The 115,343-nt window shown below is 64.3% G+C and carries 117 protein-coding genes (1 of these 117 cut by a window edge); 40 read left to right on the forward strand and 77 right to left on the reverse strand.

Annotation, left to right across the window (positions count from 1 at the left end):
- The 7 genes in view from B4393_RS04325 to B4393_RS04355 are tightly spaced (at most 48 nt apart) and all read left to right on the forward strand, a layout consistent with a single transcriptional unit that may run on beyond the window.
- A protein-coding gene (locus tag B4393_RS04325) for a hypothetical protein (RefSeq protein ID WP_083069985.1) crosses the window boundary here: on the forward strand, positions 1-38 show its final stretch. It extends 382 nt beyond the left edge of the window; the window shows 38 of its 420 coding nt (coding positions 383-420); the start codon falls outside the window, past its left edge; its stop codon occupies positions 36-38.
- 46 nt (positions 39-84) lie between these two features.
- Positions 85-621, forward strand: coding sequence for a hypothetical protein (locus B4393_RS04330; RefSeq protein ID WP_078333102.1), 537 nt, complete (start codon positions 85-87; stop codon positions 619-621).
- Between the two features lie 48 nt (positions 622-669).
- Positions 670-2,202, forward strand: coding sequence for a flotillin family protein (locus tag B4393_RS04335; protein WP_078333103.1), 1,533 nt, complete (start codon positions 670-672; stop codon positions 2,200-2,202).
- Positions 2,203-2,243: 41 nt separating this feature from the next.
- Positions 2,244-3,068: an LLM class F420-dependent oxidoreductase gene (locus tag B4393_RS04340; protein WP_078333104.1), complete on the forward strand. Its 825-nt coding sequence runs from the start codon at positions 2,244-2,246 to the stop codon at positions 3,066-3,068.
- Positions 3,069-3,088: 20 nt separating this feature from the next.
- Positions 3,089-4,084 carry a dTDP-glucose 4,6-dehydratase gene (rfbB, locus tag B4393_RS04345; protein ID WP_078333105.1) on the forward strand — a complete coding sequence of 332 codons (996 nt, stop codon included), beginning with the start codon at positions 3,089-3,091 and terminating at the stop codon, positions 4,082-4,084.
- A 33-nt stretch (positions 4,085-4,117) separates the two neighbouring features.
- Positions 4,118-4,735, forward strand: a complete 618-nt coding sequence (locus tag B4393_RS04350; protein WP_078333106.1) for a dTDP-4-dehydrorhamnose 3,5-epimerase family protein — start codon at positions 4,118-4,120, stop codon at positions 4,733-4,735.
- Positions 4,736-4,779: 44 nt separating this feature from the next.
- Positions 4,780-5,661 carry a DUF4190 domain-containing protein gene (locus tag B4393_RS04355; RefSeq protein ID WP_078333107.1) on the forward strand — a complete coding sequence of 294 codons (882 nt, stop codon included), beginning with the start codon at positions 4,780-4,782 and terminating at the stop codon, positions 5,659-5,661.
- Here the strand turns inward: B4393_RS04355 and map are convergent, their stop codons facing one another.
- The 5 genes from map to B4393_RS04380 all read right to left on the reverse strand — a co-directional run bounded on the left by map (position 5,662) and on the right by B4393_RS04380 (position 10,568).
- Positions 5,662-6,456, reverse strand: coding sequence for a type I methionyl aminopeptidase (gene map / locus B4393_RS04360; RefSeq protein ID WP_078333108.1), 795 nt, complete (start codon positions 6,454-6,456; stop codon positions 5,662-5,664).
- 25 nt (positions 6,457-6,481) lie between these two features.
- Positions 6,482-7,027, reverse strand: a complete 546-nt coding sequence (locus B4393_RS04365; RefSeq protein WP_078333109.1) for an adenylate kinase — start codon at positions 7,025-7,027, stop codon at positions 6,482-6,484.
- Entirely contained in the window at positions 7,024-8,352 is a 1,329-nt protein-coding gene (gene secY, locus B4393_RS04370; RefSeq protein WP_070938539.1) for a preprotein translocase subunit SecY, read from the reverse strand. Before secY ends, B4393_RS04365 begins: the two co-directional genes overlap by 4 nt.
- Positions 8,353-8,481: 129 nt before the next feature.
- Positions 8,482-9,756 carry an HAD family hydrolase gene (locus tag B4393_RS04375; protein WP_078333110.1) on the reverse strand — a complete coding sequence of 425 codons (1,275 nt, stop codon included), beginning with the start codon at positions 9,754-9,756 and terminating at the stop codon, positions 8,482-8,484.
- Positions 9,753-10,568 (reverse strand): hypothetical protein, encoded by an 816-nt coding sequence (locus tag B4393_RS04380; protein ID WP_413816132.1) that lies wholly within the window; start codon positions 10,566-10,568, stop codon positions 9,753-9,755. The genes B4393_RS04375 and B4393_RS04380 overlap by 4 nt, the downstream gene beginning before the upstream one ends.
- 219 nt (positions 10,569-10,787) lie before the next feature.
- Between B4393_RS04380 and B4393_RS04385 the strand changes: the two genes are divergently transcribed.
- Positions 10,788-11,705, forward strand: a complete 918-nt coding sequence (locus tag B4393_RS04385; protein WP_078333111.1) for a class I SAM-dependent methyltransferase — start codon at positions 10,788-10,790, stop codon at positions 11,703-11,705.
- On the opposite strand, the gene B4393_RS04390 is transcribed toward B4393_RS04385, so the two are convergent.
- Both B4393_RS04390 and sppA read right to left on the reverse strand, forming a co-directional pair.
- Entirely contained in the window at positions 11,702-12,841 is a 1,140-nt protein-coding gene (locus B4393_RS04390; RefSeq protein WP_078333112.1) for an AI-2E family transporter, read from the reverse strand. The genes B4393_RS04385 and B4393_RS04390 overlap by 4 nt on opposite strands.
- A gap of 82 nt (positions 12,842-12,923) precedes the next feature.
- A complete protein-coding gene (sppA, locus tag B4393_RS04395) occupies positions 12,924-14,675 on the reverse strand; it encodes a signal peptide peptidase SppA (protein WP_078333113.1) in 1,752 nt (583 codons plus the stop codon).
- Between the two features lie 105 nt (positions 14,676-14,780).
- Between sppA and B4393_RS04400 the strand changes: the two genes are divergently transcribed.
- Genes B4393_RS04400 through B4393_RS04410 form a run of 3 tightly spaced genes read left to right on the forward strand, consistent with a single transcriptional unit; the run spans position 14,781 to position 18,121 of the window.
- Complete coding sequence (locus B4393_RS04400; RefSeq protein ID WP_078333114.1) at positions 14,781-16,364, forward strand: sensor domain-containing protein; 1,584 nt, start codon at positions 14,781-14,783, stop codon at positions 16,362-16,364.
- 7 nt (positions 16,365-16,371) lie between these two features.
- On the forward strand, positions 16,372-17,175 hold the full coding sequence (locus B4393_RS04405; RefSeq protein ID WP_078333330.1) for a hypothetical protein: 804 nt from the start codon (positions 16,372-16,374) through the stop codon (positions 17,173-17,175).
- Between the two features lie 19 nt (positions 17,176-17,194).
- Positions 17,195-18,121, forward strand: a complete 927-nt coding sequence (locus tag B4393_RS04410) for an LLM class flavin-dependent oxidoreductase (RefSeq protein ID WP_078333115.1) — start codon at positions 17,195-17,197, stop codon at positions 18,119-18,121.
- Between the two features lie 114 nt (positions 18,122-18,235).
- On the opposite strand, the gene rplO is transcribed toward B4393_RS04410, so the two are convergent.
- The 16 genes from rplO to B4393_RS04495 all read right to left on the reverse strand — a co-directional run bounded on the left by rplO (position 18,236) and on the right by B4393_RS04495 (position 30,490).
- A complete protein-coding gene (rplO, locus tag B4393_RS04415; protein ID WP_078333116.1) occupies positions 18,236-18,676 on the reverse strand; it encodes a 50S ribosomal protein L15 in 441 nt (146 codons plus the stop codon).
- A gap of 3 nt (positions 18,677-18,679) precedes the next feature.
- Positions 18,680-18,862, reverse strand: a complete 183-nt coding sequence (gene rpmD / locus B4393_RS04420) for a 50S ribosomal protein L30 (protein WP_070938530.1) — start codon at positions 18,860-18,862, stop codon at positions 18,680-18,682.
- Positions 18,855-19,520 carry a 30S ribosomal protein S5 gene (gene rpsE / locus B4393_RS04425; protein WP_070938529.1) on the reverse strand — a complete coding sequence of 222 codons (666 nt, stop codon included), beginning with the start codon at positions 19,518-19,520 and terminating at the stop codon, positions 18,855-18,857. The genes rpmD and rpsE overlap by 8 nt, the downstream gene beginning before the upstream one ends.
- 37 nt (positions 19,521-19,557) lie before the next feature.
- The gene (gene rplR, locus B4393_RS04430) at positions 19,558-19,965 is read right to left on the reverse strand and encodes a 50S ribosomal protein L18 (RefSeq protein ID WP_030096714.1); all 408 of its coding nucleotides are present in this window, start codon (positions 19,963-19,965) and stop codon (positions 19,558-19,560) included.
- A 2-nt stretch (positions 19,966-19,967) separates the two neighbouring features.
- Positions 19,968-20,507: a 50S ribosomal protein L6 gene (rplF, locus tag B4393_RS04435; protein ID WP_070938528.1), complete on the reverse strand. Its 540-nt coding sequence runs from the start codon at positions 20,505-20,507 to the stop codon at positions 19,968-19,970.
- A gap of 15 nt (positions 20,508-20,522) precedes the next feature.
- Positions 20,523-20,921 carry a 30S ribosomal protein S8 gene (rpsH, locus tag B4393_RS04440; RefSeq protein ID WP_030096712.1) on the reverse strand — a complete coding sequence of 133 codons (399 nt, stop codon included), beginning with the start codon at positions 20,919-20,921 and terminating at the stop codon, positions 20,523-20,525.
- 278 nt (positions 20,922-21,199) lie between these two features.
- Positions 21,200-21,691, reverse strand: coding sequence for an MBOE_33420 family protein (locus B4393_RS04445; RefSeq protein WP_078333331.1), 492 nt, complete (start codon positions 21,689-21,691; stop codon positions 21,200-21,202).
- Positions 21,692-21,747: 56 nt separating this feature from the next.
- Positions 21,748-23,100 carry an NADP-specific glutamate dehydrogenase gene (gdhA, locus tag B4393_RS04450; protein ID WP_078333117.1) on the reverse strand — a complete coding sequence of 451 codons (1,353 nt, stop codon included), beginning with the start codon at positions 23,098-23,100 and terminating at the stop codon, positions 21,748-21,750.
- 56 nt (positions 23,101-23,156) lie between these two features.
- A complete protein-coding gene (locus B4393_RS04455; RefSeq protein WP_078333332.1) occupies positions 23,157-23,684 on the reverse strand; it encodes a hypothetical protein in 528 nt (175 codons plus the stop codon).
- Positions 23,685-24,770: 1,086 nt separating this feature from the next.
- The gene (locus tag B4393_RS04465) at positions 24,771-26,285 is read right to left on the reverse strand and encodes a carboxylesterase/lipase family protein (protein WP_078333333.1); all 1,515 of its coding nucleotides are present in this window, start codon (positions 26,283-26,285) and stop codon (positions 24,771-24,773) included.
- Positions 26,286-26,401: 116 nt separating this feature from the next.
- Positions 26,402-26,587, reverse strand: a complete 186-nt coding sequence (locus tag B4393_RS04470; protein ID WP_043076460.1) for a type Z 30S ribosomal protein S14 — start codon at positions 26,585-26,587, stop codon at positions 26,402-26,404.
- Positions 26,588-27,178, reverse strand: coding sequence for a 50S ribosomal protein L5 (gene rplE / locus B4393_RS04475; protein ID WP_043076459.1), 591 nt, complete (start codon positions 27,176-27,178; stop codon positions 26,588-26,590).
- On the reverse strand, positions 27,178-27,495 hold the full coding sequence (gene rplX / locus B4393_RS04480; protein ID WP_043076458.1) for a 50S ribosomal protein L24: 318 nt from the start codon (positions 27,493-27,495) through the stop codon (positions 27,178-27,180). The genes rplE and rplX overlap by 1 nt, the downstream gene beginning before the upstream one ends.
- Positions 27,496-27,864, reverse strand: coding sequence for a 50S ribosomal protein L14 (rplN, locus tag B4393_RS04485; RefSeq protein WP_043076457.1), 369 nt, complete (start codon positions 27,862-27,864; stop codon positions 27,496-27,498).
- Positions 27,865-28,132: 268 nt separating this feature from the next.
- Positions 28,133-29,476: an MFS transporter gene (locus B4393_RS04490; protein WP_078333119.1), complete on the reverse strand. Its 1,344-nt coding sequence runs from the start codon at positions 29,474-29,476 to the stop codon at positions 28,133-28,135.
- Positions 29,477-29,482: 6 nt separating this feature from the next.
- A complete protein-coding gene (locus tag B4393_RS04495) occupies positions 29,483-30,490 on the reverse strand; it encodes a cutinase family protein (RefSeq protein ID WP_078333120.1) in 1,008 nt (335 codons plus the stop codon).
- A 172-nt stretch (positions 30,491-30,662) separates the two neighbouring features.
- On the opposite strand from B4393_RS04495, the gene B4393_RS04500 reads away from it, so the two are divergent.
- Entirely contained in the window at positions 30,663-31,514 is an 852-nt protein-coding gene (locus B4393_RS04500) for an alpha/beta fold hydrolase (RefSeq protein ID WP_078333121.1), read from the forward strand.
- 157 nt (positions 31,515-31,671) lie between these two features.
- Here B4393_RS04500 and rpsQ read toward each other — a convergent pair whose 3' ends face one another.
- From rpsQ to rpsJ, 11 genes are read right to left on the reverse strand one after another with little or no spacing between them, the layout of a single operon-like run.
- Positions 31,672-31,977 (reverse strand): 30S ribosomal protein S17, encoded by a 306-nt coding sequence (rpsQ, locus tag B4393_RS04505; protein ID WP_005077598.1) that lies wholly within the window; start codon positions 31,975-31,977, stop codon positions 31,672-31,674.
- Positions 31,974-32,210, reverse strand: coding sequence for a 50S ribosomal protein L29 (rpmC, locus tag B4393_RS04510; protein ID WP_070938521.1), 237 nt, complete (start codon positions 32,208-32,210; stop codon positions 31,974-31,976). Before rpmC ends, rpsQ begins: the two co-directional genes overlap by 4 nt.
- A complete protein-coding gene (rplP, locus tag B4393_RS04515; RefSeq protein ID WP_005055656.1) occupies positions 32,210-32,626 on the reverse strand; it encodes a 50S ribosomal protein L16 in 417 nt (138 codons plus the stop codon). The genes rpmC and rplP overlap by 1 nt, the downstream gene beginning before the upstream one ends.
- A 2-nt stretch (positions 32,627-32,628) precedes the next feature.
- A complete protein-coding gene (gene rpsC, locus B4393_RS04520; protein ID WP_070938520.1) occupies positions 32,629-33,453 on the reverse strand; it encodes a 30S ribosomal protein S3 in 825 nt (274 codons plus the stop codon).
- Positions 33,453-33,926, reverse strand: a complete 474-nt coding sequence (rplV, locus tag B4393_RS04525) for a 50S ribosomal protein L22 (RefSeq protein ID WP_078333122.1) — start codon at positions 33,924-33,926, stop codon at positions 33,453-33,455. Before rplV ends, rpsC begins: the two co-directional genes overlap by 1 nt.
- A complete protein-coding gene (rpsS, locus tag B4393_RS04530; protein ID WP_070938518.1) occupies positions 33,926-34,207 on the reverse strand; it encodes a 30S ribosomal protein S19 in 282 nt (93 codons plus the stop codon). The genes rplV and rpsS overlap by 1 nt, the downstream gene beginning before the upstream one ends.
- A 9-nt stretch (positions 34,208-34,216) precedes the next feature.
- Positions 34,217-35,053: a 50S ribosomal protein L2 gene (gene rplB / locus B4393_RS04535; protein WP_070938517.1), complete on the reverse strand. Its 837-nt coding sequence runs from the start codon at positions 35,051-35,053 to the stop codon at positions 34,217-34,219.
- A gap of 26 nt (positions 35,054-35,079) precedes the next feature.
- Positions 35,080-35,382 carry a 50S ribosomal protein L23 gene (gene rplW / locus B4393_RS04540; protein ID WP_070938516.1) on the reverse strand — a complete coding sequence of 101 codons (303 nt, stop codon included), beginning with the start codon at positions 35,380-35,382 and terminating at the stop codon, positions 35,080-35,082.
- Positions 35,382-36,023, reverse strand: a complete 642-nt coding sequence (rplD, locus tag B4393_RS04545) for a 50S ribosomal protein L4 (protein WP_070939290.1) — start codon at positions 36,021-36,023, stop codon at positions 35,382-35,384. The genes rplW and rplD overlap by 1 nt, the downstream gene beginning before the upstream one ends.
- 5 nt (positions 36,024-36,028) lie before the next feature.
- Positions 36,029-36,682 carry a 50S ribosomal protein L3 gene (gene rplC, locus B4393_RS04550; protein WP_078333123.1) on the reverse strand — a complete coding sequence of 218 codons (654 nt, stop codon included), beginning with the start codon at positions 36,680-36,682 and terminating at the stop codon, positions 36,029-36,031.
- 14 nt (positions 36,683-36,696) lie between these two features.
- Positions 36,697-37,002, reverse strand: a complete 306-nt coding sequence (rpsJ, locus tag B4393_RS04555) for a 30S ribosomal protein S10 (protein WP_003883485.1) — start codon at positions 37,000-37,002, stop codon at positions 36,697-36,699.
- 386 nt (positions 37,003-37,388) lie between these two features.
- On the opposite strand from rpsJ, the gene B4393_RS04565 reads away from it, so the two are divergent.
- The 3 genes from B4393_RS04565 to B4393_RS04575 all read left to right on the forward strand — a co-directional run bounded on the left by B4393_RS04565 (position 37,389) and on the right by B4393_RS04575 (position 39,912).
- Complete coding sequence (locus B4393_RS04565; protein WP_078333125.1) at positions 37,389-38,057, forward strand: pyridoxine/pyridoxamine 5'-phosphate oxidase; 669 nt, start codon at positions 37,389-37,391, stop codon at positions 38,055-38,057.
- A gap of 60 nt (positions 38,058-38,117) precedes the next feature.
- The gene (locus B4393_RS04570) at positions 38,118-38,588 is read left to right on the forward strand and encodes a hotdog fold domain-containing protein (protein WP_070938513.1); all 471 of its coding nucleotides are present in this window, start codon (positions 38,118-38,120) and stop codon (positions 38,586-38,588) included.
- 67 nt (positions 38,589-38,655) lie between these two features.
- Positions 38,656-39,912, forward strand: a complete 1,257-nt coding sequence (locus tag B4393_RS04575) for a cytochrome P450 (protein WP_078333126.1) — start codon at positions 38,656-38,658, stop codon at positions 39,910-39,912.
- A 9-nt stretch (positions 39,913-39,921) separates the two neighbouring features.
- Here B4393_RS04575 and B4393_RS04580 read toward each other — a convergent pair whose 3' ends face one another.
- The 11 genes from B4393_RS04580 to mftA form a co-directional block, all read right to left on the reverse strand.
- Entirely contained in the window at positions 39,922-41,424 is a 1,503-nt protein-coding gene (locus B4393_RS04580; protein WP_078333127.1) for an acetyl-CoA acetyltransferase, read from the reverse strand.
- A gap of 47 nt (positions 41,425-41,471) precedes the next feature.
- Positions 41,472-42,257 carry an ethanolamine ammonia-lyase subunit EutC gene (gene eutC, locus B4393_RS04585; RefSeq protein WP_078333128.1) on the reverse strand — a complete coding sequence of 262 codons (786 nt, stop codon included), beginning with the start codon at positions 42,255-42,257 and terminating at the stop codon, positions 41,472-41,474.
- Positions 42,254-43,657, reverse strand: a complete 1,404-nt coding sequence (locus B4393_RS04590) for an ethanolamine ammonia-lyase subunit EutB (RefSeq protein WP_078333129.1) — start codon at positions 43,655-43,657, stop codon at positions 42,254-42,256. The genes eutC and B4393_RS04590 overlap by 4 nt, the downstream gene beginning before the upstream one ends.
- Positions 43,658-43,664: 7 nt before the next feature.
- Positions 43,665-45,128 carry an ethanolamine permease gene (eat, locus tag B4393_RS04595; protein ID WP_078333130.1) on the reverse strand — a complete coding sequence of 488 codons (1,464 nt, stop codon included), beginning with the start codon at positions 45,126-45,128 and terminating at the stop codon, positions 43,665-43,667.
- 60 nt (positions 45,129-45,188) lie between these two features.
- Entirely contained in the window at positions 45,189-46,604 is a 1,416-nt protein-coding gene (gene mftG, locus B4393_RS04600; RefSeq protein WP_462020422.1) for a mycofactocin dehydrogenase MftG, read from the reverse strand.
- A gap of 8 nt (positions 46,605-46,612) precedes the next feature.
- Positions 46,613-48,061, reverse strand: a complete 1,449-nt coding sequence (gene mftF / locus B4393_RS04605) for a mycofactocin biosynthesis glycosyltransferase MftF (RefSeq protein ID WP_078333132.1) — start codon at positions 48,059-48,061, stop codon at positions 46,613-46,615.
- Positions 48,058-48,804 (reverse strand): mycofactocin biosynthesis peptidyl-dipeptidase MftE, encoded by a 747-nt coding sequence (gene mftE, locus B4393_RS04610; RefSeq protein WP_078333133.1) that lies wholly within the window; start codon positions 48,802-48,804, stop codon positions 48,058-48,060. Before mftE ends, mftF begins: the two co-directional genes overlap by 4 nt.
- A gap of 158 nt (positions 48,805-48,962) precedes the next feature.
- A complete protein-coding gene (gene mftD / locus B4393_RS04615; protein WP_078333134.1) occupies positions 48,963-50,141 on the reverse strand; it encodes a pre-mycofactocin synthase MftD in 1,179 nt (392 codons plus the stop codon).
- Positions 50,142-51,389, reverse strand: a complete 1,248-nt coding sequence (gene mftC, locus B4393_RS04620; protein ID WP_078333135.1) for a mycofactocin radical SAM maturase — start codon at positions 51,387-51,389, stop codon at positions 50,142-50,144.
- Positions 51,386-51,691, reverse strand: a complete 306-nt coding sequence (gene mftB / locus B4393_RS04625; RefSeq protein ID WP_078333136.1) for a mycofactocin biosynthesis chaperone MftB — start codon at positions 51,689-51,691, stop codon at positions 51,386-51,388. The genes mftC and mftB overlap by 4 nt, the downstream gene beginning before the upstream one ends.
- Positions 51,692-51,705: 14 nt before the next feature.
- Positions 51,706-51,810, reverse strand: a complete 105-nt coding sequence (gene mftA / locus B4393_RS04630) for a mycofactocin precursor MftA (RefSeq protein WP_030096679.1) — start codon at positions 51,808-51,810, stop codon at positions 51,706-51,708.
- Between the two features lie 104 nt (positions 51,811-51,914).
- Between mftA and mftR the strand changes: the two genes are divergently transcribed.
- Positions 51,915-52,511: a mycofactocin system transcriptional regulator gene (mftR, locus tag B4393_RS04635; RefSeq protein WP_078333137.1), complete on the forward strand. Its 597-nt coding sequence runs from the start codon at positions 51,915-51,917 to the stop codon at positions 52,509-52,511.
- 19 nt (positions 52,512-52,530) lie between these two features.
- On the opposite strand, the gene B4393_RS04640 is transcribed toward mftR, so the two are convergent.
- Positions 52,531-53,700: an NAD(P)/FAD-dependent oxidoreductase gene (locus B4393_RS04640; protein WP_165758476.1), complete on the reverse strand. Its 1,170-nt coding sequence runs from the start codon at positions 53,698-53,700 to the stop codon at positions 52,531-52,533.
- 77 nt (positions 53,701-53,777) lie between these two features.
- A complete protein-coding gene (locus tag B4393_RS04645; protein ID WP_070938500.1) occupies positions 53,778-54,230 on the reverse strand; it encodes an Lrp/AsnC family transcriptional regulator in 453 nt (150 codons plus the stop codon).
- A gap of 134 nt (positions 54,231-54,364) precedes the next feature.
- Here B4393_RS04645 and ddaH point away from each other — a divergent pair, with 134 nt between their 5' ends.
- From ddaH to B4393_RS04665, 4 genes are read left to right on the forward strand one after another with little or no spacing between them, the layout of a single operon-like run.
- Entirely contained in the window at positions 54,365-55,222 is an 858-nt protein-coding gene (gene ddaH / locus B4393_RS04650; RefSeq protein ID WP_109558379.1) for a dimethylargininase, read from the forward strand.
- A 56-nt stretch (positions 55,223-55,278) separates the two neighbouring features.
- On the forward strand, positions 55,279-56,499 hold the full coding sequence (rocD, locus tag B4393_RS04655) for an ornithine--oxo-acid transaminase (RefSeq protein ID WP_078333334.1): 1,221 nt from the start codon (positions 55,279-55,281) through the stop codon (positions 56,497-56,499).
- 26 nt (positions 56,500-56,525) lie between these two features.
- On the forward strand, positions 56,526-58,001 hold the full coding sequence (locus tag B4393_RS04660; RefSeq protein WP_078333139.1) for an APC family permease: 1,476 nt from the start codon (positions 56,526-56,528) through the stop codon (positions 57,999-58,001).
- Positions 57,998-58,879: a universal stress protein gene (locus B4393_RS04665; RefSeq protein WP_078333140.1), complete on the forward strand. Its 882-nt coding sequence runs from the start codon at positions 57,998-58,000 to the stop codon at positions 58,877-58,879. The genes B4393_RS04660 and B4393_RS04665 overlap by 4 nt, the downstream gene beginning before the upstream one ends.
- 10 nt (positions 58,880-58,889) lie before the next feature.
- On the opposite strand, the gene B4393_RS04670 is transcribed toward B4393_RS04665, so the two are convergent.
- Together B4393_RS04670 and B4393_RS04675 are read right to left on the reverse strand one after the other, a co-directional pair.
- A complete protein-coding gene (locus tag B4393_RS04670) occupies positions 58,890-59,723 on the reverse strand; it encodes a mycofactocin-coupled SDR family oxidoreductase (RefSeq protein WP_078333141.1) in 834 nt (277 codons plus the stop codon).
- Between the two features lie 176 nt (positions 59,724-59,899).
- Positions 59,900-60,700: a hypothetical protein gene (locus tag B4393_RS04675; protein WP_109558391.1), complete on the reverse strand. Its 801-nt coding sequence runs from the start codon at positions 60,698-60,700 to the stop codon at positions 59,900-59,902.
- 321 nt (positions 60,701-61,021) lie between these two features.
- Between B4393_RS04675 and B4393_RS04680 the strand changes: the two genes are divergently transcribed.
- On the forward strand, positions 61,022-62,404 hold the full coding sequence (locus tag B4393_RS04680) for an oxygenase MpaB family protein (protein WP_078333142.1): 1,383 nt from the start codon (positions 61,022-61,024) through the stop codon (positions 62,402-62,404).
- 97 nt (positions 62,405-62,501) lie between these two features.
- Positions 62,502-63,851: an oxygenase MpaB family protein gene (locus B4393_RS04685; protein ID WP_078333143.1), complete on the forward strand. Its 1,350-nt coding sequence runs from the start codon at positions 62,502-62,504 to the stop codon at positions 63,849-63,851.
- Between the two features lie 89 nt (positions 63,852-63,940).
- On the opposite strand, the gene tuf is transcribed toward B4393_RS04685, so the two are convergent.
- The 5 genes from tuf to B4393_RS04710 form a co-directional block, all read right to left on the reverse strand.
- A complete protein-coding gene (tuf, locus tag B4393_RS04690) occupies positions 63,941-65,134 on the reverse strand; it encodes an elongation factor Tu (protein ID WP_030096667.1) in 1,194 nt (397 codons plus the stop codon).
- Between the two features lie 68 nt (positions 65,135-65,202).
- The gene (fusA, locus tag B4393_RS04695) at positions 65,203-67,308 is read right to left on the reverse strand and encodes an elongation factor G (RefSeq protein ID WP_078333144.1); all 2,106 of its coding nucleotides are present in this window, start codon (positions 67,306-67,308) and stop codon (positions 65,203-65,205) included.
- A gap of 86 nt (positions 67,309-67,394) precedes the next feature.
- A complete protein-coding gene (gene rpsG, locus B4393_RS04700) occupies positions 67,395-67,865 on the reverse strand; it encodes a 30S ribosomal protein S7 (protein ID WP_070938491.1) in 471 nt (156 codons plus the stop codon).
- Complete coding sequence (rpsL, locus tag B4393_RS04705; RefSeq protein ID WP_003929602.1) at positions 67,865-68,239, reverse strand: 30S ribosomal protein S12; 375 nt, start codon at positions 68,237-68,239, stop codon at positions 67,865-67,867. The genes rpsG and rpsL overlap by 1 nt, the downstream gene beginning before the upstream one ends.
- A gap of 454 nt (positions 68,240-68,693) precedes the next feature.
- Positions 68,694-69,302 carry a TetR/AcrR family transcriptional regulator gene (locus tag B4393_RS04710; protein ID WP_070938490.1) on the reverse strand — a complete coding sequence of 203 codons (609 nt, stop codon included), beginning with the start codon at positions 69,300-69,302 and terminating at the stop codon, positions 68,694-68,696.
- Between the two features lie 206 nt (positions 69,303-69,508).
- Between B4393_RS04710 and B4393_RS04715 the strand changes: the two genes are divergently transcribed.
- Positions 69,509-69,889: a DUF3060 domain-containing protein gene (locus tag B4393_RS04715; protein ID WP_078333145.1), complete on the forward strand. Its 381-nt coding sequence runs from the start codon at positions 69,509-69,511 to the stop codon at positions 69,887-69,889.
- A 38-nt stretch (positions 69,890-69,927) separates the two neighbouring features.
- Positions 69,928-70,389, forward strand: a complete 462-nt coding sequence (locus B4393_RS04720) for a DUF3060 domain-containing protein (protein ID WP_078333146.1) — start codon at positions 69,928-69,930, stop codon at positions 70,387-70,389.
- A 7-nt stretch (positions 70,390-70,396) separates the two neighbouring features.
- Here the strand turns inward: B4393_RS04720 and B4393_RS04725 are convergent, their stop codons facing one another.
- The 6 genes from B4393_RS04725 to B4393_RS04750 are packed head-to-tail and all read right to left on the reverse strand — an operon-like array spanning position 70,397 to position 75,624.
- Positions 70,397-70,939: a DUF3558 domain-containing protein gene (locus B4393_RS04725; RefSeq protein ID WP_078333147.1), complete on the reverse strand. Its 543-nt coding sequence runs from the start codon at positions 70,937-70,939 to the stop codon at positions 70,397-70,399.
- Positions 70,936-71,505, reverse strand: a complete 570-nt coding sequence (locus tag B4393_RS04730; protein WP_078333148.1) for a DUF3558 family protein — start codon at positions 71,503-71,505, stop codon at positions 70,936-70,938. The genes B4393_RS04725 and B4393_RS04730 overlap by 4 nt, the downstream gene beginning before the upstream one ends.
- A gap of 54 nt (positions 71,506-71,559) precedes the next feature.
- A complete protein-coding gene (locus tag B4393_RS04735) occupies positions 71,560-72,324 on the reverse strand; it encodes a crotonase/enoyl-CoA hydratase family protein (RefSeq protein ID WP_165758477.1) in 765 nt (254 codons plus the stop codon).
- A gap of 8 nt (positions 72,325-72,332) precedes the next feature.
- Entirely contained in the window at positions 72,333-73,076 is a 744-nt protein-coding gene (locus tag B4393_RS04740; RefSeq protein WP_078333337.1) for a PaaX family transcriptional regulator C-terminal domain-containing protein, read from the reverse strand.
- 2 nt (positions 73,077-73,078) lie between these two features.
- The gene (locus B4393_RS04745) at positions 73,079-73,984 is read right to left on the reverse strand and encodes a crotonase/enoyl-CoA hydratase family protein (protein ID WP_078333150.1); all 906 of its coding nucleotides are present in this window, start codon (positions 73,982-73,984) and stop codon (positions 73,079-73,081) included.
- Between the two features lie 5 nt (positions 73,985-73,989).
- Entirely contained in the window at positions 73,990-75,624 is a 1,635-nt protein-coding gene (locus B4393_RS04750) for an acyl-CoA dehydrogenase family protein (protein ID WP_078333151.1), read from the reverse strand.
- Positions 75,625-75,708: 84 nt separating this feature from the next.
- Between B4393_RS04750 and B4393_RS04755 the strand changes: the two genes are divergently transcribed.
- The 4 genes from B4393_RS04755 (at position 75,709) to B4393_RS04770 (ending at position 77,668) form a co-directional block, all read left to right on the forward strand.
- Positions 75,709-76,410: a hypothetical protein gene (locus B4393_RS04755; RefSeq protein WP_078333152.1), complete on the forward strand. Its 702-nt coding sequence runs from the start codon at positions 75,709-75,711 to the stop codon at positions 76,408-76,410.
- Positions 76,411-76,476: 66 nt separating this feature from the next.
- The gene (locus tag B4393_RS04760; RefSeq protein WP_078333153.1) at positions 76,477-76,833 is read left to right on the forward strand and encodes an ArsR/SmtB family transcription factor; all 357 of its coding nucleotides are present in this window, start codon (positions 76,477-76,479) and stop codon (positions 76,831-76,833) included.
- 3 nt (positions 76,834-76,836) lie between these two features.
- Positions 76,837-77,322 (forward strand): SRPBCC family protein, encoded by a 486-nt coding sequence (locus B4393_RS04765; protein ID WP_078333154.1) that lies wholly within the window; start codon positions 76,837-76,839, stop codon positions 77,320-77,322.
- A gap of 55 nt (positions 77,323-77,377) precedes the next feature.
- Positions 77,378-77,668, forward strand: coding sequence for a DUF1905 domain-containing protein (locus B4393_RS04770; RefSeq protein WP_078333155.1), 291 nt, complete (start codon positions 77,378-77,380; stop codon positions 77,666-77,668).
- Here B4393_RS04770 and B4393_RS04775 read toward each other — a convergent pair.
- On the reverse strand, positions 77,665-79,068 hold the full coding sequence (locus tag B4393_RS04775; RefSeq protein ID WP_078333156.1) for an amino acid permease: 1,404 nt from the start codon (positions 79,066-79,068) through the stop codon (positions 77,665-77,667). The two genes, B4393_RS04770 and B4393_RS04775, sit on opposite strands and share 4 nt — an antisense overlap.
- 136 nt (positions 79,069-79,204) lie before the next feature.
- Between B4393_RS04775 and B4393_RS04780 the strand changes: the two genes are divergently transcribed.
- Complete coding sequence (locus B4393_RS04780) at positions 79,205-79,675, forward strand: hypothetical protein (RefSeq protein ID WP_236743108.1); 471 nt, start codon at positions 79,205-79,207, stop codon at positions 79,673-79,675.
- Between the two features lie 79 nt (positions 79,676-79,754).
- Here the strand turns inward: B4393_RS04780 and B4393_RS04785 are convergent, their stop codons facing one another.
- The 8 genes from B4393_RS04785 to B4393_RS04820 all read right to left on the reverse strand — a co-directional run bounded on the left by B4393_RS04785 (position 79,755) and on the right by B4393_RS04820 (position 95,441).
- Positions 79,755-83,702 carry a DNA-directed RNA polymerase subunit beta' gene (locus B4393_RS04785; protein ID WP_070938478.1) on the reverse strand — a complete coding sequence of 1,316 codons (3,948 nt, stop codon included), beginning with the start codon at positions 83,700-83,702 and terminating at the stop codon, positions 79,755-79,757.
- Between the two features lie 36 nt (positions 83,703-83,738).
- A complete protein-coding gene (rpoB, locus tag B4393_RS04790) occupies positions 83,739-87,269 on the reverse strand; it encodes a DNA-directed RNA polymerase subunit beta (protein ID WP_109558380.1) in 3,531 nt (1,176 codons plus the stop codon).
- Positions 87,270-87,681: 412 nt separating this feature from the next.
- Complete coding sequence (locus tag B4393_RS04795; protein ID WP_078333157.1) at positions 87,682-89,862, reverse strand: molybdopterin-dependent oxidoreductase; 2,181 nt, start codon at positions 89,860-89,862, stop codon at positions 87,682-87,684.
- 93 nt (positions 89,863-89,955) lie between these two features.
- Positions 89,956-91,083: an ABC transporter ATP-binding protein gene (locus tag B4393_RS04800; protein ID WP_070939282.1), complete on the reverse strand. Its 1,128-nt coding sequence runs from the start codon at positions 91,081-91,083 to the stop codon at positions 89,956-89,958.
- Between the two features lie 150 nt (positions 91,084-91,233).
- Positions 91,234-92,613 carry an MFS transporter gene (locus B4393_RS04805; RefSeq protein WP_078333158.1) on the reverse strand — a complete coding sequence of 460 codons (1,380 nt, stop codon included), beginning with the start codon at positions 92,611-92,613 and terminating at the stop codon, positions 91,234-91,236.
- Positions 92,614-92,693: 80 nt separating this feature from the next.
- Positions 92,694-93,290 (reverse strand): DUF4126 domain-containing protein, encoded by a 597-nt coding sequence (locus B4393_RS04810; protein ID WP_078333159.1) that lies wholly within the window; start codon positions 93,288-93,290, stop codon positions 92,694-92,696.
- 51 nt (positions 93,291-93,341) lie between these two features.
- Complete coding sequence (locus tag B4393_RS04815) at positions 93,342-93,893, reverse strand: nitroreductase family deazaflavin-dependent oxidoreductase (RefSeq protein WP_078333160.1); 552 nt, start codon at positions 93,891-93,893, stop codon at positions 93,342-93,344.
- Between the two features lie 36 nt (positions 93,894-93,929).
- The gene (locus B4393_RS04820; protein ID WP_078333161.1) at positions 93,930-95,441 is read right to left on the reverse strand and encodes a carotenoid oxygenase family protein; all 1,512 of its coding nucleotides are present in this window, start codon (positions 95,439-95,441) and stop codon (positions 93,930-93,932) included.
- Between the two features lie 45 nt (positions 95,442-95,486).
- Between B4393_RS04820 and B4393_RS04825 the strand changes: the two genes are divergently transcribed.
- Positions 95,487-96,263, forward strand: coding sequence for a TetR/AcrR family transcriptional regulator (locus B4393_RS04825; RefSeq protein ID WP_078333162.1), 777 nt, complete (start codon positions 95,487-95,489; stop codon positions 96,261-96,263).
- A gap of 149 nt (positions 96,264-96,412) precedes the next feature.
- Here B4393_RS04825 and rplL read toward each other — a convergent pair whose 3' ends face one another.
- Positions 96,413-96,799, reverse strand: coding sequence for a 50S ribosomal protein L7/L12 (rplL, locus tag B4393_RS04830; RefSeq protein WP_070938473.1), 387 nt, complete (start codon positions 96,797-96,799; stop codon positions 96,413-96,415).
- Between the two features lie 51 nt (positions 96,800-96,850).
- Positions 96,851-97,381, reverse strand: a complete 531-nt coding sequence (rplJ, locus tag B4393_RS04835) for a 50S ribosomal protein L10 (RefSeq protein ID WP_070938472.1) — start codon at positions 97,379-97,381, stop codon at positions 96,851-96,853.
- 305 nt (positions 97,382-97,686) lie between these two features.
- On the opposite strand from rplJ, the gene B4393_RS04845 reads away from it, so the two are divergent.
- From B4393_RS04845 to B4393_RS04860, 4 genes are all read left to right on the forward strand, one after another.
- The gene (locus tag B4393_RS04845; protein ID WP_078333339.1) at positions 97,687-98,646 is read left to right on the forward strand and encodes an alpha/beta fold hydrolase; all 960 of its coding nucleotides are present in this window, start codon (positions 97,687-97,689) and stop codon (positions 98,644-98,646) included.
- 107 nt (positions 98,647-98,753) lie between these two features.
- The gene (locus tag B4393_RS04850; RefSeq protein WP_078333340.1) at positions 98,754-100,058 is read left to right on the forward strand and encodes an ABC1 kinase family protein; all 1,305 of its coding nucleotides are present in this window, start codon (positions 98,754-98,756) and stop codon (positions 100,056-100,058) included.
- A 1-nt stretch (position 100,059) separates the two neighbouring features.
- Complete coding sequence (locus tag B4393_RS04855) at positions 100,060-101,004, forward strand: alpha/beta fold hydrolase (RefSeq protein ID WP_078333163.1); 945 nt, start codon at positions 100,060-100,062, stop codon at positions 101,002-101,004.
- 181 nt (positions 101,005-101,185) lie between these two features.
- Entirely contained in the window at positions 101,186-102,046 is an 861-nt protein-coding gene (locus tag B4393_RS04860) for a cyclopropane mycolic acid synthase family methyltransferase (RefSeq protein WP_078333164.1), read from the forward strand.
- Here the strand turns inward: B4393_RS04860 and B4393_RS04865 are convergent.
- Both B4393_RS04865 and B4393_RS04870 read right to left on the reverse strand, forming a co-directional pair.
- Complete coding sequence (locus tag B4393_RS04865; RefSeq protein ID WP_078333165.1) at positions 102,025-103,470, reverse strand: glycerol-3-phosphate dehydrogenase/oxidase; 1,446 nt, start codon at positions 103,468-103,470, stop codon at positions 102,025-102,027. The genes B4393_RS04860 and B4393_RS04865 overlap by 22 nt on opposite strands.
- Before the next feature lie 21 nt (positions 103,471-103,491).
- Positions 103,492-104,070, reverse strand: a complete 579-nt coding sequence (locus B4393_RS04870) for a TetR/AcrR family transcriptional regulator (RefSeq protein WP_078333166.1) — start codon at positions 104,068-104,070, stop codon at positions 103,492-103,494.
- Positions 104,071-104,134: 64 nt separating this feature from the next.
- Here B4393_RS04870 and B4393_RS04875 point away from each other — a divergent pair, with 64 nt between their 5' ends.
- A complete protein-coding gene (locus tag B4393_RS04875; RefSeq protein ID WP_078333167.1) occupies positions 104,135-105,727 on the forward strand; it encodes an FAD-binding oxidoreductase in 1,593 nt (530 codons plus the stop codon).
- A gap of 2 nt (positions 105,728-105,729) precedes the next feature.
- On the forward strand, positions 105,730-106,608 hold the full coding sequence (locus B4393_RS04880; protein ID WP_078333168.1) for a diacylglycerol kinase: 879 nt from the start codon (positions 105,730-105,732) through the stop codon (positions 106,606-106,608).
- On the opposite strand, the gene B4393_RS04885 is transcribed toward B4393_RS04880, so the two are convergent.
- Positions 106,605-107,549: a class I SAM-dependent methyltransferase gene (locus B4393_RS04885; RefSeq protein ID WP_078333169.1), complete on the reverse strand. Its 945-nt coding sequence runs from the start codon at positions 107,547-107,549 to the stop codon at positions 106,605-106,607. The genes B4393_RS04880 and B4393_RS04885 overlap by 4 nt on opposite strands.
- 198 nt (positions 107,550-107,747) lie before the next feature.
- Between B4393_RS04885 and B4393_RS04890 the strand changes: the two genes are divergently transcribed.
- The 3 genes from B4393_RS04890 (at position 107,748) to B4393_RS04900 (ending at position 110,448) form a co-directional block, all read left to right on the forward strand.
- Positions 107,748-108,410, forward strand: coding sequence for a TetR/AcrR family transcriptional regulator (locus tag B4393_RS04890; protein ID WP_078333170.1), 663 nt, complete (start codon positions 107,748-107,750; stop codon positions 108,408-108,410).
- Between the two features lie 97 nt (positions 108,411-108,507).
- Positions 108,508-109,206 (forward strand): YciI family protein, encoded by a 699-nt coding sequence (locus B4393_RS04895; RefSeq protein WP_078333171.1) that lies wholly within the window; start codon positions 108,508-108,510, stop codon positions 109,204-109,206.
- 6 nt (positions 109,207-109,212) lie between these two features.
- A complete protein-coding gene (locus tag B4393_RS04900) occupies positions 109,213-110,448 on the forward strand; it encodes an RNA polymerase sigma factor (RefSeq protein WP_078333172.1) in 1,236 nt (411 codons plus the stop codon).
- Positions 110,449-110,455: 7 nt separating this feature from the next.
- Here B4393_RS04900 and B4393_RS04905 read toward each other — a convergent pair whose 3' ends face one another.
- Positions 110,456-111,448: an alpha/beta fold hydrolase gene (locus B4393_RS04905; protein ID WP_078333173.1), complete on the reverse strand. Its 993-nt coding sequence runs from the start codon at positions 111,446-111,448 to the stop codon at positions 110,456-110,458.
- A gap of 460 nt (positions 111,449-111,908) precedes the next feature.
- Here B4393_RS04905 and B4393_RS04910 point away from each other — a divergent pair, with 460 nt between their 5' ends.
- Entirely contained in the window at positions 111,909-112,904 is a 996-nt protein-coding gene (locus B4393_RS04910) for a LysR family transcriptional regulator (RefSeq protein WP_078333174.1), read from the forward strand.
- Between the two features lie 11 nt (positions 112,905-112,915).
- Here the strand turns inward: B4393_RS04910 and B4393_RS04915 are convergent, their stop codons facing one another.
- Positions 112,916-114,619, reverse strand: coding sequence for a GAF domain-containing sensor histidine kinase (locus B4393_RS04915; RefSeq protein WP_078333175.1), 1,704 nt, complete (start codon positions 114,617-114,619; stop codon positions 112,916-112,918).
- Positions 114,620-114,663: 44 nt separating this feature from the next.
- The gene (locus tag B4393_RS04920; protein WP_070938458.1) at positions 114,664-115,314 is read right to left on the reverse strand and encodes a response regulator transcription factor; all 651 of its coding nucleotides are present in this window, start codon (positions 115,312-115,314) and stop codon (positions 114,664-114,666) included.
- Between the last annotated feature and the right edge of the window lie 29 nt (positions 115,315-115,343).

Raw genomic sequence — 115,343 nt, forward strand, 5'->3', positions numbered from 1 at the left:
TAGCCAGTAGGGCGGATTCGTGGTACCTATGTCGGTAGTGGCGAACATTGCCAGCAGCAACGGGGACAACGGGGAGGGGGTCCAGTGGACGGTCTGACGGTCGGGTACCTGGCCGCCTTCGCGGTCGGCGGGATCGCGGTGCTCTCGGCACTGCTGCTCACCGATATCGGCCATGGCGACGGGATGCCATTTCTGAGCCTGACCTCCCTTTCCGCCGCCTTGACGGGCGCCGGCGCCGGCGGATTCGTCAGTTCGGCGCTAGGCATCGCCGCACTGCCGACGGCCATCATCGCCGCCGTCTGCGCTGTTGCGCTGGTGTCCATCCTGCAACTTTTCCTGACATATCTGCGGGGCCAGCAAGCGAACTCCCACTCGGGGCGCGCGTCCTATGTCGGCAGGCTGGGCACGGTGACCCTGGAGGTGCCTTCCGGGGGTGGCTGGGGCGAGATCGCGTTTGTCGATGCCGACGGCAACCGGGTGCGTTCGCGTGCGATCACCGATGAGCCCGAGGGGCTGGCCAAGAATGCCCCCGTCTACATCGCCGACGTGGACTCCGAATACCTGCACGTCGTCAGCATTCCCGATGCATCGCCAGATGCACCCCCCGATTCACACCACTGATTCGCACCACCAATTCACACCGATAATTCACACCGATAAGGAACCCGCATGAGCTCGCTTCTCATCATCGTCATCATCGCCATCGCGGCGCTGGTGCTTTTCGTGGCGTTGCCGCTCATCTATGTGCGCAACTACGTCAAAGTGCCACCGAACGAGGTCGCGGTGTTTACCGGACGTGGTCAGCCGAAGGTGGTGCGCGGCGGCGCCCGGTTCAAGATGCCGGGCATCGAGCGGGTGGACATCATGTCCCTGGAACCCTTCAACGTGAACATCAACCTCCAGAATGCGTTGTCCAACAACGGCGTTCCGGTCAATGTCGAGGCGGTGGGGCTGGTGCGCATCGGCTCGAACGACGAAGCCGTGCAGACCGCCGTGCAGCGCTTCCTCACCTCGGATCTGTCGGAATTGCAGCGGCAGATCAACGAGATCCTGGCGGGCAGCCTGCGCGGCATCACCGCCACCATGACCGTCGAGGACCTGAACTCCAACCGGGACTCGCTGGCGCGCAGCGTGGTCGAGGAGGCGGGCGGCGATCTCTCCCGTATCGGCATGGAGGTCGACGTCCTCAAGATCGCGGGCATCTCCGACCGCAACGGGTACCTGGAGTCGCTCGGTCAGCGCCGTATCGCCGAGGTTCGCCGTGATGCGACGGTCGGCACCGCCGAGGCCGAACGGGACGCGCAGATCCAGTCCGCCCAGGCCCGTCAGGCCGGCGCCATCGCGCAGGCCGAGGCCGATACCGCCATCGCCACCGCGACCCAGAAGCGCGATGTGGAGCTGGCCCGGTTGCGCGCACAGACCGAGGCCGAGAACGCCCAGGCCGACCAGGCCGGTCCGCTCGCTCAGGCTCGCGCGGAAAAGGACGTGGGTATCGCACGCGAGCAGGCGGAGGCGGCCCGGATGCAGGCCCGCACCGAGGTGGAGCAGCGCCGTACCGAGCAGGCCCAGGCTGCCTTGCAGGCCGATGTCATCGCGCCGGCCGAGGCGCGCCGTCAGGCCGATATCGCGATCGCCGAGGGCGCCCGGCAGGCCGCCATCCTCAAGGCCCAGTCCGATGCCGAGGCCGAGCGCCAGAAGGGCGCGGCCGAGTCCGATGCGCGCAAGGCGGCCGCCGATGCATTCCGCGTCGAACAGCAGGCCGCAGCCGACGGCGCCAAGGCCAAGCTCATCGCCGAGGCCGACGGCACCAAGGCCAAACTGCTCGCCGACGCCGAGGGCATCAAGGCCAAGCTGCTGGCCGAGGCCGACGGTAAGAAGGAGGTGGCGGCGGCGCTCAACGCCTATACCCCGGAAGCCGCCCGCCTGCTCACCCTGCCGGACATTCTCAACTCGGTGGTGCAGGCCACCGAGGCCGCCTCGAAACCGCTCGGCGAGATCGAAAATCTTTCCATCATCGGCGGCGCGGGCGATGCCAAGGACGCCTTGGGCACCCTTTTCGGCGTAAGCCCGCAGGCAGTGGCGAAAGTGATTGAGAGTCTCAAGGTTTCAGGGATCGACGTACCCGAGCTTCTCAACCGTGCTCCGCAGGCCAAGGAACCCGTGTCCCCCGCCTCCACCTCCGCGGCGCATCCGGAAGGATAGGCGCAGGAATAGCGACATCTCCTGCGAAGTTGGGACGCTGCATGGGCGAATCGAACCTGAATCGGTACGGAGTATGGAAGGGCGGTCCGGTCACACCGGAGCAGGCCAGGGCCATCGAGGATCTCGGTTACGGATCGGTGTGGATCGGGGGCGTGTTCACCTCGGACCTTGCCTACGTAGAGCCGCTGCTCGACGCGACAGAGAATCTCACGGTGGCCAGCGGCATCGTGAACATCTGGACCTCGCCGGTCGATGAGATAGCCGCTGCGTTCCACCGCATCGAGGCGGCCTATCCCGGACGCTTCCTGCTCGGGGTGGGTGCCGGACACCCCGAGGCCTCGGCGGAATACCGCAAGCCCTACGACGCCCTCGTCGAATACCTGGACGGGCTCGATGCCGCGGGCGTTCCCACAGAACGCCGCGCGCTGGCCGCCCTGGGGCCCAAGGTGCTGAAGTTGTCCGCGGATCGCACCGCGGGCGCACACCCCTATCTGACGACACCCGAACACACGCGTCAGGCCCGCGCGATCATCGGTCCTGACGCACTGCTCATCCCCGAGCACAAGGTGGTACTCAGCACCGATGCCCCCAGCGCGCGCGAGATCGGCCGACGCACGGTCGACTTCTATCTTCAGTTGAGCAACTACGTAAACAACTGGAAGAGACTCGGTTTCAGCGAGGAGGACGTCACCTCCCCCGGCAGCGACACGTTCATCGATGCCGTGGTGGCACACGGTACCGCCGAGGACATCGCCGTGCGCCTGAACGAGCACCTTGACGCCGGTGCGGACCAGGTCCTGATCCAAGTGCTGGGAGACAAGGACCTGGTGGACACGTTGACCTCGCTGGCGGACACGCTTCGGTAGTCGCCCACTAGGGTTAGGCCATGCGAATTTTGGTGACCGGCGGCGCCGGTTTCATCGGAGCCAACTTCGTACACGCGACGGTCCGCGAACGTCCCGACGTCTCGGTGACGGTTCTCGACGCGCTGACCTACGCGGGTAGCCGCGAATCGTTGGGGCCTGTCGCTTCCGCGGTCACGCTGGTGCAGGGCGACATCTGCGATGCCGACACGGTCGATCGACTGGTCGCCGCCAGTGACGTGGTGGTGCATTTCGCCGCGGAAACGCATAACGACAACTCGTTGGCCGATCCGTCACCATTCCTGCGCAGCAACATCATTGGCACCTATACGTTGTTGGAGGCGGTGCGCCGCCACGAGGTGCGACTGCACCACATCTCGACCGATGAGGTGTTCGGCGACCTCGAGCTCGATGACCCGAATCGGTTCACCGAAACCACGCCGTACAACCCGTCCAGCCCCTACTCGGCGACCAAGGCCTCGGCCGACCTGCTGGTACGCGCCTGGATGCGATCGTTCGGAGTCCGCGCCACAATCTCCAACTGTTCCAACAACTACGGGCCGTATCAGCACGTGGAGAAGTTCATTCCCCGGCAGATCACCAACATCCTGACCGGCCGTCGTCCTCGCCTGTACGGGGCCGGCGCCAATGTCCGGGACTGGATTCACGTCGACGATCACAACAGTGCCGTGTGGCGCATCATCGAGGCCGGCACCATCGGGCGCACGTATCTCATCGGTGCGGACGGAGAGCGGGACAACCTGTCGGTTCTGCACACCATTCTCGAACTGATGGGCAAGTCCCGGGACGACTTCGACCATGTCACCGATCGCGCCGGCCACGACCTGCGCTATGCCATTGACCCAACTCCGCTGCGTGATGAATTGGGTTGGAAACCAACACATAGCGATTTCACCGGCGGCCTGTCGGCCACCATCGACTGGTATCGGGGCAACGAGGATTGGTGGCGCCCCATCAAGGACAGTGTGGAAGCGCAATACGCCGCGAGAGGGCAGTGATGAGCGTTTACGCGAAGAACAGAGAGCACTGACGTGCAGATCCGAGAACTCTCGGTACCCGGCTCCTTCGAGATCACCCCGGTGCAGCATCAGGACAGCCGCGGAGTGTTCCTCGAATTGTTCAAGGGCCCAGCGCTTGCCGAGGCCATCGGGCATCCGTTCGATCTTCAGCAAGCCAACTGCTCGGTGTCGGCGGCGGGATCGTTGCGCGGCATCCACTTCGCCGACGTGCCGCCCGGACAGGCCAAGTACGTGACCTGCCTGACCGGTGCCGTGTATGACGTCGTGGTCGACATCCGAGTGGGTTCCCCGACCTTCGGCGCCTGGGACGCAGTGCTTCTCGACCCCCAAGACCGCCGCGCCGTCTACGTACCCGAGGGAGTCGGCCACGGATTCCTCGCCCTCGAGGATGACTCGACGGTGGTCTATCTGTGCTCCGCCGGATATGCCCCGGGCCGCGAGCACGGTATCGATCCGCTCGACCCGACCATCGGGATCCAATGGCCGACCCGCAGACCAGACGGCACCGATCTGGCGTTGCTTGTTTCCGAAAAGGACAGTGCCGCACCATCATTACTGGATGCCAGGGATTCAGGACTGCTCCCCGTCGCTACCGACGTACAGGCCTTCCTGGACAGCCTCTCCGGCTGATCGATCAGGCACCAACGCCACAGCGTGTTTGCTAAAGTCGCTGCATGACGCAACCGCCTTCCGGGCCGCCGCCGTCGGATCCAGGGCAGCCGGAGTTTCCGCAGTATCCGTCGCCGCCGAACCCCGGGTACCCACCGGTTGCGCCCCCGGCGGGCGGATATCCGCCCATTCCCCCGGCCGGGCCTGCAGGCGGCGAGCCCTACCCGCCCTACCCGCAGGTCAACCCGGCGGGTTACCCGCCGCCGCCCGGATATCCCCCACCACCGGCGTCACCGTATGGGTATCCGACGCCTGGTTCCTATCCGCCTATTGAAACCGCGCAGAGCACCAACGGGTTGGCCATCACGTCACTGATTTTCGGCATCATCCCGTGCTGCAACGGCATCCCGGCCCTCATCTTCGGCATTATCGGTCTCAATCAGACGAAGCGGACCGGGCAAAAGGGACGCGGCCTCGCGATCGCGGGAATCGTCTTAGGTTGCATTTGGCTGGTCGTCAGCGTCGCGGTGGCTATCGGGCTTGCCATCAAAGATCAACCCAAACGTGACGAATCGGGGCATCTCACCCAGTCCGGCGATATGGACGTCACCAAACTGCGGGTGGGCGATTGCATCGCCGACCTTGGCGAGAAGAGCTACTACACCACCACCAAGGCCATTCCCTGCGCACAGCCGCACAAGGCCGAGGTCTACGCGGTGGTGCCGCTTTCGGGTAGCTCACTTCCGTCGCAGTCGGTCCTGGACCAGAAGGGCAACGACGAGTGCGGCGCGGAACTGGAGACTTACGCACCGAACGCATTCGATGACGACGCGGTGCAGATCACGTACCTGTATCCGACGAAACGTTCATGGGCCCAAGGGGATCGGGCGATCGCGTGCGTCGCCACCTTTACCACCGAACGCACGGCATCGATCAAGGGCAAGTAATTAAGGGCGCACGGTAAGGATGCGGGGGCCGTCCTCGGTGACGGCCACTGTGTGCTCCCAGTGCGCTGCCCGGGAACCGTCGGTGGTGACGACGGTCCAGTCGTCGGCAAGCACCCGGGTTTGCGTGGTGCCGAGCGTAAGCATCGGTTCGATGGCGAGCACCGAACCCACTGCGAGGAGCGGCCCCTTGCCGGGCGCCCCCTCGTTGGGCAGGAACGGATCCAGATGCATCGAGCGGCCGATGCCATGGCCGCCGTAACCGTCGACGATTCCGAACGCGCGGTCGAACTGCTTCTCGGCGGCACGGGTGCCCAGCTCTATCGCGTGGGAGACGTCGGTGAGCCGGTTCCCCGGGATCATCGCCGCGATACCGGCCTCCATCGACAAACGCGTGGCTTCCGACAACGCCTCGTCGACGGGAATGACGGTGCCCACCGCGAACGTCCACGCGGAATCCCCGTGCCAGCCGTCCAGGATCGCGCCGCAGTCAATGGAGACAAGATCACCGTCGGCCAAAATCGCTGTTGCCGAGGGTATTCCGTGAACAACCTGATCGTTGACCGAGGAGCAGATGGACGCCGGGAAGCCGTGGTAGCCGAGGAACGACGGCACCGCACCGGCATCGCGGATCACCGCTTCTGCAACCTGATCCAGGTCCAGTGTCGAGGCGCCGGCCTTGGCGGCGTCTCGCACGGCAACCAGCGCCGCGCCCACGATGGAGCCGGCGGCAGCCATCGCGTCGAGCTCACCGGCGGTGCGCTGCTCCACCGTCTTCTTGCGGCCGAAGAGACCCACTAACGAACCACTACTGACTCGCCTGCTACCGGCCCAGAGCCTGCGACGTGCGCGCGAACACCTCGTCCACCGTGCCCACGGCGTCGATGGTCTGCAGCACGCCCTGGTAGTACTCCAGCAGCGGTGCGGTCTCATCGCGGTACACGTTGAGCCTGTTGCGGATGATGTCCTCGGTGTCGTCGGCGCGGCCACGGCCCAGCAGCCGCTGCACGAGCTCCTCCACCGGCACCCGGAACTCCAGCACGGCGTCGATCTTGACGCCACGAGCCTCTTCCATGGCGGCCAGCGCATCGGCCTGGTCCACGGTGCGCGGGAATCCATCGAGAATGAACCCGGCCGCGGCGTCGGCCTCGTCAAGGCGCGCCTCGACCATCTTGTTGGTGACCTCGCTGGGCACCAGGTCGCCGGCGTCCAGGTACTTCTTGGCCTGGATCCCCAGCTCGGTGCCCTCGCTGATGTTCGAGCGGAACAGGTCGCCCGTGGAGATCTGCGGAATGCCGAACTTCTCCGAAATCAGTTGCGCCTGCGTACCTTTGCCTGCCCCGGGCGGGCCGAGTAACACCACTCTCACTTCAGGAACCCTTCGTAGTTACGCTGCATCAACTGGCTTTCGATCTGCTTCACCGTATCGAGGCCGACGCCGATCATGATGAGTACCGCAGTTCCACCGAACGGCAGGTTCTGCGCACCGCCGGAGTTACCGATCTGCAGGAACAGGTTCGGCAGGATCGCGATGATGCCCAGGTAGATCGATCCCGGCCACGTGATGCGATTGAGCACGTAGCGCAGGTAGTCGGCGGTGGCGCGTCCGGGGCGAATACCCGGGATGAAGCCACCGAACTTGTTCATCTCGTCGGCGCGCTCATCGGGGTTGAAGGTGATCGACACGTAGAAGAACGTGAAGAACACGATCAGGGTGAAGTAGATGGCGATGTACCAGTAGTTGCTGGGGTCGGTCAGATAGGTGCTGACGAAGCGGTCCCACCAGCCTGTCTTGTCCTTACCACCGCTGCGCACCAGCTGGGTGATCAAGCCCGGGATGTACAGCAGAGACGAGGCGAAGATGACCGGGATAACACCGGCCTGGTTGACCTTCAACGGCAAGTAGGTGGAGGTACCGCCGTACATCCGCCGTCCCACCATGCGCTTGGCGTACTGGACGGGGATACGCCGCTGGCCCTGTTCCACGAAGACGACACCGACCACGATCAACAGCGCCGCCACACAGACCGCCGCGAAGGTGACACCGCCGCGGCTGTCCAGGATGGTCTTGCCTTCGGCCGGGATGCGCGCGGCGATACCGGCGAAGATCAGCAGCGACATACCGTTTCCGATACCGCGTTCGGTGACCATTTCGCCGAGCCACATCACCAGGGTCGATCCGGCGGTCATCACCAGAACCATCACCGACAACGCGAAGATCGACTGGTCGGCCACGATCTCGTCCTTGCGGTCGCAGCCCTGCAACAGGTTTCCGCTGGCACCAAGGGCAACGATCGAAGTGGACTGCAGCAGCGCCAGCGCGACCGAAAGGTAGCGGGTGTACTGCGTCATCTTGGCCTGGCCGGCCTGGCCTTCTTTGCGCAGCTGCTCGAACCGGGGAATGACCACGGTGAGCAGCTGAACGATGATGCTGGCGGTGATGTACGGCATGACGCCGACCGCGAACACCGACAGCTGTAGCAGCGCACCACCGGAGAACAGGTTGATCAACGAGTAGATCTGTGCCGAGTCACCGCTACTGACCTGCTCGACGCAGTACTTCACGTTGGCGTAGTTCACCCCGGGAGACGGCAGCGTCGCACCAAGCCGGTAAATGAACACGATCCCGATCGTGAAGAGGATCTTCCGCCTCAGGTCAGCTGTCCTGAGAGCAGAGACAAAAGCGGAAAGCACACATCCTCCTGCGCACCCGGCAGCTCGCCACGTGATCTGCTAGATGAATCAGCTGGTGATCCCAGCGTTGGGTAACCGTTTCGGCGGCCGTCAGGGCACGCCCGGGCCGCGTACGAGACTAACAGTTCGCTACATACCCGTGGAAAAGACGGTGTCCTTCTGGTCGGGGACGACGGTACCGCCGGAACCTGGCAGTGGGCCGGTACTGCCGTCCGGGTTCGTCCTGCCGTCGGTCGCACACGGGTACGGGTCCGTGTGCTGCGGATACGGGTCGATGAACATCGGATTGATCAGCCATTTGCCATCGGCGTTGTCGTAGGCCCGGCACATGAGCTCGGTCTTGTTCCTGTTGATGACGAGGTGCGCCGCGGTGGCGTCCTCGACGAAAGTTACGTCGGTGGTCGAGTCCCCTGCGGCGAGAATCTGCCGTTTGTTCGCGTCGTAGGGTTCGAACGCGGCGGGTCCGCGCACACCGAAGACCACCTGGTTGGCCCAGCACCGTTTGCCATCGATGTAGGTGATGACGGTGTCGGCGCCGTCGGGCTGTCCACCGCAGCCCTGCACGTGCGGGGTCTGCTTTCCGTTGGCGTCGTAGACGCTGCGCACCCCGATGACCTGGCTGGCCGGGATGCCGATTTCCGGTGACCACACCTTGGCGATGACCTCCGAGGATGCCGAGATGACCCAGGTGTTGACGCCGTGGGCCTGCAGGGTGGCGATGAGGTCCTTGATCTGCGGGTAGACGCGCACGTAGCCGGGCACCATGGTGCTGCCGATGGTCTGGCTGGTACCGACGGGAGCGGCGAGGTTCTCGTGCTTGGCGGCCTGCGCGAATTCGGCCACCTCGCCGGCGGTGTAGCCGGTGGTCAGGGCGACGGTCCACACATAGGAGCCGTTGCTCCAACGCTGGTTGTATCCGGTGAACGCTTCCTGCTCGTCGTGGGTCTTTCCTTCGCGGATGGCCAGGATCTCGTCGGCGCACGCGGCATTGGACGATGTCGGGAGCGGCTGGCCTGCTGGCGTGGCGGTACCGCACGCCGTGCGCAGCGCCGTGGCCGCGGCCTCGGTGATGTGACGGCTGGTGTCGTACCAGTCGGCCGGCTGGCGGACCTTGTCGTGCCGCAGCATCCAGGCCAGGGTGGCATCGGCGATGTCGTTCTTGACTTCGGTGTTGTCCCAGTCGAAAAGTGCGACCGCTTTCGTGGGGCGCTTCCACGTGCCGGTACAGGTGCTGTTGGCGTCGATGGCGGCCTGCAATCGCTGCCTGACGTCGCCATACCAGGGCAGTGCCGGGTCCAGCTGACGGCATTCGGGCGCCGCCCGCGCGACGGCGATGCTCGCGTTCCGGGCCACCGGGACCAGCAGCAGGGAAAGTACGACGACAAGCCAACCCGTTGCCCTCACCGCCCGAAAGTACCACCGCGCGTCCGTGATTCGGGACCCACCAGTGAGCCTTCGACGGCAGTTTCGATGTGTTGACCGCGGATCTGCGCGGCCCGTGCCCAAATCGCTTCCCGCAGTAGCTGACTGTCGGTGGAGTGCGACGCGCCGAGAATATCTGCCCGTGCCTGCCGCGCGATACCGACCTCGCGGTGGTAGTTCCGAAAGATCTGAATCTCACCCTCCCGGTCGGCGAGATACTCGTAGTCCGTGTCCCAGGGTGCCGTGATGCGCATCAGTTCGGCGTAGACGGCCCATTGCCGCAGGGTTTGTGGGCTGCCCGCCAACACCAGTAGTCCACCGATGCGTTCGACGGTCTCCCAGCCGGTGGATTCGGGTATGAACGGGTATTCCCTTTGGCCATAAGGTGTTTCCTGCCACTGGCGAAACTCGGCGGTTCGAATATCGAGCCCGTGGGTGCGCCAGCGCACGGTCCCGTCGGGCGTGGTCCACGACTGGCGACGCAATGCCCTGGCGGCTTGCTTGGTGAGCACCGTCGAGTGCGATGGCAACAGCACCACCGGGTCCGCCGGTTCCGCGTCGAATGGATTGGGATCCAGATGACGGCTGTCGATCAGCACCAGCGTCCCGGGATGTCGCTGATACGCAAGGCCCCACAGCAGTCGCGCCAGCGTCTTGGCGCCGGCCTCATCGGAGATCACATGCCAGGTCTCGTGAAAACGGTTGGTGGAGAATCGCACACCGGCGTCGGCTCGCAGCGTGATGACGGTATACGGCCTCGCGTCGAGCACCACGGAGTGCCGGTGCAGCTTCATCACGCTGTCTCCGGTGGCGGCCGTACCCGACCGCGCTGCTGTTTCGGCCACGTTCACCTCCTGACATCTGGGCCGCCCACTGTGCTGAAACAGCAAACACCTCGATCCGGGTCGCGCACAACTGAATTTGCGCAGGCCACAGACCCGAGGGTGCGCAATCGCGAACGGCGGCGCACTATGGTCGAGGCACTGGCGACCGCTACAACGAAGGAGCCTGCAATGGCGCGGACCGATGACGACAGCTGGGATCTGGCCTCGAGCGTTGGGGCGACGGCGACGATGGTGGCCGCGCAGCGCGCGCTGGCCAGCCACGTGCCCAACCCCTTGATCAATGATCCCTATGCGGAGCCGCTGGTGCGGGCCGTCGGCATCGAGTACTTCACCAAATTGGCGTCGGGCGATTTCGACCCCGAGCAGATGGCGGGTCTGGTGCAGCTGGGCATCACCGCGGACGGTATGGCCAACGGGATGGCAAGCCGCACCTGGTATTACGACACAGCATTCGAGTCATCGACGGCCGCCGGCGTGCGCCAGGTGGTGATCCTCGCGTCGGGGCTCGACACCCGCGCCTACCGCCTGAAGTGGCCGGCCGGCACCACGGTGTACGAGCTCGATCAGCCGGATGTGATCGCGTTCAAGACCGACACCCTCGCCGACTTGGGAGCCACGCCGAGTGCCGAACGCCGGACTGTCGCGATCGACCTGCGCGAGGACTGGCCGGCCGCGCTGAAGGCGGCCGGTTTCGATCCCAATCAGCCGACGGTGTGGTCCGCCGAGGGGCTGCTGATCTATCTGCCGCCGGAGGCGCAGGACCGACTGTTCGCATCGATCACCGAGCTGAGCGCCCCCGGCAGCCGCCTGGTCTGCGAGCAAGTTCCCGGATTGGACACCGCCGACTTTTCTAAGGCGCGCGAGCTCACCCGCCAATTCGCCGGAGAAACACTGGATTTGGACCTGGAGTCACTCGTCTACACCGAAGAACGCCAGATGGCCGCCGACTGGCTGGCCGAACACGACTGGACGGTGGTTACCGAGGAGAATGACGCACTCTACACCCGGCTGAACCTGGAACCCCCGAACCCGTTGTTGCGCACCATATTTCCCAATATCGTGTACGTCGACGCCACTCTCGGCTAGCCGGTCATGCCCGAGCGCCGCCGCTTCCACCAAGGCCGGTTCGGCGTCTCGGGCTCGTCGGTGTCCGTGTTTTCGAACGGGACCCCTTTGTAGACGGCGAGATACATGTCGATCGTGGTGACGATGACGATCATCAACACCGGGCCCAACATGATTCCCCAGAATCCGAAGGCCGCGATCCCCGAGAAGACCGCCAACAGCATCAGCGCCGGATCCAGGCGCGCTCCGCGGGGTACGAGGAAGGGGCGCAGCACGTTGTCGATGTTGGAGACGACCAGCAGGTGCCAGGCGATGACGAACAGTCCGCCGACCGGATGACCGAAGAGAATCATGCCGATGCCGAACGGAATCGTCACGATGCCGCCCCCGAGCGGGATGATCGATAACGCGGTCAGCAGTATCGCGAAAAAGAAGAAGCCCTGCCGGAAGCCGGCGACATAGATGGACGCGGCGCCCGCAACGCCCTGCGCCAGCGCAATGACAAACTGCCCCTTGACTGTTCCACGCACCATCGCGCCGATCTTGTCGAGGTAGAGATCGGTGATCTCCTCCCCGAGCGGATTGAGCTGACGCAACAGGGTGAGCACCTTGTCCTGTTTGACCAGGAGTGAGACGAACACGTACAGGAAGATGATGCATGCCGCCACCCCCGCCGCGACGCTGCCGACAGTGCTCTGCAGCACCTGCACCAGCCCGTGCCCCACGTTCTCCGTCAACGATGCGATCGACTGCCGCAACGTGTCCGGCGTCAACTGGACGTGTACGAACGGGATCCGCGCCAGCACATTGTTGACCACCGCGAACGCCTTCTGACCGAGTGCGGTCATATCGGTGTCCCCCACCCAGTTGGAGACACCGTCGACCATGCGGGTGATCTGAACCGACGCAACGTAAACCAGCGCACCGACCGGAATCACCACCGCACCCAAAGCGCACAGCAGGGTCAGTGTGGCCGAGACACCCGATCCGAACCGCCGGCCCAATCGCCGGTATAGCGGGCTGAACAGGTACGCGGCCACCGCGGCGACCACGATCAGGATGAAGTAGCCGCGCAGGAAGTAGACGCCGAAGGCGATGCCCACGCCGGTGAGAACCGCGAGCACCCGCCTCTGAAACACGGTCAGCTCGGTGTTCACGCCACGCCCCTTCCGCCTGCTGCACACGACACGTTAGCCGGTGCGGCCACCGGCGCCGCGAAATGCGCTCGCGCCGGAGCGGCTAGAAGCGGTAGTCGCCCAACATCATCGCCTGAGCGCTGCCAATGGACCGCTGCGCACGCTGCACCGTTTCCAGCGCCAGCTGCGCGACCCGCCCCAGCACCGCGTCGGTGACGGCCGCGGCGGCGGGCTGCGAGGACGACCGCTGCCGCAGCAGCGACGCCAACGGCGAGCTGGGGAAGTTCGCGATCCGGACATCCTCGTCGGCGTCGATATCCGCGAGTTCCTTGGCCTTGGCCACCGCCTCTCGGAAGCCGCCGAGAGCATCGACCAGGCCATGCTCCAACGCATCCTTGCCAGACCAGATCCGGCCCTGTGCAACCGCTTTCACGGCATCGACGGTGAGGTTGCGACCGTCGGCGACCCGCTGCACGAAATCGTCGTAATGCATGTCGATCTCGGCCTCGACGAGATCACGTTGCTCGTCGGTGAACGGCTCGTTGCTCGACCACGCGTCGGCGTTGGCGTTGGTGCGCAAGGTGTCCACCCCCACACCGAGCTTCTCCTTGAGCCCCCGGGTGATGAACTTTCCGGTCAGTACACCGATCGACCCGGTGACCGTGCCCGGATTGGCGATGATCGCGTCCGCGGACATGGCGACGTAATAGCCGCCCGATCCGGCCACCGCGCCCATGGACACCACGACGGGTTTACCCGCCTCGCGCGCCCGGACAACTTCTCGCCAAATGGTTTCCGAACCGTTGACCGAACCACCCGGGCTGTCCACGCGCAGCACGATGGCGGCCACCGAATCGTCGGCGACCGCATCGCGTAGCGCGTCGGCGATCACATCACCCCCGCTGGCCGGTCCCGGCGGAACGAGCCGTGGTCCGCTGCGCCCGCTCACGATCGGACCCGCCAGGGTGACCACGCCGATGGACGGTCGCGCGGTACGCCCCGGCAGCGACGGCAGACCGGGCACCTGCGGCTTGGCAGCCCGTGCGTAGCGCGCCAGGTACAGCAGCGGGGGCTCTTTGTCCTCCTGCACACCGGTGAGCTCACCGATGCGGGCGTAGGCCTCGTCGCGATAACCGATACGGTCCACCAACCCACCGGCCACCGCATCGGTGCGGCGCAGCGGTGCGCGGTCGGCCAGCGCGCTCACGTCGGCGGGGTCGAGCTTGCGTGACGCGGCCACGCCGTCACGAACCTGTTCCGACAGACTCTCGAGCAACCGCCCGTCGGCTTCCCGCTGCGCATCGGTATAGCCGTCTTCGGTGAAAAGGTTTGCCGCCGACTTGTATTGGCCACGTGTGAGGAACTCTGCCCGGACCCCGGCCTTGTCGAGGGCACCACGCAGGAAGGTCCCGTTGGCCGCGAACCCGATGAGACCCACGGTTCCGGAGGGCTGCATCCACACCTCGCCGAATGCGGACGCCAGGTAGTAGGCAAGCGTGCTCGGGTAGGTCTCGGACCACGCAAGGCTCGGTTTGACGGCGCTGAACGCCTCGATCGCGGCCCGGAGCTCCTGTACCGCTCCGGCCGAGGCTGCCGGGATCTGTACCCGGGCGATGAGCCCGGCCACCCGCGGATCGTCGATGGCGCGGTGGATGGCGGTGATGGTGTGCCTCAGCGACAGTGGCCTGCTCGCACCCGAGAGCACGAGGCCCAGCGGGTCGAAGTTGACCGATTCCGGTGGCACCTCGAGCAGGTCGAGTTCCAGGATGCAGTCCCGCGGCACTCCCCGGTGACGTGCGGTGTCAACCTTGGCCAGCAGGTCGCGGACGTCCGCGGGCGTGGTGAAAGCAAGCATGCCTTGAGCGTACCGACGAAGTGGGCAATCTCGCCGACCACAAATCCGCGCTCCGCTACCACCCGGCGCGTAGGGTCGAAACCATTCGCTGGCGGAGGGGCAACGATGACACGTGCACAGAAGACCACGGTCCGGAAGGCGGTCCGCGTGGCCGCGCTATTCGCGCTGGCTGTGGCGCCGGGGGTGTCCGGATGTCTGAATACATCCGGAACGCGCGACCTGACACCATCGCAATCGACGGCGTCGACGGCTGCGGCTCCTACCCGCAGCTATCCCGGACTGCCTGCGGAGTATCGGGGCAAGTTCCATCCCAATAGCTCAGATCTGGGCGGGCGAAGTAACGCCGAACTCGCCGGTCTGCTGCCGGTGGCCGCCGACTTCCCTCCTCAAGGGGGGACGCGTCCGCCTGACATCGCCTCCGAGGACGGGTCCGGGCTGGGCATGCATGGCCAAACCGACGGCGAGACCCGTCCGCCCGAGTGCCTTTACGCCCCCTTCGCCAAGTCGTTCTCCAGAACGCCAGACGGTTCGGACTGGAACCTCTACTACGCGGCCTCCACCTACCACGAGTCGGACCCCGCCGGTAACCACATCATCGTCACGGTGAACCGGGAACGCGAAAACGCCGACGTGTTCGCGTTGACCACCGACTGGATCAAGAAATGCGGCCAGTACGACCAGGCATTTCCCACCTTCGCGAAGCCGGACGTGCGCAATCGGCACCTCACCGACACCTTTGCCCCGGGGCCGACCGTCGACGGCACGCAGACCTACGTCTATACGAGCGCGAGTGCCGACCTGGATGACACCTCCGCCGACAAGCAGCCATCGGGAGTTCAGGGACGGCGCGTATTGCTCGCCAGGGTGCGCGGGGTCGTGTTCGAGGTGGAAGGCACCGACCAGGCAGACGCCGGCCTACTGGACCAGCTGATGGCCGCCACTATCGCCAACGCCAAGCATGCACCGCCGCCTCCCGACCAGAACGCCGCACGGTTGGCCGGACTTCCCACCTGCGACACCATCGCGCCCCGACCCGGGAATGCGCAACCGGATCCGGCGCTGGACTGCACCATCCGCACCTCGGACGGCAGTGGCGTGGTTTTCGAAGTGACCGGGACCCCGGCCGGCACCATTCGTGTATTCAACGGCAGTGGCGCACAGCTGCAAACCATTCGCGTACCCAATCCGATTTTCCACCAGCGCCTTCCCTTCTTGCAGGATCTGGACCAAGACAAGCGCGAAGAGCTACTGGTCGTCACGGCAACCGGCAACCCAGCCGGCGACCTCATGGACGTATGGCGGGCGCGGCCCAACTCCGATCAATTCGACATGACCGGAACGATTTTCGGCGTTCCGCGGTTTTGGATGACCTCCGATCGTTTCATCGGGCTGTTCTCGCGCAACGGCAATGACGCCGGTGTGGCGGCACTGTTCCGGTTCGTGGACAACAAGCTGTCGGTACTGGCGTTGCTGGACACCGAAAGGCGAGTCGACAACAAGCCGCTCGATCCGAAGTGGCGCCTCAACGCGAACGTCAAGTGCGCCATGAACGTGTCCGATGACCCGGCGGGTGCACTGGGGGCGCGCATGGATGCGTTGCGCGCGGCGGGCGTCGACCCGGCGACCGCCGAGGAGCATTTCTGCCTGCAGCCGTGGGTCGCCGCGTTGTACCGGCAGGGTGCGCGGTGATAAACCCATGAAAAGACCTTATTTTGCAGCGATTTTCGCGACCACGATAGCCCTGACCGCATGTACGCACGGCGGTATCCATCGCGCCGGTACATCGACCAGCGCCACACCCAGTCGCCTCGACGCGCTGCCCTCATGTTCCTCGATCAAGCCACAGGCCATCGAACCCGATCCCGATCCGACGCTGGATTGTGCACTGCGATCGAATGATTCGGCGAAGCTAAAGTTCGAGGCATTGGGCACCCCGCCGGTCACGATCAAGGTGTACCAGCCCGATGGAACGCTCAACCAGACCTTTGCCGTCCCGGTCGACAAACCGGAACGAACCCCACCCCTGCTGGCCGACCTCGACCGAGACGGTCGCGACGAACTGATCGTCGTCAGCGACGTTGGATCGGGTGGTGACACGCTCGATATCTGGCGGGCCCAGAAGGATTCGGGGAAGTTCGTGTCCGCGGGCCAGGTGTTCGGCTACCCGGACTTCCGGATAACCGATGAGCGCTTCACCGCGTTGTACGCCAGCACCGGCGCGGGATCGGGGCGGGTTTCCATCTACCGGTTCGTCAAGGACAAGGCGGTGGAGCTCGGCTCGCTGTTCGTGCAGGCCGCGGACTGGCCGGATCCGCCCGATCCCGCCCGCACCTGGTACACCAACGGGAACACGCTGTGCTCCTTCAACTACGACGACAACCCGCCGGGCCGCGCAGCCGCGCGCAACCAGGCGCTCACCGACGCGGGCATCGATCCGCCCACCGCACAGGACCGATTCTGTAAGCAATCCTGGGTCGCCGACGTCTACCGAAAACGCTAGCCGCACGTACCGTGGTGAGATGCGGTTCTCGATCTCCATCCCTCAGTTCGACACCGGCAGCTTCGACGCCGACGGCGTCCGCGCCTACGTGAGACGGGCCGAGGAGCTTGGCTTCGTCGGCGGCTGGACGCTGGAACAGACCATTGGCTCTTCGCCGATCATCGCGCCACTGGAGCTGCTTGCCTACGCGGCGGCATGCACCACGCACCTTCGTCTGGGAGTCGCGGTACTCGTTGCCTCACAGCATGATCCGCTCCAGCTGGCCTCTGCCGTCACCGCAGTCGACCGCCTCAGCCACGGGCGTTTGGATATCGGCGTCGCCCCGGGCGGCGGCTTCCGCAATTTCGCGGCGTTCGGCGTGGACAAGCAGACCTTCATCGCGAGCTTTACCGAGGGACTCGATCTGATGAAGCTGGCATGGTCGGACGACGAGCGCATCACCTTTCATGGGCGCTTCCGCGACGTGGACGACCTCGCGATCCAGCCCAAGCCCGTCCAACGCCCACATCCGCCCATCTGGTTCGGCGGGCACGCACCGGCCGCGCTGGCCCGTGCGGTGCGCCATGGCGATGCGTTCCTCGGCGCCGGGTCCTCCACGACCGCCGCCTTCGCCGAGGCGGTCACGATCATCCACCGCGAGTTAGGGATCCAGGGCAAGGACCCGGCCGGATACACCATCGGCAAGCGCGTGTACCTGATGATCGACGATGACCGCGATCGCGCCCACAAGCGCGTCCAGGCGGGGCTGCACCGGATCTACGGCGAGATGAAGGGCATCGATGCGGTGCCGGTCTGGGGTCCGCCGGGCGAGGTGGCGGCGGGTCTGCGCGCGGTGGCCGAGGCCGGCGCGGAGATGATCTTGCTCAATCCCGTCGGCGACGACGTGGCTGCCGACCGTGAACAGATGGAACGCCTCGCTACCGAGGTCATCCCACAGCTGACCTGACGCCGAGGGTGAAGATACGGCGGGAAAACGCCCGAGTGGTCGCCATGGCTTCACGCTCGGCGAAACAGAAAGGGCGCCCACCCGTAGGTGGACGCCCTTTCCGAAAAGCGAGAACTAGACCTCGTTGATCGATCCGCCTGCGGCAGTGATCTTCTCGCGGGCCGAGTCGCTGAACTTGTTGGCCGTGACCGACACCTTGACCTTGAGGTCTCCGTTGCCGAGCACCTTGACCAGCTCGTTCTTGCGCACCGCGCCCTTGGCGATCAGGGCGTCAATGGTCACGTCGCCACCTTCGGGGAACAGCCGCTCGATGTCGGCCACGTTCACCACCTGGTACTCCGTGCGGAAGCGGTTCTTGAAGCCCTTGAGCTTCGGAAGCCGCATGTGGATGGGCATCTGCCCACCCTCGAAGGTCACCGGCACGTTCTTACGTGCCTTGGTGCCCTTGGTACCGCGACCCGCGGTCTTACCCTTGGACCCCTCACCACGACCGACGCGGGTGCGCTCGGTCTTGGAGCCCGGGGCCGGGCGTAGGTGATGCAATTTGATGGTCATTGCTTACTTCACATCCTCGACGGTGACCAGGTGGCGAACCACCTGGAGCAGGCCGCGGGTCTGCGCGTTGTCCTCACGGACAACGGTCTGGCGAATCTTGCGCAGGCCCAGTGTCTTCAACGATTCGCGCTGCTTCCACCGGGATCCGATGGTGCTGCGCACCTGGGTGATCTTCAGATCAGCCATGGCTGCCTCCCTGTGCTGCCGCAGCTGCGAACTCTGCACGGGCCCGGAGCATGCCGGCGGGTGCCACATCTTCGATGGGCAGACCGCGGCGGGCCGCAACCTCTTCGGGACGCTGCAGCTGCTTGAGCGCCGCGACGGTTGCGTGGACCACGTTGATGGCGTTGTCGCTGCCCAGCGACTTGGCCAGGATGTCGTGCACGCCGGCACATTCCAGCACCGCGCGAGCAGCGCCACCGGCGATCACACCGGTACCGGCCGAGGCCGGACGCAGCATGACGACACCGGCGGAATCCTCGCCCTGAACCGGGTGGACGATGGTGCCACCGATAAGCGGAACGCGGAAGAAGTTCTTGCGAGCCTCGTCCACACCCTTGGCGATGGCGGCCGGAACTTCCTTGGCCTTGCCGTAGCCGACGCCCACCAGGCCGTTGCCGTCACCGACGATCACCAGCGCGGTGAAGCTGAACCGGCGACCACCCTTGACGACCTTGGAGACGCGGTTGATGGTGACAACGCGCTCCAGGTAGTTGCTCTTCTCGGCGTTGTCACGCCCACCACGACGGTCGTCGCGGTTGTCACGGCGTCCACGGCCGCCCTCGCGACCGTCGTTGGAGCCGCCTGCATTGTCGGGAGCGCCCGAATTGCGCTGCGCCATCATGCTGTCCCTTCTTGGAAAATCCGAGCAAGTCCGAACATCAGAACACCAGCCCGTTCTCGCGGGCGGCGTCGGCAAGTGCGGCAATCCGGCCACCGTAGGTGTAGCCACCGCGGTCGAACACCACGGTGTCCACGCCGGCAGCCTTCGCACGCTCGGCGATCAGCTGACCGACCCGAGCACTGCGTGCCTTCTTGTCGCCGTCCACTGCCTGCACATCGGGCTCGATGGACGAGGCCGCCGCCAGGGTGGTGCCGGTGAGATCGTTGACCAGCTGCACGTGGATGTGGCGGGCCGAACGGTTGACGACCAGACGCGGCCGTGCGTCCGTACCGGACACCTTCTTGCGCAGACGGGCGTGGCGGCGCAGACGCGAGGTGCGACGCACCTCCGAGACGCTCTTGCCGACGGGCTCGTGCTGCTTCGCTTCTGTCTTCGTTTGAGCCATGGTCACTTACCTGTCTTTCCGACCTTGCGGCGGATCTGCTCACCCTCGTAGCGAATGCCCTTGCCCTTGTACGGGTCGGGGCGACGCAGGCGGCGGATGTTGGCCGAGATCTGGCCGACCTTCTGCTTGTCGATTCCGCTGACCGAGAACTTGGTGGGGGTCTCGACCGCGAACGTGATGCCCTCGGGCGCTTCGATCAGCACCGGGTGGCTGTAACCGAGCGCGAACTCCAGGTTCGATCCCTTGGCGACGACGCGGTAACCCACGCCGAAGATTTCCATCTTGGTGGTGTAACCCTGGGTCACACCGGTCACCAGGTTGGCGATCAGGGTGCGAGACAGTCCGTGCAGCGAGCGGCTGCGCCGCTCGTCATCGGGACGGCTCACCACAATGGCGCCATCGTCGTTGCGCGACACCGAGATCGGCTCGCTCACTGTCAGTTCGAGAGTGCCCTTGGAACCCTTCACGGAGACGTTCTGGCCGTCGATGTTGACGTCCACTCCGGCGGGAACCAGCACTGGCTGCTTTCCAATACGCGACATGTTTGTTGTCCTCCCCTACCAGACGTACGCGAGGACTTCGCCGCCCACGCCCTGACGGGCTGCCTGGCGGTCGGTGAGCAAGCCTGTAGACGTGGAGATGATCGCCACGCCGAGGCCACCGAGAACCTTGGGCAGATTGGTGGATTTTGCGTACACACGCAGACCGGGCTTCGACACGCGGCGCAAACCGGCGATGCTGCGCTCACGGCTGGGGCCGTACTTGAGCGAGACAACCAGGCTCTTACCCACGCGGGCGTCCTCGGTGCGGTAATCGGTGATGTAGCCCTCGCGCTTGAGGATCTCGGCGATGTTGGCCTTGATCTTCGAGTGCGGCAGGGTCACCTCATCGTGGTATGCCGAGTTGGCATTGCGCAGACGTGTCAGAAAGTCTGCGATCGGATCGGTCATAGTCATGACAGAGTCCATCAACCTTTCTCGCCGCGGTTCCCATACAGCACGCTCGTACTGGTTCCCGTAAAGGGCCTGGTACATCCCATGGTGGGCCTACTGCGAAGTGATCTTCCGTATCTGACCGGGTTCGGTCAGGGGTCGTACATCGGTAGTGCTCTCCGTGGAACCCGAAATGAGAACCTGAAAGCACATACCGACCGGCCATGGGCGAGACACAGCCCAGGCAACCGACCAAGTGTAGGTGACCTGGACCTACCGACCAAATCGGCGACGAAGACGCCTCAACTCGTCGGCGTCAAGGTGAAGGGCAACCAGTAAGTACCCGGACCATCGCCCGGGCATCCCGGCGCTTCCACCGTGAAAGTCCGCTCCCCGGAAAAGCTGCCATCGCCGTTCGGGATCAGGAAGTCTGACCTGGCCGCGGGCACCGTGCCGCCACCGCCGCAATGGAACGGATAGCTCGCGGACGATTCCCACCGATCACTGTTCCACCGGTAATCGAACAGTGCCGGCGCGCTGGGATTGTCGGTCAGATCAGCCAGCCGCAGCCAATGGGCGACGCATCCCTGCGCGGTACACACGGTGGTGAAGCGTGCCGCCTGCGTCGACGGGGCCGAAGGGTCCGGCCTGCCCTCGAATGTCTGCCGCGCATGATCCAGATAGGTGTCGTAGGTGCCATATAGCGGCACCGGCTCAGCCCGGTCGGCACGCGCCACCGCGGCACCGGCCAAAGCCGCGATCGCCGTCAGCACCAACGCGCCGCACCTGCGCATATGCCACTGATAACACAGCCGATGCGCGCCCGGAACCGAACGATCGAACACGATCCTCAGATGACGCCGAGGGCGACCATCGCATCGGCCACCCGGGTGTATCCGGCGAGGTTGGCGCCGGTCACGTAGTTTCCGGGGTCCCCGTAGTGGTCGGCGGTTTCGACACAAGTGGTGTGGATGGACCGCATGATCGACCGCAGCCGGGTCTCGGTCTGCTCGAAAGACCACGAGTCGCGGCTCGCGTTCTGTTGCATTTCCAGCGCGCTGGTCGCCACCCCGCCGGCATTCGACGCCTTGCCCGGCGCATAGAGCACGCCCGCGTCCTGGAAGTACTTCACCGCTTCGGGGGTGCACGGCATGTTGGCACCCTCGGCGACGAGTTGCACACCGTTTTCGATGAGCTTGCGGGCATCCTTGCCGTCGAGTTCGTTCTGCGTGGCGCACGGCAACGCGACCTGGCACGGCACGTCCCAGAGGCTCCCGTCGGTGACCTGACGCGCTCCCCCGCCGTGCTCCTCGACATACTCCGAAAGTCGGCCCCTGCGAACCTCCTTGATCTCCTTGAGGAGTTCGAGATTCAGACCGCGTTCGTCGACGATGTAGCCGTCGCTGTCCGAACAGGCGATGACGGTCGCGCCCAGCTGCTGCGCCTTCTCCACCGCATAGATTGCGACGTTGCCCGCGCCGGAGACCACGACTGTCTTCCCGTCCAGCGACTGCGCGCGCGTCGCGAGCATCTCCTGGGCGAAGAGCACGACACCGTATCCGGTGGCTTCGGTACGTACCTGGGATCCGCCCCATGGCAAGCCCTTACCCGTCAACACCCCGGATTCGTAGCGATTGGTGATGCGCTTGTACTGCCCGAAGAGATACCCGATCTCGCGCTGCCCCACGCCGATATCGCCGGCGGGCACGTCGGTGTACTCGCCGATGTGCCGGTACAGCTCGGTCATGAAGGACTGACAGAAGCGCATGATCTCGGCGTCCGAACGGCCCTTGGGGTCAAAGTCGGATCCGCCCTTGCCGCCGCCGATCGGGAGTCCGGTGAGCGCGTTCTTGAACATCTGCTCGAAGCCGAGGAACTTCACGATCGACAGGCTCACGCTCGGATGGAAGCGCAGACCGCCCTTGTACGGCCCCAGCGCGGAGTTGAACTCCACCCGGTAACCACGATTGATCTCGACGGCGCCGTCGTCCTTGATCCACGGGACACGAAAGATGATCTGCCGCTCTGGTTCACAGATCCGTTCCAAGATCGACCAGCGGTCGTAGTCGGGCGTCCTGCCAACCAGAGGAGTCAGACTGGCCATCACCTCCAGGACGGCCTGATGAAATTCCGCCTCCCCCGGGTTACGTGCGAGGACGGTCTCAAAACGTGGCTGGAAGACGGGATGCAAAGCCTCTGGCATACCTAATAGAGTGCACCACAGCACATTTGGCTAACGAGGCGGCATCAGACCCGTCATTAGGCAGGCGGTGCCGGCGCGGTGGCCAGCGCGTTGCCCTTGATGGTGTAGAAGAATGTGCCCTGTTCGGTCTGCGTCCTGATCAAGCCTGGTCCGGCGCTCTCGGGATGCCCATCGACCACTCCGACACGTGACAGCTTGGGGTTGGACCCCACCCCGTGCCAGACAGCCCATTTCCCATCCTTGACGCGTGCGTCGACCTGAACCAGCAGATCGTCACGGCCGTCCTGATCGATATCGAGCAATTCGACATCGGCGTTGCCGAGCCAACCCTTGAACGGCTCGGAGATCGTCTGCACAACCTTGCCGTCGGCGGTGCGCACCGTGATGGTGGTGGTCGCACCTTCAGGCTGGGGTGTGCTGGTCTTTTCGAAACGCAGGCCCAGCTGATCGGTGGACTGCAGCACATCGGGATCGGCACTGGCCACACCGGGAAGCGCCACTAGGGCAAGCGCTGCGAGCGCCGCCACGCCGGTTGAGCGCAACCGCGCCTTGGTGATTTCTCGTCGACCCTGCGAGACCTGCATCGGTGTGTCCATTCGTCATAATTTGCTCAGACATGAATCCTTCGACGCCTCTCGCTGCCTAACCCTCCAGATCAGCGAGTTTGTCGAGCCACTGCCGGACTATCAGCAATGCGGCCTCATCACGGTATACCAGCGGCGCGACTGCCGCTAACTCAGCCATCTGTTGTGCAATGCACACGAGATGGCCGACAACTCCAGCACAGACAACGGCCCAAGAACTTTCCCGACCGCGCGATGCGATCAAGTTGCTGAACATTTAGCAAAGTATGCAGCCGCATCCTCGCCCATCAGTGTGGGTACACGCCCGCTCGCCCCAGAACCGGCTGGCACAGCCTTGAAGGTTGCTGCCTCGCATCATCGACGCCGTCGCGCCGGGGCGGTGACACGCCCTGCTCAGGCGCGTCCAACGGGCTCATGGGCGTACGCGCTCAGCGATGAGACACGTGAATTCCGGCTATGGCCGCTGAGATTCGCCCACGCTGATGCGCCAACCGGCGCGCGACACCCGCCCGGGCCCACATTGGTCCGGCATAGCCCATGCGGACCTACCACCGCACCCCGATCGGCGGTGGACACTCGGAGCCGGCCGGCGGTGGCGCGCTGTCCGGCTCTGCCGCGATGACGACATCCAGACCTGGGTGCGCGCGAAACGCTCCACGAACCCACCACCATCGGGCGACGGAACAGCGAGGACCAGCTCGACGAATGGGCAGGCAGCATCGCCCGGGAGAATCGTCGTTCGGTTTTGCTGTAGGGCTACCAGGATCAGCGCATCGGCGAACTGTCCGGCGTTCGCGTCACCGACCGCACCACTGACCGCGAGTCCACTTCTCCACCATGGGGCGATAGGCAGTTCAGTCGGTTCTTTTCCTCATCGAGCACGTTGCCCATGCAACCTCTCTCGCCGTCCACGTGCGCCGCGCATTCTGCACGCACATCGCGGATCGCCGTCGTGGCTATCTGGGTGGCGCCACATGTCGACGCCGAATCAAGGAGCACGGCACCGCCGGCGATCGTGAATATCCCCTGGCGCTCAATCGCCGATTGGGTCTTGCCGGACGTTCCCAGGTTGATCTCGTCCAGTGGTTATCGCCAGTAGCCGCACTGGTGGCTGCCGGTGAATCCCTCCTCGGGCCGGGGTGCGGGTGGCGCCAACCGCAGGAATGCTCCGCCGGGTACATATCTGGGCCATTCGGGTTGGCCCTCGACGTTGGGATTCCCGGTCTTCACGAACTGCGTCCAGTACATGATCATCTGTGCGGACAGGACTGCGGATTCCTGGTTCATGGGCCTGGACATGTCGAACAAATATCCCAGTTCCGAACCGTGCGAGGCACCCAGTGGCAACGGCGCGTCCCGATACCGCGGTTCTACCGGCGCGACCGGGTCGGCGAATTCGTAGGCATACACCGATGCCTGTCTCGCCAACGCCTCCGCCATCGCGAAGGTTGGGCACGCGTAGCTGTTGTCGGTATCGATGGCCGCAAGCGCGGCCAGCACATTTCCGCCGAACGCCGAGAGCGGATATCGCCGCCCCAACTCGGCCGACCGGTCCGCGTACTTGCTTTCGAGCGCACTCTGGTATTCCGCGGCGGTGCGGGGTACCGACCCGTTCTGGTACTGCTGCGCCTCAAACACCGTGGCCTCGTTGGCATTACTGCCCATGAGCACGGGGATGGGAGGCGCGGCGCCACTCACGAAGGCGTTCAAGGGCAGTCTCGGAAGCTCCGGTGTTCCCGTCACCGGGCTCATCGGCAGACCTATTCCGGTGAATTGCGGTGAATCCCGCAGGACGTCAATCGATAGCGCGCGCAAGCAACTGGCGGTGTCGGGCCCCGCGGGGCAACCCACCTCAGCCGCGTAGGCCGTGCTATCGCGGATGGCAGTGGCGACGGCTGCCTGCGCCTGGCATGGAGCGCTCTGCATAATGGCGGACCGAAACAATCCGGCAGCCTTGGGCGAGGCCATCAAGTCGCATACCGACACCCCGCCAGCCGATTGGCCGGCGATGGTCACCTGCGCGGGATCGCCCCCGAATTCGGCGATGTTGTCCTGCACCCAGCGCAGCGCGGCTTCCTGGTCCAACAGTCCGTAGTTCCCGATCACGTCGGAGAGGCCCCGGGCGGCCAAGAATCCCAACGTCCCCAACCGATAGTTGAACGTGACGACCGCAATTCCGCCTGCAGCGGCCAGCTTTCGCGTGTCGTAGCCGACGCCATTGCCGGCTACGAAGGCACCGCCATGTATCCACACCAGCACCGGCACCTTCCCCTCGGTGTGCCGGGGCATGGTCACCGTGAGAAGCAGGCAGTCCTCGTTCTGCGGCAGATCGCTCTCGTGTCCCGGTTGTGGACATTCGACCCCCGGGCCGGTGGCATCACGGGTCTCCGACCACGGCGAAACGGGACCCGGCTCGGTGAATCGTCGCGGGCCCACCGGCGGTGCCGCGTAGGGGATGGCGGAGAAAACACGAACCTCGTCGTCGACATGTCCACGGACCGCACCCGCACGGGTGTTGACGATCGCGGGATCGGCAGCCGTGGTGGGGCTGCACGACACGGCTGCCAGGACAACCAGTACCGCCATCAGCAGCCGCGTCACGTCACGCTTATCGGGCACGGGCGCAAGCGTAATGGCCGTGGGGCCCAACAGACTCCAAGACGGCGGAGACGACAATAGGCCGGGACGGATGCCGTCCCGGCCTATTGCTCAGTGACTTACCAGCTGCTCTTGCGGATGCCCGGCAGCTCGCCCGCGTGTGCCATCTCCCGCAGGCAGATTCGGCACAGGCCGAACTTGCGGAACACCGCGTGCGGACGTCCACACCGGTTGCACCGGGTGTACGCGCGCACCGCGAACTTAGGCTTCTTGTTGGCCTTATTGACCAGCGCAGTCTTCGCCATCTACTTCTTCGCTCCCTGCTCAAGTTCTTTGAAGGGGAAACCGAGTTGCCGCAGCAGCGCCCGCCCCTCGTCGTCGGTGGTCGCCGAGGTGACGACGGTGATGTCCATGCCCCGCGGGCGGTCAATGGAGTCCACGTCGATCTCGTGGAACATCGACTGCTCGGTGAGACCGAAGGTGTAGTTGCCCTTGCCGTCGAACTGCTTGGGCGACAGGCCACGGAAGTCCCTGATACGCGGCAGCGCGATGGACACGAGGCGGTCCAGGAACTCCCACATGCGGTCGCCGCGCAGTGTGACGCGCGCTCCGATCGGCATGCCCTCACGCAGCTTGAACTGCGCGATGGACTTGCGGGCCTTGCGGATCTCCGGCTTCTGGCCGGTAATCAGGGCCAGGTCGGCGACGGCGCCGTTGATGAGCTTGGCGTCACGTGCCGCGTCGCCGACACCCATGTTGACGATGACCTTCACAACGCCCGGGATCTGCATCACGTTGGCGTAGTTGAACTCGTCGTTCAGCGCGGTCTTGATCTCTTCGCGGTAGCGCGTCTTCAGACGCGGAGGCGTATTCACGGTGTTCTCGGTGGTGGTCATCAGATGTCCTTCCCGTTGCGGCGGGAGATACGGACCTTCTTGCCGGTCTCTTCGTCGATGCGGTAGCCAATGCGGGTCGGCTTGCCGTCGGAGTCGATCACCATCACGTTCGAGACGTGGATGGCGGCCTCCTGCGTAACGATGCCGCCGGAGGATGCGCCGCGCTCATTTGCCGACTGGGGGGTGTGCTTCTTGATCCGGTTGACGCCCTCGACGAGGACCCGGTTGCGCTCGGGGTAGGCCGCGATGACCTTGCCCTTGGCGCCCTTGTCCTTACCGGCGATGACGAGAACGGTGTCGCCCTTGTGCACCTTCATTTACAGCACCTCCGGGGCGAGCGAAACGATCTTCATGAACTTCTTGTCGCGCAGCTCGCGACCGACGGGCCCGAAGATACGGGTGCCACGGGGGTCGTTGTCGGCCTTGATGATGACGGCGGCGTTCTCATCGAACTTGATGTAGCTGCCATCCGGGCGGCGACGCTCTTTGACGGTACGGACTACGACGGCTTTCACAACGTCTCCACGCTTGACGGTGCCTCCGGGGACGGCGTCCTTGACGGTCGCCACAATGATGTCCCCGATTCCCGCATAGCGTCGCGACGAGCCACCGAGCACGCGGATGCACAAGATTTCCTTGGCACCGGTGTTATCGGCGACCTTCAGCCGTGACTCCTGCTGAATCACTGGTCTCTCCTCATTGACCTGGATTTGGATGTGCGGCGGATACCGACCCGACGCACGCGGTCATGTTGTCTCCAGGGCACGCGTCATCCCCGGGTTTTCACCTGATGGGAATGCCTACCTGTCCCGGGGCGCCAAGCACCCACAAGACAACCGCTCTAGTGTAGGCGAACCTGCAGGTGAAACCCAAATCGCCGCTTCCCTGGGGTCGACACGCCAATTCCCGGCGGTTTCGTATCGCATGCGTCCGCCACGAGCGGGCGTGTCGGCGTCAGGAAAAGGCCGAGCCCTGCTCGCGATCCAGGTAGGTGTCCGACTTGTTCTTGAGGAATACCAGGTAGACCAGCAGCGAGATCGCGATGCACACCGTCACGTACGCGATGAACAGCGGAACCTGACCGCGTTCCTTGAGCGCCTGATAGATCAGCGGCGCGGTACCGCCGAACACCGAGTTCGCCAGCGCGTATCCCACCCCGACCCCCAGTGCGCGCACACGCGATGGGAACAGTTCGGATTTAACCAGCGCGTTGATCGAGGTGTAGCCGGTCAAGATCACGTAGGAGACGGCGACCAGAAGAAACGAGGCGATCGGTGAATGCGTCTGAGGCAGGTAGGTGATGAGGAAGTACGTGTAGATGATTCCGCCGAAGCCAAACCACAGCAGCAGCGGCTTGCGCCCGACCTTGTCGCTGATGATGCCGCCGACGGGCTGCAGCAGCATCAGGAAAATGAGACCCGCCAAGTTGATCCAGGTGGCCGCCATCGCGTGGTCCTTGTAGGCGGTCTTGACCATTGCGGGTGCGTTAACGCTGTAGGTGTAGAAGGCCAGGGTGCCGCCCATCGTGATGAGGAAGCACAGCAGCAGTGGTTTCCAGTACCCGGTGAGCAGTTCGCGGATCGATCCGGCGCCGGTGTCCTCGCCCGCCTTGATGGCGGCCAGCTGTTCCTCACTGAGCGACTCGTCCATGGTGCGCCGCAGCCAGTACACGACGATCGCGGCCACGCCGCCAACGGCAAAGGCTATGCGCCAACCGAATTCATGAACCTGCTCATTGTCGAAGACCGTCAGGATGATCAGCAAGGTGAATTGGGCGAGCACATGGCCGCCCACCAGGGTCACGTACTGGAAGGACGAGAAGAATCCGCGTCGCTCACGCGTGGCCGCCTCCGACATATACGTCGCCGAGGTCCCGTACTCACCTCCCGTCGCGAAGCCCTGCACCAGCCTGCACAGGATCAACACGATCGGGGCAGCCATCCCGATGCTGGTGCGCGATGGCACCAGGGCGATGACCATCGAGCAGGCCGCCATCAGCGCAACGCTCACAATCAGTGCGGCACGGCGGCCATGCCGGTCGGCGAACCGGCCGAAAAACCAGGATCCCAACGGCCGGGTGATGAAGGTGACCGCGAAGATCGCATACACGTAGACCGTCGAGTTCTCATCGGTCTCGTCAAAGAATTGCTTCTCGAAGTACATCGCGAAAACGGTGTAGACGTAGACGTCGTACCACTCGACGAGGTTGCCGGACGATCCTCTGATGGTGTTCCAGATCGCGCGACGAGTCTGCGCCCGATCCGAGGGGGTTGGTGTGTCAGCAGCAGAAACGGCCATGCAGAGTTACTGACCACCAGATCCCGGGCCCGGCGGCGGGCCGTGCCGGGCCGGGTCGGGGGCAGGGACAGTGCTGATCACCGCGGCAGGAACATCTGCCGCGGGGCCGTCGGTGGTCGGCAGCATCCACGCGGGCACCCGTCGGGAGGTCGAAGCCGCCACCGGCTTGGGCGTGGAGGACGGCGCCGGCGATGAGGTCGGTGACGGTACGGGCGTGGCCGTCGTCGTCGTTCCGCTCAGCGGGCTGGCGCTCTTGGACGTCGAGGTCGGGGTTCCCGAAGCGCTCGTGGAACTGCTGCTGGAGGCGGCCGCCGCACGACTACTGGCGGCGACGGCGGTCAGCCGGTTGACGACGAAGTCGGCGGCCTTATCGGCTGATCCGTCCGATTTGTACTGCATGTGCGGACCCAGGCCACCACCGTTCGGGTCGCAGATGCCGTCACCGGGATTGCAGATGTCGATGATCTTGCTGCGCTGGTCGTCCCTGATCGACAGGTCGAGGTTCATGCCGGCGACCTGCCAGTTCTTCGGGTTTCCGATCAATACGATTGCCGCGACACGTTTTTCGAGGTCCGCCGGGAGCGGATTGTTGAAGGTAAGGCCCGTCCCGTTCTTACCGAACAGCACGTCGACGACGGCCGCACCCTGGGAAAACCCGCCCAGGACGAACTGCGTGTTCGGGCAGTTTCGGGCCACTTCCTGGACGTGGGAACTCATGTCGTTGGCGCCGTCGCCGGCACGCACCCAATCAAAACTGGCGGGGTAATTGACGGCATAGATATCGACGGATCTGCCGGAAAGCCGGTCGGTCAGCTCGTCGGTGAATGCCTTTCCCACATCGCCCAACCCCGGCGAATCGTTGGTCCCGCGCGCGAATGACACATCCACATCCGGACACCCCGCGGCCTTGGCGATTGCGGAGTTCTCCGTTTGAGTGGCAAGTACCGCGGCGACCGCCGCAGATACCGCGAAAATCGAAACCCCGACCGATCCACGTGTGACGTATCGGTTCATTCGTCCAGCGTAGACAGCGATGCCTGCACATTCACAGTCTTGAAGTGATCCGGAAACGACTCTTACCGGGCCCTTACTCCGGCCTAATCTGCCTGCCCCCGCCTACTCGGTTCCTACCCACTCAGTGGACACCGGCGTCATCTGAAACTGAAACACGTTCTACTCTTGTCGAGTGGACGTGACATACGAAGGCACCAAGAGAGAACTGGCCACCGATGAGGGGACTCTGCGCTACCACGAAGCCGGCGAGGGCGAGCCGCTGATCCTGCTGCACGGCTCCGGTCCCGGTGTGACCGGTTGGCGCAACTATCGCGGGAACCTGGCGGTCTTCGCCAAGTACTTCCACACCTACGTCCTGGAGTTCCCGGGCTTCGGCGTCAGCGACGCGGTGCAGGGACACCCGGTGTTGACCGCCGGCGCTTCGGTGATCCGCTTCATGGACGGCCTCGGCATCTCCTCCGCCGCCATCGTCGGTAACTCGATGGGGGGTGTTGTCGGGATCAACCTGGCGATCAAACACCCGGACCGCATCACCAAGCTCGTCACCATCGGCGGCGTCGGACCGAACATCTTCAGCCCGAGCCCCAGCGAGGGACTGCGCCTGCTGCAAGAGTTCACCGACAACCCCGATCGCGACAAGCTCATCCGCTGGCTCAACTCCATGGTGTGGAATCCCGCCGTCGTCACCGACGAGCTCATCGAGGAACGATGGGAAGCCGCGATCAATCCGGACGCGCACAAGACCGCGCAGCTGATGTACGGCTCCAAAGCCTTTGCGATGCAGCAGCAGTTCCTCGCGAACGCCGACATCGCGCCGTACTGGGCGATGATGCACAAGGTCAAGTGCCCCACGCTGCTCACCTGGGGTCGCGACGACCGGGTCAGCCCGCCGGATATGGCCATCGTGCCGATGCGACTCATCCCAAATGCCGAGCTGCACGTCTTCCCGAACAGTGGTCACTGGGTGATGATCGAGGCCAAACAGGCCTTCGAGCAGACGGTCGTCGACTTCCTGCGACGCTAATCATCGAGTGCCTACCGCACGCAGACCGATTACCGGCATCGCCTGCGTGCGGTAGGCACTCGCCCCAGGACGTACATCCCCCCAAATGCAAAAGCGCGCCGCCCCTTTCGGGAACGGCGCGCTCTGTGCGTATTACGTGACGTGCAGGACGTCGCCTTTACTTGGCCTTCTCGAGAACCTCGACCAGGCGCCACCGCTTGGTGGCCGACGTCGGGCGGGTCTCCATCAGCGAGACGCGGTCGCCGACACCGGCGTCACCGTTCTCGTCGTGGGCCTTGACCTTCGACGTGGTGCGGATGATCTTGCCGTACAGCGAGTGCCGGTTGCGGGACTCGAGCTCGACCACGATGGTCTTCTGCATCTTGTCCGAAACGACATAGCCGATGGCGGTCTTACGACGCCCACGCGGCTGCTCGGTGGCCGGGGTGTGCTTGGGGCCTGCGGCCTTCTTGGTGTCGCTCACTTGCTGTCCTCGCTATCGGGTCCTGCGGCCAATCCGAGCTCGCGCTCACGCATCACCGTGTAGATGCGCGCGATCTCCTGGCGCACCGCACGCAGCCGACGGTTGTTGGCGAGCTGACCGGTGGCCATCTGGAAGCGCAGGTTGAACAGCTCTTCCTTGGACTCACGCAGCTTGGTGATCAGCTCTTCCTCGGTGCTTTCCCGCAGTTCGCCAGCGGAAATTCCCACTGCCATCAGAACTGCTCCTCTCGTGTGATGATGCGCGCCTTGATCGGCAGCTTGTGGATCGCGCGCGTCAACGCCTGGCGCGCGGTCTCTTCGTTCGGGTAGCTCAACTCGAACAGCACACGACCGGGCTTGACGTTCGCAACCCACCATTCCGGCGAACCCTTACCGGAACCCATGCGGGTTTCGGCAGGCTTCTTGGTCAGCGGGCGGTCCGGGAAGATGTTGATCCAGACCTTGCCGCCACGCTTGATGTGCCGGTTGATGGCGATACGAGCGGACTCGATCTGCCGGTTCGTGATGTACGCGTGGCCCAGCGCCTGAATGCCGTAGTCACCGAAAGCGACGGTGGTACCGCCCGAGGCGGTGCCCTTCTTCTTCGGGTGATGCTGCTTGCGGTGCTTGACCTTACGGGGAATCAGCATGTTCAGCTCTCCGTGGTTTCTGCGGCCGGCGCGCTAGCGCCGTCCGAGGCAGGGGTCTCTGCGGCGGCACGGCCGGCCTCGGTGCTCGTCGCGGTGGTACCCGAGGCGCCACTACGACGCGGACGGGCACCGGCCGGACGCTCACGGCGCGGACGGTCACCGGCGGGCGCGGCCACCGAGGCGGCGAGCTCGCGCTTGCCACCGACGATGTCGCCCTTGTAGATCCAGACCTTCACACCGATGCGGCCGAAGGTGGTCTTGGCCTCGTACAGGCCGTAGTCGATATCGGCACGCAGCGTGTGCAGCGGCACTCGACCTTCGCGGTAGAACTCCGAGCGGCTCATCTCAGCACCGCCGAGGCGGCCGGAGCACTGCACCCGGATGCCCTTGACGTTCGGCTGACGCATGGCCGACTGGATCGCCTTGCGCATCGCGCGACGGAACGCCACACGATTCGAGAGCTGCTCGGCGACACCCTGGGCAACCAGCTGCGCCTCGGCCTCGGGGTTCTTCACCTCGAGGATGTTCAGCTGCACCTGCTTCTTGGTCAGCTTCTCCAGGTCGGCGCGGATGCGGTCGGCCTCGGTGCCACGACGGCCGATGACGATGCCGGGACGCGCGGTGTGGATGTCAACGCGGACCCGGTCACGGGTGCGCTCGATCTCCACCTTGGCGATACCGGCACGCTCCAGGCCAGTGGCCAGCAGACGGCGGATTGCCACGTCTTCCTTGACATAGTCCGCGTACTGCTTGTCGGCGTACCAGCGGGACTTCCAGTCGGTGGTGATACCGAGCCGGAAACCGTGCGGATTGATCTTCTGGCCCACTAGCGCGAGCCTCCCTTCGCCTCAGCGGTGGTCTTGTTGGCGGCAGCCTTCGAGCCCTCGGCCCGGCGGGCCCGAGAACCAGCAGCGGAAGCTCCGGCCTTACCGCCCTTGTCGGACTTGGGGCGGCTCTCCACCACCACGGTGATGTGGCTGGTGCGCTTGCGGATCCGGAACGCACGACCCTGCGCGCGGGGACGGATGCGCTTGGCGGTCGGGCCCTCGTCGGCGAAGATCTCCGAGACCACCAGGGTGGAGGGATCCAGGCCGTCGTTGTTCTGCGCGTTGGCGGCAGCGCTGGCGATGACCTTGGAAACCGGCTCGCTGGCTGCCTGCGGCGCCCACCGCAGGATGTCGATGGCGTCGGTTACCGACTTGCCGCGCACCAGGTCGATGACCCGGCGTGCCTTGGTCGGCGAGACCCGCACGAACCGTGCAACGGCCTTGGCCGATGGGTATTCAGTCGTTGTAGTCATTAGCGCCGCTTGCTCTTTCGGTCGTCCTTGATATGACCCTTGAAGGTCCGCGTCGGGGCGAACTCACCCAACTTGTGACCGACCATCGCTTCGGTGACGAAGACGGGGACATGCTTGCGCCCGTCGTGCACCGCGAAGGTGTGGCCGATGAAGTCGGGGATGATGGTCGACCGACGCGACCAGGTCTTGATGACCTGCTTGGTGTTCTTATCGTTCTGTACGTCGACCTTCTTGAGCAGATGGTCGTCGATGAACGGGCCCTTCTTGAGGCTGCGTGGCATCGCTTACTCCTAGCGCTTCTTGCCGGTGCGCCGGCGACGGACGATGAGCTTGTCGCTCGCCTTGTTGGGCTTGCGGGTGCGGCCTTCCGGCTTGCCCCACGGGCTCACCGGGTGACGACCACCGGAGGTCTTACCTTCACCACCACCGTGCGGGTGGTCGACCGGGTTCATCACGACACCACGGACGGTGGGGCGCTTGCCCTTCCACCGCATACGGCCGGCTTTACCCCAGTTGATGTTGGCCTGCTCGGCGTTACCGACCTCGCCGACGGTGGCGCGGCAGCGCACGTCGACGCGACGGATCTCACCGCTGGGCATACGCAGGGAAGCGTAAGCGCCTTCCTTACCCAGCAGCTGGATACCGGAACCGGCCGAACGGGCGATCTTGGCTCCACCACCGGGACGCAGCTCGACGGCGTGCACGGTGGTACCCGTCGGGATGTTGCGCAACGGCAGGTTGTTACCCGGCTTGATGTCGGCGTTGGCGCCCGACTCCACCACATCGCCCTGCGACAGCCCGACCGGCGCGATGATGTAACGCTTCTCGCCGTCCAGGAAATGCAGCAGCGCGATGCGCGCGGTGCGGTTGGGGTCGTACTCGATATGCGCGACCTTGGCGTTGACGCCGTCCTTGTCGTGGCGACGGAAATCAATCAGCCGGTAGGCACGCTTGTGGCCGCCACCCTTGTGACGAGTGGTGATGCGGCCGTGGGCGTTACGGCCACCAGTGCCGTGCAACGGGCGAACCAGCGACTTCTCGGGAGTCGAGCGAGTGATCTCCGAGAAATCGGCGACGCTCGAGCCGCGGCGACCGGGGGTCGTCGGCTTGTACTTGCGAATAGCCATGTCTTCTCTAGTCCTCTACTCCCCGACTACGCGGGGGCTCCAAACAGGTCGATCGGCTTGCTGCCCGGTGCCAGGGTGACGATGGCGCGCTTGGTGCTCTTGCGCTGTCCGAAACCGGTGCGGGTGCGCTTGCGCTTGCCCTGGCGGTTGGCGGTGTTCACCGAGGAGACCTTGACGCTGAAGATCTTTTCAATGGCGATCTTGATCTGCGTCTTGTTCGAGTCCGGGTGGACGACGAAGGTGTACACGTTGTCTTCGATCAACGAGTACGACTTCTCCGAGATCACCGGGGCCAGGATGATGTCGCGGGGGTCAGCGATGGTTGCCATCAGGCCGACACCTCCTCTTTCTTCTTGGCGTTGATGAAGCCGTTGAGTGCCTCGACGCTGAACACCAGATCGTCGGCCTTCAACACGTCGTAGGTGTTGAGCTGGTCGTAGGCCAGCACATGCACGTTCGGCAGGTTCCGCACGCTCTTGACCGAAGCCAGATCGTCACGGCCCAGCACCACCAGCAGCTGCTTGCGGTCGGTGATCTCGGCCAGGAACGACTTGGCGCTCTTGGTCGAGGGCTCCTGACCGGCAACCAGCTCGGTGATGGCGTGGATCCGGCCGTTGCGGGCCCGGTCCGACAGCGCACCGCGCAGGGCGGCGGCGATCATCTTCTTGGGCGTCCGCTGGCTGTAGTCACGCGGCTGTGGGCCGTGGACAACGCCACCACCGGTGAACTGCGGGGCACGGGTCGAACCCTGACGGGCGCGGCCGGTTCCCTTCTGCCGGTACGGCTTCTTGCCACCACCGGACACCTCACCACGACGCTTCGTGGAGTGGGTGCCCTGACGGCCTGCGGCCAGCTGCGCGGTCACAACCTGGTGCAGCAGCGCGATGTTGGCTGGGGCGTCGAACAATTCGGCCGGCAGCTCGATGGAGCCGTCCGTCTTACCACCCGGAGCCTTGACGTCAATTTTCAAAGTGCTCACTTCTCACCTCGCTTGACAGCGGTGCGGACCACAACCAGGCCACCCTTACGACCGGGAATGGCACCCTTGATCAGCAGTACGCCGTTCTCAGCATCAACCTTGTGCACCACCAGGTTCTGCGTGGTGACGCGATCGCTACCCATACGTCCGGACATCCGCGTGCCCTTGAAGACACGACCCGGGGTGGCGCAGCCACCGATCGAGCCGGGACGACGGTGCACGGCCTGTGCACCGTGGCTGGCGCCCTGACCGCTGAAGCCGTGACGCTTCATGGTTCCGGCGAAGCCCTTGCCCTTCGAGGTTCCGGTGACGTCGACATAGGCGCCGTCACTGAAGATCTCGGCGGTCAGCTCCTGGCCGACCTCGTACTCGGCGGCAGCGGCCTCATCGTCCAGACGCAGCTCGGCCAGGTGGCGACGGGGATTGATACCCGCAGCAGCGAACTGACCGGTGACCGGCTTGGTCACCTTGCGGGGGCTGATCTCACCGAATGCGAGCTGGACGGCGCTGTAGCCGTCCTGCTCCTGGGTGCGGATGCGGGTCACCACATTGGGTCCGGCCTTGACGACGGTCACCGGGACAACCCGGTTGTTGTCGTCGAACACCTGTGTCATACCCAGCTTGGTGCCCAGAATTCCTTTTCTTGCCATGGTTTCTGGTTCTCCTACTGGATGTTCACGTCGACGCTGGCCGGCAAGTCGATGCGCATGAGCGCGTCAACCGTCTTCGGCGTCGGGTCGAGGATGTCGATGAGCCGCTTGTGGGTGCGCATCTCGAAATGCTCGCGCGAATCCTTGTACTTGTGCGGCGACCGGATAACGCAATACACGTTCTTCTCAGTCGGCAGCGGCACAGGTCCAACGACACTCGCGCCGGTACGGGTCACCGTCTCAACAATCTTGCGCGCCGAGGCGTCAATCGCCTCATGGTCGTAGGCCTTAAGCCTGATGCGGATCTTCTGTCCCGCCACGCTTCCTACCTCTACTGTCACTGGTCCGGAGCACGCCGAAGCGCGCAACCCGATACCGCCGCTGTTTACCTGTCGTAGTTCACCGACCCCCGCGGTCGGGCGTGTCGCCCTCGCGCGCAGTCGTCCGCGTCGAAAATTCTCGTCGCTTGGACTGGGCCGACGCGCCCGTAAGGGCGCTAGTGGTTCGCCGTCTCCGTTCGCAGCGCGCAATGGGCAGACCCAAGGCGCTGAAACCGGTTCACGGCAACCCGAACAGTATGCCTTATCCAGCGGCTGCGGCCAAATCCCCGCGGTCGCACCCCGCTGTCGGGGACTGAAACCCGGTGACCTGCGGTTCTGGTCGCATATGGAACGGTAGTACAAGATCCCCTCAAGGAGGTTGTGACGTGCGCTGGCCGGAGGCCGACGGAGGGCGTTCATTCCTGCGGGCATTGCCGGTTCTGTCCGGCAGTGCGCCACTCTTTGAGATCGGCGATGCCCCTGCCGAGCCGCTCCCCTTGTTCACCGATTGGATCGAGCAGGCGGCGCAGGCGGGGGTGCCGGAGCCGCACGCCATGACGATCTCGACGGTCGATGCCGAGGGCCTACCACGCGCACGTGTGTTGATCCTGAAAGCGATCGATCGGGATGGCTGGCATTTCGCGGCGAGCTCGGCGAGCCAGAAGGGCCGCGATCTGTCCGCTCATCCGGCAGCCGCGCTGACCTTCCATTGGCCGGAGGTGGTGCGACAGGTGCGGGTGGTCGGCGCCGTCGTCAACGATGGCGCGCAGGCAAGTGCCGCCGACTTCCTGGGCAGGCCCATCGGATCCCGGGCGATGGCGTTGACGCTGCGACAGAGTGAACCGCTGGTGGACCCGGCCGAGATCGACGCGGAGATCGAGAAGGCCCACCGGAAGCTGGCCGATGACCCTGAGCTGGTGCCGGAGGAATGGGTCTCCTATGCCGTGCGGCCGACGCAGATCGAGTTCTGGCAGGGCTCCCCCGACCGCAAACACCAGCGTCTTAGTTATCAGCGAGTCGGGGATGGCTGGGAACGCACGCAGCTCTGGCCGTGATCGGCGAACGAGTTCTCGGCCAAGTTCGCCATTATCTTACTTTCAAGTAAGGTACGTGCGGTGAGCGCATCTCCGACCTACAAGATCTGGCAGCGTCTGCAGAACAAGCCCGGCGGCTCTGCCCTGTTCTCCGCCGCCATGATGGCCCGTGTTCCCTACTTCGCCTCGGTGGTGCCGCACGTGCAGCGGATGGAACCGGGCTACTGCGAGGTGACCGCCCCCAAGTGGTACTTCGTCTACAACCACATCAAGACCTTCCACGCGATCGCCGCATGCAACTTGGCCGAGGTCGCCATGGGCATGTTGATGGAGGCCACCACGCCGTCCACGCACCGCTGGATTCCCAAGGCGATGAACGTCCAATACCTCGGTAAGGCCACCACCTCGCTGCGCGCGATCGCCAAGCTCGAGGGTGTCGACTTCGCCGCAATCACCGAGGGCACTGACGTCGTCGTGCCGATCAGCATCACCGATCGCGACGGCAAGGAAGTGGTGAAGGCCGAGATCACCACCTGGGTGACGCCCGCCTGATACACATCGACGACCAAATTCGGCCGTTATAGACAAATCTATGGTGTGACACGCGCACACTCCGGCTATGGCCACCGCACTGTCTGAAATCGAAGAAGCCGGCCGAGTTTTGGCCGATCCCACCGCCTACGCCGACGAGCCTCGCTTGCATGCCGCGATGACGCTGTTGCGGCGTGAACAGCCCGTGTCGAAGGTGACTACCGACAACTATCGACCGTTCTGGGCGATCACCAAACACGACGACATCATGGATATCGAGCGCAACAACGCGCTCTGGATCAACGAGCCGCGTCCCCTGCTGATGAACCTCGAGCAGGAAGCAGAGCTGGACAAACAAGCCGCCATGGGCATCGAGCTCAAGACACTTGTGCACATCGACGACCCGAAGCACCGCGTGCTGCGCGCCATCGGCGCCGACTGGTTCCGGCCAAAGGCCATGCGGGATATGAAGATCCGCACCGACGAGCTGGCCAACAGATACGTCAACAAACTCCTGGAAGCAGGCGGGAGGTGCGATTTCGCGCAGGACGTCGCGGTGCACTTCCCGCTCTACGTCATCATGTCGCTACTCGGCATTCCCGAGTCGGACTTCGACCGGATGCTCAAGCTCACCCAGGAGCTCTTCGGCGGCGACGATACCGAGTTCCAGCGCGGCGTCACCCCCGAAGAGCAGCTACTGGCGCTGCTGGATTTCTTCGGATACTTCAGTGGCCTCACCGCATCTCGGCGCCAGAACCCCACCGAGGACTTGGCCTCCACCATCGCCAACGCCAAGGTCGACGGCGAACTGCTGAGCGATGTCGACACCGCCTCGTACTACACGATCATCGCCACCGCCGGGCATGACACCACCAGCGCCACCATCGCCGGCGGGCTCGAAGCACTACTGGAGCATCCCGACCAGCTGGCGCGGCTACGCGAGAATCCCGACCTGATGCCGTTGGCGGTCGACGAGATGATCCGCTGGGTCACACCGGTCAAGGAATTCATGCGAACAGCGACTGCCGATACCGAGATTCGCGGCGTGTCCATCGCCGAGGGTGAATCGGTGCTGCTGTCCTACCCCTCGGGCAACCGCGACGAGGACACCTTCGCCGATCCCTTCACCTTCGATATCGCGCGAGACCCCAATAAGCACTTGGCATTCGGCTTCGGCGTCCATTTCTGTCTGGGCGCGGCGCTGGCACGCATGGAAGTCAACAGCTTCTTCTCCGCGCTACTGCCCCGCCTGGAGTCCATCGAAATCGACGGGAACATCGAGCGGACCTCGACCATCTTCGTCGGCGGCATCAAGCACCTGCCGATCCGCTACACCCTGCGGTAGTCGCCCGTGCTAGTTGAGCCGCGCGGATCCATCCGCCGCGACTTCGATTGACGCACCGGCGATGTCAGCGTCCGCAAGCTGCACGGCGGCGTCCCGGTCATCGATCTTGGCGAAGGTGCGCGCTCCCGCGGGTGTGCGCACACTGACGAACGCCTGGAACGGTGATCCGTCCCGTCCGTAGTTGACGGTCCACGCTTCGACGGTCGCCGCGCCCGCGTAGCCGTCCGCAGCCTCGGTCCGGGGCTCTTGGTCGACGTCGGCCTGCACGTCCTCGTACGCGAATCCGGCTGCGGGCGGCTCGGTTCCGTAGATTCCGAACGCGTGCTTGGTGAGATATCCGCCGTTGGCCGTGATCAGCCCCTTGGCGCCGGGGCGCTCACGCAGCCGCTGCACCATGGTCGCGATGGAGTGCGTGACGTAGTTGCACCAGGGACCACCGGCGAAGGTGAGCCCACCGGTGACCGTCAGCGGCCGCGCCCGATCATCGAGCGCCAACCCCAGCTCGTTGGCCGCGACCTGCACCGCCGACGGGAAGCAGGAGTAGATGTCGATCAGCTCCACGTCGTCGGTGCCCAGTCCGGCGAGGTCGAATGCGCGCTTGCCCGCCAGCCGGATGGCCGGCGACCGGTGCAGTTCACGACGCTCACTGAGCGCGAAGGTGTCGTTCGCTTGGGCGCCGGAGAGGGGAAACACCCAGTGGTCTTGGGGGATTTGCAACCGCAACGCCGTTTCCACGGAGGTGAGCAAGACCACCGCCCCCTGCTCGACCATGTTGTTCGAGTTCATCAGCTTGGTGTACGGGGAGCTGATCCACCGATTGTCGGGGCCGGGGGTGGCAATCTCCTCGGCGGTATACGCGTCGTTGGACCAGGCGTGTGTGTTGTTCACCGCCACCGCGTTGAACCGCTGCCACAGCTGCGAAATCGCGGTGCGATGGTCCGCGATGGAAGCGCCGTTGGCGATGCGTATCGCCTGCTCGAAGAGCGGGTAGACGTGGCCGGGAGAGATCAAGCCAATCGCGGTCTCCGCGCCACCGACTTGATCCATACGACCACCGAGAACTGTTGCTTCAGCGACGGATTCGTCCTGATTGGTCCACGTGGGCTGCACGCCGGTGGCCATCATCTTGTTGCGCGAACGCCACATCTCCGCGCCACCGATCAGAACCACGTCGGCGTCCCCGGCGAGGATGTCGGCGGCCGCGTGGTTGACCAGCAGCTGCGGCGAGTTGCCGCTGGGGCCGGTGTAGAAGGTGCGCTTGGGCACCGCACCAAGGCGCTCACCGAGGAGCACACCCGGGTCGCGGTACTTCCACGAGAAGATGTTCGCCACCGATACCGTGTCGATCGCCGCGAGCAGCTCGGCCGCCCCGGCGTCGTCGGCGGCCAGGCGCGCCGCCCGTTCCATAAGCTCGATGGGCTCCGGGATCTCGGAGAACGGGGTGTCGGCTGGTGTCCGCTGGTTGACCTGTCCGGTACCGACAAGGACCGGCGTGCGAGGGTCGAGGGCCATTCGCCGATGGTAACCAACCGCCTGGTTGGTCGCTGAGGGTCGTCCCGTTAGGTGGACAGAGCGGGCCCGGGCCCCTCGATCTGACTACCCGCTCCCGTCATGTCCTTGAGGTCGACGCCGGAGCGGCCGATCTGACGCGCCCCGGCCACCAGGGCAGCCACCACCTGCGCCGCCTGGTCATAACCCAGCCCCTCGGGGGGATGGATATTCGAAACGCAGTTACGTTGTGCATCAGTACATCCCACGATGGGATTGTGCGTGAGATATATCCCGACGCTGTCGGCGACCGACAGTCCCGGGCGCTCCCCAATGAGGACCAACACCGTGTCAACGCCCAAGGCGGCGCCGATGTGGTCACCCAGGGCCACACGTGCCTGTGTCGCGACGACCAACGGTGCGATCGAGTACCCGCGTAACCGCTGGTGCAACGCTTGCAACAGCGGCACCCCGTGGTCGTCCAGGGCTCGCGGTGATAACCCGTCGGCCAGCACGATGCCGATATCGCCGCCGGATCCGGGCAGCACGTCCAGCGCACCCTCGGCGGGGGCGCGCCCCAGGTCAGGGCGGCGCAGGTATTCGGATCGATCCGCCGCACGGCTGGTGATCAGCAGCGGCGTACCCAACCCCAGTCCGTCGATTCGGCCGGCCAAGGCGCGCGCATCCAATGGCGTGTGCACCGCGTCGCGGGCCGCGGCGTGCGCCGTCCCGAACTCCAGTACCCGCGTGGTGGGCAGCGCATCTCCGCTGCGCCCCAAACCGATTCGAGACTGCGTGGACCGGCGCAGGGCGTCCCAGATATCGTGCGCCGCAACGTTGTTGGCGATGTCGCTCATAACAGCGCCCGCAACGGTGAGTCACTGACCGCGATTTCACGCAGTCCACCATCACGCTCAAGCATCCCCATGCGATCAAGCCAGTCGTTGAACTCCGGAGCCGGTCGCAGCCCGAAGGTGCGGCGCGCGAACAGCGCATCGTGGAAGGACAGGCTCTGGTACCCCAGCATGACGTCGTCGGCCCCGGGCACCGCGATGACAAACGCGACCCCCGCAGCGGTCAGCACGGTGAGCAGCACATCCATGTCATCGGAATCAGCCTCGGCGTGATTGGTGTAGCAGACGTCCACTCCCATCGGCAGTCCCAGCAGCTTGCCGCAGAAGTGATCTTCCAGACCGGCCCTGATGATCTGCTTACCGTCGTAAAGATATTCCGGCCCAATGAATCCCACAACGGTGTTGACCAGGAGCGGCTCCACCTCGCGCGCGACGGCGTACGCCCGCGCCTCCAATGTCTGCTGATCCACCGCAACGCCGCCCACCCCGATGTGCGCTCCCGCGGACAGCGCCGACCCCTGACCCGTCTCGAGGTACATGACGTTGTTGCCCACAGTGCCGCGTCCCAACGAACGTCCGGCCTCATTCGCCTCACGGAGCAGCTCCAGATTGACCCCGAAGCTCTCGTTGGCACCTTCGGTTCCGGCTATCGACTGGAACACCAAGTCCACCGGTAGATTTCGTTCGATAAGTTCGATTGTGGTGGTGACGTGGGCGAGCACGCACGACTGTGTGGGGATGTCGAATCGCAATCGGATGTCGTCGATGAGACGCAGCAGGTCGCCCGCGGCATGCGGGGAATCAGTCGCCGGATTGATGCCTATGACGGCATCACCGCATCCCAGCAGCAGACCGTCAAGGGTCGCGGCGGCGATACCCCGGGCGTCGTCAGTCGGATGGTTGGGCTGCAGCCGGGTCGCCAGCGTGCCCGGCAGACCGATGGTGGTGCGAAAGGCGCTGCGGTTGCGCACCGCAGCGCCGACAGCGATGAGGTCTTGATTGCGCATCAACTTGCTGACCGCCGCGACCATCTCGGGAGTCAACCCGGGCGAGACATCCTTGAGGGACTGCGCCCCATGCGGTTTGGTGATGGTCTCCAACAGCCAGTCCCGGAAATCACCAACGGTCAGGTGTGAGATGACGGCGAAGGCATCGGCATCATGACTGTCGATGATGAGCCGGGTGACCTCGTCCGTGTCATACGGGACGATTTCCTCGGACAGGAACGCCGCCAGCGGCACCTCTGCCAGGACCCAGCGTGCCGCGGCTCGTTCGGCATCGGACTGCGCCGCGCAGCCCGCGAGTTCGTCACCGGATCGGGGCGGCGATGCCTTCGCGAGAACTTCGGCGAGCGACTCGAACCGGTAGGTGACCGGCCCGACGATGTGACGAAAAGTACTCATAATGTGCCTATTTCAGTTCGTTCTCGGCTTCGGCAAGCGCCGCGAACTCCTCGTCTGGCGAGTTCGCAACCAAATGGTGACGGCTATACAACCCAAAGTACGCCATAAACAGCACAAACACACCAAATGTGGCGAAGGCTGCGGTGGTATCGACAATAAATGTCGCCACGACAGCAACACAGGCGATCACCAGTGCGAAGCCGCTTGTGGCGATGCCTCCGGGCGTTCGGTACGGCCGCTCCATCTCCGGCTCGCGAATGCGCAGCACGATATGGCTCACCATCATCAACACGTAGCTCAGCGCCGCGCCGAACACCGCCATGTTGAGCAACATGGCGCCTTTACCGGTGAGCGACAACAGGAATCCAATGATTCCCGGAACGATCAGCGCCAGCACGGGCGCCTTGCGACTGTTGGTGACGGACAGCCCGGTCGGTAGGTAGCCCGCCCGGGACAAGGCGAAGGTCTGCCGACTGTAGGCGTAGACGATGGAGAAGAAACTGGCGATGAGTCCGGCCAGTCCGATGTAGTTGACCGCCTTGGCGACCGTCGCGGTTCCCAGCGCCTCGACCAAGGGATTACCCGACTGTCCCATGGCCTCGGCTCCCCCGGCTCCGGGAACCAGGAACAGCACGGCCGTGCCGGTGATGACGAGCACCAGCATCGCCATCAGGATTCCGCGCGGGATGTTCTTGGCAGGGTCGCGCGCCTCCTCCGCCGCCAGCGGAACACCCTCGATCGCCAGGAACAACCAAATCGCGAATGGCACCGCTGCCCAGATACCCAGATATCCATAGGGCAGGAATGCCGATGCACCCCTTGCCGTCTCGTCAACCGGAATGTCGGTGAGATTGGCCGCGTCGAATCGGCCCACAGCACCGATCGCGAAGGTCACCAGACCAACCAGCGCAACTCCGGTGATGATGAACATCGTCCTGAGCGCCTCACCGGCTCCACTGAGATGGATGCCGATGAAGATCGCGTAAACCGCCAGGTAGACCCACCATCCGTCGGTGAGGCCGGGCAGGTGCAGTGATTCGACGTAGCTTCCGATGAAGGTGGCGATGGCCGCCGGGGCGATCGCGTACTCAATGAGAATCGCCGTCCCCGTGGCGAATCCGCCCCACGGGCCAAGCGCACGGCGGGCAAAGGTATAGCCGCCACCCGCGGTGGGCAACGCGGACGACATCTCGGCCATGCTGAGCACCATCGACAGATACATCGCGGCGATGATGACCGCCGCGATGGCCAAACCACCGAACCCGCCCTTGCTCAAGCCGGTGTTCCAGCCCGCGTAATCGCCCGAGATGACATAACTGACGCCGAGACCCGCCAGTAGCACCCAACCCGCGGTGCCCGATCTCAGCTGTCGCCTGGCGAGATAGTCGGCGTCCTCCACATGAGACTGCACGCCCGCATGATCATGTAGCGCTTCCGGGTGTGAGCCGGCGGCGTCATCGGAAGTTGGCATCGTCCAATTGTGCGACCGATGGTCTGCGCGCGTGGGTCAGACGACGAGATTCATATCTCGTTACGACCACGCAACAAACTGCGCGGCCCGATGCCCGACCATCGCAATGGTGGCTGCCGGCCCCCGGCTGGGAATGGTCGGCAAGATCGACCCGTCGATGACAAATAGCCCGTCAATTCCTCTGACGCGACAGTATTTGTCGACAACAGCATGCTTGTCACCATCATTGCCCATGGGAGCGGTTCCGCACAGATGCTGCGACGTGGACCACCGGGGACCACCAAACCGCCGCCCATAGAGTTCGGATACCAGGCGTACTCCGTCACGCAGCCGATCCATATCAGCGGTCTCGCTGTCGTACCTCAGGTCGATGTACACCGGTGCCGCAGGGTCGGTCGATCGCAGCTCAAGGCGGCCACGGCACTGTGGCGTCATCAGCGCGACACCGATCTGCCGCGCATCCACACCGTCCACCCTGACACCGGCCATGGCAGCGAATCCGGTTGTATAGGGCCTTATCTCGATACCCATCGGGCGGTCGGTGTGCAACACGGTGTCCAGGACCGGATAGCCCTGTTGCCCTTCGTCACCGGTATCCAGCACCCATTCCGCGTGGTCCATCACACGCGTACCGACACCCGGCAGGTCGACGACGGGCTGCACGCCTACCGCCCGCAGGTCGTCCGCCGGGCCAATCCCGGAGAGCAGCAGCAGTTTTGCGCTCTCAATTGCCCCCGCGCTCAATATGATTCGATCGGCGGTCAGGGTCCTCACCGAATTCCCCACCGCCACCTGCACGCCGGTGGCCCGCCCACCGCCGAACATTATCCGCAACACCCGGGTACCGGAGTAGACCGCAAGATTGGGACGCCAGCCCGCACCCTCCAGATAGGCACGTGCGGGCCCGACCCTCATCCCGCTGTCGATGTTGAGTGGGACCAATCCCACCCCAACTCCGGCCGAGCCGTTGAGATCGGCGACTTCCGGGTGTCCACCCGTGACCGCACGATCCATCAATTCTCTTCCGGCGCTGCTCTGTTCGTGTCTGCGTCCGATTGGTATGGGGCCAGACGATCCATGCAGAGGATCGTCGCGAAAATCGCGGTCGGTCTCCATCGCGCGGAAATGATCGCGCACATCCGTCCATGACCATCCCGGCACCGACCAGCCATCGAAATCCGCGGGCCGGCCACGCACGAAATAGCCGCCGTTGATCGCGCCCGAACCGCCCACCACGGACCCGCGTACCAGCTCGGCCTGATCACCTGTGGACGTCAAAGTCGCCCAGTAATAGGTGGCTATCTGGCTGTCGGGGCCGATCGGGAGCCGGTACCCATCGCGCACCCCGTCCTCGTCCGCCGACGACGCGGGCCCCGCCTCGAGAAGTACCACCCGAAACGATGGATCCTCGGAAAGACGCCCTGCCAGAATCGAACCCGCGCTACCTGCGCCCACGATGAGCGCATCCGCGTGGATCGGCCTACTCAGGGCCGGAGTTCCGGTCGGAGCGCACCGAGATCGCGCTCCTGCATCATCCCGGACCACAACCCAAACCCATAGGCGATGTCGTCCAGGCGCTTCAGAAGTACGTACTCGATCAGACCGATGCGGTCATCGGGCGAGGCCGAACTGTCGTTGCGCTTCATCCAATCGACCACGCCGTCGACAATGGCGGCCACCACGAGCACCTGCCGGCTGCGCCGCGACAGCGCGGCCGCCACCAATGCCAATGGCCAATAGTGACGGCAGAGCGCGGATGCGATCTGCAGCGCGGCTCCACCCACCCCTTGGGCAGCCACCCGCATGACGTCACGCGGCGGCGTGTCCACTCCGCGCAGCGAGCGCGCCACGCGTCCGGCCGCGAGCGCGGCCATGCCTACCGCAGCCAGATAGCCCATTCCCGAACCCACCGCCGCGAGAATCCATACCAGCAGCGTCCATCGCGAGATCACCATGGGCGCCACCTTGTCGGGGTGGCGAGTCGACAGCGGCGCCGCACTCTTTCCGTAGAATGCCTTGCGCGCGAACCATTCCCGGAGAGTCAGCCGATGATCATGAGCCACATGAGACACCGGCTCGTACCGGAGCCGGGAACCCGCCTCGATCAGCCGCCAGCACAGGTCGACGTCCTCACCGCACTGCAGCGATTCGTCGAACCCACCGATCTCGTCGATCGCGGACCGACGAACCACGATGGCCGCACTGGGGACATACGAGACCGGGCCGTACGGCACCACCGGCGCCTCCCGCAGACCAAGGTCCAGCGAGGAGCGTACCGCCTCATATCGAGCAATAGCGTTGTCGCTCAACACCAATCCCACGATTCGCGGCGCGACAAGGGCAACCGCCGGATCACTGAAGTGTCCCAACAGCGCCTCGAGCCAACCGCGCCTGGGCACCACATCGGAATCCAGGAAGGCAACGAAGTCCGTGGTCGCCAGCTTCAGGCCGGTGTTACGGGCAGCCGCCGGACCTTGACTGTCGTCGTGGCGCACCACCTCCACCGGGCAATGCATACCCTCTAGATCGCTCTCCAGGATCGGGATGGTGGAACCATCGTCAACCACGATCACGCGCATACCGCGCAGCGCACGCAGCAATCGGCGCAATCCAAATCCGTTGTCACGACATGGAATAACAACAGTCACATCGCGATATCCGGGTCCGCCTACCGGACGGGGATGCGCCACGGTGGCGTCCAGCAGCGTCCGCGCGAGCTGGGCGCTGGTCGCATCGCGAACCTCAAGTCGCCCTCCGGAAAGCAACGTCCGCGCCGCAGGCGCCAATCGCAGCAGCCGAGTCGGAGAGCCGCCCAGCAGCGCCGAGCCTTCATCGAGAACGCGAACGCGCCGGTCCACCTGAACCGCGAACCCATCGGGCAGCCGTTCCTGCGGCGTAGACACGTTCTGCGCCTGCTCGTCATTCGTGGTCATACCAGCCGCCCGTCGGCATCAGGTGTCCACCGGTGCACCGCGTCGGCGCATCGTCGAGTCATCGTCGCGAACATCCGCGCGCCGTCCTGGCTGCTCGCGGTGGTCGGATCGCCCAGCACACCGATGGCACTCACCGCGGCCACACCGCCCGCTCGCATGGGCGCCATCAGCTCACGCAGCGGTGCCGAATTTCCGGCGAGCGCTTCCTCGCGGCGCACCACATCCGGTGAAATATGCAGCAGCAGAGACGTTTCCACGTGACCCGCGTGAGCGTCTCCGCCCTCGACCGCGCACGGCCACCACGCTATGTCGCGGCCTTCCGCGCGCAGCAGACGAACCGCTGAGACGGTCGCCTCGATATTGCCGCCATGACCGTTCACGAAGACGATGCGCCGGCACCACTGGGCGGCGGACCTGGCGTACTCCACGAGAAGATGCCGCAGCGCCTCGGTACCGATCGAGATCGTTCCAGCGAAGGATTGGTGCTCCCCGCTCGCCCCATACGCAATCGCCGGGGCGAGGGCCGTCCGGCCACCGACCGCGGCGGCCGCCAACTCCCGGGCCGCAGCGGTTGCCACAGCACTGGCAATCCGGGTGTCGGTATCCAGCGGCAAGTGCGGCCCGTGTTGTTCGGTCGAGCCGAGTGGAGTGAACAGAGTGATGGCCTCGTCTGCGAGCTCCGGGGAGATGGCGGTGCTCAAGACAGTCGGAACAGCCACCCGCCGATGGTAGGCCGAATTCACGTCAAATGCATCCAAAGTTGGCGCACCCGATCGAGGTCTTTACATCCTTGCTGGCCGTCGGCATATGCGAGGGGGGCTATTTCGCCCCGATTTTCACGCCAGCCCCTGCCGCCACACCGACGCAGCCGGACACCGTGTTCAATTCCCGATGCGCCGAACTAGTGCCGTCCGAGGCCCCGGGCAAACCCCTCCGGGATGAGAAGATCATCTGGGCACAGCTCGTGCACAGACTTCTTTCCGAGCCCCATCAGCGCCGAGTCGATACCGCCGCGCATGATGTCCAGAACGTTCTCGACACCGGCCTGACCGGAGGCCGCCAGACCCCACAGGTATGCCCGCCCGATCATCACCGCGCGGGCGCCGAGAGCCAACGCCTTAACGACATCGCTGCCCCGGCGAATACCACCGTCCAGCAGCACCTCGATATCGTTTCCGACAGCCTGGGCGATGCCGGGCAACGCACGGATCGACGCCGGCGTGCCATCGAGGTTGTTACCGCCGTGATTCGACACCGAGATCGCCGAAACTCCGCAGTCCACAGCGCGTTTGGCGTCGTCGATGCGCATAACGCCCTTGAGCATGAACGGACCGTCCCACTGCTCACGCATCCATTTCACGTCGTCCCACGTGGGCGCCGGGGTTCCCATCCACTGCCCGTAAGCGTCGAAGAACGGCGGGCCGGCCTCGCCACGAGCAGACTGGTTCGGCACCCGCAGGTCCGGGATGTTCATGCCCTTCCCGAATGACCACAGCCAACCGGGCTTGGTCACCACTTCGGGCGCCAATCGAATCATCGATCGCAGGTTCATCTTCTCGGGGATGGCGGGACTCCCCCAGTCGCGCCCGTGCGAGAAACTCCAGTCGAGAGTCGCGATAAGACCCACTGCACCAGCATCTTTCGCACGCTGGATGCGCTGAGCCACGTCGTCTCGGCCGCCCAACCAGTAGATCTGGAAGTGCGTCTTCGGGTTGGCGGCCACCACGTCCTCGATGGGCTTGCTTGCGAACGAGGACAAGCCCATCGCCGTCCCGCGCGCGGCGGCAGCCCGCGCCACGGCGACCTCACCGTCGGGGTCGACGGCCTGCACCCCGGTGGGCGAAATCATGACCGGCAGAGAAATCTCCTGCCCCAGAACAGTTGTCGACAGCTCACGGTCCGGCTGGATGCCGACCACATGCGGCTCGAATCCGAGTTCCCCGAATGCCTCGACATTGTCACTGACGGTCAACCCCTTTTCGCTGGCCGAGATCAGCGAACTGTAGACGGACTTCGGCAGTCGTTTTTTAGCCCGCTGCTGGGCGATCGCGACTGTCTCGAACCATGTGTTGCGGGCCATCTACCGTCCTGCTCGTAGGTTGGAAAGGGGGTTCTCGTCGCATGCGCGTGACGGCGGCCGACGCGTCAGAGTCAGCGCGACGGGCCCGCCGGACGGGCTGCGCTTGCTCTTCGAATGTGAATGGTCACCACTGGGTTTGGGCACCACGCGGTCGCCGGCCAGGGCAGCCTCACCGTAGCCCTGGACACATTCCGGGTCGGGCCCGTCCATGGGGAGCCCGGTGAAGAATTTAGCCGCCATGCAGCCTCCCCGGCAGCTGTCATAGTGCCCGCAGCTGCCGCATGCGCCGGCCGACTGCGGCTCGCGCAGCTCGTTGAAGAGCCGCGAGTGCTTCCATACCTCGTCAAATCCGCCGTCAGACACCACATTTCCGGCCAGGAAACGATCATGGATGGCGAAGGGGCAAGCGTAGACATCACCCACCGGGTCGATCAGGCACACCACCCGGCCGGCACCGCACATGTTGAGCCCCGGCAAACCCCCGGAACCATCACCGTACGCCGAGAGGTGGAAGAAGGAATCACCCGTGAGTACCCGTGAGCCGTTGAGTACCAGCCAGTCGTACAGCTGGCGCTGCTGTACCTGCGTCGGGTGCAGCTCGTCCCACACATCGGCGCCACGGCCGGAGGGGCGTAGCCGGGTAATCCGCAGCGTCGCACCGTATTTAGCCGCCAGTGCGGCAAACTCATCGAGTTGGTCCACGTTGTGGCGGGTGACCACCACAGAGATCTTCGCGTCCTTGAATCCGGCGGCCGCCAGATTCTCCAGTGCGCGCACCGCCATGGCAAATGATCCGGCACCACGCACCGCGTCGTTCACTTCGGCAGTGGCACCATCCAGCGAGATCTGCACGTCGACATAGTCGCTCGCGGCCAGCCGCGCCGCCACCTCCTCGGTGATCCGCACGCCGTTTGTGGAGAACTTGACTCCCACGTGGTGCTCGGTGGCGTAATCGACGAGTTCCCAAAAGTCCGATCGCACAGTGGGTTCCCCACCGCCGATGTTCACGTAGAACACCTGCATGCGCTCGAGCTCGTCGATGATGTCCTTGCACTGCTGCGTGGACAACTCCCGCGGATCGCGCTTGCCCGACGATGACAGGCAGTGCACGCAGGACAGGTTGCAGGCGTAGGTCAGCTCCCAGGTGAGGCAGATGGGAGCATCCAGCCCCTGCTCGAACTGCTCAACCAGTTTCGGAGCCGCAACGCCGGCGACATTAAGGCGGGGTACTGCCGGAGCGCTCGTCATGAGGCGTCCTCTCGGGTCACGATCATTTTCGAATCCGCCAACACGGTCAGCGCCTGCTGGTAGGTGACAACCTGGCCGTCATTGACACCGGCCGCCCGCCAAGCGTTCTCGGCGCTGCTGTGGTCGACGAGGGTCTGCACGATCTGCAGCAGAGTGCGGTTTTTCAGGAAAGACAGCTTGCGCGTTCCAAAGTGGTAGAGCAGCGCCCCGAATGGTTCTGGGCGCAGCGACACCTGGGGATGCAACTGCCAGGGCTGTGTCCAGTCGAAACCGGCGGGCGCCTCATCAATCATGGCGCTCATTGAGATGGGGCGTCTCAGTAGACGCCGCACATCCCGTCGATCGACACCTCTTCGACCAGCGATTCCTGCACCAGTTCGGTGTCGGTGGTCTGTCCGGCGACAGTGGTGGGCTCGGCCATCTTGTTCACTCCCTTGTGAGTCTGGACTGTGGCGACGGTCACGATAATAATGGCATCGAGTGCAGAAAGGGAAGAGGGTGTCAGGAAATGGCGGAGTTATCGGCATGAGTGTCCAGCCGGCGCGCGTTGGACGACGCCCTTCGACAACCCGTGACGAGATCACCGGGGTGGCGATGGCGCTGTTCGCGCAGCACGGATTCGACGAGGTAAGTGTCGATGACATCGCCGCGGCGGCCGGTATCGCCCGGCGCACGGTGTTTCGGTACTACAACTCCAAAAACGCAATCGTGTGGGGAGACTTCGACTCTCACCTCGAGGTGATGCGCGCGCTCCTGGACGAGACTCCGGACACGGTAAATACCAGTACCGCGCTGCGGCAGGCGGTATTGACGTTCAACGACTTTCCGGTCGACGAAACACCACGGCATCGCATGCGGATGAGACTGATCCTGGAAATCCCGGCCTTACAGGCGTACTCGATGCTGATGTACACCGGCTGGCGCGATGTCATCGCGCAGTTCGTGGCCCGGCGCGGCGGCACGGATCCCAACGCCCTCTTACCGCAGACCGTTGCCTGGACGCTGCTGGGCGTGGCGCTCGCGGCGTATGAACGATGGCTCGCCGACGAGTCATCGAAACTCACCACACTGCTCGGCAAGGGCTTCGATGCCGCCGAGGCGGGCCTGCGCGCCCTGGATTAGATCTCGCCAGGGCAGGCGGCTACTCCAGCACCTCGGCGATGGGCGTCCCCGCCGCGATCTTGGCCCGCATCTTCATCACCGGACCGGCCATCCCGCAGCCCACGACACCCGTCAGCACCCCGTCGCGCTCTAGGTAGGCCAAGAACTTGCGGCCATCATCGGAGATGAGGTGCACGGTGTCGGAGTTCCCCAGGTGCCCAAGCGACTGAATCTTGACGTCGTACTGGTCACTCCAAAAATACGGAACAGCAGTAGTACCCGCGGCCGGCTCCTGCCCCAGCAAGGCCGGGACAAGCGCACGAACCTGGTCGGCGACATTGCTCCAGTGCTCCACCCGGTTTGGTCGCCCGTCGACATCGGCCCACGCCGCGACGTCACCCAGCGCCCACACATGCGGGGTGCCGGTGCCACCCACCGCGTCGCAGACCACGCCGTTGTCCACGGCAACACCCGACCCGTCCAGCCAGTCGGTCGCGGGCCGGCTCCCGATACCCAGCACGACCAGGTCGGCGTCCAGTTGTGTCCCGTCCGACAGGATGACGGACTCGACCCGCCCTTCCCCTGTCACCGCGTCCACGCCGACACCCACCCGAACGTCGACACCCTCACTACGATGCAGCCTGGCCACCAAGTCGCCGAGCTGCTGACCGATCGCCGCTACCAACGGCGCGGGCTGCGGTTCCACCAGAACCACCTCAACTCCGTTGGCCCGCAATGTGGCCGCCACCTCGCACCCGATGAACCCTGCCCCGATGATCACCGCGCGCCGCGCGGTCTCGGCATCACCACGCAGCGCGAAGCTGTCGTCGGCCGTGCGCAGGACATGAATACCGGCCAACTCAGGGAATGACGGGATGCGGCGGGGAACAAGGCCGGTCGCGATGACGACCTCGCCGTATTCCAGGATGCTGCCGTCGCTCAGGGTGACAGTTCGGGCGGCGGGGTCCAGCGCAGTCACCGCCACCCCGAGCCGCAGTTCAATCTGCTTCTCGTCGTAGAACTCTCGTGGCTTGAGCACCACCGCGTCGATCGTCTTCTCCGCGTCGCGCAGGACGTCCTTGGACAGCGGAGGACGGTCGTAGGGCAAGTGGTTCTCACTGCTCACGATGGTGATCGGTCCGGCGAACTCCGCACGGCGCAACTGCTCGGCGGTTCGCACCGCACCCAGCCCACCACCGATGATCAGCACTCCACGTTCTGCGTCCGTCATGGGTTTCTTCTTACACGACTGGACACGCGTGATGTCAGGCCTATCGCCCGCGCCGCTTAGCCCTGGACCTGCGCTCGGTCCACCAAGTTGGAAAGCACCACAATGCTCTCGGTGCGGTCGATATCCGCGCTGGCGCGGATACGTTCCAGCGCCCGCTCAAGGTGCTGGATATCGCGTGCCAAAACCCTCAGCATCGCGTCGGAGGTTCCGGTCACTGTCGCCGCACTCACCACCTCCGGGATGTCGATCCACGCGCGGCGCAAGGCTTCCGGAGTGATGGTGCCTTGACAGTAGATCTGGACGTACGCCTCGGTGTTCCAGCCGACGGCAGCGCGATCGACCACGGTGGTGAAGCCCTTGATGACCCCCGTCGAGACCAACCGATCAACTCGACGCTTGACCGCGGGTGCCGAAAGATTGACCTCCTCACCGATCTCGGCGAATGTCGCCCGGGCATTGCGCATCAGCAGGGTCACGATCCGCTCATCGGTGGCGTCCAGCTCCGCCATGAACCTTCCTCCTCCAACCGTTCACTCTCTCTCGCAATAGACTGCCAAATCGCGCGCCTAGACGCAATGAATCGCACTCAGCTGCGCAATGGATGGAGATTGATTGCAGGAATCGGCTCTCATACGCTCAGCCCATGACCGTTGTACACGAGCATGGGCACCCGGCCGACTCGCCGATTGAACAACCAGACAGGACACCGACGACGCGCCACTACGTGATGGTGCCGCCGACGTATTACACCGTTGAATACGCGATCAACCCCTGGATGGACATATCCAATCCGGTCGACCCGGCGCTCGCCACCGCACAATGGGATGTGTTGCGCGCCACCTATGAACGACTGGGGCACACGGTAGACATCCTGCCCCCCGTTGCCGGCCTACCGGACATGGTTTACGCCGCAAACGGCGGAATCGTATTACGCGGCAAAGCCGTTGTCGCACGGTTCAAACACGCCGAGCGTGCCGGCGAGTCCGACGCACACGCCGAATGGATGCGTCAGCATGAACTGCACCCGATGCACTCCCAGTACACCAATGAAGGGCAGGGCGACTTCCTGCTGGTAGGCGATATCATGTTGGCGGGCACGGGCTTCCGCACCGACAGTGGGTCGCACGCCGAGATTGCGACAATGCTCGACATTCCGGTGGTGACGCTAGAGCTCGTCGATCCGAGGTTCTATCACCTGGACACGGCACTGGCAGTACTGGATCCACAGACTGTGGCGTACTACCCACCGGCGTTCAGCGAGGCATCCCAGGCCCGCTTGCGGTCCATGTACCCCAACGCCATTACCGCCAGTTCCGTCGACGCCTATGTCCTCGGTATGAACGCGGTCTCCGACGGTCGCCACGTCATACTGCCCGCCGCGGCGACCGGATTCGCCCAACAACTCCGCGATGCCGGGTTCGAACCGATCGGCATCGATCTTTCCGAACTGCTCAAGGGCGGCGGATCGGTGAAATGCTGCACACTGGAGTTGCACTCGTGACTGCGATGAGCCACTTGGGCGAAGAGCGTCACGCACGATCCGAACAGGCTCCCGGCATGTCTCCCGATTCATACAAGAGTTCTCAATACATCGAGTTGGCCGAGCAATACGGCGCGCACAACTACGCGCCGCTACCCGTCGTCGCCCATCGTGGTGAGGGTGCATGGATCGAAGATGTGGATGGCAGACGCTACCTGGACTGCCTGGCCGCCTACTCCGCGGTGAACTTCGGCCATGGAAACCCCGAAATCCTCAAGACAGCACACGCACAGCTCGACACGGTGACGCTGGTGAGCCGGGCCTTCCACTCCGATCGCCTCGGAACGTTCTGTCGCGACCTGGCCCGCCTGTGCGGCAAGGGCATGGTGCTGCCGATGAACACCGGGGCCGAGGCGGTGGAGAGCGGTATCAAGGTCGCCCGTAAATGGGGCACCGATGTCAAGGGAGTGCCCCCAGGTCGTGCCAATATCGTGGTGGCACACAACAACTTTCATGGCCGAACCATCAGTATTGTGAGCTTCTCCTCCGACGAGACGGCGCGCGGCGGGTTCGGGCCGTTCACCCCGGGGTTTCGCGTGGTCCCGTTCGGTGATGCCGCCGCCCTGCGGCGCGCGATCGACGGTGACACGGTCGCCGTTCTCCTCGAACCCATCCAGGGCGAGGCCGGCATCGTCATCCCACCCGACGAATACCTGCCCGCCGTCCGCACAATGTGCACCGAGAACAATGTTTTGTTCATTGCCGACGAGATCCAGGCCGGGCTGGCGCGCACCGGCCGACTGTTTGCCTGCGACCACTGGAACGTGGTCCCGGACATCTACCTCCTGGGCAAGGCGCTCGGCGGCGGCGTGGTTCCCGTGTCGGCAGTGGTGGCCGATACCGACGTGCTCGGCGTGCTGCATCCGGGCGAACACGGCTCAACCTTCGGCGGGAATCCATTGGCCGCAGCCGTTGGGTCGACCGTGGTGGCAATCCTGGAGCGCGGTGAATATCAGCGCAGGGCAGCGGTTCTGGGAACACACCTGCGAGCCCGTCTCGACGCCCTGATCGGCCATGGTGTCACCGAAGTGCGTTCGCTGGGATTGTGGGCCGGGGTCGACGTCGACCCGAATCTGGCAACGGGAAGACAAATCAGTCTGCGCATGGCAGAGTTTGGCGTCTTAGTGAAGGACACGCATGGCGCGACCCTCCGGTTCGCACCACCCCTTGTCATCACCGAGGACGAAATCGATTGGGCAATAGACCAGTTCGCTGACGTGCTGGCCACCTTCCGGTAGTTTTCGCCCCGGCCACAGGAGGCACTATGGCACCCTCGTCACCCAGCCTTGCCCAGCAGCTGCTGCGGCGTCGTCCGACATCGGGCGCGCCTACCGCTCATGGTGCGGGCGGACACCTGAAGCAGTCGATGGGCACGTTCCAGCTCACCATGATCGGTGTCGGCGCCACAGTGGGCACCGGTATCTTTTTCATCTTGGCCGAGTCGGTGCCCAAGGCGGGGCCTGGGGTGATGGCCTCGTTCCTGGTTGCCGGCCTCGCCGCCGGGCTGGCCGCACTCTGTTATGCCGAATTGGCTTCGGCCGTACCGGTATCGGGCTCCTCGTTCTCCTACGCATACACCACCCTGGGTGAACTGGCGGCGATGGGCGTGGCCGCCTGCCTGCTGCTGGAATACGGGGTATCGGCCGCAGCGGTGGCCGTGGGCTGGAGTCAGTACCTCGACAAGCTTTTGATGAACCTCTTCGGATGGCATCTGCCACACGCGATCAGCGCCGCGCCCTGGGACAACGCCGATCCCGGGGCACCGCATGCCTGGCTGAATCTGCCCGCGGTGCTCCTGATCGTCATGTGTGCGATCCTGCTCATCCGCGGAACGGGCGAATCCGCCTTGGTGAATACGATCATGGTGCTACTCAAACTCGCCGTGCTGACCGTGTTCGCGATCATCGCCTTCACCGCATTTCAGGCTGGCAACTTCTCCGACTTCGCGCCGTTCGGTGTCAGCGGCATCGGGGCCGCCGCCGGGACGATTTTCTTCACCTATGTGGGGCTGGACACGGTGTCCACCGCGGGCGAGGAAGTCAAGGACCCGCAGCGAACCATGCCGCGCGCGCTCATCGCGGCCCTGCTCATCGTCACCGCCTTCTACCTCGTCGTCGCGCTGGCCGCCCTGGGTGCCCAACCCTGGAGGGAATTCGAGGGGCAGTCCGCCGGCCTCGCCCTGATTCTCGACAAAGTCACCGGAAGCACCTCTGCCAGTACATTCCTGGCGGCGGGTGCGGTGATTTCGATCTTCTCGATAACCCTGGTCTCCATGTACGGCCAGACCCGCATTCTGTTCGCCATCGGCCGCGACGGCCTGCTGCCCTCGATCTTCGCGCAGGTCAACCCCCGCACGCTGACGCCGGTGAACAACACCATCATCGTCGCGGTGGTCGTGGGCTTCATGGCCGCCTTCGTCCCCCTCGACAGTCTCGCCAACATGGTGTCGATCGGGACACTCACCGCGTTCATCGTCGTATCGATCGGTGTGATCATCTTGCGGGTGCGCGAACCCGAGTTGCCGCGCGCCTTCCGCGTTCCCGGCTATCCGGTGACTCCCGTGCTATCCGTCATCGCCTGCGGCTACATCCTGTTCAGCCTGCCCTGGATCACGTGGATCGCGTTCGGGTGCTGGGTCAGCATCGTTCTGGTGTTCTACCTGGCGTGGGGGAGGCACCACAGCGCACTGAACAACTCACCCAACGACCCTGCGGAATTACCGGAGAAGGAACCGGTATGACCGTCGTCGTCGGATACCTCTCCGGTAAGGGCGGCAAGGGCGCCTTGCACCTGGCGGTCGAATCAGCCCGCGTCTTGGGGACCTCGCTCACCGTCACCACGGTGGTGCCGAAGCCATGGACCACACTGTCAAAGGCCAAGATCGACGCCGAATACGCCCAGTGGGCTCAAAAGCTCTCCGAGGATTCAAAAACCGAGGCCGCCGCATACCTCGAAAAGATCGCTGCCGGAATCGATGTCACGTTTCATAACGTGGCTCACCGCTCGGTGTCCGGCGGCCTGTTGGAAGCCGTCGAGGCATCCGACGCGGACGTGTTGGTCGTTGGCTCAGCCTCGGAGGGGCGCCTCGGGCAGGTGGTCCTGGGATCGACAGGTGACCGGCTGCTGCACTCCTCCCCCGTCCCGCTGGCCATCAGTCCGCGCGGCTACCGCGGGTCGAAAGCCGGCACGGTCAGTCGGGTGACGTGTGGCTATCCCGGTACTGAAGACGCGGTCGATGTTGTGCAACAAGCAGTTCGGCTGACGCAGCGACTGCATGCACCGCTGCGTGTGGTCACCTTCGCCGTGCGCGGCCGCACCATGCTCACCGCGGGCGTCGGTCCCGAGGCCGAGGACGCGGTACTCGCCAGTTGGGTCGCCCAGTCCGAGGAGGCGCTGGCGTCGCTCCGTCAGAACGGCATCGTGACACCCGATGTGGACTTGAAGGTCGTGACAGGCGATACCTGGGATGACGCCTTGGACAACGCCGAGTGGGTCGATGGCGAGCTGCTGGTCCTCGGCAGCCGCCCACACAGCACCGTCGCCCGTGTCTTCCTCGGGTCCCGCGCAACCAAGATCGTCAGGCACAGCCCGGTCCCCGTCGTGGTGATGCCGGGCTAGCCCAGGAGGTTCAGTACGTCAGGTGCCCCTTGTCCACCGGTACCTGCGCGCCGGCCAAGGTGCCGGATGCATCGCCGGCCAACCACAACACCACATCGGAGATTTCGTCGGGTTCGAGCATCTTGGTGGGCGACAACGGCATTGGCGCGATACTGGGCAGATAGTTGGGGTGATCGGCGAGAATCTTCATCATGGCGTCGCCGGTGATCATCGGCGTGGTCACCCCGTACGGGTGGATCGAGTTGACCCGAATGCCGTACTCGGCCAGCTCGATCGTCAACGACTTCGTGAGGCCGGTCAAACCGAATTTCGAGGCAACGTAGGCGCCGTTACCCGGGGTCCCCTTGAGCCCGGACACCGAGCTCACGATCACGATCGAGCCACCGTTACCGGCCTCGATCATCGTCGGCACAACGGCTTTCACGGTCTTCCAAGTACCGGTCAGGTTGGTATCGATGATGTCTTCCCATTGCTGGTCAGACATCTCCCACAGCCGGCCCCAGCTGAGCACTCCCGCGTTGGCGATGAGGATGTCGATGTGCCCGAACTGCGCGACCGCCTCCTCGACCACACTCTGTAGCGCGGCACCATTGCGGACATCGGCCTGCTCCGCGATGATCGTGCGCCCGGCCGCCTCAACGAGCCTGACGGTTTCCTTGAGGTCTTCGGGTGTCGCGGCCTCGTATCCCGCGTAGTCCGACACAGGGGCACAGGCGTCGATCGCAACGATGTCCGCGCCGGCTTGGGCCAGTCGCACTGCGTGCTGACGTCCCTGCCCACGGGCCGCACCGGTTACGAAGGCCACTTTTCCGGACAAGGTCTGATGGGCCGGCTGATCCGCCATGTGTCTTGCTCCTTTGCGATCGAAACCAGGCTAGCAGCATTTCTAGAACGTGTTCCAGATTGAGGGCCGCTCAGCGGGCAGAACGCCGCCCACGACGATCGAGCAGGCGCCGGCCATGCATCGGGCGTTCAACCGCGCCCCGCCATCGATCGCATCGAGGAACCCACAGGGTCGAACTAGAGGTCGCGGAGGATCGCCGCACGCTTGTCGTTGTATTCGACCTCGGACACCAGTGACGCCAGCTTGAGTCGATCAAGCTCTGCAAGCCGGTCTGCTACCGAACCGCTGGTGCCGGCGTCCGCGCTGGACGACTGCTGGGCCCCGTCCGTCTTGCGCAAAATCGCATCAATCTGTTGACGAACAACAGGATTCGAGCGGATGTCCACCACACCGTCGGTGCCGATACCGTTGGCCCTGAGCACCTTCATGATCTCGAAGAGCGGGCCGGCCTGCCCGGTGAGGTCGTACTCGCGCCCCTGGGAGGAACTGCTGAACTTGGCCGGCACCTGCCCATTGAGTAATGCGCTGCGCTGCCAGTCGATCTGGAATTGCTCGGTGCCGGGAACGACCAGCACGACCAGTTTGCCGCGCGAGAGGGTCGGCACCTGAAGTACCGATACCCGGGCCCGCGTCTCGGCGCGGAACGGGCTTATTCCGTCGCCATGCACCTGCAGGGTCAGCTTGATGACCGGCTGGTCGTTGACGGTCATCCCGGTCTCATTTGCCGCCACCACGTCGGCGAGCGCGAGAATTCCGTTGGCCTCCAATAGCTTGCGGGCCTCGTCGTTCTTGGTGAACAGCAAGGTCAACACGAAAGCCAAGACCACGATCCCGATGGTGATGCCGATACCGCTGTACAACATCCAGCTCGTGGCGGGTTCGTCGATCACGTAATACATCACGATGAAAATTGGCCCGACGATCCCACACAGCAGCGAGAAAGCCAGGATTTTGAGGAAGCGTGCGACCACGTTCATAGGGATCATCATCCTCCAGTCGCCCACGCTGATCATCACAAACGGACGAGGCAGGACGGGCCGGCATCCACATTTGCGCGCAGAGCCTGGAGGTCCTCAAAACGGGCAAGTACACACCGACATTGCCTAAACCGATCGTTTCTCCGGAGACATCGACGCTGGCAATCAGTCGCCCGCCGCCGGGGATGACATGAAGGCGCCGACCGCCGGCGAGAAGACCGAGACCGCATCGAACCCACTGCGTGACAAACGCAGACGGCCGTCTTATATTGGCAATGGATGTTGTCAACGATGCCGACATCGCCGACAGGAGGCACTCGCATGCCCAAGCTCATCGTGGTCGACCAACCGCTACCCGGCGAACCCCACCCGTACGACTACTACCACCGCCCCGGAATGGACTTACGCCCAATCCCTGAGGGCAAGAACGAATTCGGCTGGATCTGGCGCCACTGTCGCCACGTCCTGTTCGATAACTGGTTCGACGTCGAGGACCACGTCTCCCCGACCCCACTGACGCGGGTTTTCGACGATCACATGTGGCAGGGTGACGAGCTGATGGACGCCGTGGTGGCCATGTTCGAGCGGCTGGGATCCGCACAGGCGCGGCCCCTCTTCGAACAGGCCATCACCCAAGGCATCGACTCCCTGGACGATCCGCCGGAAGAGCTGCGCGCACTTCTGGAAGATGCCTACCGGGTCCCGGAATGGTGGGACCCGGTCAAGGCGGAGCGCGGCCGGGTCCGCCTCAATCAAATGGCCGCGCCCACGGTGCTCCTGATGACATCGTTCGGAGTCTTCGACACCGTGATGAACTCGGACGTATCGGCCACCACCGGCGCCTCCGGCAGGTTCCGCGACCAGGGTCAACAACGCCTCCTTGAGACCGCACGCTTCTTCGCAGCACTGCGCGACCGCGATGCCATGCTTCCAGGGTCATGGCAGATACAGATGACACTGCGCGTTCGTCTCGTACATTCCTTGGCCCGCAAGGGCCTTCGCTCCGCGTGGGGCCCGGATAACTTCGCCAATTTCGGCGTGCCCATCTCCAACTCGTCGATGTGCGGATTCATCGAGGCCGAATCACTGGGACAGATGCTCATCGAGCATCGGTTCGGTCGGCCCTGCAGCCTCGACGAACTCGATGACGCGTGGCATTACATGACGCGATGGGCGTTGCTCTTCGGCATCACCGAGGAGATCTGCCCCAAGACCGGGACCGACGCCATGCGCAATCTCGACTATCTGCTGGCACGCTCCGGCGACGCCTCGCGCTGGCGGGTCGAACTCGTCGAGGTCCTCTCGGCGCTGCCCTCGGCCGTCATCGCTCCCCTACCCGTAGCACGTTTCCGCAGGCTGCTCAGCGACGCGATGTTCATCGCCGGCATCGGCGCGCCGGGCTGGGTCCTGATGGGCCCCAAGGCGATGGACGAATTCGTCCGCGGCACCAGCTATGAGCACCTCCCCCGCCAAATCCCCGGCATGGCCCTGCACGCCGCGATGTCGGTCAGCGCCAGAATCGCCGCGATCCGCGATCGAGTCCCGGGCACGCACATGGCACGCAGGATCGTCTACGGCACCCTGCTGCCCAATCCGAGCACGGTGATGAACCCGGCCTTTGGCCTCCTCGAGAGGCTCAACAAGGTCACCTCGACCTACACCATGCACGACAACAACACCGCCGGACGCGCCTTTGCCCGGTAGTTCGACAACTCACCACTTGTGAGCCCCGACCAGGCGGCCTAATATTGACAATGCACGTTGTCAATGACGTCGACGTCAAATCGCAGGAGGCGCTCGGATGTCCAAGCTCACCGTGGTCGACAAACCGCAGTCAGGCGAACCGCACCCATTTGATTACTACTTCCGCCAGGGAATGGACCTACGTCCAATTCCCGAGGGCAAGAACGAATTCGGCTGGATATGGCGTCACTGCCGGCACTACCTGTTCGATCCCTGGTTCGACGTTGAGGACGAGGTAACTCCCACCCCGGCAACCCGCATATTCGATGACCACATGTGGCAGGGCGACGAGCCGATGGACGCTGTGGTGGAGCTGTTTCACGAACTCGGCTCCGCCGAGGCTCGCGCCCTGTTCGAGCAGGCCGTCGAGCACGGCGTCGATAGCCTGGACAATCCTCCCGAGGCGCTACGCGCACTGTTCGCGGATGCCTACCGAGTGCCACAGTGGTGGGATCCGGAAAAGGCCGAACGAGGACGACTGCGCGCGCGGCAGGTAACCACCGCAACCACCGCCGTCATGACGACCTTTGCAGTCTTCGATACCGTCATGAACTCGGATGTGTCGGCAGCGACCGGAGCCACCGGCCGGTTCCGCTATCAGAGTGCCCAACGGCTGGCCGAGACCAACCGGTTCTTCTCGATGATCTTCGATCGTGACGGCCTGGTACCCGGCTCGGAGCAGATCAAACTGACCATGCGGGTGCGGCTGGTGCACTCCCTGGCCCGGCGGGGCCTGCGCAGCGCCTGGGGCGAGGACAACTACGCCCAATTCGGCGCACCCATCTCGAACGCATCCATGTGCGGGTTCATCGAGGCGATGCTGGGGGCGCTCCTTGTCGACTACCGCCTCGGACGGTCTTGCACGCTAAGGGAAATCGATGATGTCTGGCACTATCTGCTGCGGTGGGCGCTGATGTTCGGTGTCACCGAAGACCTGCTGCCGCGCACCGGCATCGACGCCATGCGCAATCTTGATTACCTACTGGCACGCTCGGGTGACGCCTCGCGCTGGCGCGTCGAGCTCATCGAGGCGTTGGCCACGGGCATGTCGGGCGCGCGCAGTGGCCCGGTCAGACGCCTCTTCGCGGAGGTGATCGCCGGCCCCGGCTCCATGCTGATGGGACCGGCGGCCATGGACGAGTTCTTCCGGGACACAACCTTTGAGGGCGTCAATCATCGTTTGTCGGGCTGGCTATTCAGCAGAGCGGCCGCGGTCAATGCACAAGCGAGCGCGGCGATGGACCGACTCCCCGGAATCGGCCTGGTGCGTCGGCAGTTGGACTCCTTCAACCCCAATCCCAGTGCGGTGCAGAACCTTTTGTCCGAGTTCATCGAGAAGCGCGGCAAGGTGGCCTCGACGTACACCATGCACGACAACAACACCTCCGGGCACGCGTTCGCACGCTGAATTCGACGTTGACGGAATATCGACGTTGGCGCACAACGAAAACGGCGCCCACCCCGAAGGGTGAGCGCCGTTTTCTTGGCGTCTTTAGATCACTTGAGGATCTTGGTCACGCGACCGGCGCCGACGGTACGGCCACCTTCACGGATCGCGAAACGCAGGCCCTCGTCCATGGCGACCGGCTGGATCAGCTTGACGGAGATGTCGGTGTTGTCACCGGGCATAACCATCTCGGTGCCTTCCGGCAGCGTCACAACACCGGTCACGTCGGTGGTGCGGAAGTAGAACTGCGGACGGTAGTTGTTGAAGAACGGCGTGTGACGGCCGCCCTCGTCCTTGGACAGGATGTAGACGCTGCCCTCGAACTCGGTGTGCGGGGTGGTGGTGCCGGGCTTGACCACAACCTGGCCACGCTCGACGTCCTCACGCTTCACACCACGAACCAGCAGACCGACGTTGTCACCGGCCTGGCCCTGATCCAGCAGCTTGCGGAACATCTCAACACCGGTGACCGTGGTCTTGGTGGTGGTGTCCTTGATGCCGACGATCTCGACGTCCTCGTTCACGTTGATCACGCCACGCTCGACGCGACCGGTCACCACGGTGCCACGACCGGTGATGGTGAACACGTCCTCGACGGGCATCAGGAACGGCTTGTCGGTTTCGCGGACCGGGTCCGGGATCGACTCGTCAACCGCGTCCATCAGGTCGGCAACGGTCTTGCCCCACTCGGCGTCGCCCTCGAGCGCCTTGAGCGCCGAGACACGCACCACGGGAGCGTTGTCGCCGTCGAAGTCCTGGCTGCTCAGCAGTTCCCGGACCTCCATCTCGACGAGCTCCAGCAGCTCCTCGTCGTCCACCATGTCGGACTTGTTCAGCGCGACGAGGATGTAGGGCACACCCACCTGACGGGCGAGCAGCACGTGCTCGCGAGTCTGCGGCATGGGGCCGTCGGTCGCGGCAACCACCAGAATCGCACCGTCCATCTGGGCAGCACCGGTGATCATGTTCTTGATGTAGTCAGCGTGACCGGGGGCGTCGACGTGCGCGTAGTGACGCTTCTCGGTCTGGTACTCCACGTGCGAGATGTTGATCGTGATACCACGAGCCTTCTCTTCGGGAGCGTTGTCGATCTGGTCGAAGGCCGACGCCTCGTTCAAATCGGGATACTTGTCGTGCAGCACCTTCGTGATAGCTGCAGTGAGAGTGGTCTTGCCGTGGTCAACGTGACCGATGGTCCCGATGTTGACGTGCGGCTTCGTCCGCTCGAACTTCGCCTTCGCCACTTGTGTCCTCCTGGACTCTTGTTGTTATTACTTACAGTTTTGCGCCAGGGGCGCGGTGCTCCGGCGGACTATTCGCCCGTTGCCTTCGCGATGATCTCCTTCGACACGTTCGCCGGAACTTCGGCGTACGAGTCAAACACCATGGAGTAGTTAGCCCGGCCCTGGGTCTTCGACCGCAGGTCGCCGACGTAGCCGAACATCTCCGACAGCGGAACCTGCGCCTTGACGACGCGTGCACCGCTGCGCTCCTCCATAGCCTGGATCTGGCCACGGCGGGAGTTCAGGTCGCCGATCACGTCACCCATGTAGTCCTCGGGTGTGGTGACCTCGACAGCCATGATGGGTTCCAGGATGACCGGCTGCGCAGACTGCGCGGCCTTCTTCAGGGCCTGCGAACCCGCGATCTTGAACGCCATTTCCGACGAGTCAACATCGTGGTACGCACCGTCGAGCAGCGTGACCTTGATGTTCACCAACGGGTAGCCGGCCAAGATGCCGTATTGCATGGCGTCCTGCGCACCGGCGTCCACCGACGGGATGTACTCGCGCGGGACGCGTCCACCGGTGACCTTGTTCAAGAACTCGTAGGTGGCGCCGTCCTCGGCATCCACCAACGGCTCGATCGAGATGATCACCTTGGCGAACTGGCCCGAGCCACCCGTCTGCTTCTTGTGGGTGAACTCGACGTTGTCGACCTTCTTGCGGATCGTCTCGCGGTAGGCCACCTGCGGCTTGCCGACGTTCGCCTCAACCTTGAACTCACGGCGCATGCGGTCCACCAGGATGTCCAGGTGCAGCTCGCCCATGCCGCCGATGATCGTCTGGCCCGTCTCCTGGTCCAGCTTGACCTTGAAGGTGGGGTCCTCTTCGGCCAGCTTCTGGATCGCGGTGCCCAGCTTTTCCTGGTCGCTCTTGGTCTTCGGCTCGATCGCCACCTGGATAACCGGATCCGGGAAGGTCATCGACTCGAGCACGATCTGGTTGTTCGGATCGCACAGGGTGTCACCGGTGGTGGTGTCCTTGAGTCCGATCGCGGCATAGATGTGGCCGGCAGCTGCGGACTCGACCGGGTTCTCCTTGTTGGAGTGCATCTGGAACAGCTTGCCCAGGCGCTCCTTCTTGCCCTTGGTGGAGTTGACCACCTGGGTGCCCGAGTCGACCTTGCCCGAGTACACACGGATGTAGATCAACTTGCCGAAGAACGGGTGGGTGGCCACCTTGAACGCCAACGCGCTGAACGGCTCGTCGGTGTTCGGCTCACGCGTGATGAGCTCGTCTTCCTTACCGGGCACATGGCCGGTGGTGGCGCCCACGTCCAGGGGCGTCGGGAGGTAGTCGATGACGGCGTCAAGCATGGGCTGCACGCCCTTGTTCTTGAACGCGCTGCCACACAACACCGGGTACGCCTCGGAGTTGATGGTGAGCTTGCGGATCGCGGCCTTGATCTCATCGATCGTCAGCTCTTCGCCGCCCAGGTACTTCTCCAGCAACTCCTCGTCGGTCTCGGCGACAGCCTCGAGCAGCGCGGCCCGGTACTCGTCAGCCTTGTCCTTCAGATCCGCGGGGATCTCCACGACCTCGTACTGCTCACCCATCTTGGTCTCGCCACGCCATACCTTGGCGTTCATCTCGACCAGGTCGACGATGCCCTCGAAGTCGTTCTCGGCACCGATCGGCAGCTGAATGGGCAGCGCACGCGCACCGAGGCGATCCTCGATGGTCTTCACCGTGAAGTAGAAGTCCGCGCCCAGCTTGTCCATCTTGTTGACGAAGCAGATACGCGGCACGTCGTAGCGGTCGGCCTGACGCCACACCTGCTCGGACTGCGGCTCCACGCCTTCCTTGCCATCGAAAACGGCAACGGCACCGTCGAGCACGCGCAGGTTGCGCTCCACCTCGACGGTGAAGTCGACGTGTCCCGGGGTGTCGATGATGTTGAGCTGGTTTTCTTTCCAGTACGCGGTCGTCGCGGCGGACGTGATCGTGATGCCGCGCTCCTGCTCCTGCTCCATCCAGTCCATGGTGGCTGCGCCATCGTGGACTTCACCGATCTTGTAGGTGATACCGGTGTAGAAGAGGATGCGTTCGGTCGTGGTGGTCTTGCCGGCATCGATGTGCGCCATGATGCCGAAGTTGCGGACCTTGTTCAGGTCGGTCAGCACTTCCTGTGCCACAGAAGTTTCCGCTCTTTCGCTTCGAATTTAGGAAGGGTGCGCTGGACGCGCTGGCGGGCCTCGCTATGAGGTGAGGCCCGTCAAGATCACCAGCGGTAGTGCGCGAACGCCCGGTTGGCCTCGGCCATCTTGTGAACATCCTCGCGGCGCTTCACCGAAGCACCCAGGCCATTGCTGGCGTCCAGGATCTCGTTCGCCAACCGCTCAATCATGGTCTTTTCCCGACGAGCCCGCGAGAAGCTGACCAACCAGCGCAGGGCCAGAGTGGTGGAGCGATCGGGGCGAACCTCGACCGGCACCTGGTAGGTGGCGCCACCGACGCGGCGGCTACGCACCTCAAGGGCGGGCTTGACGTTGTCCATCGCACGCTTGAGCGTCACGACCGGATCGGTGCCGGTCTTGTCGCGGGCCTGCTCCAGGGCGCCGTACACGATGCGCTCGGCGATGGACTTCTTGCCATCGAGCAGCACCTTGTTGACCAGCTGGGTCACCAGCTGGGAGCTGTAAACCGGGTCGTTAACCAGGGGGCGCGACGGCGCGGGTCCCTTGCGTGGCATTAGCTCTTCTCCTTCTTGGCGCCATAGCGGCTGCGAGCCTGCTTGCGGTTCTTGACTCCCTGGGTATCCAGCGAGCCGCGGATGATCTTGTAGCGCACACCGGGGAGGTCCTTCACACGACCACCGCGCACGAGCACCATCGAGTGCTCCTGCAGGTTGTGACCCTCACCCGGGATGTAAGCGGTGACCTCCACCGCGCTGGTCAGCCGCACACGGGCCACCTTCCGCAGCGCCGAGTTCGGCTTCTTCGGGGTGGTGGTGTAGACGCGGGTGCACACGCCACGGCGCTGCGGGCTGCCCTTCAGGGCCGCAGTCTTCACCTTGGCGATCTTGTCCCGGCGACCCTTACGGACCAGCTGGTTGATGGTTGGCATGTACCGGCTTTCTGTCTCTAGCTACTACTGGGCTCTAGCACTGCGAGCCCTTCTAAAGGCCCTTTGTCCTGCGGTTTTCGCCCGATTCGGTATCCCGAGGCCGGGCGTGTCGCACGCACCGCGGCCGCGAAGAAAAACTCCTTCACCCTCTGGGCATGCGAATTGACCTGGCGCCTTATTTGACCCCCACCGGGGCTACCAGCGGTGGCCATTGGCCAGGCACAGCGCCCTACCATACCAGGGCTGATCACAGTGAGACAAACTCGCCTACCAGGGACAAAGCGCTGGTAGGCGGCGACTCACCAACACCCGAGCAACGCGCCCGACTGAGCCGCCCACTTTGCGCACCAGGCGCTCATCAAACCACTCTGCTCTTCGCGCCAGGCGCTCATCAAACCACTCTGCTCTTCGCGCCAGGCGCTCATCAAACCACTCTGCTCTTCGCGCCAGGCGCTCATCGCCGCTCGGCAAGACCCGAGGCGAAGCGGTGCACCATCTCCGTGAACGCGATATCGGGATCCATCTCGATCCCTGCCATGAAGCCGGTCATCTCCAGCATGACGAAACCGTGCATCGCCGCCCACAGCTCGACGCCGGCGTGAAAGGCGGTGTCTTCATTGAGGCCGTACACGCCGATGGCTTCGGTCGCGGGTTTGGCCAGCTCACGTGCGTCGATGGTCGGGCGATTCACGTCATCCAGGAACGGCATCCGGGTCAATGCGGCGTATCTGCCGGGATGGTGGTGCGCGTAACTGCGGTATGCGCCCGCCATCGCCAGGATCGCATCCTCGCTGGAGCGGCCCGAACTCACGGTGTGCAGCATGCCGACAATCTCGGCGAGCACCCGGTCGCGCACCTCGTGGCGCAGATCATCGAGGCTGTCCACATGGTTATAGAGCGACGGCCCCTTGGTGCCGAGCTCGACGGCCAATGCGTTGATGGTCAACGCATCCCAACCCGCCCGGTCAAGAAAGGACAGTGCGGCGTTGACGACGGTGTCCCGGTTGAGCCGTGTTGCCCGCGCAGGGGATCTGCGGTGCGCGGTTGCGGGCTCGGTCGTCACGTGTGGCCGCCTTCGAGGGTGAGTCGTTCTAGTTCGGGCTGTTTGGTACGGCCTTCTGGGCAGATGGCCTGCTATGACCCTATCTCCCCCACCACCACCTTTGTGTTTGTCTGCCCATCGAGCCTGTCGTGGCGTGCCGTGGCCTATTCTCATCGAGTGATCAGGACGCCGAAATGAAACACGTTCTAGTTTCTGCCGGGCAGCGCATGCTGGTCGGTGTCCTGGTGACCGCCGGTATCGCCGCATTGACGAGTTCGCACACCGCGCGCTCGGATCTTGCCGACAACATTCGGCTGGCCAAGAACGGTGACACCCACATCACCCAGTACGGCCTGGTCACCACGATCGACTGCGGCGACTCCACGGTCTTTGTGAACGGATCTCAGAACGTCATCACCGCCTTGGGCAGCTGCTACGCGATCTCGGTGCAGGGGTCGTCCAACACGATCATCGCCGACAACGTGGTCAACGACATCACCGTCTACGGCTTCAACCAGAAGGTGCTGTACAAATCCGGCGAGCCGGCGGTCATCGATCGCGGGCGCGAGCTGGGCATGATGAATTTCATCGACCGCATTCCTGGCTGACCCCATCCCGTCACCCGAATCTCGGGATACTTGAGGGCATGTCCCGCACTCGCCCGATCCTTGCCGCCCTTGCCATCGCCGCCACCGCCCTCGGGTTGGCCGGCTGCGGCGCCATCAAACCCGGTTCGAGCAATCCGACACCCGGCACCTGGACTCCTCCATCCAGTAGCGCTAGCAGCAGCACCTCTTCCAGTGCCAGCACACCGACGTCGGCACAGGTCAACATCGGCGACGAGACCGTCATCGGATACTTCGGCCAGACCACGACGGCTGCCTGCGAGGCGGGCAAGGGGCTGAACATCACCGGTGCCAACAACACGCTCACCATCACCGGCGCCTGCGACAAGGTCACCGTCTCGGGCTTCTCGAACACCGTCACGTTCGACGAGCTGAAGACCCAGGTGACCGTCACCGGTTACGGAAACAAGCTGACGTACAAGTCGGGCGACCCCAAGGTCAACAATTACGGAAGCAACAACACGATCCAGAAGGCTTCCTAGATCCTGCTCACAGCACGGTCTGCACGATCTGCTCGACCAGTTGGCGAGCGGCGGCACAGCTGTCCCCGCCCTTGCGGTACTGAACCCACCAGGTCAGCGAACCGGTACCGGCCGGAACCGTGACACCACAGCCAGAACCGGGGCCGCTGCTGGTGAACCCTTTGCGGCTGTTGATCGTGATGTCGGCGGTCTTCTGCCCCATCCCGTCGGCCGACTTGCGGTCGCGCTCGACGTCGCCGCCCTCGTAGTACGCGTACAGCAGGTCGATGAGATTTCCCGCATCATCGGCGGCAACCCAATAGCACAGTGCGCCAAAGAAATTCTGGTAGATCTGGGCGGCCTTGACGGTCTCGACAATGGTCTTCTCATCGAGGGGGCCGCACTGACCGTTGGCGAATCCGTACGGATCCAGCTTGTCGTTCTCGCCCCGCTCGTGGGAGTTCAGACCCGAACCGGGCGCGACGGCGGTGCCATCCACGGTGCGCGCGCAACCGGTCGGTCCCGCGAGCAGTAGCACCACGGCGGCCAGGGAGCCGACGATCCTTCTCATTGCTTGCCCACCTTGCCCAACAGTGAGTCCATCAGGGTCTCGACGGCCTTGCACGGATCATTCTTGACGGCCCCCGTTTGCAGTGACCAATGCAGGAAGTCCGGTCCCGATCCGGCCGATAGCTCGCACAGCCCGACATTGCTCACGCGGTAGCCGGGATAGGACTTGGTCGTCACCGATTCCACCGTGTGCCCGAGGTTTCGCGCGACCGACGCTTCCTTCTGTGCCGAACTACCCCGGTACCAATAGAGCGAGAGGGAGGTATCCCCCGTTCCGGGTCCGGTGGACCAGCGACAGCCCAGCAGGCTGTCCACATCCCGTTTGAGACCCGGAACACCCACCGCCGCAGTGATTTCCGCATCGGTCATGCCGCCGCAATCACCGAGCTTGAAACCCTTGCCGGGACCGTTGTTCACCTCGGGCACAGTGGTCACCTGGACGTCGGGCGATCCACTGCCGCCGTCGCCGTCACCGGTTGACGACGGCCGAGACGAACATCCGGCCAGCACCACGGCGGCGATGACCAGGGCCGACACCGGGACAATCCGCACACTCACGGTGTCCACAGTACGTCCGGTCCCCCGTATGTCCGAGTGTGTCGGCGCCCCGCCTCGGGCGTGTCAGACTCCGGCGCCGTGGCGACCTGCGCCCGCGGCGAACCGGCCGGCGCCTTCCAGCGCTTCGGCCGCTACGCGTTCGATGCTGCCAAACTCGTTGTCCAGGGCCGCTTCCTCGGTCATCCCCCACTGCGCGATGGCCGAATCACGGTCGGCGCGCACGCATTGTTGCGGGAAGGCGGCAATCTCGGCGGCCAGCGCTTCGGCCGCCTGACGTGCCTGACCGCGCGAAACCACCCTGTTGACGAGCCCGATATCCAGCGCCTCGTTCGCCGTGACGGGACGTCCGGTGAGGATGAGATCCATCGCACGCGAGTGCCCGATCAGCCGCGGCAACCTGATGGTTCCGCCGTCGATGAGCGGCACACCCCAGCGCCGGCAGAAGACACCCAGCACGGCATCCTCCTCGACCACCCGAAGGTCACACCACAACGCGAGCTCAATCCCGCCGGCGACGGCATGCCCCGATATCGCCGCGATCACCGGCTTGGACAGCCGCAGCCGCGAGGGGCCCATCGGGCCGGGACCATGCGGGTGGAGTTCGTTTCCGCGGTCGGTGCCCATTGCCTTGAGATCTGCTCCGGCACAGAATGTTCCGTTATCACCCCACAGCACCGCCACCGACGCCTCGGGATCCGCGTCGAATTCGGTGAACGCCGCCAGTAGCGCCGCCGCGGTCGGGCCGTCGACGGCGTTGCGGGTATCGGGCCGATTGAGAATGACCGTCGTCACCGCTCCCGCCTTCTCCACCCGAACGGCCGGTTCCACATTTTCACTCATAGAGAGACTTCCTCCATCTCGGCGGTATCCCGCAGCGTTACCAGCTCATCCTTGAATTCCCGATAACGGGAGCGTATTTCGTCGGCGGGCCAGTCGGCCGGCAAAAGCTCGTCCGGCAGCACGGGGTCCGCCAGTAGATGCCGCACCATCGCCGCGGCCAGCATGAACCGTGCGGGAATCGCGTTCGCCTGATCCCACCACCGCAAGAGGGCCGTCGCGTACTGCGACCATCCGGGCAGATCCCACAGCTGAGCGGCCAACGCTTCGGGCTGGTCGGTTCGAGTGTGTAAAACCCACACGTGGTCGGTGACCGACGGCGGCAGGTCAATCTCCAGATTCTCCGGACGCAGCCACACGCCCTCTCGTAGTTCTCCGAAACGGCTCTGCCGCAGGGTGGTTCGTAGATCGTTACGGTCGCGGGCGTCCCGGCCCACACTGGTGATCACCAGTTGCGTCCAGGTGCCGTCCCAGGAGCCTCGATGCGGGTCGCACGCCTCGTCCTGCCGAAGCTGACGGGCCTGCAGACGCTCGGCGAGCCGGTACCCCGATTCGGTTCTCGCAAGATCCCCGGCGGAGACCATACGGGTGAGTGCCACCCGCACCGTGGTGTCACTGATACCGAACAAGGTGGTCAGCGCCCGGATTTCCCGGACCGACAGCTCGGCCGGATGCGCCCCGAGTAGCAAGCTCAGGATGACCGAGCGCGCGGTCATCGGGTGATGATCGACCGGATTTTCCAACACTACAGTTCGGTGGGCTTGCGGCCGTAATCGCCAAATGGCTCGTCCCGGTGCCGGACTGCCTGCCGATAGCCGTTGGTAATGGCATCGGCGGTGAACGCGTGCGCCTCCGGGGTATGCCGGGAGATGCCATCAAAAACGGTGCCGACCATGGCGCTATTGGCGATACCCTGATTGATGAGCACCGAGTTGCAGGCCAGCTTGATCATCATCAGCTGATTCAGCGGCATCGCCGCGATCCGCTCGACCAGCCGCTCGGTGCGTTCGTCCAATTCGTCCGGATCGGGCGCCTCGACCGCCAAACCCCAGTCGTAGGCTTGCTTACCCGACAGGCAATCTCCGGTGAGTAGAAGACGTTTCGCGCGTTGGTCACCGAGTTTGTGCGCCCACAGCCCGGTGGCGGGCACGCCCCATACTCGCGTGGGCGGGTATCCGATCTTGGCGTCGGCGGCGACGATCAACTGATCGGCATGCAATGCGATATCGGTACCACCGGCCACGCAATAGCCGTGCACCTTCACGACTGTCGGTTTGTTGGCGTGTAACAGCGAGGAGAAGCCGCGGGTGAACCGGCTCATCATCTGGTAGTCGAGCATGGGGTCCCAGTTGATGTTCGGCAGGTGGTTGCGCAACTGCACGTGCCCGTCCAGGGCTGTGCCCGAATACTGTGCCGAGCCTTCGTCATTCGCCTCGGCATAGGCACTCAGATCGAAGCCGCCGCAGAATCCATCTCCCTTGCCCGATACCAGGATGACGTGTACCTGCGGGTCCAGGTCGGCACGTTCCACCAGCGCCGCCAGCTCCAGCGGCGTCTCCGCGATGATGGCGTTGCCCTGTTCAGGGCGGTTGAAGGTGATACGCGCGACCCGATCGGTGACCTCGTAGGTCATCGTCTTCAAGGTGTCCATCGCAGCTAGTTACCCGCCTTGACGGTCGCCCGCTCCAGGATCGGCGAAAGATCCAAACCTGTGGGAAGAGTGCCGAATGCCCCGCCCCAATTGCCTGCCAGCCGGGTCGCCAGGAACGCCTGCGCTACCGCCGGATGACCATGACGGACCAGGAGCGCGCCCTGCAGCGCCAGACAGATGTCCTCGGCAACCTTGCGGGCGCGGTACATGACGGAATCCAGATCGCTGAGCTGCGAATGCAATCCGTTGATATGGCGATCCAATCGCTCGTCCTGCCCCTGGGCAAGGGCAAGCTCCTTGAACAGCACCTCGACGCATTCGGGCTTGGTGGCCATGGCCCGCAACGTGTCCAGGGCACTCACGTTGCCCGATCCCTCCCAGATTCCCATCAGCGGAGCCTCGCGGTACAGGCGCGGCAGCCCCGAATCCTCCACATACCCATTGCCGCCCAGACATTCCATCGCCTCACCCGCATGTGGGGTGGCGCGCTTACACACCCAATACTTGCTGGCCGCCAATCCGATACGACGCAGCAAGGACTCAGTCTCGTCCCCCCGGGTGGCACGGTCAGTGGCTCCCGCCATCCGCATCGCGACCATGGTGGCGGCCTCGGCCTCGATTGCGAGATCCGCGAGCACATTACGCATCAACGGCTGATCAATAAGGTACTCGCCGAAGGCCTTGCGGTGCTGAGCGTGATGCATGGCCAGCGCGACACCCGTGCGCATGCTGGTGGCCGATCCGAGTGTGCAGTCCAGCCGCGTCATGTTGACCATCTCGATGATGGTCTTGACGCCCTTCCCCTCCTCGCCGACAAGCCACGCCGTGGCATCGTCGTACTCAACTTCCGAGGACGCATTGGAGTGGTTACCGAGCTTGTCCTTCAAGCGCTGCAACCGCATCCGGTTCCGGGTGCCATCGGGCAGCACCCGCGGCAGGAAGAAACACGACAGGCCGCCGGGCGCCTGTGCCAGCACCAGGAACACATCACACATCGGCGCCGAAGTGAACCACTTGTGCCCAACCAGCGTGTAGCTGCCATCGGCATTCGGCGTGGCGGTGGTGGTACCCGCGCGTACATCCGAACCGCCCTGCTTCTCGGTCATCGACATACCCGCCGTCAGCCCCGCCTTGGTGGCGGGTACCGCCAACACCGGGTCATAGACGCGGCTGGACAACAGTGGTTCGTAGATGGCCGCGAGTTCGGAGTTGGCACGAAGCGCCGGAATCACCGCGTAGGTCATCGATATCGGGCACATGTGGCCCGGATCGGCCGTCCAGACACCGGTCTTCGCCGCGCGCACGACATGGGCACCCGGGCGATCGTCCGCCCACGGTGCGCCGTGTAACCCATGGTCGATCGCCTCGCGCATGAGCTCGTGGTAGGCCGGGTCGAACTCGATTTCGTCGACGCGATGCCCCCAGCGGTCGTGGGTGTGCAGCACCGGGCGATTGCGGTTCGCCAGCTCCCCGGCGCGCTGCATGCGGTCGGTGCCGTTGAGTTCGCCGACCTCAACAACCTCGTCGACGCCCCACTGACCGCCTTCCCGAATGAGCGCTTCCATCAGCACAGGACTGCTCGCAGCGTTGTAGTCGCGCAGTGGAGGGACCTGGTTGGTGACGACATGCGTATCGGCCATGCATCCAGTGTTACATTTCCGCGACAACCGCACAAGATCTGTTCCTCGCTCCTTTCCGGGCTCCCGGTGCGCTAGAAAGAAGGCGTGGAGAAGGTCGTCTTCGTATTGCGCCAACCGTCTGATGCGGCCACCGACGAGTGGGCCGAGCAGCTGCGCACAGCGGTCGCCGACAAGCTCCAGGCGGTCGGTGTGCACGGCCTCACCGTGTGCGTGCACGACGACGCCGTCCGCGCGGCGACCCTGCGCCTCGCAACCCTGGACCCACCCATCGCCGCCGCGGTCTGCGTGTGGGTTCAGCAGTCGTACGGCCCACAGATACGCGAGATCGAGGCAATCCTTGCCGGTACATCAGCAGCCATGCACGGATATCTCGTTACCGAGTCGGTGCCGCTACCCTCCCCTGACACCCAAAGTGATTGGCGATCAGCGGGTTTCACCAACATCGCATTGTTGCGCAAACCCATCGAGATGCCCTTCGAGAAGTGGCGCCAGCAGTGGCAGGGAGTACACACGCAGAATGCGCTCGAGCTGCAGTCGACGATCGGATACGAACAGAACCTGGCGGTCCGGGCCGTGACCGTCGACGCGCCGGCGATCTCGGCCATCGTGCTCGAGCAATTCCCGGCGGCGGCCCTCACCGATCCGCTGGCCTGGTACGCCGCCTCGGATCAACAACAACTCGGCCAGCGCGTGATGGCAATGCTTGAGAGCGTCAAAGCCTTTGGTGCCGATACCAATATCGATACCGTCGCGACCAGTAGATACGACGTGATCCGGCCGTTCTAGCGATCCCTCACAAGTCCGGCAGTTTCATCGGATTGACATACAACCAAATGGTTGTACATTGAAGGGGTGACCGAACCGGACGAGGACAGGGCCGATGCCATGTTCCATGCGCTCTCCGACCGCACCCGCCGCGACATCCTGCGGCGAGTGCTGGCCGGCGAGTACTCGGTCTCGACACTTGCGGCGAACTACGACATGAGCTTCGCCGCGGTGCAAAAGCACGTCGCCGTGCTGGAAAAGGCTGGGCTGCTGACGAAGCGGCGTCACGGCCGTGAACAGCTGGCCAGCGGCGATGTGGAAGCAATTCGTTCGGTTGGCGCCATGCTCTCCGAGCTGGAGCAGTTCTGGCGCGGCAGGATCGCTCGCATCGATGAACTCATCGCATTCGAACCACCGACGATCAAACCACCACGGAAAGAATGAAACATGCCTGTCACCAACGTTACTCACGATATCGACACGCGCACCATCACCATTCATGCCGAGTTCGAGGCACCGATCGGCCGGATCTGGCAGATCTACGCCGACCCTCGTCAGCTCGAAAAGATCTGGGGTCCGCCGAGTTGCCCGGCCACGTTCGTCGACCACAACTTCACGCCGGGTGGCCGCGTGAACTACTACATGACCGGACCAGAGGGCCAGCGGTACGCCGGGTGGTGGGAGATCACCGCGATCGACGAGCCGAACAGCTTCGCCTTCACGGACGGCTTCTCCGACGAGAATCTGAATCCGGTGGACAATATGCCGGTTTCGACGAACGCGTACACATTCGTCGAGGAAGACGGCCGTACCCGCGCGACCTACGTCAGCACGTATGAGACCGCCGAAGCACTGCAGAAGGTGCTGGACATGGGCGTCATCGAGGGTGCATCGTCGGCGATCAACCAGATCGACGAGCTGGTCCGCTCCTGAGCGGACCGGCGCCCGCATCACCACGGTCGGTGCGGGCACCCTCTACGCTCGCGTCATGGTGCAGTATCGCGATCCCGGCGCCATCACCTTCGAAGCGACGATCGAGAAGCCCGAGGGCCCCGGCGCGTACGTCGAATTCCCCTTCTCCGTGTTCGACACCTTCGGCGTCAAGGCCCGAGTGCCGGTACGGGCCGTGTTCGACGGGTCGGTGAGCTACACAGGGTCGTTGGCACCGTACGGCGGAACACACCTTCTCGGGGTGCGGAAGGACATCCAGGCGCAGCTGGGCAAGGAGCCCGGAGACCGCGTGACCGTCGAGGTCAGGCTCGATACCGACCGCGCCTAGGCATCCTGCTTTTCATGTTCAGCCGGCTCACCGTGGTGCACGAAGTAGCCGAGCACCACGATCACGAACCACACCACACCCACCAGGACGGCGGTCCGGCCGTCGTCGGTGAAGAACAAGAGCACCACCACCAGGGCCAGAAATGCCAGCGCCAACAGATTCGTCACCGGCGCACCGGGCAGCCTGTAATCCGAGGCGGGTAATTCACCGGCGGCGACCCGTTTCCGATAAATCATGTGCGAAACCAGGATTGAACCCCACACAAAAATGATGCCGATGGTGGACACCGATGTGATGTAGGCGAATGCCTTGTCGGGCGACAGCCAGTTGACGAACACCCCAATACCCATCGCGAGTGCCGAGAAGCAGATGGCCAGCATCGGGACGTGACGCGAACTCAGTGCCTGCAGACCCGTCGGGGCGTCGCCGCGCTGAGCGAGGCTGCGCACCATGCGGCCGGTTGAGTAGATGCCCGAGTTACAGGAGGAAAGCGCGGCCGTCAGCAGGATGAAGTTCACGATGTTGGCAGCCTGCGGAATGTTGAGATACTCGAACACGGCCACGAAAGGACTCTCGCCCTTGTGGTAGTTCCGCCAGCCCTGGATCGACAAAATGACGATCAACGCACCCACGTAGAACAGCCCGATGCGGAACGGCAGCGTGTTGATCGCCTTGCGCAGGGTCACCTTCGGATTCTCGGCCTCCCCCGCCGTGACGCCGACGAGCTCAACGCCGACGTAGGCGAACACCACGATCTGCAGGCTCAGCAGGGCCTGGCTGAAGCCTGTCGGAAAGAACCCGCCGTCATTCCAGAGATTGGCGACGCTGGGGCCCGTTTCCGGCCCCAGGCCCGAAATGGGAAGCAGTACACCGATACCGATGATGATCATGCCGACGATCGCCGTCACCTTGATCATCGAGAACCAGAACTCGGCCTCACCGAAGATCTTCACCGATATCAGGTTGGCCCCCAACAGGATTAGCAGGACAACCAGCGCTGTCACCCACTGCGGGATGCCGGGCCACCACCGTTGGATGTACACGCCGGCGACGGTTATCTCTGCCATACATGTTGTCGCCCACACCGCCCAGTACGTCCAGCCGTTGGCGAATCCGGCGAAACGTCCCATGAATTCCTCGGCGTATTCGGAGATGCTGCCCGAGACCGGCCGGTACACCAGCAGCTCGCCAAGGGCCCGCATGATCACGAAAATAGCCAGGCCCGCGACCAGGTAGGCCAAGATGAGTGCCGGACCGGCCTTCTCGATCGCGCCGCCGGCGCCGTAAAAGAGGCCCGTGCCGATGGCACCGCCGATCGCGATCATCTGCACCGTACGGGCCGACAGGCCCCGCGAGTATCCGGCGTCGGGCGTCTCGGATTCGGAATTGGCAACTGTCATCCGGACATCATTGCCTGAGCAGACACTTATTGCAGAGGAAACCAGGGACAGGCCGCCTGGTGCTGCGTGGAATTACGGAGCCCGAATGAGTATTTACGCGCTGAACCGACTTCGCCTGCGTGAATAGGTTTCTGGTGTGATCAACCGACAGTTCATCGAGCGCGCGGCATGGCCGACCCTCACCGCAGTGCTCCCCCTCGCAATCGTTGCCGGCCAAATCGGTCTCGACATCTGCCGCTGGTGGATCATGTACGGCACCGCGGCGAGTGCGGCGGTTCTGATGAGTACCGGTACATTCGCGAGGAGCAGGGTGGCGGGTCGGCAGCTGACAGTGAGCTACTCCTGGGCCCTGTTCTGGATCGTTCTGGCCGTGCTGACGGGCGCGCAGAGCATCTTTTACGCACATTTCCGCAACCAGTGCCCGGTAGTCGGTCCGCTCATCCCGGTCGACATGCTGCTTGAGTGGCTCATCGCACCGATCGTGCTCATGGCTCTCGTTGGGAGCGCACTCCGACACCTACACGGGCACCGGGCGCCAGGAGTCGTCGAGATCGACGAAACACAGGGACCTACTCGAGATTTCCCTGCAAAAGGTCGATCTCGATAAGAAGCGTGACGCCGACTTGGGACAGCGGAACAGACGAAGAAGGGCCCTGGGATTTCCCAGGGCCCTTCTTCGTCTGAAACTAGCGGTAGTCGCTGTAGCCGTAGTCGTCCAGCGGCACCGCAGCACCGGTGTTGGAGCCGAAGTCGGGGCTGTAGTACTGATCCTCGTACGACGGGATCGTGTACGCGGCAGCCCGCGCCTCTTCGGTCGGTTGCACCGAGATGTTGCGGTAGCGGTTGATACCGGTACCGGCCGGGATCAACTTACCGATGATGACGTTCTCCTTCAGACCATTCAGTCTGTCGCTGCGGCAGTTGATAGCCGCATCCGTCAGCACGCGAGTGGTCTCCTGGAAGGACGCCGCCGACAGCCACGAGTCGGTGGCCAGCGATGCCTTGGTGATACCCATCAGCACCGGACGGCCCGCCGCGGGCTCGTTGCCCTCGGCGACCACGCGACGGTTCGCGGTCTCGAACTCGCCACGCTCGGTGAGCGAGCCGGGCAGGAATTCCGTTGCGCCCGAATCGATGATCGTCACGCGGCGCAGCATCTGGCGCACGATGACCTCGATGTGCTTGTCGTGAATCGACACACCCTGGCTGCGGTACACCTCCTGGACCTCGTTGACCAGGTGCACCTGCACCTGACGCGGACCCATGACGCGGAGCACCTCGTGCGGATCGGCCGCACCTTCCATGAGCTGCTGTCCGACCTCGACGTGGTCGCCGTCGGCCAGCGGACGCTCGGAGCCGTCTTCGTGCTTGAAGACGCGCAGACGCTGACGCTTGGAGAGCTTGTCGTAGACAACTTCCTCGCCACCGTCATCCGGGATGATGGTGATCTTGTAGAAGCGCTCGCCCTCTTCCAGGCGCACCCGTCCCGTGACATCGGCAATGGGCGCCTTGCCCTTGGGAACTCGCGCCTCGAACAGCTCGGTGACACGCGGCAGACCACCGGTGATGTCGTCACCGACGCCACCCTGGTGGAAGGTACGCATGGTCAGCTGGGTACCGGGCTCACCGATCGACTGCGCGGCCACGATGCCCGCCGCCTCGCCGATGTCGACAAGCTTGCCGGTCGCCATCGAGCGGCCGTAGCACATTGCGCAGACCCCGGTACCGGTGGTGCAGGTAAGCACCGACCGAACCTTCACCGTGGTGACGCCCGCGGCGAGCAGCTTCTCGATCGCCGGGTCGCCCAGGTCGTGTCCACGCTCCACCAGCACGTTGCCGTCGGCATCCACCGCGTCAGCGGCGAGAGTCCGTGCGTACGCCGAGGTTTCGATGTGCGCATCGCGGATCAGCGTGCCGTCGTCCTGCTTCTCGGCGATGGTCACGTTGATGCCACGCTCGGTGCCACAGTCGTGCTCGCGCACGATGACGTCCTGCGACACGTCCACCAGACGACGGGTCAGGTAACCCGAGTCCGCGGTGCGAAGCGCGGTGTCCGCCAGACCCTTACGGGCGCCGTGCGTGTTGATGAAGTACTCGAGAACGGTCAGGCCCTCACGGAAGGAGGACTTGATCGGCCGCGGGATGTACTCACCCTTCGGGTTGGTCACCAGACCCTTCATGCCCGCCAGGTTTCGCACCTGGGTCATGTTGCCGGTCGCGCCGGACTTGGGCAGCAAGGTGATCGGGTTGTCCGCCGGGTAGTGCTCCTCCAGCGCCTTACCGACCTCGTCGGTGGCTTCCTGCCAGATCTTGACCAGCGCGTCGCGCCGTTCCTGCTGGTTCAAAGCACCACGCTGGTACTGCTTTTCGATCCGCTCCGCTTCCTTCTCGTAGCGGTCCAGGATCTCCGCCTTCTGCGGCGGCACCAGCACGTCGGCCATCGACACCGTCACACCGGAGCGCGTGGCCCAGTGGAAACCGGCGTCCTTGAGCTTGTCGACGGTCTGCGCGACCACGATCATCGGGAACCGCTCGGCGAGGTCGTTGATGATCGCCGACTGCACCTTCTTGTGCATCTGCTTGTTCACGAACGGGTACCCGTGGGGCAGCAGCTCGTTGAACAGCACGCGGCCCAGGGTGGTCTCGGCGATCCAGGCATCGCCTGGCTGCCAACCGTTTTCGAACAGCTCGGCCTCAACCTCGACCGGCGGACGCTGGTGGGTCAACCGCACCCGGATGGGCGCACGGACGCTCAGCGCACCACGGTCGAGGGCCATGATGGCCTCGGCGGGCGAGCTGTACACACCGACCTCCGGCTGATCCTTGGCGGCCGGCGCGTGTGCGCCGGTGTCGCCGGGGATCTCGGTGGTCAGGAAGTACAGACCGGTCACCATGTCCAGACGCGGCATGGCCAACGGGCGACCCGACGCGGGCGACAGGATGTTGTTCGAGGACAGCATCAGAATGCGAGCCTCGGCCTGCGCCTCCGCCGACAGCGGGAGGTGCACGGCCATCTGGTCACCGTCGAAGTCGGCGTTGAACGCCTCACACACCAACGGGTGCAGCTGAATTGCCTTGCCTTCCACCAGCTGCGGCTCGAAGGCCTGGATACCCAGGCGGTGCAGGGTTGGTGCACGGTTCAGCAGCACCGGGTGCTCGGCGATGACCTCTTCGAGGACATCCCACACCTGGGCACGCTGACGCTCCACCATGCGCTTGGCGCTCTTGATGTTCTGCGCGTGGTTCAGATCGACCAGACGCTTCATCACGAACGGCTTGAACAGCTCCAGAGCCATCAGCTTGGGCAGACCGCACTGGTGCAGCTTGAGCTGCGGGCCGACCACGATGACCGAACGGCCCGAGTAGTCGACGCGCTTACCGAGCAGGTTCTGACGGAAACGACCCTGCTTGCCCTTGAGCAGATCGGACAGCGACTTCAGCGGACGGTTACCCGGTCCGGTGACCGGACGTCCACGACGGCCGTTGTCGAACAGCGCGTCCACGGACTCCTGCAGCATCCGCTTCTCGTTGTTGACGATGATCTCGGGCGCACCCAGATCGATCAGTCGCTTGAGGCGGTTGTTGCGGTTGATCACACGGCGGTACAGGTCGTTGAGATCGGAGGTCGCGAAGCGGCCACCATCGAGCTGAACCATCGGGCGCAGCTCCGGCGGGATCACCGGCACCGCGTCGAGCACCATGCCACCAGGTGAGTTGGTGGAGTTCTGGAACGCCGCCACCACCTTCAAGCGCTTGAGCGCACGAAGCTTCTTCTGCCCCTTGCCACTGCGGATGGTCTCGCGCAGGTTCTCGGCCTCGGCGTCGAGATCGAAGGTCTGAATGAGCTTCTGCACAGCCTCGGCACCCATGGCACCGGTGAAGTACTCGCCGTAGCGGTCGACGATCTCGCGGTAGAGCACCTCATCGACGATCAGCTGCTTGGGAGCCAGCTTGGTGAAGGTGGTCCAGATTTCGTCGAGCCGGTCCAGCTCACGCTGCGACCGATCGCGAAGCTGACGCATCTCGCGCTCGCCGCCGTCGCGCACCTTGCGGCGCACGTCGGACTTGGCACCCTCGGCCTCCAGCTCGGCCAGGTCGGCCTCGAGCTTCTGAGCACGGGCCTCCAGGTCGGCGTCGCGCTGATCGGCGACTGCCTTCTTCTCGACCTCCATCTCGGCCTCGAGCGTCGAGAGTTCGTTGTGGCGAAGCTCGTCGTCGACCGCGGTGATGACGTAAGCGGCGAAGTAGATGATCTTCTCGAGATCCTTCGGCGCCAGGTCGAGCAGGTAGCCAAGGCGCGACGGAACACCCTTGAAGTACCAGATGTGCGTGACCGGGGCGGCCAGTTCGATGTGGCCCATCCGCTCACGACGCACCTTGGCGCGAGTTACCTCGACACCGCAGCGCTCACAGATGATGCCCTTGAAGCGCACACGCTTGTACTTGCCGCAGTAGCACTCCCAGTCGCGAGTAGGTCCGAAGATCTTCTCGCAGAACAGGCCGTCCTTCTCGGGCTTGAGCGTGCGGTAGTTGATGGTCTCCGGCTTCTTGACTTCGCCGAAGGACCAATTACGGATGTCGTCCGCCGACGCGAGGCCGATACGAAGTTCATCGAAGAAGTTGACGTCGAGCACGTAAACTCCCTTTCCCCTTGCGGGATAGAAATCGGATTAGGCGAAGTCCTCAATGGACGCAGATTCGTTGCGAGACAGGTTGATTCCCAGGTTCGCGGCAGCGCGCTCCAGGTCCTCGTCGTCGCCATCGCGCATCTCGATCGCGGCGCCGTCCTTGGACAGCACCTCCACGTTGAGGCACAGCGACTGGAGTTCCTTGAGCAGAACCTTGAACGACTCGGGAATACCCGGCTCGGGGATGTTCTCGCCCTTGACGATCGCCTCGTAGACCTTCACACGACCGACGGTGTCGTCGGACTTGATGGTCAACAGCTCCTGCAGCGTGTACGCCGCACCGTAGGCCTGCATGGCCCAGCACTCCATCTCACCGAACCGCTGGCCACCGAACTGCGCCTTACCACCGAGCGGCTGCTGGGTGATCATCGAGTACGGGCCGGTCGAACGCGCGTGGATCTTGTCGTCGACCAAGTGGTGCAGCTTGAGGATGTACATGTAACCGACGGTCACCGGGTACGGGAACGGCTCGCCGCTACGGCCGTCGAACAGCCGCGCCTTACCGTCACCGTCCACCATGACCTCGCCGTCCCGGTTGGGCAGCGTCGAGGACAGCAGTCCGGTCAGCTCCTCCTCGCGGGCACCGTCGAACACCGGGGTGGCCGTGCGGGTGTCGGCCGGGGCCGACTGCAGGTCCTCGGGGAGGTTCTGCGCCCACGCCGGAATCTCAGCGTTGCCGTCCTTCCGGATATCCCAACCGGTCTTGGCCACCCACCCGAGGTGGGTCTCCAGGATCTGGCCGATGTTCATACGACGCGGCACACCGTGGGTGTTCAGGATGATGTCGACCGGGGTGCCATCGGGCAGGAACGGCATGTCCTCGACGGGCAGGATCTTGCCGATGACGCCCTTGTTGCCGTGGCGTCCGGCCAGCTTGTCACCGTCGGAGATCTTGCGCTTCTGCGCGACGTACACGCGAACGAGCTCGTTCACGCCGGCGGGCAGATCGTCGTCGTCATCACGCGAGAAGACGCGGATGCCGATGACCTTTCCGGACTCACCGTGCGGCACCTTCAGGGAGGTGTCGCGAACCTCGCGGGCCTTCTCACCGAAGATGGCACGCAGCAGGCGCTCCTCGGGGGTCAGCTCGGTCTCACCCTTCGGGGTGACCTTGCCGACGAGGATGTCGCCGTCGCGGACCTCGGCGCCGATGCGGACGATGCCGCGTTCATCCAAGTCAGCGAGAACCTCGTCAGACACGTTCGGGATATCCCGGGTGATCTCCTCGGCGCCCAGCTTGGTGTCGCGCGCATCGATTTCATGCTCTTCGATGTGAATCGAGGTGAGCACGTCCTCTTCCACCAGACGGTTGGACAGGATGATGGCGTCCTCGTAGTTGTGGCCTTCCCACGGCATAACCGCCACGAGCAGGTTCTTACCGAGAGCCATTTCGCCGTTTTCGGTGCAAGGACCGTCGGCGAGAACCTGACCGACCTCGACCCGCTGACCCTCGTCAACGATGGGCTTCTGGTTGGCGCAGGTGCCGTGGTTGGAACGGGCGAACTTGCGCAACCGGTAGCTCTGCCGGGTGCCGTCGTCGGCCATCACGGTGACGTAGTCGGCGGACACCTCTTCGATGACACCGGTCTTCTCCGCGATGACGACGTCCCCGGCATCGATGGCCGCACGCAACTCCATACCGGTACCGACCAGCGGAGCCTCGCTGCGCACCAGCGGAACCGCCTGGCGCTGCATGTTGGCACCCATCAGGGCACGGTTGGCGTCGTCGTGTTCGAGGAACGGGATCATCGCGGTGGCGACGGACACCATCTGACGCGGCGAGACGTCCATGTAGTCGACCTCGGTCGCCGAGACGAACTCGACCTCGCCACCCTTACGGCGGACGAGGATCTTCTCCTCGGTGAAGCGACCGGTCGCGTCCACGGGCGAGTTGGCCTGCGCCACAACGTGGCGGTCCTCTTCGTCGGCGGTCAGGTAGTGGATCTCGTCAGTAACTACACCAGCCGACACCTTCCGATAAGGCGTCTCGATGAAGCCGAACGGGTTGACCCGCGCGTACACCGACAGCGAGCCGATCAGGCCGATGTTCGGGCCTTCCGGGGTCTCGATCGGGCACATGCGGCCGTAGTGCGAGGGGTGCACGTCGCGGACCTCAAGGCCGGCACGGTCACGGGTCAGACCACCCGGGCCCAGCGCCGACAGACGACGCTTGTGGGTCAGACCCGACAGCGGGTTGTTCTGGTCCATGAACTGCGACAGCTGGCTGGTTCCGAAGAACTCCTTGATCGCCGCCACGACGGGACGGATGTTGATCAGGGTCTGCGGGGTGATCGCCTCGACGTCCTGAGTGGTCATGCGCTCACGCACAACGCGCTCCATGCGGGACAGGCCGACCCGAATCTGGTTCTGGATCAGCTCGCCGACGGTACGCAGACGACGGTTACCGAAGTGGTCGATGTCGTCGACATCCACCGGCACCTCGACACCACCGGGGGCGGTCATCGAGGTCTGGCCCTCGTGCAGGCGCACCAGGTACTCGATGGTGGCGACGACGTCTTCCTCGGTGAGGGTGGTGGTGGTCACCTGAGCCGGGTTGGTACCGCCCAGGCCCAGCTTCTTGTTCACCTTGTACCGACCCACGCGGGCCAGGTCGTAGCGCTTCTCCTTGAAGAACAGGTTCTCCAGCAGGGCCTGCGCGGACTCCTTGGTCGGCGGCTCGCCCGGACGCAGCTTGCGGTAGATATCCAGCAGCGCCTCGTCGGGACCGGCGATGTTGTCCTTCTCCAGGGTCCCCATCATGATCTCGGAGAACCCGAAGCGCTCAACGATCCGCTCGTTGGTCCAGCCGAGTGCCTTCAGCAGCACGGTGACGGGCTGGCGGCGCTTGCGGTCGATGCGCACACCGACGGTGTCGCGCTTGTCCACGTCGAACTCGAGCCACGCACCGCGGCCGGGAATGACCTTGACGCTGTGCAGGGTCTTCTCGGTCGACTTGTCGATGTTCTCGTCGAAGTAGACACCCGGCGAACGGACGAGCTGCGAGACGACCACGCGCTCGGTGCCGTTGATGATGAAGGTGCCCATGTCGGTCATCATCGGGAAATCACCCATGAAGACCGTCTGACTCTTGATCTCACCGGTGTTGTTGTTGATGAACTCGGCCGTGACGAACAGCGGGGCTGCGTACGTCATGTCCTTGTCTTTGCACTCGTCGACGGGCGCCTTGACCTCGTCGAAGCGCGGGTCGCTGAAGGACAGCGACATCGAGCCGGAGAAGTCTTCGATCGGCGACAGCTCAGTGAGGATCTCCTCAAGGCCGCCGGTCGGGTTCACCTCACCGCGTGCAGTCGCAACCTCGCGCCAACGGGGTGAGCCAACCAACCATTCAAAGGAATCCGTCTGCACATCGAGCAGGCCGGGAACCGCAAGCGGTTCGCGCAGCTTGGCGAAGGAAAGTCGGTTGGGCGCCCCAGGTACGGAGTTAGTAGTTGCGTTATCGGTCTTAGTCTGGCGAGAGACTGCCAAGATCGGTCCTCCAGTGTTGCCGCGCATCTGCGATGTTTTGCGCAAGCAACGACCAAACACACACCCGATCGATCACAACACGAACCAACGCCGTCGTGGCGGGGGGAGGTGGGCAGGAGGCAGCCAGCGCAACGTCTAACAATAGCGTACTATCGCGCAGCCTTCAACCGCCCGGTCAAATCTGCGGATCAGCGCTGGCTGGCGGCCTCGCTGGAATCGCATGCGTCCGTGCTGCCAAACAGATTGACGCCTCGCACGCCGCCCGTCAAGAGATAGCGCCAGTATTTTCGGTGTTTCTTTTTGCCAATCTGATACCGGTACCACCGCCTTAGCCGGGCGTGACGGCCCCAACGGTTTGACCGGACCCGCCGACGCACCGATCGAAGCGAGATCGAACCCTCCGCGGGCCCATGTCATCGGGGCAAGCGCCCCGCGCCGGTCACGCTCGCCCGATGCGGACGGGCACCCCGTTGAGGCGTGCCATCCCGGCAAGCGCCTCCAAGTCCTGCGGCTCGCTGGACATCAGCAGGTTCACATTCACGCCGGGGTTGGCATTGGCCGTCTGCCACGTCCCGCCGCGGGTGTGGCCCCATCCATGCGGGACGGCGATGACACCGGGCAAGATGTCCTTGCTCACCTGTGCCGGAATCTCGATCTCGCCGTGTGCGGAGGTGACGGTGATCACGTCGTCGGTCGCGATTCCCAGCCGGTCGGCGTCATGGGCGTGTATCACCGCCCGTTGCGTCCGCCCGCCCCTCATCAGCAGCGGCACGTTGTGCATCCACGAATTCTCCGAGCGCGCCTCACGCATCCCGATGAGACGCATCGGCAGCTCCGGGTCGGCGCGCCGACGGCCAAGCTTGTCCAGTTCGGATTCAATGTCCTTGTGTCGCAGGCTAACCCGCCCGTCTCGTGTCGACACGGAACGCCCCAGGACCCCACCGGGCAGGTGATCGGCGAGCACCCTGCCATGCGGATAGTCGCGGACAAGGCGGGTGAAGGTGAGCCCACCGCGGCGCAGACCAAACCTGTCACCCCCCTCGGACATCCGGATCAGCGCATCCACCAGTGGACGCGGTCGCAGCCTCGACCCGAACAGGCTTGCCGCCTTCCGCACCCCCTGTATCACCGCAAGTAGCGGAGTCAGCCGCCACAGGCGGCTGAGCAGGTCGTCGATGATCTCCCATTCCTGCCGCGCCTGCCCCATGGGCGCCACCACCGCCTCGGTGGCCTGCCGAAATGGCGTTGGCTTCAGCGTTGCGAAAGGGACCATGAAATCGTCGCGTTCGTACATGGTGGTGGCCGGTAGCACGTAGTCACAGTGCGCCGTGGTCTCGTTGACATACAGATCGATGCCGACCATAAAATCGAGCTTTTCCAGCGCTTCTTCGAGTTCATCGCCATTGGGCACGGACAAGACCGGGTTGCCGGCGCCGACGAACAGGGCGCGCAGCTGGCCCGGTCCGGGGGTGGTGATCTCCTTGGCCATGATTCCCGCCGGTTCGGACCCCAACACCGAGGGAAACCCGCCGATCCGGGACCTGCGCCTGCGGTAGACCGACCCCAATCCGGCGCCCAGCACCCGCATCAACTGACGCTCCCCCGGCAGCCCGAACGAGCCGAACATATACCCGCCCGCCCGGTCCAGATTTCCGGCGACAAGATTGACGACATCAAGCAAATATGTTGTGAGCGTGCCGCTTTCACCCAAACACGTGCCGGTTCTGCCATACACGACAGCACGCGGTGTGGCGACCAGGTCCCGGGCCAACCCGCGCACCGTCGCCGGTTCTATCCCGGAATGCTCGGCGGTCAGCTCCGGGGCGAACGGCCTGACCAATCCCTCCAGCCAACCGACATCGTTGGCCTGAAGAGCGATCCGCTTCCTATCCACCAGGTCCTCGGTGAACATCACGTGCAGGAGGGAGAGCAACAGGTACACGTCACCGTCGGGCACGATCCCCAGCCACTCGAACTCGGCGGCCGTCTCAGTGCGGCGAGGATCGATGACCAACACGCGTCCCCCACGCTTGACCACCTCACGCATCTTGTCGCGCATACGCGGCATGGACACCCCGCTGCCATGGGAGACGACAGGATTGGCCCCCATCACCACCAGCAGGTCGGTGCGGCCGATATCGGGTACCGGCATGGTCAGCGAGTTCCCGTACAGCAGCTGGCTGGCGACGAATCGGTTATTGATGTCCTGCGAGCCGGCCGTGAACATGTGGAACTTGGCACCAAATCCGGCGATGGCCATCGGCAACCACATCGCGTATGAGTAGCTGAATGCTCCGGGATTGCCGTAGTACCAGCCGAGCGCGCCCGAGCCATATCTGCGATGGATGTCTCGCACCCGAGCCGCGATATCGGCCATCGCGGTCTCCCAGTCCACCGGCTCGAATTCGCCGGAGGCGGTGCGCCGCAACGGGGTGGTCACCCGGTCCGGGTCGTTGTGGATATCAGCGAAGGCAATGCCCTTCTGACATGCGAAACCCGCCGAGAGTGGGTTTTCCTTGTCGGGGCGCAGCGACAGCAACTTGCCGTCCTCGACGGTGGCGACCATGCCGCACAGCGGCTCACAAATACGACAGAAGGTTGTCTTCGTTTCGACTGTCATAGTCGGCACCGCTTCCATGCACGTCAACAGGGCTGACCCCTATTTGATAGCGCATGTTCTCAAATATCAACCCCTGAAGCACAGGGGCTGCCACTACCCCCGTACGGGCGGGATCTGACCGGTCGGGGCGTCGTCGTCCGCCGTGTTGATGGTCTGCGTGGGCTGCTCGGCGTGCGGCGGCGCCAGCGTGGCCGTGGCGACACCCGTGGGCTCATCACCGAAGTCATGCACGTGGTACTGGTGGGTGCCGGCGAAGCTGTCCTGGATCGCGGCCTGGGCGTTCGGCGGCAGCTGGTGCATGATCTCGCGCACCCGCGCCTGGCGACGCCCGACGGCGGCACGTTCCGGCATACCCGGGGTGGCCTGGATCTGCGGCGGCACGCCCTCGATCTCCTCGACACCACCGTCGTGGTGCCCGGCGTCCAAGTGCGCCTGCTCCTCGGCCATGGTGGCCTCGTCCTTTTCCTCGGACATACCGATCGGCCCGATACGGCGGCCGTTCAGGAACTGCTTGATCACCGGCTCATCGCTGGTCAGCAGCACCTCGCGGGGACCGAACATGACGAGCTGGCGGCGGTACAGCATGCCCATGTTGTCCGGCACGGTACGAGCGATGTTGATGTTGTGCGTCACGATCAGGATCGTGGCGTCGATCTGCGCGTTGATGTCGATGAGCAGCTGGCTCAGGTAGGCGGTACGCACCGGGTCCAGGCCGGAGTCCGGCTCATCGCAGAGGATGATCTGCGGGTCCAGCACCAGCGAGCGGGCCAGGCCGGCACGCTTGCGCATACCGCCGGAGATCTCACCCGGGAACTTGGTCTCGTGGCCCGTCAAACCCACAACGTCAAGCTTCTGCATGACGATGTCGCGGATCTCGGATTCCTTCTTCTTGGTGTGCTCACGCAAGGGGAAGGCAGTGTTGTCGTACAGGTTCATCGAGCCGAACAGCGCGCCGTCCTGGAACATCACGCCGAACAGCTTGCGGATCTCGTACAGCTCCTTGGAGGAGCACTCCATGATGTTGGTGCCGTCGATGTAGATGGCACCCTGCTCCGGTCGCAACAGGCCGATCAGCGACTTCAGGAACACCGACTTTCCGGTACCCGACGGCCCCAGCAGCACGCTGACTTCACCCGGCGGCAGAGACAGGCTGACGTTCTCCCAGATTCGTTGTGAACCAAAGGACTTGGTCAAACCCTCGACGGAGACTTCTGCACCCACCAGGCGATCCTTCCGCAACACGCGCACTTCACCACGAACCCGGCCAGGCTGTGGTTCGGATCACTTTAGCGTATGCCCAAGAACTGCATCGCGTTTGTGTCCAGACCGGGCCCGCTGACTGGCTAACTGTGATAACCAGCCACTACGCGTCTAGTCCGAGGTGGATTCGACGGGTGCCACGGCGGCGGTACTGCCGCGCCGGCGCTCCACGATGAGCAGCGCTCCGGCCAACAGCGCGACCAGCACGACAATCAGCCCGACGATATCGGCGAACACACTCGGATGCCCGAGGCCGTAGCCGGTCAGCAGATCCACCTGCGCACGCTGCCGAACGAACTGGCCCAATACGACTCCCAGCGCGGATGCCGTCACCGCCAGGCCCCCCACCACGGTCAGCTGTGCCGGTGAAACTCCATGGAACACCGCATAGAAAAGGTAGACAGCCAGCGTCGAGATACCGGCGCCGGAGAGCAGCAGGCCCAGTATCAACCCGCCCTCGGTGCTGGCGGCCTGCAGTTCGATCACGGTCGCCGCCACACCGGCCACCAGCAGGACCGCGCCCAGCACCGCGATGAGCGCGCGTTTGCCCGCGTCGATGAGATACCCGGCGACCGGAGCGAAGACCAGCCCGGCGACAAAAAGTGCCAGCGGTGGCGTGTCGGAGGGCGCCAGTTCGCGATCGATCGACCACCACATCGCCGCATGGTCAAAGTCCGCGAACCGCACCAGGAACGTCAGCACGGTGATCGCCAGCAGTGCCGCCAATACCACCGGGCGGGTGAGGACATCCGCGGCGATCAACGCTGCCGAACCCCTGCGCCGGGTCTGCGCGAAGAGCCCACCGAAGGCCCCCAGCGCGATGATCCCGAGGATCACCGCCCGCACCGGGGAGGATTCGTCAACCAAGAGCCAGGCCAGCGCGGACACACCTACCAGCCACAGCACCGCGCCGACGAGATCGAAAGTATCGAAGGTGCCGACGAACTCGCGGTGCGGCTGGGTAAGCACCACCACCAGCACCACGACCGTCGCAGCAAGGATTCCGTAGGTGATCGGGCGCCAATTCAGCGGTGAGTTGATGTCCAGGACCTGGCCCGCCAACATGGCCAGCGGGTACATCGCCACCCAAAATCCCAGGGATAGCCCGCGGCCCTGCCTCGGTGTCGAATGCAGCACGATCAGCATGGAAGCCACCATCGTCAGGCCTGCGCCGAGGGCGGAAACCAGCATCACCCAGGCAAGCAACGTGGCCGATCCCGGGATCAGTGACACCGCCGTGGACAGACCCAGAATCACCAGGCCGGTGGCCAAGAAGGTAGTAGGACGGAAGTGGTTGCCCAGCCTGGCGAACACGAGCAATGTCACCACAGCGACCACGTCGCCGGCGACGGTCGCCCATTCGATGGAGCCGAGGGCGTCATCACCCCGGTCCACTCCCCATACCGCCGCCAGACCGTGGTCCAGCATGGTCAACCTCGCCACAAACAATGCGGCGCACGCGATAACGACGTGCCGTACGGCCAGATTCATGTCACCTTCACCCTCTCGTCAGGTCACTCTATGGGCCCCAGCCACATTCGTCTTGCGATAGCAGGTATCGCGGGAGCAACCTATGGACCGCCGACGTCAGTTTTTCGCCGACCCCTGGCCCATCGAATCGCCCGGTACGTCAGCCATCCGAGAACGGCCAAAAGCACCAGCACCAGGACGAACGCCACAACCGGCACCGCCAGCGCGAGAATCGTCAGCACCAGCGAGGTGCCGTCCTCGGCAGTTGAGACCACCGGATTGCCCACGCCGGCAGTGGTTCCGGTCACGAAGGGGCGCGCGACGGTCCGGCTGGCGTGCACACCCCCCGCGGTGATGGCGCCGAGGATCGCGGCTACGGCCGGCGGCAGATTCGACGAGAGGCTCGTCTCCGCGGTGAACAGAATGGCTCCCGACGCGGGCGCGATGAGTGTGCCGACCGCGTGCAAGACGGAGTCCACGGCAGGAATTTTGTCGCCGATGAGATCGAGCACAAAAATCACCGCGAGGACAATGAGCGCTGGGGTGGAGGACAGCCAGCCATACGACGGGCCGAGCTCGATCCACCCGAGACGGTCGGCCGCGCCCACCGCGAGCAGGGGCAGCCAGGCGTTCAGTCCGGCGGCACCCGAAAGCCCGAACGCTCCGAGGACGGCGCTGATGGCCGACGTGATCTCCATGCCACGAGTGTGACGCGGTCAGCGAGTTTCAGCGACGATTTGCCGACAGCCTCATGTTCGAGTGTCGAGTTGCACCACGAAGGCTGTCCCGCCCTCAAACCAGGCGCGATGCAGTTCGATGATTTTGCGCCGCGAGGGCAACCCCTTGCGGTGAAACAGGTTTTCGAGGTAATCGAAGGGGTGTACGGCGCCGCAGAACTGCTCGTGGGCCGGCCCATATGCCGGGTCGCCCGGCGCGATCGGCCGGGCCACCCCCTCGTATGTTCCATCAGTGAGCCGCAACCGCGCCCGCGGGTTCGCCTGAATGTTCTTGACCCACAAGGTGTGCCGGCCCGTGATCGCGACCAGGTACACCCTGCCCCCGTCGCGCACCGCCTTGACGTAGGTGACGCGCGGGCTACCCGTTCTTCTGCCGATGGTGGTCAGTACACCGACGCCGCGGGGCACTCGAATCGCGAACCACGGCCGATGTATCGCGTGCAAGGCGCTGGCGAAACGACGGCGCTCAGACAGCGGTGCTGCTGTCGTGTCCAACCCGGGCATGCGTTCGAAGACGTATCGCCCGTCCGTGTAGCACAACGACTCCGGCAGCGGGCCGTTCATGACCGAGCCGCTCCCGCGAAGACATCGGCCATGGTCTCAGCGGGGGTCCCAGTTGCCGTGGAACCCTGCCGGAACTCGCTGCGGCAGATGCACTGTGGCCATCAGATCCAGGCTGCCCGCATCAAGAAGTAGCAGCTGCCCCTCATCGGACCGACGGTCAACGGCGAACCCGATCAACACCCCGTCGTCCTCACCGGCCGCCGTCGGATTCGGCACGAAGGACATCTCCCCCAGCACGATTGCGGGATCCAGACGGCTCGAGACACTGGAACCGGTCTCGTAGTCGTACTTGACGATGCTGGCCCCTGCCGCCTCCCCGGTGCCGAAGAAGTTCTCCACATCCGGCAGGTAACCGTAGCGGTGCTTCTTGCCCGTCAAAGTCTCGTTGATCCGTGGGAACTCGAGATGCCGATCGTCCTTACGTTCCATGTGTACCGTGCCCTTGGCCAGATCGATCGTCCAGCGATCGAGCTGCCCCCTGGCGTCACTGGGCCCCAGCACATCCTGGGAAAACATCGAGTCATACCGCACCAGATCGATCACGATGACCTCCGAGCCATTGCGCATTTCGGAGTACCCGTTGAGCGGGTGGAAGACGTAACACGGGTCGATCTCGAACCAGCGCACGGGGGCTCGGCGGGAGGGATCATCGCCATCGCGCGGCATGACGCCAATCCGGGCCGGGTACTTGGTGTTCCACGAATACGGGATGGACGGGGAATTGCCGGAGTACTGGCTGGCCTTGGCCGCGATGGGACCGGGAATCTTGACCTTGCCGATAAGTGAGTTCATCACGATCTGGGCCGGCTTACGCAGCAATCGCGGCACGGGCACCGACTGGCTGATCATCGACATGTCCAGCGTGACCGGCAGATCGTAGAAAACGACATACTTCTCGGTGAGGGTGAAGTCGTGCATCATCGGTGCGCCGTGCACCTGGATGTCGACGGTCCGCCGCGCACGGCCGTTGGTGCCGATAACGGAGTATTGGACCGTGCTTCCGCGCGCGAAAGAGTATGAGACGGCGTGCATTTCGCCGGTATCCGGATCGGTGTGCGGGTGTGCGGTGTATCCACCCGGCAGGGTGCCGTCAAAATCGCAGGTGCCGATGGTGTCGAGGTCTTCGGTGAGCTCGTAGTTCGCGATACCCCCCTCGACCAGTGCGAGCGTGCGCCCGGCGTGGCCAAGCACATTGGTGTTCGGCCCGATGACTCCCATGCCGGCGCTCATGCTGATCGCGGACGGACGTGCCTCTCCGAGCGTCTTGCTGACCGACGGCGTGCGGACCCAACGGTTGCGATACCACTGCGCCTTGCCATCACGCAGCGAGAGTCCATGCACCATCGCATCCCCGCTGAAGAGGTGATACGTGGCCGGGTCGACCTCGGCAGCCGGGTTGGGGCCATTACGCAGATACCTGCCGTCGAGGTGATCGGGCACGGTTCCGGTCACCTCCAGGTGCACACTGTCCATCTCTTCCTGGACCGGCTCCCAGATCCCGGTCAGGTAGGGGCTCGTGCTGGCGGTTGGTTGGGCCGTGGTTGTCATCGCGTCCTCCGGGGCTGGCTGGCATAACGCTGTTATTACGACGTTATGGTGAACCTACTCCCGTTGTGCGAACATGGCAAGACCATGAGTTCATCTGTGCCGCGAAATCGTCCGGAGACCGACGGGGCCGTCGCCCGCAATCCCCGGGTCGACCTTGTTTCCGCCGCGGTGCAACTGCTGAACGAGCAGGGCCCCGACGCACTGCAGACCCGTAAGATCGCCGCCGCGGCGGGCACCTCCACCATGGCGGTCTACACCTACTTCGGCGGCATGCGCGAGCTGATCGCGGAGGTAGCCGAGGAGGGGCTGCGGCAGTTCGCCGAGGCGCAAGCCATCGTCGAACAGTCCGACGATGTGATCGCCGATCTCATGCTGACCGGAATGGCCTACCGCCAGTTCGCCATCGACAGTCCGCACATGTATCGGCTGATGTTCGGTGTCACCAGCGCGCACGGCGTCGACGCGCCCCGCAGGAACATGTTCAACACCTCGCACGTGACGCCGGAGCACCCGAGCGCCGCCTACCTGTTCCGTTGTGTGCAACGCGCGATGGCGGCGGGGCGCATCGACGGCTCCCCCGACGACGCCGCGAAGGTCGCGGCCACCGCCGCCAAGTTCTGGACCATCATGCACGGGTTCGTCATGCTGGAGCTGGCCGGTTTCTGGGGTGAAGACGGCGCCGCGGTGGGCCCCGTGCTGGGCTCCATGACCACTGATCTCCTTATCGCCCTTGGCGATACCCCCGAACGGGTGAACAGTTCGGGGGCTGCCGCCGCAGCTCGGCTCGCAACGTCGATCCAAGGCGCGCAGAAGACCTCGTAGGCGGTCGGACACCTCGCCGAGTGTGCGGATTGTGTCGACGTTCCGCGGATTCTCGACCGAATCCGCACACTCGAAAACGAATCCGGCCCCGGAACGTCCTTCTAGATTCAGAAGGACGTCCGGGGCCGGACCGTGAAAGGTGCTGCGAACTACTTGACGGTGACCGTCGCGCCAGCGGCCTCGAGCTTGCCCTTGGCATCGTCGGCGGCTTCCTTGGCGACCTTCTCCAGCAGCGGCTTCGGGGCGCTGTCGACCAGGTCCTTGGCTTCCTTCAGGCCCAGGCCGGAGACGATCTCGCGCACAACCTTGATAACGCCGATCTTCTTGTCGCCGGCGCTCTCCAGGATGACGTCGAACTCGCTCTGCTCTTCGGCAGCCTCGGCGGCCGGGGCAGCGCCACCGGCGGCGGCGACGGCAACCGGAGCGGCAGCGGTGACCTCGAAGACCTCTTCGAAGGTCTTGACGAACTCGGACAGCTCAAGCAGCGTCAGCTCCTTGAAAGCATCGATCAGTTCCTCGGTGCTCAGCTTTGCCATAATGTTGGTTCCTTCCTTGATTTACAACAGGTTTGGGTTGATACAGGCGCGTCAGGCAGCCGATTCCTCGGCGGCCTTCTTCTCCTGCAGGGCGGCGGCCAGGCGTGCAACCTGAGACGCCGGGGCGTTGAACAGCCCGGCGGCCTTGGCCAGGTTGCCCTTCATCGCGCCAGCCAGCTTGGCCAGCAGCACCTCGCGCGATTCCAGATCGGCGATGCGCTCAACCTCGGCAACTGACAAAGCACGGCCATCCATGTAGCCGCCCTTGATGATCAGAGCCTTGTTATCTTTCGCGAAGGTCTTGATGGCCTTCGCAGCGTCCACGGGCTCACCCTTGATGAACGCAATTGCCGTCGGGCCGCTGAACAGTTCGTCCAGACCCTCCACACCGGCTTCCGCAGCCGCACGCTTGACCAGCGTGTTCTTGGCGACGGAATAGGTGGCGGAGGTACCGAGGGTGCGGCGCAGGGTGCCCAGGGCGGACACCGACAAGCCGCGGTACTCGGTGATCACCGTGGCAGTTGAATCCTTGAACTGCTCGGTGATCTCGGCAACGGCGGAGACCTTGTCAGTCTTGGCCATGTATTGCCTCCTCATCTCGTTTCGGTCGCTGCACCTAGGACAAGACGGTCTGAAATCGAGAAGGCTTTCCGCATTTCAAACTCAATTGAAATGACGAACGCCCCGACGCAGACAGGTCGGGGCGTGAAAATCCACGGACTTTTGATCCGCGAGTCTTACCTCGTCCTCCTGCGTGGGCCGTCAGGACAAGTCCTGAACCTTCAACCTCGCGAGAGGTGACCGACGGTCTTCGGTGGAGCTGGATCAGATTACCGCAGATGAGGGCGATCATCCAAAACGGCCCGAAACTCCCGTGGTATCCAGGAATGGTGCCGTTGTCCTCTGAAGTCCCGACGCGATCGGGCATTGCCCGCAATGGCGATGTCGAGCTCTTCTACGAAGACCTGGGCGACCCCCAGGATCCCGCCATCATCCTGGTGATGGGAGTGGCTGCCCAGCTGCCCATGTGGCCCGATGGGTTCTGCCGGCGGCTACTGGACCACGGCTATCGGGTGATTCGGTTCGACAACCGCGATTGCGGGCTGTCCACGAAGCTGGACGGACACAAGGCGCCGGGATCGGTGCAGCGCCGGGTGATCCGCTATGCGTTCGGCATGGGCAGCGAGGTCCCGTACACGCTCGTCGATATGGCCGAGGATGTCCGCACCCTCATCGACCACCTTGGCCTGAACACAGTGCATATCGCGGGCGCCTCGATGGGCGGCATGATCGTGCAGGTCTTCGCCGGCACCTACCCCGAACGCGTCAACTCGGTGGGAATCATCTACTCGGCGACCGGTCGCCCGTTCTCACGGCTGCCGTCCTGGCAGTTGATCAAGACCGCGATGAACACCCCCGGCAAGAACGCCACCGCCGAGGAATGGCTCGAGTTCGAGGTGAACACCGGCATCGTCTACAACGGGCCAGATAACCTGCCCTCCCGGGAGGAGTTGCGGCGGCGCATCCTCGAGCACAGGGCCCGCAGCGACTACAAGATCGGCACCGTGCGCCAATTCGACGCCATTCTGGGCACCGGCAGCCTGCTGCGCTTCACCCGCGCCATCACCGCACCGACCGTCGTCATCCATGGCCGCAACGACCCCCTGGTGCCGTATCAGAACGGCCGGGTGGTGGCCAAAAACATCCGCAACGCCCGTTTCGCCCTCATCGACGGGATGGGACACGATCTGCCCGAACCTGTGTGGGAGCCCGTCACCAGCGAGTTGTTGGCAACTTTTGGCTGTGGCACCTCCCACTCGCGGGGGACTGCGTACAGGACTGAATAGGGGCGCACGGGCATGATGCGGCACACTTGCATTTCATGACTGCGCAAGATCGGTCCGGCCGGAGCGTGAGTGAGGGCCGCGGACGTCAGGTTGCACCGCTCGGGCGCGTGGCACTTCTGTCCGAGGCCGCGCGGCTGGGCACCACCGGCTGGCAGGTCGCCCGCACCGCCGGACGCGTGCTGGGCAAGCTCGGCAAGAAGGGCAGCCTCGAGCAGAAGTTCATCGCCGAGCTCCCCCAGACCTTCTCCGATCTGGGTCCCACGTACGTCAAGCTCGGCCAGATCATCGCGTCCAGTCCGGGCGCCTTCGGCGAGCCGCTGTCACGCGAGTTCCGCGGGCTGCTGGACCGCGTCCCCCCCGCCGATCCCACCGAGGTCCGCGAACTCATCATCGCCGAGCTGGGGTCCGAACCGGAGAAGCTGTTCGCCTCCTTCGACACCGAACCGTTCGCGTCCGCCTCGATAGCCCAGGTGCATTACGCCACACTGCATTCCGGCGAGGACGTGGTGGTCAAGATCCAGCGTCCCGGAATCCGGCGCCGGGTCGCCGCCGACCTGCAGATCATGAAGCGTGGCGCGGCCCTACTGGAACTCGGCAAGGTGGGCCGCATGCTGTCCGCCCGCGATGTGGTGGACGATTTCTCCGGGAACCTCTCCGAAGAGCTCGACTTTCTCGCCGAGGGTCAGGCCATGCAGACCTGGGTGGAACATCTGCACACCTCATCGCTCGGCAAGAACATTCGGGTGCCGGATGTGCATTGGCATTACACGACATCCAAGGTGCTCACCATGGAGCGCGTGCACGGCATCCGCATCGACGACGCAGCGGCCATTCGCAAGGCCGGATTTGACGGCACCGAGTTGGTGAAGTCGCTGCTGTTCTCGGTGTTCGAATCCGGTCTGCGCCAGGGCTTGTTCCACGGTGACCTGCATGCGGGCAATCTCTTGGTGGACGACGAAGGCCGCATCGTGTTTCTGGACTTCGGCATCGTCGGGTTCATCGATCCGCGAACTCGGTGGCTGTTACGTGAATTGATCCATGCGCTGCTGGTCAAGAAGGATCATCGCGCCGCGGGCAAGATCGTGGTGCTGATGGGTGCCGTCGGCAACCCCGGGGACGCCGACAAGAGCACCCGGGATATCCAGGCGTTCGCCACCCCCCTGACGACGAAATCTCTTGGAGACATGTCTTATTCGGATATCGGTAAGCAGCTGTCCGCGCTCGCCGAGCAGTATGACGTCAAGCTGCCGCGTGAGCTGGTGCTCATCGGCAAGCAATTCCTGTACGTCGAGCGCTACATGAAACTGCTGGCACCGCGCTGGCAGATGATGGAGGACCCGGAACTCAAGGGCTACTTCGGCAATTTCATCGTCGACATCAGCCGTGAGCACAACCGTGAGGGAGATATCTGAGATGACGGCCAGCACCGCCACGATTGGCGATATCGAGTTGTGCTACGAGGAATTCGGCAATCCGGCCGACCCCGCCATGCTGCTCATTATGGGCATCGGCGCGCAGATGGTGTTCTGGCGCCCCGAGTTCTGCCAACAGCTCGCCGACCAGGGCTACCGCGTCATCCGATTCGACAACCGGGACTGCGGTCTGTCGACCAAATTGGACGGGGTGCGCGCCGGCGGGGGCTCGCTGCTTCCGAGCATGGCGAAATTCCTTGCCGGAGTGAAGATCACCGGCACCGCCTACACGTTGGTGGACATGGCCGGCGACGCCGCGGGATTGCTCGATCACCTCGGCATCGAGCAGGCACACATCGTGGGCGCCTCGATGGGCGGCATGATCGCGCAGGTATTCGCCGCCGAGCATCCCGAGCGGACCGCAACGGTCACCATCATCATGTCGAGCAATAATCAGCCGTTCCTGCCCCCGCCCGGACCGCGCCAGCTGATGGCACTGCTGAAGCCTCCACCCGCGGGCGCCACCCGCGAGCAGGTGATCGCCAACAGCGTGCAGGTCGGCCGGACCATCGGTAGCCCGAAATTCCGCCAGTCAGAATCGAAGTCGTATCTGCATGCCGCCGAGTACTACGACCGCAGCTATTACCCCAAGGGATTCTCCCGGCAATTCGCCGCGATCATGGGGACCGGCAGCCTGGTGCCGTTCGACAACCGAATCACAGCCCCCGCACTGGTTTTGCACGGTAGGGCCGACAAGTTGATGCGCCCTTCGGGCGCGCGCGCCATCGCCCGGGCAATCCCGGGAGCGCGCCTGGCGCTCATCGACGGCATGGGTCACGACCTGCCCGAGCCGCTGTGGAGCCGAATCATCACCAAGCTCACCGAGACCTTCGCTCGATCGGAGCCCGCAGAGGACGAGTCGGAGTCCGAGGCGGCGGGTCGCTAATTAGCTCCCCTAGGGAACGACTTTCACAAGCCCGAAACTGGTCGTTAATTCTGCGCGCAACCCTTGTCGCTGCTGTGATCGTGCTCTAGCCTCGGCACGGGACACACAGCCACTACCAGATCCGATCTACCGCACGCGCGCCGTTCGGGGCACCGCGCCATCTCTTGTGAGAGGCCGCCGCATGTCCAAATTGATCCCGAAGTTTTCCGACGTACAGGCCCACTACGACCTGTCCGATGACTTCTTCGCACTATTTCTCGACCCCAGCAGGACGTACAGCTGTGCGTACTTCGAACCCGAAACGCTGACGCTCGAACAGGCCCAACAGGCCAAGATCGATCTTGCACTCGGGAAGTTGAACCTGGAGCCGGGAATGACGCTGCTGGATGTGGGGTGCGGCTGGGGCGCCACCATGAAGCGTGCGCTTGAGCGCTATGACGTGAATGTCATCGGCCTGACGCTCAGCAAGAATCAGTGCGCATACGTCAACACACTCCTGCGTTCCGCGGAAAGTTCGCGCGACTACGAGGTCCGGTTGGCCGGGTGGGAGGAATTCGAGGGCACCGTCGACCGAATTGTCAGCATCGGCGCCTTCGAGCATTTCGGCCACGAACGGTACGACAGCTTCTTCGCGATGGCGCACCGGGCACTGCCCGACGACGGAAAGATGTTGCTGCACAGCATTGTCAGCTATCACCCCGAGGAATTGAAGCGAATGGGCATTCCGCTCCTGATGTCGCGGGTCCGATTCATGCATTTCATGCTCACCGAGATATTCCCCGGCGGCCGTTTACCTTCCGTGCCGATGGTGGACGAGCATGCGGCGCGGGCGAACTTCCGCATTACCCGTCACCAGCTCCTGCAACCCCACTATGCACGCACCTTGGACTGCTGGGCCGAGAACCTGGTCGCGCACAAAGAAGAAGCGATCGCGCTTCAGTCCCAAGAGGTGTACGACAGGTACATCAGATACCTGACGGGATGTGCCGACGCGTTCCGGGAAGGCTGGATCGACGTCGTTCAATTCACCTGCGAGAAGTAGTCGTCGACCAAGCCCTGCACCGCACCGGCCACCAGGCCCTTGTCGACGGGCACCAGTCCGATCCGGGTACGCCGATCCAGAATGTCGTCGGCGTCGAGCGCACCCTCATGGGTGAGCGCGAATTCGACCTGTTCGCGGGTGATGTCGAGGCCGTCAACCAGCGCAGTACCCCCGGCACCCGGCCAGTCGTCCACGACCGCCAGGTTCTGTGTCACGCACTCCGAGGCGGCCAGCGGACGCCGTTCCAGCCCCGCATCCAGCGCGTCCTCGGCCATCATGCGATAGGTGGTCAGCTTGCCGCCCACCACACTGACCACCCCAGACGCCGACACCCGCACCGCGTGTTTTCGGGACAGGTCCGCGGTCGCGGAATCATCACCGTCGAGCAGCGGCCGCAGGCCCGCGAAACGCCCCGCCACATCCGCTTCGGACAGTGACGTCTGCAGCACCGTGTTGACCGTATCGATGAGGAATTTCTCCTCTGCCGCAGAGGGTTCGGCCACATCAGGCACCGGGCCGGGTGCCGGTTCGTCGGTGAGCCCCAGGTACACCCGATCGTGGATGGCAGGCAATGCGAAGACGAATCGGTTGATGGTGCCGGGCACCGGCACCGTGAGGGCCGCGGTCAGGCCGCCGAAACTCGCTGCCCGAAACACCAAGTGGGTCCCGCGACTCGGGCGCAGCTTGATGTCACCATCGACCTGGCCCGCCCACACCCCGGCGGCGTTGATGACGAGACCTGCCTGGACCGCAACGGCATTGCCGGTCAACTCGTCACGCAGCACCGCACCATCACCGGTGACCTGTTCGGCCGACACCCGAGTGAGGATCCGAGCGCCCAAACCGGCCGCCGTGCGCGCGATCGACACCACCAACCGCGCATCGTCGATGAGCTGGCCGTCAAAGGCCATGAGTCCACCGCGAAGTCCGTTGCGCCGCACCGTCGGAGCGCGACGAATCACTTCGCCTGCATCGATGGCGCGCGAACGCGGCAGCACATCGGCCGAGGTATGCGCGAGCATGCGCAGCCCGTCGCCGGCGACGAATCCCACCCGTATCAAGGTCCGACCGAACATGCTCACCGCCGGGTGCAGTGGCACCACCTGGGCGAGCGGGTGAATCAGATGTGGGGCAGTACGAGTCATCAAAATGTGGCGCTCGATCGCGCTCTCCCGCGCGATGCCCACCTGCCCCGAGGCCAGATAGCGCAATCCGCCGTGCACCAGTTTCGAGCTGAATCGGCTTGTCCCAAAGGCTAAGTCGTGCTTCTCGACCAATGTAACGCGCAGGCCGCGGCTCGCCGCGTCAAGTGCCACCCCGACACCGGTGATACCGCCACCGATGACCAGCACGTCAACCGGGGCACCGCCGTCAAGGGCGGCGAGGTCGGCACTGCGCCGGGTGCTGTTGAGCTGGTTTGTCATGAATTCTCCTAGAGGGGCGGATCAAGCCTTGAGATATCCGTCGATGGCGGTGGCCAACTCGTTCACCAGCTCGTCTGGCGAGAGGATGTCGGCGACGATGCGCGCCGACTGCAGCACGGATTGACCGATGAGCAGCACCATCGCCGCCAGCTGTTCCGGGGAGCCGGCACGAATCGATCCGTCGGCCTGCCCCTCGGCGATGAGCACCGCCGTCCAGCCGATGAGTGCACGCTGACTGGTGCCCAACCGCTGCACGATGTAGGTCAGCAGCAGTTCGGGATCGGATCGCAGGATCGCCGCGAATATCGAATGCTCGCGCACCTGCGTCACCAGGCCCGTCACCGACTGGACCAGCCGATCGCGCGCGCACCCCTGTCCGATCGCGGGCAGGATCGAGCCCATCTCCCGCGTGAGCAGCTCGGCAACGAGGGAGCGCACATCTGGCCAGCGCCGATACACCGACGGGCGGCTCACCCCGGCGCGCTTGGCGACCTCGACCAGCGTGGTACGACGCACCCCGAACTCGGTGACGCAGGACAACGCGGCATCGAGGATGCGTTCGGTCACGGGGTCGGCGACATCCGTCGTCTGGACCGTCATGTCACCTCACCCTCGCCCAAGAATTCTGCGTTACAACTTGCCATCGTATGTAATACTGTAACGCATGATGGAGTGGGACGCCTGGGGCGTGGCCGAAAAACGACAGACTCTCTCGCCTCAGGTGAAGACGCTCTTGGCGTCGGCACTGGGCATACCCAAACGGGATCCCGTCAGCCGCGACGAATCGGCGGTCACCCTCTCCCCCAGCGCGCTCACCGCAGAACAACTGGCAGCCTTGGGCGACCTACTCGGCGCTGAGCATGTAAGCACCGATCACGGTGCCCGGCTGCGTCATTCGGGCGGCAAGAGCACTCCCGACCTGTTGCGCCGCCGCTCCACCGGCGTACAGGACGCCCCCGACGCCATCGTCTATCCAGCGTCACACGGCGAGGTGGCCGCGCTTCTGGCTCTCTGCGGCAAGCAGGACATCGCGGTCGTACCATTCGGCGGCGGCACCAGCGTGGTGGGCGGGCTGGACCCCGAACGCGGTGGGTTCACCGCCGTCGTCGCCATCGATCTGCGACGGATGTCGGGTCTGGTCTCCCTCGATGAGGTATCGGGAACCGCCGTGCTGCTGCCGGGAACGACTGGCCCCGAAGCCGAGGAACTCCTTGGCGCCAAGGGATTTTCACTCGGGCACTTCCCGCAGAGCTTCCGTTTCGCGAGCATCGGCGGATTCGCCGCCACCCGCTCGTCCGGGCAGGCCTCCAGCGGTTACGGCCGCTTCGACGCGATGGTGGACGCCCTCCGGATCGCCACCCCGCGCGGCGACCTCAACCTGGGTAGGGCACCCGCTTCGGCCGCCGGGCCGGACCTGCGCCAGCTCTTCCTGGGATCCGAGGGGGCACTCGGCATCATCACCGAGGTCACGGTGCGTGTGCACCGGCTCCCCGAGGACACCTGGTACCAGGGCTGGTCCTTCCCCTCCTTCGAAGTCGGCGCACAGGCGCTGCGCACCCTCGTCCAGTCCGACGCGGCGCCCACCGTGCTGCGCCTGTCCGATGAGGCCGAAAGCGGGCTAAACCTGGCCCTGGCCAAGGATATTGGCGGAAAGAACCCCGCGGCCGGGGTGCTGGCCATCACCACCGTCGAGGGCACGCACGGGCATGTGGTGGCCAAGTCGGCCGAAGTGTCCGCCGTCCTCGCCGCGGCAGGCGGCACCGCGCTCGGCGACGAGCCGGGCAAGGCCTGGGACCACGGCCGTTTCGACGCACCATATCTGCGCGATGCGCTCATCGACGCCGGCGCGGTGGTGGAGACGTTGGAGACCGCGACGTCGTGGCATAACCTCACCAATCTGCGCACCGCCGTCACCACGGCACTCACCGAAGCACTTGGCGCCCAGGGCACTCCGCCGCTGGTCTTGTGCCACATCTCGCACACCTACCGCACCGGAGCATCGCTGTACTTCACCGTGGTCTGCGCGGCCGCCGAAGATCCGCTGACCCAGTGGGGCAAGGCCAAGAAGGCCGCAGGCGACGCCATCGTCGCGGCGGGCGGCACGATCACACACCATCACGCCGTCGGGCGCGACCATCAACCGTGGCTCGCCGATGAGATCGGTGAGCTCGGCGTGGAGATCCTGCAGGCGGTCAAGCGGACCGTCGACCCGCAGGGAATCCTCAACCCCGGCAAGCTGATTCCCACGCAGGCGTAACCGTGACGCACCTGACCGTTCTGACGAACCCCACCGCGGGCCACGCCGCGGCACAGGCGGCCGAAGCGGCCATCACGCATCTGCGCGCACGTGGCCTGACGGTGACTCATCACGCCGCCTCGTCGGCGTCGGAATCACACGCGCTCGCGCAGGAAGCCGCGCGCACGGGTGCCCGCGGAATCGTCGCGGCCGGTGGCGACGGTCTGGTGAGCATCGCGCTTCAAGCTGTCGCGTCCACCCCGATAGCACTCGGTGTGATCCCCATCGGCACCGGGAATGACTGCGCCCGCATGCTGGACATCCCACTGGGCGACCCTGTCGCCGCGGCTGAGGTGATCGCCACCGGCAACATCCGGGACATCGACGCCGGCCGCATCCAATATGACGGGAACACAACGTGGTTTGCCACAGTCGTGGCCTCCGGATTCGACTCCTTGGTCAATGACCGAGCCAACCGGATGCGCTGGCCGCGTGGCCGTCGCCGCTATGACATCGCCATGGCCCTGGAGGCCGCGAAGCTGAAGCCCCTACCGTTTCGCATCGAGCTGGACGATCAGGTGATCGAGACCGATGTCACCCTCGTCGCGGTCGGGAACGGAACCTCATACGGCGGTGGAATGCGCATCTGTCCGGACGCCCTTCTGGACGACGGGCTGCTGGACGTGACGGTGGTCGCGGCCGGTGGGCGGTTGCGACTGTTGCGCTTGTCCCCCACCGTCTACAAGGGCACCCATGTCGACCTGCCCGAGGTGAGCACCTTCAGGTCGCGGCGGGTCCGGCTGTCCGCCGCCGACATCACCGCCTATGCCGACGGCGATCCCGTCGCGCCGCTGCCGGTCGATATCGAAGTGGTTCCCGGCGCCCTGAGCGTCTTCGCCTAGCCGATCTTCTGCGCGAACAGGAACGCCGAATGCGGCGTCGCGTCGGGCAGATCGGCGGGGATGCTGCGACCGTGACGCTCCAGCAACGCGGGTGTTGTCTCGCTGGTCACCTGCCATCCGCGTTCAGCGAGGAACTCGCCGGCGTCGGTGCGTTCCTCCAGGTACCACAGGTCGGCGACATCGGGAATGTCTTGCCCCTGGAGATGTTCGGCGGCACGCCGAAACGCCTGCCCGCGTTCGCGTTGCCGCGCAAGGGTTTCCGGGTTGAAGAAATCTTCGCCGAAGTTCTCCACGGCGATGCGGCTGCCCGGTACGCTCAGCGCGTCCACCCGCTCGAAAAGCAGATCCTGTGCCGCGGGCGGCAGATACGGCAATAGGCCCTCGGCAATCCAGGCCGCCGGCCGGCCGGAATCAAACCCGTTGGCCTCCAACGCGGCGGGCCAATCGTCGCGCAGATCAGCCGCCACCGGGACGTGACGGACACGCGGTGCGGCGCCCTGCGCGTCCAGGGTGTCAGCCTTGAAGGCGAGAACCTTGGGGAGATCCAGCTCGAACAACACCGCATCGGCGGGCCAGTCGAGCCGCCAGGCGCGGGCATCGAGCCCGGCAGCCAGAATCACCGCCTGGCCAATCCCGGCCTCACCCGCCTCGCGGAAGAAATCGTCAAAGAACTTGGTGCGACACGCGACGTAGGACCGCATCGCGGCAATGCGCTCGACCAATCGGGGCTCGGCCTCCAGCAGGGCGGCAGGCGGCTCCCCATCGAAGCGATACATACTCCAGACGCCCTCGCCTGCGGCCGTGAGGAAATGACCGGCGTACGGGTCACTGATCAACGGATTCGCGCTGCGGGTTTCCGCGTCTCGGGCACTGGCCACTCCCAACGCGGTGGTGCCCACACTTTCGGTGATTTCCCAGCTGTCTCCGTCACTTCGCGCCATGAGTTCCTTTGTACGCCAGCCTGGATAGTGCGCGGTGATAGGCGTGCACCGTAGGTGTCGGCGCGGACCCCTCGAACCGCGCAACCCACCACTGCAGACCAGCAAGACGCGCCCGGAAGAGTCACAGACGACAAGCTGGCACTATTTATAGAACAGCGCGATATATTTGTCCAGCAATTCCAGGGATTGAGACATACATTGACGGACCACACCAGCGCCGCCGGGCCGGGGCGTGGCCGCGGGCGGCCCATCAAGGACGGCAAGACATCCGCGGAAGTACGGTCGAACCTGCTCGACGCCACCGAGCGGGTGCTGGCCCGGGTGGGCGTCACCGCGCTCAGCATGGGTGCCGTCGCCCGGGAGGCGGGATACAGCCGCGGCGTCGTGTATCGCTACTTCGACAATCGGGACGAGGTACTCGACGCCCTGGTCGTACGCAGGGCGACAACGAATATCACAGAGACCGCTCCCCGGCTGATGGCGCTGGGCGACTGGTCCGAGATGGTCGTCGAATCCATGGTGATCGTCGCGACAGAGACCACACAGGACCCCTTGCTCCGCGCGCTGGTGGACCCGGACGGCAGCCACAGCACCGCCGCGACCCTGATATTCGGCTCACCGGGGCTGAACCAGATGCTCACCTCGTTGTACGAGTCGATGTTCAGCAGCGGACTCGCTCCGCTGCGCGAAGGGCTCAGCGCACACGATGCCTCGCGCTATGTGCTGTCGGTGGTGATGAGCCTGCTCTCCGGCTCCATACCGGGCTGCGACGATCCCGATCAGGTGCGACGCTATGTCCGCACCTTTGTTCTCCCGGCGCTGCTCCAAACGCCACCGCCGCCACAACAGGTCTTCACATAGTCGGCGGCAGATGTCTGATCGGTGGTGCGGCGTTCGTCAGACAGGTAGAGAGTGGATCGCAGAGTTCCGCTCACTGACTCAGACGGAGGGCTCCACCATGTACTACCTTGCGCTGCTGATCGGTCCCGAGCGGGCCCGGACACCCGAAGAGGGCGCCCAAGAGATGGTTGAATACCAAAACTTTCACGCCAAGGCGGCATCGGCAATCCACGCCGGTGACGCGTTGTTCCCCGTCGCCGAGGGTGTCCGAATCAGCGGAGCACCCGATGCCCGCGTCGTCACCGACGGGCCGTTCGCCGAGGGCGCCGAGGTGGCCGGCGGCTACTACGTGTTGGAGGCCGAGCACCTGGACGACGCGTTGACGTTGGCCCGAGACATACCGGAGGCCAAGCACGGCGCGGTCGAGGTGTGGCCGCTCGTCCATTGCTCACCAGAGTTCGACGGGCAAGGTGCCACCAACTGGCTCGCGCTGCTCATAGAACCTCGCGACGAGGCCTTGCTGCCGGGCACCCCCGAGTGGGAGGCGGTGGCGGACAAGCACGGAGTGTTCCGCGCCCAGGCCGGTGACCACATCAAGCTCGCCGGGCCGTTGCATCCCCCGTCGACGGCGACCACCGTACGGGTGCGTGACGGCGAGGTGTTGCTCACGGACGGCCCCTACATCGAGGCGGCCGAGATCGCGAACGGTTTCTACGTGTTGACCACCGATGATCGCGACCAGGCCATCGAACTCGCCGCGCAACTGCCCGCGTCCACCGTGGAGCTGCGTCAGCTGACCGGTGTGTCGGGCCTCTAGCGACGCATGATCGACCTGGGCGGCGTCTTTCGACGGGAATGGGGGCCAACCGTCGCGGCCATCGCGCGTTGGTCGGGCGACCTCACCGTCGCCGAAGACGCTGTCCAGGAGGCGTGTACCGATGCCCTGCGGACCTGGCCGCGCGACGGCATACCCGCGAACCCGGGCGGTTGGTTGTTGACGGCCGCACGGAACCGGGCACGTGATCGCCTGCGGCGCGAAACACTGCGTCCGGGAAAGGAACTGGCGGCTATGGTCCCTCACATCGCTGACATCACCGCCCGGACCGACGTCTCCGATCCCCATCCCGTGCGCGACGACGAGCTGCGGATGATGTTCACCTGTGCCCATCCCGCCCTGGAGCGCACGTCACAACTCGCCCTGACATTGCGGTTGGTGTCTGGCCTGACCGTTGCGGAGATCGCCCGGGCGCTGCTGCACAGTGAGGCGGCAATAGGTCAACGAATCACTCGCGCCAAGAACAAAATTCGCACGGCCAACATCCCCCTACGGGTGCCGCCCGCCGAGCTACTGCCCGAACGTACGCCCCACGTGCTCAGCTGTATCTACTCGGTCTTCACCGAGGGCTACTGGTCCACGGGCGGACCGTCAGCCATCCGCGACGAGTTATGCGACGAAGGCGTGCGGTTGGCCGGAGAACTGTGCAAGCTCCTGCCTCAGGAGCGGGAAGCCAACGCGCTGGCCGCACTTGTGTTGCTTCATGATTCGAGACGCCTGGAACGGATGGGCGGCGACGGCGCACTGGTTCCGCTGGAGGAACAGGACCGTACTCGGTGGGATCGCGATCGTATTTCCCGTGGGCTGGGCCAGCTGCGGCAGGCGGCGGGCTCCGCCGGGCCGTATCTGCCCCAGGCGGTCATCGCCGCCCTGCACGCCACCGCACCATCGTGGGAGGAAACCGATTGGCATGCCATCTGCCTGGCCTATGACCGGCTGGTGACCATGACGGATTCGCCGGTGGTGCTGGTGAATCGGGCGCTGGCCATCGGACTGCGCGACACCCCGGAGAAGGGGCTGGCCGCTCTGGAGAAGGTCGCCCATGATCCGCGCCTGACGAGATCCAATCTGGTGGCCACTGTGCGCGCCGATCTGCTCCGGCGCGCGGGACGCAATGCCGAGGCAATCGACTGGTATCGAACGGCACTGTCCGCCAACGGCTCCGACCCTGGACGGGAGTTCCTGCGGCGTCGCATCGCCGAATGTGAGACCAGCCTCCGCTAGCCGGGAACTACCAGGAACCAACAACCCCCGCCAGCCAGTGACCGATATCGCGGTGGACCCAGTCCTTCTCGGGTTCGTTGAGAATTTCGTGACGCCCGCCGGCATAGAAGCGGTATTCGAGGCGACGATGACCTTCTGCCATGTATCGGGTGATGAGGCCCTGGATCGTCTCGGTGCGACCGCCCACCGGATCCTCCGATCCGGCGACAATGAGAATCGGCAGCTCCGAGGGGATCCGCGACTCGTTCCCCGGCTCCCACAGGGAGTGAAATCCCTTGATCACCGAACATGTCATGGCATTGGAAAACGGCTTGCCACACAAGGGGTCTGACTGGAACGTGCGTATCTCTTCGGCATCGCAGGTCTGCCACTCCGAGCCGGTGGGCGTGACACCGTCGGGCACAAACGGTGCGTTGAACCGCGCCAGGAGCGCGCCGAAGAATTCACTCGGCGCCATCGCCTGCGGCCCAGCGGCCACTGCCTCCAGCTGGGCTATGGCCTGGCGATAGGCCTCTTCCGTGAGACCCGGCACCGCACCCAGCGTGCCGCACAGCACCGCCCCCGCCAGCAGGTCGCCGTGATTCTCGATGTGGGACTGCGTCAATGCCGAACCCATGCTGTGTCCGAAGGCAATCAACGGCAGACCGGGATTCTGCGCACGCGCGATATCCGCGAGCTGCTTGATATCCGCGGTCATGTCGTCCCAGGCCGTAACTCCGAGCTGCCCCAGCCCCGCCGGGCCGGCGGTCTGTCCGTGCCCGCGCAGATCCAGGGCGTAGACCACGCACCCGCGCGCCGCGAGGAATCGGGCCAGCCGGTCGTACCGAGCACTGTATTCGGCAATGCCATGCGTGATCTGCACGGCGGCCCGCAGGCCGATCCCGCACGGTGGCTGCCATGTGCGGTACCAGATCACCATCTGGTCTACGTCGGAAGTGAACGTAGAAAATGTAGGCCCACCAACAGCGTTCGTGTCGACCGCAGTCAGATTCTCGCTCATGACGATCCCTTCTCTCAGGCTATTTCTTCGGCGTACTTGCGCGCGTAGATCGCGTAAAGCACGGTGTCTTCAGCCTCCTCGAAGGCCCGAGCCCGCTCGACGATATGCGAAAACCGATCGACACCCATGGCCGAGGCTCCGTGCTGTCGGAGAATTGCACATGGTTCAAAATACGGCGAAACGCCGGTCCCTATTTTCAGCCATGCGAAAGGAATGCGCACCCGAAAAGACCGGCACCGGCACGGCCGATTTCCGATTCGGATGTGGTGACACTGCCAACAAAATGCACGAAGACGTTGGCAAATCTTCGAAGATCATCAGTTTGGAGGCATTCCCGCTCATGAAGGCCCTAGGGTTCCGTCCATCAGGCCCGACAACAGCAAGTTAGCATGGTCCGCGATCCGCCCTCTTCGCGCCAGTATTGCCAATTTCGAAATTATCTATTGCCCACGGGAAAATAATGACGGACCGGAAAGATAATCGCTCCGCCTCAACCCGATATGATCAGTCCGTGGGTCTACAGAGTCTTGATGTATACGACCTTCGGTGCTTTGTCGCTGTGGCAACAACGCTAAATTTCACACAAGCCGCACGGGATCTGCATGTCTCCGCCCCACCTTTGAGCCGACGGATCCGCGACATGGAACGGCTGTTGGACGTCAAACTGTTTGTCCGCGATACCCGTCGAGTCACACTCACCGCGGAGGGCGCGCGACTACTTCCCGCGGCCCGCCGCATACTCGCCCAATTCGACGAGTTGCCGTCCATTGTGTCTCCGGAACCCGCAACATCCACCCGGCCCATTGCCTACGGTGTGCCGCCCTGGCTGCACCCGGATCTGCGTGCGGCGTTGGCGGATCTTGAGAAGGTACACGCAGGCAGCTTCACGTTGAGGAAGTGGCCACGGGGCAGCGCCGAGATCATTTCCGCTCTCCAGCGGGGGGACATCGCGTTCGGGTTGGCCCGCCCACCGTTCGATTCGGTGGGGTTGGTCAGAACAGTAGTGCACGAAGAGCCTTTGGGCGCTGTACTTTCCAAGGCACGGTACGGAACCAGATCGTCGATATCGACGTCCGAACTTGCCAACCTCAACTATGTGACCGCCCGGCGAGACACCGATACCGAGTATCGCCGGCAGGTGGACCATGCGCTGGAATCGGCTGGGGTACCCCGGCGCGAAAACGTTGACCCCGGCGACTATGTGGGCGCGGCCGATGTCATCAGTGTGGGTGACGGGTTCGCCATCGCGCCGCTCTCCCCGGTCAGTGGCGGCCGGATGTACAACCTCGCCGACGACATCTGCATACCCATCAACGATCTGGACCTGACCCTGGTTACCTGTTTGGTATGGCAGGCCAGTCTGGCCGAGGACGATCAAGAGATCCGGGACATCGTCGACTCGGCGGTTGCCCTATTGCGCAGGCCTCCGACCCCACAGCGCACCGACTCCGCCTAACGGCCTAGCGCCTACGGCAGCGGAGCTGACCACACCAGCCGGGTACCACCGGTGTCCATCGCCGACACACTGAACGTGCCGCCCGACTCCGCAGCGCGGTTCGCGAGCCCGCTCAATCCACTGCGGGCCACCACTTCCGGTATCCCGATGCCGTCGTCGACCACCTCGATCACCAACTCGTCGTCAACCGACACGGTCACGGACAACTCTCTGGCGCGCGCATGCCTGACCACATTGCTCACGGCCTCACGCATCACTGCCTCGGCATCGCCTGCGGTGCCGGCGGGTATCACATCCAACGGCCCGCTCATGCGCACAGATACCCGCAGCCCGGTGTCTGCCGTGAGCTCATTGATGGTGGAACGCAGTGTGGCACGCAAGGATTCGTCGTTGGTGTGCAAATCGAAGATCGCGGTCCGGATCTCCTGGATCACCTCATGCAGCTGGTCGATATGGTCGGCGAGCCGGGCCGCCACGGTCGGATCCACTGACCGACGATGGGTGCTCTGCATGGCCAGGCCGACGGCGAACAACCGCTGAATGACGTGGTCGTGCAAATCACGCGCGATGCGATCGCGATCTGCCAGCACGTCCAATTCATGTTTGGCCAAACGCACCTCGGCCTGCTCCAAGGCCAGCGCCGCCTGCCCCGCGAAGGAGGCCGCCATATCGAGCTGCTCCTCGTCGAAGGCGATCGCTCTGACCGTCCGCAGCAGGATGAGTACCCCGGCCGTCGATTCCCCTCCCCCGAGCGGAAGGACCAGAGCGGGCCCGAATGCCAGACCCGTCCCCTCGGCCAAGTTCACCGCGAGACGGCTTACATTCCGAGGCTCGTGATCGACAAAGGTACTTCCGGAGGTCGAGCCGTCAACCGGAATCACCTTGTCGATCAGCACATCCGCGCCGTCACCCTCGCACACCGCCACCACCAGCTCGTCGGTGTCTTCCCCGTCGCCGACGGGCAGCGCGATGAACGCGAAGTCCGCCTCTGCGAGCAGCGCCGCACTGGATGCCACCAGGTGCAGCGCCTTGCCCGGGTCCACGCCACCCAGTAGTTCCGCGGTGATATCGGCGGTCGCCCGCTGCCATTGCTCACGGCGGCGCGCATGCTGATAGAGACGCGCATTCTCTATCGCGATACCTGCGGCACCCGCGAGCGCACGCACCACCACCTCGTCGTCCTCGGTGAACTCCTGCCCGCCGAGCTTCTCGGTGAGATACAGCCGTCCGAACACCTCGCCGCGCACCTGTACGGGCACACCCAAAAAGGTCCGCATGGGCGGGTGGTTCGCAGGGAATCCGACCGAGGCCGGGTGCGCAGCGATGTCCCGCAGCCGCAGCGGCTTGGCCTCGTCGATCACCACACCGAGCACACCGTGGCCCGTGGGCAGCGGGCCGATCATGTCACGGGTGGCCTCGTCGATACCCTCGTAGACAAACTCCGCCAGCTTCTCATCCGAGCCCACCACACCGAGTGCGCCGTATCGGGCGCTGACGAGTTCAGATGCCGCACAAACGATTTCCCGCAGGGTCGCATCCAGTTCCAGCCCAGAGCTGACGGCCATGACGGCGTCCAGCAGGGCATCCATCCGCCCGCGGGTACCGTCGACAATCTGCTCGATCCGGCCCTGCACCTCAGCGAGGAGTTCACGCAACTGCAAATGGGCAAGCTCGGCCGTCACCCGATTGGGTTGCGTACCAACGTCCTCTACCACAATTGAACTTTCGCACACCTTGCCCTCGGGTGAATACCAACCCGTCAGCCGTGCTGCCCCTGGTTCTCGCGCGCGAGTTTGGTCGCCAGGACTGCGACCTGGGTACGCCGTTCAAGGTCCAGCTTGGTGAGCAAGCGCGAGACATAGTTCTTGACCGTCTTCTCCGCCAAGAACATTCGCTCCGCGATCTGACGGTTGGTCAGCCCCTCGCCGATCAGCTCCAGCAATGTCCGTTCCTGCGCGGTGAGCCCGGCCAGCGGAGACGGGTTGTCCGCCGCGGCGCGCAGCTTGTTCATCAATGCGGCGGCGGCCCGGTTATCCAGCAGCGAGCGTCCCGCTCCGACGGTGCGGACCGCGGAGATCAGCTCCATGCCCTTGATGTCCTTGATGACGTAACCGCCGGCACCCGCCATGATCGCGTCGAGCATGGCATGTTCGTCGGTGAACGAGGTGAGCATCAGGCAGTTGAGATTCGGCAGTCTGGACCGCAATTCACGACATAGCTCGACCCCGTTACCGTCGGGCAGCCGGATATCCAGCACCGCGATATCGGGTTGTAGCGCCGGGATGCGTGCCATCGCCTCGGCGACCGAGGACGCCTGCCCGATCACCGAGAAATCCTCTTCCTCTTCGAGCAGGTCAGCCAGGCCGCGGCGCACTACCTCGTGGTCGTCGACCAGGAACACTGTGATCATGTCCGTTTTCCTTCCACCCGCCGCCCCCA

The sequence above is a fragment of the Mycobacteroides franklinii genome (genome assembly GCF_002013895.1).
GTDB lineage: Bacteria > Actinomycetota > Actinomycetes > Mycobacteriales > Mycobacteriaceae > Mycobacterium > Mycobacterium franklinii.

Coding starts and splice junctions, on each gene's coding strand:
- B4393_RS04685 (WP_078333143.1), top strand. CDS start 62,502: ATGTCCAAGCTCACCGTGGTCGACAAACCGCAGTCAGGCGAACCGCAC.
- sppA (WP_078333113.1), bottom strand. CDS start 14,675: ATGCTTGCTTTCACCACGCCCGCGGACGTCCGCGACCTGCTGGCCAAG.
- eutC (WP_078333128.1), bottom strand. CDS start 42,257: ATGAGCGACATCGCCAACAACGTTGCGGCGCACGATATCTGGGACGCC.
- rplB (WP_070938517.1), bottom strand. CDS start 35,053: ATGGCTATTCGCAAGTACAAGCCGACGACCCCCGGTCGCCGCGGCTCG.
- mftF (WP_078333132.1), bottom strand. CDS start 48,061: ATGACCACGAATGACGAGCAGGCGCAGAACGTGTCTACGCCGCAGGAA.
- B4393_RS04645 (WP_070938500.1), bottom strand. CDS start 54,230: ATGGCGGAGCTGGACGCCACCGATGAGCGGATCGTGACCCTGCTGATG.
- rpsG (WP_070938491.1), bottom strand. CDS start 67,865: ATGCCACGCAAGGGACCCGCGCCGTCGCGCCCCCTGGTTAACGACCCG.
- rplC (WP_078333123.1), bottom strand. CDS start 36,682: ATGGCAAGAAAAGGAATTCTGGGCACCAAGCTGGGTATGACACAGGTG.
- B4393_RS04680 (WP_078333142.1), top strand. CDS start 61,022: ATGCCCAAGCTCATCGTGGTCGACCAACCGCTACCCGGCGAACCCCAC.
- B4393_RS04875 (WP_078333167.1), top strand. CDS start 104,135: ATGATGGAGTGGGACGCCTGGGGCGTGGCCGAAAAACGACAGACTCTC.
- B4393_RS04860 (WP_078333164.1), top strand. CDS start 101,186: ATGTCCAAATTGATCCCGAAGTTTTCCGACGTACAGGCCCACTACGAC.
- B4393_RS04720 (WP_078333146.1), top strand. CDS start 69,928: ATGTCCCGCACTCGCCCGATCCTTGCCGCCCTTGCCATCGCCGCCACC.
- B4393_RS04470 (WP_043076460.1), bottom strand. CDS start 26,587: ATGGCGAAGACTGCGCTGGTCAATAAGGCCAACAAGAAGCCTAAGTTC.
- B4393_RS04490 (WP_078333119.1), bottom strand. CDS start 29,476: ATGGCCGTTTCTGCTGCTGACACACCAACCCCCTCGGATCGGGCGCAG.
- rpsE (WP_070938529.1), bottom strand. CDS start 19,520: ATGATGGCGCAGCGCAATTCGGGCGCTCCCGACAATGCAGGCGGCTCC.
- B4393_RS04900 (WP_078333172.1), top strand. CDS start 109,213: ATGATCGACCTGGGCGGCGTCTTTCGACGGGAATGGGGGCCAACCGTC.
- B4393_RS04580 (WP_078333127.1), bottom strand. CDS start 41,424: ATGGCCCTCGACCCTCGCACGCCGGTCCTTGTCGGTACCGGACAGGTC.
- B4393_RS04910 (WP_078333174.1), top strand. CDS start 111,909: ATGACGGACCGGAAAGATAATCGCTCCGCCTCAACCCGATATGATCAG.
- B4393_RS04355 (WP_078333107.1), top strand. CDS start 4,780: ATGACGCAACCGCCTTCCGGGCCGCCGCCGTCGGATCCAGGGCAGCCG.
- rplE (WP_043076459.1), bottom strand. CDS start 27,178: ATGACCACCACCGAGAACACCGTGAATACGCCTCCGCGTCTGAAGACG.
- B4393_RS04495 (WP_078333120.1), bottom strand. CDS start 30,490: ATGAACCGATACGTCACACGTGGATCGGTCGGGGTTTCGATTTTCGCG.
- rpmD (WP_070938530.1), bottom strand. CDS start 18,862: ATGGCTGATCTGAAGATCACCCAGGTGCGCAGCACCATCGGATCCCGG.
- B4393_RS04725 (WP_078333147.1), bottom strand. CDS start 70,939: ATGAGAAGGATCGTCGGCTCCCTGGCCGCCGTGGTGCTACTGCTCGCG.
- B4393_RS04820 (WP_078333161.1), bottom strand. CDS start 95,441: ATGACAACCACGGCCCAACCAACCGCCAGCACGAGCCCCTACCTGACC.
- B4393_RS04805 (WP_078333158.1), bottom strand. CDS start 92,613: ATGAATCTGGCCGTACGGCACGTCGTTATCGCGTGCGCCGCATTGTTT.
- rpsL (WP_003929602.1), bottom strand. CDS start 68,239: ATGCCAACCATCAACCAGCTGGTCCGTAAGGGTCGCCGGGACAAGATC.
- B4393_RS04400 (WP_078333114.1), top strand. CDS start 14,781: ATGACACGTGCACAGAAGACCACGGTCCGGAAGGCGGTCCGCGTGGCC.
- B4393_RS04845 (WP_078333339.1), top strand. CDS start 97,687: ATGGTGCCGTTGTCCTCTGAAGTCCCGACGCGATCGGGCATTGCCCGC.
- B4393_RS04380 (WP_413816132.1), bottom strand. CDS start 10,568: ATGAAGCTGCACCGGCACTCCGTGGTGCTCGACGCGAGGCCGTATACC.
- mftC (WP_078333135.1), bottom strand. CDS start 51,389: ATGACGAGCGCTCCGGCAGTACCCCGCCTTAATGTCGCCGGCGTTGCG.
- B4393_RS04905 (WP_078333173.1), bottom strand. CDS start 111,448: ATGAGCGAGAATCTGACTGCGGTCGACACGAACGCTGTTGGTGGGCCT.
- B4393_RS04770 (WP_078333155.1), top strand. CDS start 77,378: ATGGTGCAGTATCGCGATCCCGGCGCCATCACCTTCGAAGCGACGATC.
- B4393_RS04775 (WP_078333156.1), bottom strand. CDS start 79,068: ATGACAGTTGCCAATTCCGAATCCGAGACGCCCGACGCCGGATACTCG.
- mftB (WP_078333136.1), bottom strand. CDS start 51,691: ATGAGCGCCATGATTGATGAGGCGCCCGCCGGTTTCGACTGGACACAG.
- rplX (WP_043076458.1), bottom strand. CDS start 27,495: ATGAAGGTGCACAAGGGCGACACCGTTCTCGTCATCGCCGGTAAGGAC.
- B4393_RS04335 (WP_078333103.1), top strand. CDS start 670: ATGAGCTCGCTTCTCATCATCGTCATCATCGCCATCGCGGCGCTGGTG.
- rfbB (WP_078333105.1), top strand. CDS start 3,089: ATGCGAATTTTGGTGACCGGCGGCGCCGGTTTCATCGGAGCCAACTTC.
- rplW (WP_070938516.1), bottom strand. CDS start 35,382: ATGGCAACCATCGCTGACCCCCGCGACATCATCCTGGCCCCGGTGATC.
- rplR (WP_030096714.1), bottom strand. CDS start 19,965: ATGGCTCAAACGAAGACAGAAGCGAAGCAGCACGAGCCCGTCGGCAAG.
- rpoB (WP_109558380.1), bottom strand. CDS start 87,269: ATGCGCGGCAACACTGGAGGACCGATCTTGGCAGTCTCTCGCCAGACT.
- B4393_RS04750 (WP_078333151.1), bottom strand. CDS start 75,624: ATGGCCGATACGCATGTCGTCACCAACCAGGTCCCTCCACTGCGCGAC.
- rpsS (WP_070938518.1), bottom strand. CDS start 34,207: ATGCCACGCAGCCTCAAGAAGGGCCCGTTCATCGACGACCATCTGCTC.
- B4393_RS04590 (WP_078333129.1), bottom strand. CDS start 43,657: ATGAGTACTTTTCGTCACATCGTCGGGCCGGTCACCTACCGGTTCGAG.
- B4393_RS04660 (WP_078333139.1), top strand. CDS start 56,526: ATGGCACCCTCGTCACCCAGCCTTGCCCAGCAGCTGCTGCGGCGTCGT.
- mftD (WP_078333134.1), bottom strand. CDS start 50,141: ATGGCCCGCAACACATGGTTCGAGACAGTCGCGATCGCCCAGCAGCGG.
- B4393_RS04765 (WP_078333154.1), top strand. CDS start 76,837: ATGCCTGTCACCAACGTTACTCACGATATCGACACGCGCACCATCACC.
- B4393_RS04665 (WP_078333140.1), top strand. CDS start 57,998: ATGACCGTCGTCGTCGGATACCTCTCCGGTAAGGGCGGCAAGGGCGCC.
- rplO (WP_078333116.1), bottom strand. CDS start 18,676: ATGACCATCAAATTGCATCACCTACGCCCGGCCCCGGGCTCCAAGACC.
- mftR (WP_078333137.1), top strand. CDS start 51,915: ATGAGTGTCCAGCCGGCGCGCGTTGGACGACGCCCTTCGACAACCCGT.
- B4393_RS04745 (WP_078333150.1), bottom strand. CDS start 73,984: ATGGACACCTTGAAGACGATGACCTACGAGGTCACCGATCGGGTCGCG.
- B4393_RS04885 (WP_078333169.1), bottom strand. CDS start 107,549: ATGGCGCGAAGTGACGGAGACAGCTGGGAAATCACCGAAAGTGTGGGC.
- B4393_RS04575 (WP_078333126.1), top strand. CDS start 38,656: ATGGCCACCGCACTGTCTGAAATCGAAGAAGCCGGCCGAGTTTTGGCC.
- rplJ (WP_070938472.1), bottom strand. CDS start 97,381: ATGGCCAAGACTGACAAGGTCTCCGCCGTTGCCGAGATCACCGAGCAG.
- rpsH (WP_030096712.1), bottom strand. CDS start 20,921: ATGACTATGACCGATCCGATCGCAGACTTTCTGACACGTCTGCGCAAT.
- rplF (WP_070938528.1), bottom strand. CDS start 20,507: ATGTCGCGTATTGGAAAGCAGCCAGTGCTGGTTCCCGCCGGAGTGGAC.
- B4393_RS04870 (WP_078333166.1), bottom strand. CDS start 104,070: ATGACGGTCCAGACGACGGATGTCGCCGACCCCGTGACCGAACGCATC.
- B4393_RS04810 (WP_078333159.1), bottom strand. CDS start 93,290: ATGGAGATCACGTCGGCCATCAGCGCCGTCCTCGGAGCGTTCGGGCTT.
- rplL (WP_070938473.1), bottom strand. CDS start 96,799: ATGGCAAAGCTGAGCACCGAGGAACTGATCGATGCTTTCAAGGAGCTG.
- ddaH (WP_109558379.1), top strand. CDS start 54,365: ATGACCGTTGTACACGAGCATGGGCACCCGGCCGACTCGCCGATTGAA.
- B4393_RS04855 (WP_078333163.1), top strand. CDS start 100,060: ATGACGGCCAGCACCGCCACGATTGGCGATATCGAGTTGTGCTACGAG.
- B4393_RS04385 (WP_078333111.1), top strand. CDS start 10,788: ATGGCGCGGACCGATGACGACAGCTGGGATCTGGCCTCGAGCGTTGGG.
- B4393_RS04405 (WP_078333330.1), top strand. CDS start 16,372: ATGAAAAGACCTTATTTTGCAGCGATTTTCGCGACCACGATAGCCCTG.
- B4393_RS04410 (WP_078333115.1), top strand. CDS start 17,195: ATGCGGTTCTCGATCTCCATCCCTCAGTTCGACACCGGCAGCTTCGAC.
- B4393_RS04795 (WP_078333157.1), bottom strand. CDS start 89,862: ATGACAGTCGAAACGAAGACAACCTTCTGTCGTATTTGTGAGCCGCTG.
- B4393_RS04815 (WP_078333160.1), bottom strand. CDS start 93,893: ATGAACGGCCCGCTGCCGGAGTCGTTGTGCTACACGGACGGGCGATAC.
- mftA (WP_030096679.1), bottom strand. CDS start 51,810: ATGGCCGAGCCCACCACTGTCGCCGGACAGACCACCGACACCGAACTG.
- B4393_RS04445 (WP_078333331.1), bottom strand. CDS start 21,691: ATGCGCAGGTGCGGCGCGTTGGTGCTGACGGCGATCGCGGCTTTGGCC.
- B4393_RS04340 (WP_078333104.1), top strand. CDS start 2,244: ATGGGCGAATCGAACCTGAATCGGTACGGAGTATGGAAGGGCGGTCCG.
- B4393_RS04715 (WP_078333145.1), top strand. CDS start 69,509: ATGCTGGTCGGTGTCCTGGTGACCGCCGGTATCGCCGCATTGACGAGT.
- rplP (WP_005055656.1), bottom strand. CDS start 32,626: ATGCTGATTCCCCGTAAGGTCAAGCACCGCAAGCAGCATCACCCGAAG.
- rplV (WP_078333122.1), bottom strand. CDS start 33,926: ATGACTACAACGACTGAATACCCATCGGCCAAGGCCGTTGCACGGTTC.
- B4393_RS04865 (WP_078333165.1), bottom strand. CDS start 103,470: ATGACAAACCAGCTCAACAGCACCCGGCGCAGTGCCGACCTCGCCGCC.
- B4393_RS04920 (WP_070938458.1), bottom strand. CDS start 115,314: ATGATCACAGTGTTCCTGGTCGACGACCACGAGGTAGTGCGCCGCGGC.
- B4393_RS04675 (WP_109558391.1), bottom strand. CDS start 60,700: ATGAACGTGGTCGCACGCTTCCTCAAAATCCTGGCTTTCTCGCTGCTG.
- B4393_RS04825 (WP_078333162.1), top strand. CDS start 95,487: ATGGTGAACCTACTCCCGTTGTGCGAACATGGCAAGACCATGAGTTCA.
- B4393_RS04895 (WP_078333171.1), top strand. CDS start 108,508: ATGTACTACCTTGCGCTGCTGATCGGTCCCGAGCGGGCCCGGACACCC.
- B4393_RS04455 (WP_078333332.1), bottom strand. CDS start 23,684: ATGCAGGTCTCGCAGGGTCGACGAGAAATCACCAAGGCGCGGTTGCGC.
- gdhA (WP_078333117.1), bottom strand. CDS start 23,100: ATGCCAGAGGCTTTGCATCCCGTCTTCCAGCCACGTTTTGAGACCGTC.
- rpmC (WP_070938521.1), bottom strand. CDS start 32,210: ATGGCAGTGGGAATTTCCGCTGGCGAACTGCGGGAAAGCACCGAGGAA.
- eat (WP_078333130.1), bottom strand. CDS start 45,128: ATGCCAACTTCCGATGACGCCGCCGGCTCACACCCGGAAGCGCTACAT.
- B4393_RS04670 (WP_078333141.1), bottom strand. CDS start 59,723: ATGGCGGATCAGCCGGCCCATCAGACCTTGTCCGGAAAAGTGGCCTTC.
- rocD (WP_078333334.1), top strand. CDS start 55,279: ATGTCTCCCGATTCATACAAGAGTTCTCAATACATCGAGTTGGCCGAG.